Annotated in this window: 106 protein-coding genes and 1 pseudogene; 53 read left to right on the forward strand and 54 right to left on the reverse strand. The window is 42.3% G+C overall.

Going from position 1 to position 115,343, the window contains the following annotated elements; translation table 11 throughout:
- Window positions 1–397: 397 nt before the first annotated feature.
- From cydP to FTU00_RS08550, 5 genes are read left to right on the forward strand one after another with little or no spacing between them, the layout of a single operon-like run.
- On the forward strand, window positions 398–589 hold the full coding sequence (gene cydP / locus FTU00_RS08530) for a cytochrome oxidase putative small subunit CydP (protein ID WP_004783737.1): 192 nt from the start codon (window positions 398–400) through the stop codon (window positions 587–589).
- Entirely contained in the window at window positions 589–2,175 is a 1,587-nt protein-coding gene (locus tag FTU00_RS08535; protein ID WP_125279135.1) for a cytochrome ubiquinol oxidase subunit I, read from the forward strand. The genes cydP and FTU00_RS08535 overlap by 1 nt, the downstream gene beginning before the upstream one ends.
- Window positions 2,172–3,317, forward strand: coding sequence for a cytochrome d ubiquinol oxidase subunit II (gene cydB, locus FTU00_RS08540; RefSeq protein WP_180003736.1), 1,146 nt, complete (start codon window positions 2,172–2,174; stop codon window positions 3,315–3,317). The genes FTU00_RS08535 and cydB overlap by 4 nt, the downstream gene beginning before the upstream one ends.
- A 24-nt stretch (window positions 3,318–3,341) precedes the next feature.
- The gene (gene cydX, locus FTU00_RS08545; RefSeq protein ID WP_004783742.1) at window positions 3,342–3,443 is read left to right on the forward strand and encodes a cytochrome bd-I oxidase subunit CydX; all 102 of its coding nucleotides are present in this window, start codon (window positions 3,342–3,344) and stop codon (window positions 3,441–3,443) included.
- Between the two features lie 3 nt (window positions 3,444–3,446).
- Window positions 3,447–3,749, forward strand: coding sequence for a cyd operon YbgE family protein (locus tag FTU00_RS08550; RefSeq protein ID WP_159123153.1), 303 nt, complete (start codon window positions 3,447–3,449; stop codon window positions 3,747–3,749).
- A 48-nt stretch (window positions 3,750–3,797) separates the two neighbouring features.
- Here FTU00_RS08550 and FTU00_RS15585 read toward each other — a convergent pair whose 3' ends face one another.
- The 7 genes from FTU00_RS15585 to FTU00_RS08585 form a co-directional block, all read right to left on the reverse strand.
- Entirely contained in the window at window positions 3,798–4,157 is a 360-nt protein-coding gene (locus FTU00_RS15585; protein WP_227607366.1) for a hypothetical protein, read from the reverse strand.
- A 137-nt stretch (window positions 4,158–4,294) separates the two neighbouring features.
- Complete coding sequence (rodA, locus tag FTU00_RS08560; RefSeq protein ID WP_125279132.1) at window positions 4,295–5,434, reverse strand: rod shape-determining protein RodA; 1,140 nt, start codon at window positions 5,432–5,434, stop codon at window positions 4,295–4,297.
- Between the two features lie 100 nt (window positions 5,435–5,534).
- Window positions 5,535–6,248 (reverse strand): 2-C-methyl-D-erythritol 4-phosphate cytidylyltransferase, encoded by a 714-nt coding sequence (gene ispD / locus FTU00_RS08565; RefSeq protein ID WP_180179535.1) that lies wholly within the window; start codon window positions 6,246–6,248, stop codon window positions 5,535–5,537.
- Window positions 6,217–6,606 carry a septum formation initiator family protein gene (locus tag FTU00_RS08570; RefSeq protein ID WP_373684944.1) on the reverse strand — a complete coding sequence of 130 codons (390 nt, stop codon included), beginning with the start codon at window positions 6,604–6,606 and terminating at the stop codon, window positions 6,217–6,219. Before FTU00_RS08570 ends, ispD begins: the two co-directional genes overlap by 32 nt.
- Window positions 6,607–6,613: 7 nt before the next feature.
- On the reverse strand, window positions 6,614–7,903 hold the full coding sequence (eno, locus tag FTU00_RS08575) for a phosphopyruvate hydratase (RefSeq protein ID WP_180179536.1): 1,290 nt from the start codon (window positions 7,901–7,903) through the stop codon (window positions 6,614–6,616).
- Window positions 7,904–7,947: 44 nt separating this feature from the next.
- Entirely contained in the window at window positions 7,948–8,805 is an 858-nt protein-coding gene (gene kdsA / locus FTU00_RS08580) for a 3-deoxy-8-phosphooctulonate synthase (protein WP_004783756.1), read from the reverse strand.
- A 31-nt stretch (window positions 8,806–8,836) separates the two neighbouring features.
- Window positions 8,837–10,477, reverse strand: a complete 1,641-nt coding sequence (locus FTU00_RS08585; protein WP_104426986.1) for a CTP synthase — start codon at window positions 10,475–10,477, stop codon at window positions 8,837–8,839.
- A 228-nt stretch (window positions 10,478–10,705) separates the two neighbouring features.
- Between FTU00_RS08585 and FTU00_RS08590 the strand changes: the two genes are divergently transcribed.
- On the forward strand, window positions 10,706–11,161 hold the full coding sequence (locus tag FTU00_RS08590) for a hypothetical protein (protein WP_218951781.1): 456 nt from the start codon (window positions 10,706–10,708) through the stop codon (window positions 11,159–11,161).
- A 61-nt stretch (window positions 11,162–11,222) separates the two neighbouring features.
- Here FTU00_RS08590 and FTU00_RS08595 read toward each other — a convergent pair whose 3' ends face one another.
- The 3 genes from FTU00_RS08595 to FTU00_RS08605 all read right to left on the reverse strand — a co-directional run bounded on the left by FTU00_RS08595 (window position 11,223) and on the right by FTU00_RS08605 (window position 15,022).
- Window positions 11,223–12,329 (reverse strand): YheT family hydrolase, encoded by a 1,107-nt coding sequence (locus FTU00_RS08595; RefSeq protein WP_180054053.1) that lies wholly within the window; start codon window positions 12,327–12,329, stop codon window positions 11,223–11,225.
- 69 nt (window positions 12,330–12,398) lie between these two features.
- Window positions 12,399–12,809 carry a nuclear transport factor 2 family protein gene (locus FTU00_RS08600; protein WP_180179538.1) on the reverse strand — a complete coding sequence of 137 codons (411 nt, stop codon included), beginning with the start codon at window positions 12,807–12,809 and terminating at the stop codon, window positions 12,399–12,401.
- 188 nt (window positions 12,810–12,997) lie between these two features.
- Window positions 12,998–15,022, reverse strand: a complete 2,025-nt coding sequence (locus FTU00_RS08605) for an NADPH-dependent 2,4-dienoyl-CoA reductase (RefSeq protein WP_180179539.1) — start codon at window positions 15,020–15,022, stop codon at window positions 12,998–13,000.
- Window positions 15,023–15,188: 166 nt separating this feature from the next.
- Here FTU00_RS08605 and FTU00_RS08610 point away from each other — a divergent pair, with 166 nt between their 5' ends.
- From FTU00_RS08610 to FTU00_RS08625, 4 genes are all read left to right on the forward strand, one after another.
- Window positions 15,189–15,737, forward strand: coding sequence for a PadR family transcriptional regulator (locus FTU00_RS08610; protein WP_180179540.1), 549 nt, complete (start codon window positions 15,189–15,191; stop codon window positions 15,735–15,737).
- A gap of 14 nt (window positions 15,738–15,751) precedes the next feature.
- On the forward strand, window positions 15,752–16,684 hold the full coding sequence (locus tag FTU00_RS08615) for an alpha/beta fold hydrolase (protein WP_180179541.1): 933 nt from the start codon (window positions 15,752–15,754) through the stop codon (window positions 16,682–16,684).
- A gap of 19 nt (window positions 16,685–16,703) precedes the next feature.
- Complete coding sequence (locus tag FTU00_RS08620; RefSeq protein WP_180179542.1) at window positions 16,704–17,408, forward strand: Sir2 family NAD-dependent protein deacetylase; 705 nt, start codon at window positions 16,704–16,706, stop codon at window positions 17,406–17,408.
- Window positions 17,409–17,495: 87 nt separating this feature from the next.
- Window positions 17,496–18,395: a LysR substrate-binding domain-containing protein gene (locus FTU00_RS08625; protein ID WP_180179543.1), complete on the forward strand. Its 900-nt coding sequence runs from the start codon at window positions 17,496–17,498 to the stop codon at window positions 18,393–18,395.
- Window positions 18,396–18,689: 294 nt separating this feature from the next.
- On the opposite strand, the gene map is transcribed toward FTU00_RS08625, so the two are convergent.
- Window positions 18,690–19,484, reverse strand: a complete 795-nt coding sequence (map, locus tag FTU00_RS08630; protein ID WP_180003723.1) for a type I methionyl aminopeptidase — start codon at window positions 19,482–19,484, stop codon at window positions 18,690–18,692.
- 352 nt (window positions 19,485–19,836) lie between these two features.
- Here map and brnQ point away from each other — a divergent pair, with 352 nt between their 5' ends.
- Both brnQ and FTU00_RS08640 read left to right on the forward strand, forming a co-directional pair.
- Window positions 19,837–21,123, forward strand: coding sequence for a branched-chain amino acid transport system II carrier protein (gene brnQ / locus FTU00_RS08635; protein ID WP_180179544.1), 1,287 nt, complete (start codon window positions 19,837–19,839; stop codon window positions 21,121–21,123).
- 590 nt (window positions 21,124–21,713) lie between these two features.
- Entirely contained in the window at window positions 21,714–21,929 is a 216-nt protein-coding gene (locus tag FTU00_RS08640) for a hypothetical protein (RefSeq protein WP_004783783.1), read from the forward strand.
- Window positions 21,930–22,037: 108 nt separating this feature from the next.
- On the opposite strand, the gene FTU00_RS08645 is transcribed toward FTU00_RS08640, so the two are convergent.
- Complete coding sequence (locus FTU00_RS08645; protein ID WP_180070208.1) at window positions 22,038–22,496, reverse strand: hypothetical protein; 459 nt, start codon at window positions 22,494–22,496, stop codon at window positions 22,038–22,040.
- A 117-nt stretch (window positions 22,497–22,613) separates the two neighbouring features.
- On the opposite strand from FTU00_RS08645, the gene FTU00_RS08650 reads away from it, so the two are divergent.
- A complete protein-coding gene (locus FTU00_RS08650) occupies window positions 22,614–23,483 on the forward strand; it encodes an alpha/beta fold hydrolase (RefSeq protein ID WP_180179545.1) in 870 nt (289 codons plus the stop codon).
- A 170-nt stretch (window positions 23,484–23,653) separates the two neighbouring features.
- On the opposite strand, the gene FTU00_RS08655 is transcribed toward FTU00_RS08650, so the two are convergent.
- The 8 genes from FTU00_RS08655 to FTU00_RS08690 all read right to left on the reverse strand — a co-directional run bounded on the left by FTU00_RS08655 (window position 23,654) and on the right by FTU00_RS08690 (window position 32,066).
- Window positions 23,654–24,748, reverse strand: a complete 1,095-nt coding sequence (locus FTU00_RS08655; protein WP_180003715.1) for a hypothetical protein — start codon at window positions 24,746–24,748, stop codon at window positions 23,654–23,656.
- A 373-nt stretch (window positions 24,749–25,121) separates the two neighbouring features.
- A complete protein-coding gene (gene gltS / locus FTU00_RS08660) occupies window positions 25,122–26,345 on the reverse strand; it encodes a sodium/glutamate symporter (RefSeq protein ID WP_180179546.1) in 1,224 nt (407 codons plus the stop codon).
- A 124-nt stretch (window positions 26,346–26,469) separates the two neighbouring features.
- Window positions 26,470–26,691 (reverse strand): hypothetical protein, encoded by a 222-nt coding sequence (locus FTU00_RS08665; RefSeq protein ID WP_180179547.1) that lies wholly within the window; start codon window positions 26,689–26,691, stop codon window positions 26,470–26,472.
- Window positions 26,692–26,729: 38 nt separating this feature from the next.
- The gene (locus FTU00_RS08670) at window positions 26,730–27,653 is read right to left on the reverse strand and encodes a hypothetical protein (RefSeq protein WP_008304145.1); all 924 of its coding nucleotides are present in this window, start codon (window positions 27,651–27,653) and stop codon (window positions 26,730–26,732) included.
- 73 nt (window positions 27,654–27,726) lie between these two features.
- Entirely contained in the window at window positions 27,727–30,366 is a 2,640-nt protein-coding gene (locus FTU00_RS08675) for a bifunctional aconitate hydratase 2/2-methylisocitrate dehydratase (protein WP_180179548.1), read from the reverse strand.
- A gap of 297 nt (window positions 30,367–30,663) precedes the next feature.
- A complete protein-coding gene (locus tag FTU00_RS08680; RefSeq protein WP_180179549.1) occupies window positions 30,664–30,933 on the reverse strand; it encodes a hypothetical protein in 270 nt (89 codons plus the stop codon).
- Window positions 30,934–31,147: 214 nt separating this feature from the next.
- Window positions 31,148–31,507, reverse strand: coding sequence for a hypothetical protein (locus FTU00_RS08685; protein WP_004783806.1), 360 nt, complete (start codon window positions 31,505–31,507; stop codon window positions 31,148–31,150).
- Window positions 31,508–31,619: 112 nt separating this feature from the next.
- On the reverse strand, window positions 31,620–32,066 hold the full coding sequence (locus tag FTU00_RS08690; RefSeq protein WP_180053428.1) for an I78 family peptidase inhibitor: 447 nt from the start codon (window positions 32,064–32,066) through the stop codon (window positions 31,620–31,622).
- Between the two features lie 453 nt (window positions 32,067–32,519).
- On the opposite strand from FTU00_RS08690, the gene xseA reads away from it, so the two are divergent.
- On the forward strand, window positions 32,520–33,791 hold the full coding sequence (gene xseA / locus FTU00_RS08695) for an exodeoxyribonuclease VII large subunit (RefSeq protein ID WP_180179550.1): 1,272 nt from the start codon (window positions 32,520–32,522) through the stop codon (window positions 33,789–33,791).
- Window positions 33,781–33,975, forward strand: coding sequence for an exodeoxyribonuclease VII small subunit (xseB, locus tag FTU00_RS08700; RefSeq protein ID WP_005235956.1), 195 nt, complete (start codon window positions 33,781–33,783; stop codon window positions 33,973–33,975). The genes xseA and xseB overlap by 11 nt, the downstream gene beginning before the upstream one ends.
- Before the next feature lie 107 nt (window positions 33,976–34,082).
- Here xseB and FTU00_RS08705 read toward each other — a convergent pair whose 3' ends face one another.
- Together FTU00_RS08705 and FTU00_RS08710 are read right to left on the reverse strand one after the other, a co-directional pair.
- Window positions 34,083–38,606 carry a translocation/assembly module TamB domain-containing protein gene (locus FTU00_RS08705; protein ID WP_180179551.1) on the reverse strand — a complete coding sequence of 1,508 codons (4,524 nt, stop codon included), beginning with the start codon at window positions 38,604–38,606 and terminating at the stop codon, window positions 34,083–34,085.
- Window positions 38,607–38,644: 38 nt separating this feature from the next.
- Complete coding sequence (locus FTU00_RS08710) at window positions 38,645–41,401, reverse strand: autotransporter assembly complex family protein (RefSeq protein WP_180179552.1); 2,757 nt, start codon at window positions 41,399–41,401, stop codon at window positions 38,645–38,647.
- A gap of 174 nt (window positions 41,402–41,575) precedes the next feature.
- Here FTU00_RS08710 and FTU00_RS08715 point away from each other — a divergent pair, with 174 nt between their 5' ends.
- Complete coding sequence (locus tag FTU00_RS08715; RefSeq protein ID WP_166134926.1) at window positions 41,576–42,895, forward strand: MFS transporter; 1,320 nt, start codon at window positions 41,576–41,578, stop codon at window positions 42,893–42,895.
- A 3-nt stretch (window positions 42,896–42,898) separates the two neighbouring features.
- Window positions 42,899–43,534: a 2-polyprenyl-3-methyl-6-methoxy-1,4-benzoquinone monooxygenase gene (gene coq7 / locus FTU00_RS08720; RefSeq protein WP_180179553.1), complete on the forward strand. Its 636-nt coding sequence runs from the start codon at window positions 42,899–42,901 to the stop codon at window positions 43,532–43,534.
- 434 nt (window positions 43,535–43,968) lie between these two features.
- Here the strand turns inward: coq7 and FTU00_RS08725 are convergent, their stop codons facing one another.
- The 5 genes from FTU00_RS08725 to FTU00_RS08745 form a co-directional block, all read right to left on the reverse strand.
- Window positions 43,969–44,403, reverse strand: a complete 435-nt coding sequence (locus FTU00_RS08725; protein ID WP_004783827.1) for a 2-amino-4-hydroxy-6-hydroxymethyldihydropteridine diphosphokinase — start codon at window positions 44,401–44,403, stop codon at window positions 43,969–43,971.
- A complete protein-coding gene (folB, locus tag FTU00_RS08730; protein ID WP_004783828.1) occupies window positions 44,360–44,740 on the reverse strand; it encodes a dihydroneopterin aldolase in 381 nt (126 codons plus the stop codon). The genes FTU00_RS08725 and folB overlap by 44 nt, the downstream gene beginning before the upstream one ends.
- Window positions 44,741–44,872: 132 nt before the next feature.
- Entirely contained in the window at window positions 44,873–46,171 is a 1,299-nt protein-coding gene (locus FTU00_RS08735) for an AarF/ABC1/UbiB kinase family protein (protein ID WP_159123174.1), read from the reverse strand.
- A gap of 58 nt (window positions 46,172–46,229) precedes the next feature.
- A complete protein-coding gene (locus FTU00_RS08740; protein ID WP_180179597.1) occupies window positions 46,230–47,000 on the reverse strand; it encodes a HesA/MoeB/ThiF family protein in 771 nt (256 codons plus the stop codon).
- Between the two features lie 39 nt (window positions 47,001–47,039).
- The gene (locus tag FTU00_RS08745) at window positions 47,040–47,228 is read right to left on the reverse strand and encodes a hypothetical protein (protein WP_180013001.1); all 189 of its coding nucleotides are present in this window, start codon (window positions 47,226–47,228) and stop codon (window positions 47,040–47,042) included.
- A gap of 258 nt (window positions 47,229–47,486) precedes the next feature.
- On the opposite strand from FTU00_RS08745, the gene FTU00_RS08750 reads away from it, so the two are divergent.
- Window positions 47,487–47,996, forward strand: a complete 510-nt coding sequence (locus FTU00_RS08750; protein ID WP_004783835.1) for a pyridoxamine 5'-phosphate oxidase family protein — start codon at window positions 47,487–47,489, stop codon at window positions 47,994–47,996.
- 189 nt (window positions 47,997–48,185) lie between these two features.
- Here the strand turns inward: FTU00_RS08750 and FTU00_RS08755 are convergent, their stop codons facing one another.
- The 3 genes from FTU00_RS08755 to FTU00_RS08765 all read right to left on the reverse strand — a co-directional run bounded on the left by FTU00_RS08755 (window position 48,186) and on the right by FTU00_RS08765 (window position 52,086).
- Entirely contained in the window at window positions 48,186–49,832 is a 1,647-nt protein-coding gene (locus FTU00_RS08755) for an AMP-binding protein (RefSeq protein ID WP_180179554.1), read from the reverse strand.
- A gap of 254 nt (window positions 49,833–50,086) precedes the next feature.
- Complete coding sequence (locus FTU00_RS08760) at window positions 50,087–51,223, reverse strand: acyl-CoA dehydrogenase family protein (RefSeq protein WP_034171628.1); 1,137 nt, start codon at window positions 51,221–51,223, stop codon at window positions 50,087–50,089.
- A 92-nt stretch (window positions 51,224–51,315) separates the two neighbouring features.
- The gene (locus FTU00_RS08765; protein WP_166134944.1) at window positions 51,316–52,086 is read right to left on the reverse strand and encodes a 3-hydroxyacyl-CoA dehydrogenase; all 771 of its coding nucleotides are present in this window, start codon (window positions 52,084–52,086) and stop codon (window positions 51,316–51,318) included.
- A gap of 138 nt (window positions 52,087–52,224) precedes the next feature.
- On the opposite strand from FTU00_RS08765, the gene FTU00_RS08770 reads away from it, so the two are divergent.
- From FTU00_RS08770 to FTU00_RS08785, 4 genes and pseudogenes are all read left to right on the forward strand, one after another.
- Window positions 52,225–53,247 (forward strand): AraC family transcriptional regulator, encoded by a 1,023-nt coding sequence (locus tag FTU00_RS08770; RefSeq protein WP_166134947.1) that lies wholly within the window; start codon window positions 52,225–52,227, stop codon window positions 53,245–53,247.
- A 228-nt stretch (window positions 53,248–53,475) separates the two neighbouring features.
- Window positions 53,476–53,829 (forward strand): hypothetical protein, encoded by a 354-nt coding sequence (locus tag FTU00_RS08775; RefSeq protein ID WP_004783846.1) that lies wholly within the window; start codon window positions 53,476–53,478, stop codon window positions 53,827–53,829.
- Window positions 53,830–54,151: 322 nt separating this feature from the next.
- A pseudogene (locus FTU00_RS08780) lies at window positions 54,152–55,122 on the forward strand (aliphatic sulfonate ABC transporter substrate-binding protein).
- Window positions 55,122–55,940, forward strand: coding sequence for an ABC transporter permease (locus FTU00_RS08785; RefSeq protein ID WP_180179555.1), 819 nt, complete (start codon window positions 55,122–55,124; stop codon window positions 55,938–55,940). Before FTU00_RS08780 ends, FTU00_RS08785 begins: the two are co-directional and overlap by 1 nt.
- A gap of 70 nt (window positions 55,941–56,010) precedes the next feature.
- Here FTU00_RS08785 and prmC read toward each other — a convergent pair whose 3' ends face one another.
- The gene (prmC, locus tag FTU00_RS08790) at window positions 56,011–56,829 is read right to left on the reverse strand and encodes a peptide chain release factor N(5)-glutamine methyltransferase (protein WP_159123180.1); all 819 of its coding nucleotides are present in this window, start codon (window positions 56,827–56,829) and stop codon (window positions 56,011–56,013) included.
- The gene (gene prfA / locus FTU00_RS08795; protein ID WP_004783856.1) at window positions 56,829–57,917 is read right to left on the reverse strand and encodes a peptide chain release factor 1; all 1,089 of its coding nucleotides are present in this window, start codon (window positions 57,915–57,917) and stop codon (window positions 56,829–56,831) included. Before prfA ends, prmC begins: the two co-directional genes overlap by 1 nt.
- Before the next feature lie 354 nt (window positions 57,918–58,271).
- Between prfA and FTU00_RS08800 the strand changes: the two genes are divergently transcribed.
- The 4 genes from FTU00_RS08800 (at window position 58,272) to FTU00_RS08815 (ending at window position 61,403) form a co-directional block, all read left to right on the forward strand.
- Window positions 58,272–58,700 (forward strand): glycine zipper domain-containing protein, encoded by a 429-nt coding sequence (locus FTU00_RS08800; protein WP_034171622.1) that lies wholly within the window; start codon window positions 58,272–58,274, stop codon window positions 58,698–58,700.
- A gap of 249 nt (window positions 58,701–58,949) precedes the next feature.
- Window positions 58,950–59,399 (forward strand): hypothetical protein, encoded by a 450-nt coding sequence (locus FTU00_RS08805; protein WP_004783858.1) that lies wholly within the window; start codon window positions 58,950–58,952, stop codon window positions 59,397–59,399.
- A 155-nt stretch (window positions 59,400–59,554) separates the two neighbouring features.
- Window positions 59,555–60,559: an LLM class flavin-dependent oxidoreductase gene (locus FTU00_RS08810; RefSeq protein ID WP_004783860.1), complete on the forward strand. Its 1,005-nt coding sequence runs from the start codon at window positions 59,555–59,557 to the stop codon at window positions 60,557–60,559.
- 280 nt (window positions 60,560–60,839) lie between these two features.
- A complete protein-coding gene (locus FTU00_RS08815) occupies window positions 60,840–61,403 on the forward strand; it encodes a flavoprotein (protein WP_180017546.1) in 564 nt (187 codons plus the stop codon).
- A 243-nt stretch (window positions 61,404–61,646) separates the two neighbouring features.
- On the opposite strand, the gene FTU00_RS08820 is transcribed toward FTU00_RS08815, so the two are convergent.
- Complete coding sequence (locus FTU00_RS08820) at window positions 61,647–62,483, reverse strand: pyruvate, water dikinase regulatory protein (protein ID WP_166134959.1); 837 nt, start codon at window positions 62,481–62,483, stop codon at window positions 61,647–61,649.
- Between the two features lie 154 nt (window positions 62,484–62,637).
- Between FTU00_RS08820 and ppsA the strand changes: the two genes are divergently transcribed.
- The 12 genes from ppsA to alr all read left to right on the forward strand — a co-directional run bounded on the left by ppsA (window position 62,638) and on the right by alr (window position 75,775).
- The gene (gene ppsA / locus FTU00_RS08825; RefSeq protein ID WP_004783865.1) at window positions 62,638–65,016 is read left to right on the forward strand and encodes a phosphoenolpyruvate synthase; all 2,379 of its coding nucleotides are present in this window, start codon (window positions 62,638–62,640) and stop codon (window positions 65,014–65,016) included.
- Between the two features lie 417 nt (window positions 65,017–65,433).
- Window positions 65,434–66,240: an RDD family protein gene (locus tag FTU00_RS08830; RefSeq protein WP_180179556.1), complete on the forward strand. Its 807-nt coding sequence runs from the start codon at window positions 65,434–65,436 to the stop codon at window positions 66,238–66,240.
- Between the two features lie 301 nt (window positions 66,241–66,541).
- The gene (gene cyoA, locus FTU00_RS08835; protein ID WP_005236020.1) at window positions 66,542–67,618 is read left to right on the forward strand and encodes a ubiquinol oxidase subunit II; all 1,077 of its coding nucleotides are present in this window, start codon (window positions 66,542–66,544) and stop codon (window positions 67,616–67,618) included.
- A gap of 3 nt (window positions 67,619–67,621) precedes the next feature.
- A complete protein-coding gene (gene cyoB, locus FTU00_RS08840; RefSeq protein WP_180053418.1) occupies window positions 67,622–69,610 on the forward strand; it encodes a cytochrome o ubiquinol oxidase subunit I in 1,989 nt (662 codons plus the stop codon).
- 4 nt (window positions 69,611–69,614) lie between these two features.
- Window positions 69,615–70,235, forward strand: a complete 621-nt coding sequence (cyoC, locus tag FTU00_RS08845) for a cytochrome o ubiquinol oxidase subunit III (protein WP_166134969.1) — start codon at window positions 69,615–69,617, stop codon at window positions 70,233–70,235.
- Window positions 70,232–70,561 (forward strand): cytochrome o ubiquinol oxidase subunit IV, encoded by a 330-nt coding sequence (locus tag FTU00_RS08850; RefSeq protein ID WP_171064814.1) that lies wholly within the window; start codon window positions 70,232–70,234, stop codon window positions 70,559–70,561. The genes cyoC and FTU00_RS08850 overlap by 4 nt, the downstream gene beginning before the upstream one ends.
- Window positions 70,562–70,571: 10 nt before the next feature.
- Complete coding sequence (gene cyoE / locus FTU00_RS08855) at window positions 70,572–71,450, forward strand: heme o synthase (RefSeq protein ID WP_179992465.1); 879 nt, start codon at window positions 70,572–70,574, stop codon at window positions 71,448–71,450.
- Between the two features lie 284 nt (window positions 71,451–71,734).
- Window positions 71,735–72,121 (forward strand): 30S ribosomal protein S6, encoded by a 387-nt coding sequence (rpsF, locus tag FTU00_RS08860; RefSeq protein ID WP_004696436.1) that lies wholly within the window; start codon window positions 71,735–71,737, stop codon window positions 72,119–72,121.
- Between the two features lie 12 nt (window positions 72,122–72,133).
- Complete coding sequence (gene rpsR / locus FTU00_RS08865; protein ID WP_004278792.1) at window positions 72,134–72,361, forward strand: 30S ribosomal protein S18; 228 nt, start codon at window positions 72,134–72,136, stop codon at window positions 72,359–72,361.
- A gap of 9 nt (window positions 72,362–72,370) precedes the next feature.
- The gene (rplI, locus tag FTU00_RS08870) at window positions 72,371–72,817 is read left to right on the forward strand and encodes a 50S ribosomal protein L9 (protein ID WP_004783880.1); all 447 of its coding nucleotides are present in this window, start codon (window positions 72,371–72,373) and stop codon (window positions 72,815–72,817) included.
- A 216-nt stretch (window positions 72,818–73,033) separates the two neighbouring features.
- Window positions 73,034–74,473 carry a replicative DNA helicase gene (gene dnaB, locus FTU00_RS08875; protein ID WP_004783882.1) on the forward strand — a complete coding sequence of 480 codons (1,440 nt, stop codon included), beginning with the start codon at window positions 73,034–73,036 and terminating at the stop codon, window positions 74,471–74,473.
- Between the two features lie 231 nt (window positions 74,474–74,704).
- The gene (gene alr, locus FTU00_RS08880) at window positions 74,705–75,775 is read left to right on the forward strand and encodes an alanine racemase (protein ID WP_180179557.1); all 1,071 of its coding nucleotides are present in this window, start codon (window positions 74,705–74,707) and stop codon (window positions 75,773–75,775) included.
- Window positions 75,776–75,837: 62 nt separating this feature from the next.
- Here alr and FTU00_RS08885 read toward each other — a convergent pair whose 3' ends face one another.
- The 5 genes from FTU00_RS08885 to FTU00_RS08905 form a co-directional block, all read right to left on the reverse strand.
- Complete coding sequence (locus FTU00_RS08885; RefSeq protein ID WP_180053416.1) at window positions 75,838–76,269, reverse strand: BLUF domain-containing protein; 432 nt, start codon at window positions 76,267–76,269, stop codon at window positions 75,838–75,840.
- Window positions 76,270–76,383: 114 nt separating this feature from the next.
- On the reverse strand, window positions 76,384–77,118 hold the full coding sequence (locus FTU00_RS08890; protein WP_180002230.1) for a proteasome-type protease: 735 nt from the start codon (window positions 77,116–77,118) through the stop codon (window positions 76,384–76,386).
- Between the two features lie 20 nt (window positions 77,119–77,138).
- A complete protein-coding gene (locus tag FTU00_RS08895; RefSeq protein ID WP_180179558.1) occupies window positions 77,139–77,918 on the reverse strand; it encodes a transglutaminase family protein in 780 nt (259 codons plus the stop codon).
- Window positions 77,915–78,517 (reverse strand): alpha-E domain-containing protein, encoded by a 603-nt coding sequence (locus tag FTU00_RS08900; RefSeq protein ID WP_004783892.1) that lies wholly within the window; start codon window positions 78,515–78,517, stop codon window positions 77,915–77,917. Before FTU00_RS08900 ends, FTU00_RS08895 begins: the two co-directional genes overlap by 4 nt.
- A gap of 22 nt (window positions 78,518–78,539) precedes the next feature.
- On the reverse strand, window positions 78,540–80,099 hold the full coding sequence (locus tag FTU00_RS08905; protein WP_180179559.1) for a circularly permuted type 2 ATP-grasp protein: 1,560 nt from the start codon (window positions 80,097–80,099) through the stop codon (window positions 78,540–78,542).
- A 241-nt stretch (window positions 80,100–80,340) separates the two neighbouring features.
- Here FTU00_RS08905 and FTU00_RS08910 point away from each other — a divergent pair, with 241 nt between their 5' ends.
- Window positions 80,341–81,363: a YafY family protein gene (locus FTU00_RS08910; protein ID WP_180002227.1), complete on the forward strand. Its 1,023-nt coding sequence runs from the start codon at window positions 80,341–80,343 to the stop codon at window positions 81,361–81,363.
- 494 nt (window positions 81,364–81,857) lie between these two features.
- Complete coding sequence (locus FTU00_RS08915; RefSeq protein ID WP_004783900.1) at window positions 81,858–83,528, forward strand: FMN-binding glutamate synthase family protein; 1,671 nt, start codon at window positions 81,858–81,860, stop codon at window positions 83,526–83,528.
- A gap of 84 nt (window positions 83,529–83,612) precedes the next feature.
- Here FTU00_RS08915 and FTU00_RS08920 read toward each other — a convergent pair whose 3' ends face one another.
- The 4 genes from FTU00_RS08920 to FTU00_RS08935 are packed head-to-tail and all read right to left on the reverse strand — an operon-like array spanning window position 83,613 to window position 87,351.
- Window positions 83,613–84,656, reverse strand: a complete 1,044-nt coding sequence (locus FTU00_RS08920; protein ID WP_005236036.1) for an alpha/beta hydrolase — start codon at window positions 84,654–84,656, stop codon at window positions 83,613–83,615.
- On the reverse strand, window positions 84,656–85,795 hold the full coding sequence (locus tag FTU00_RS08925; protein WP_180179560.1) for a YdcF family protein: 1,140 nt from the start codon (window positions 85,793–85,795) through the stop codon (window positions 84,656–84,658). Before FTU00_RS08925 ends, FTU00_RS08920 begins: the two co-directional genes overlap by 1 nt.
- A gap of 5 nt (window positions 85,796–85,800) precedes the next feature.
- Window positions 85,801–86,838, reverse strand: coding sequence for a UDP-N-acetylmuramate dehydrogenase (gene murB, locus FTU00_RS08930; protein ID WP_180179561.1), 1,038 nt, complete (start codon window positions 86,836–86,838; stop codon window positions 85,801–85,803).
- A 3-nt stretch (window positions 86,839–86,841) separates the two neighbouring features.
- Complete coding sequence (locus tag FTU00_RS08935; protein ID WP_004783908.1) at window positions 86,842–87,351, reverse strand: low molecular weight protein-tyrosine-phosphatase; 510 nt, start codon at window positions 87,349–87,351, stop codon at window positions 86,842–86,844.
- Between the two features lie 118 nt (window positions 87,352–87,469).
- On the opposite strand from FTU00_RS08935, the gene FTU00_RS08940 reads away from it, so the two are divergent.
- On the forward strand, window positions 87,470–88,627 hold the full coding sequence (locus tag FTU00_RS08940; RefSeq protein WP_180179562.1) for an iron-containing alcohol dehydrogenase: 1,158 nt from the start codon (window positions 87,470–87,472) through the stop codon (window positions 88,625–88,627).
- A 54-nt stretch (window positions 88,628–88,681) separates the two neighbouring features.
- Entirely contained in the window at window positions 88,682–89,116 is a 435-nt protein-coding gene (locus FTU00_RS08945) for a thioesterase family protein (protein ID WP_180179563.1), read from the forward strand.
- Between the two features lie 7 nt (window positions 89,117–89,123).
- Here FTU00_RS08945 and dnaX read toward each other — a convergent pair whose 3' ends face one another.
- The 5 genes from dnaX to FTU00_RS08970 form a co-directional block, all read right to left on the reverse strand.
- Complete coding sequence (dnaX, locus tag FTU00_RS08950) at window positions 89,124–91,211, reverse strand: DNA polymerase III subunit gamma/tau (protein ID WP_180179564.1); 2,088 nt, start codon at window positions 91,209–91,211, stop codon at window positions 89,124–89,126.
- Window positions 91,212–91,486: 275 nt separating this feature from the next.
- A complete protein-coding gene (locus FTU00_RS08955) occupies window positions 91,487–91,930 on the reverse strand; it encodes a copper resistance protein NlpE N-terminal domain-containing protein (RefSeq protein WP_180179565.1) in 444 nt (147 codons plus the stop codon).
- Window positions 91,931–92,013: 83 nt separating this feature from the next.
- Entirely contained in the window at window positions 92,014–93,276 is a 1,263-nt protein-coding gene (locus tag FTU00_RS08960; protein WP_180179566.1) for a serine hydrolase, read from the reverse strand.
- A gap of 59 nt (window positions 93,277–93,335) precedes the next feature.
- Window positions 93,336–94,190: a MaoC/PaaZ C-terminal domain-containing protein gene (locus FTU00_RS08965; protein WP_180179567.1), complete on the reverse strand. Its 855-nt coding sequence runs from the start codon at window positions 94,188–94,190 to the stop codon at window positions 93,336–93,338.
- A 186-nt stretch (window positions 94,191–94,376) separates the two neighbouring features.
- Window positions 94,377–95,768, reverse strand: a complete 1,392-nt coding sequence (locus tag FTU00_RS08970) for a 3-oxoacyl-ACP reductase (protein ID WP_180179568.1) — start codon at window positions 95,766–95,768, stop codon at window positions 94,377–94,379.
- Window positions 95,769–96,008: 240 nt separating this feature from the next.
- On the opposite strand from FTU00_RS08970, the gene FTU00_RS08975 reads away from it, so the two are divergent.
- On the forward strand, window positions 96,009–97,526 hold the full coding sequence (locus FTU00_RS08975) for an acetyl-CoA C-acetyltransferase (RefSeq protein WP_180139428.1): 1,518 nt from the start codon (window positions 96,009–96,011) through the stop codon (window positions 97,524–97,526).
- 95 nt (window positions 97,527–97,621) lie between these two features.
- Here the strand turns inward: FTU00_RS08975 and aceI are convergent, their stop codons facing one another.
- Window positions 97,622–98,053, reverse strand: coding sequence for a chlorhexidine efflux PACE transporter AceI (gene aceI / locus FTU00_RS08980; protein ID WP_004783926.1), 432 nt, complete (start codon window positions 98,051–98,053; stop codon window positions 97,622–97,624).
- Window positions 98,054–98,147: 94 nt separating this feature from the next.
- On the opposite strand from aceI, the gene FTU00_RS08985 reads away from it, so the two are divergent.
- The 4 genes from FTU00_RS08985 to FTU00_RS09000 all read left to right on the forward strand — a co-directional run bounded on the left by FTU00_RS08985 (window position 98,148) and on the right by FTU00_RS09000 (window position 102,127).
- On the forward strand, window positions 98,148–99,038 hold the full coding sequence (locus tag FTU00_RS08985) for a LysR family transcriptional regulator (protein WP_180179569.1): 891 nt from the start codon (window positions 98,148–98,150) through the stop codon (window positions 99,036–99,038).
- 89 nt (window positions 99,039–99,127) lie between these two features.
- Complete coding sequence (tal, locus tag FTU00_RS08990; RefSeq protein ID WP_180179570.1) at window positions 99,128–100,099, forward strand: transaldolase; 972 nt, start codon at window positions 99,128–99,130, stop codon at window positions 100,097–100,099.
- 82 nt (window positions 100,100–100,181) lie between these two features.
- Window positions 100,182–100,841 carry a leucine efflux protein LeuE gene (gene leuE, locus FTU00_RS08995; protein ID WP_180179571.1) on the forward strand — a complete coding sequence of 220 codons (660 nt, stop codon included), beginning with the start codon at window positions 100,182–100,184 and terminating at the stop codon, window positions 100,839–100,841.
- Window positions 100,842–100,951: 110 nt separating this feature from the next.
- The gene (locus FTU00_RS09000) at window positions 100,952–102,127 is read left to right on the forward strand and encodes a benzoate/H(+) symporter BenE family transporter (protein WP_180179572.1); all 1,176 of its coding nucleotides are present in this window, start codon (window positions 100,952–100,954) and stop codon (window positions 102,125–102,127) included.
- Window positions 102,128–102,164: 37 nt separating this feature from the next.
- Here the strand turns inward: FTU00_RS09000 and FTU00_RS09005 are convergent, their stop codons facing one another.
- Window positions 102,165–102,509 (reverse strand): SMR family transporter, encoded by a 345-nt coding sequence (locus tag FTU00_RS09005; RefSeq protein WP_180179573.1) that lies wholly within the window; start codon window positions 102,507–102,509, stop codon window positions 102,165–102,167.
- A gap of 66 nt (window positions 102,510–102,575) precedes the next feature.
- Window positions 102,576–103,580 carry an alpha/beta hydrolase gene (locus FTU00_RS09010; RefSeq protein ID WP_180179574.1) on the reverse strand — a complete coding sequence of 335 codons (1,005 nt, stop codon included), beginning with the start codon at window positions 103,578–103,580 and terminating at the stop codon, window positions 102,576–102,578.
- 276 nt (window positions 103,581–103,856) lie between these two features.
- Between FTU00_RS09010 and FTU00_RS09015 the strand changes: the two genes are divergently transcribed.
- Complete coding sequence (locus FTU00_RS09015; protein ID WP_125279008.1) at window positions 103,857–104,300, forward strand: universal stress protein; 444 nt, start codon at window positions 103,857–103,859, stop codon at window positions 104,298–104,300.
- 125 nt (window positions 104,301–104,425) lie between these two features.
- Entirely contained in the window at window positions 104,426–104,872 is a 447-nt protein-coding gene (locus FTU00_RS09020) for a universal stress protein (RefSeq protein ID WP_104425970.1), read from the forward strand.
- Between the two features lie 41 nt (window positions 104,873–104,913).
- Here the strand turns inward: FTU00_RS09020 and FTU00_RS09025 are convergent, their stop codons facing one another.
- Together FTU00_RS09025 and pepN are read right to left on the reverse strand one after the other, a co-directional pair.
- Window positions 104,914–105,123, reverse strand: coding sequence for a hypothetical protein (locus FTU00_RS09025; RefSeq protein WP_180179575.1), 210 nt, complete (start codon window positions 105,121–105,123; stop codon window positions 104,914–104,916).
- Window positions 105,124–105,332: 209 nt separating this feature from the next.
- Entirely contained in the window at window positions 105,333–107,942 is a 2,610-nt protein-coding gene (gene pepN, locus FTU00_RS09030) for an aminopeptidase N (RefSeq protein WP_125279011.1), read from the reverse strand.
- A 681-nt stretch (window positions 107,943–108,623) separates the two neighbouring features.
- Between pepN and FTU00_RS09035 the strand changes: the two genes are divergently transcribed.
- The 3 genes from FTU00_RS09035 (at window position 108,624) to thiM (ending at window position 111,083) form a co-directional block, all read left to right on the forward strand.
- On the forward strand, window positions 108,624–108,881 hold the full coding sequence (locus FTU00_RS09035) for a hypothetical protein (RefSeq protein ID WP_004783954.1): 258 nt from the start codon (window positions 108,624–108,626) through the stop codon (window positions 108,879–108,881).
- Window positions 108,882–109,049: 168 nt separating this feature from the next.
- Window positions 109,050–110,210, forward strand: coding sequence for a hypothetical protein (locus tag FTU00_RS09040; protein ID WP_179992448.1), 1,161 nt, complete (start codon window positions 109,050–109,052; stop codon window positions 110,208–110,210).
- 39 nt (window positions 110,211–110,249) lie between these two features.
- Window positions 110,250–111,083: a hydroxyethylthiazole kinase gene (gene thiM / locus FTU00_RS09045; protein WP_166135031.1), complete on the forward strand. Its 834-nt coding sequence runs from the start codon at window positions 110,250–110,252 to the stop codon at window positions 111,081–111,083.
- A 477-nt stretch (window positions 111,084–111,560) separates the two neighbouring features.
- On the opposite strand, the gene FTU00_RS09050 is transcribed toward thiM, so the two are convergent.
- On the reverse strand, window positions 111,561–113,084 hold the full coding sequence (locus FTU00_RS09050) for a TerC family protein (RefSeq protein ID WP_004783960.1): 1,524 nt from the start codon (window positions 113,082–113,084) through the stop codon (window positions 111,561–111,563).
- A 960-nt stretch (window positions 113,085–114,044) separates the two neighbouring features.
- Here FTU00_RS09050 and FTU00_RS09055 point away from each other — a divergent pair.
- Window positions 114,045–114,509 (forward strand): MarR family winged helix-turn-helix transcriptional regulator, encoded by a 465-nt coding sequence (locus FTU00_RS09055; RefSeq protein ID WP_179992445.1) that lies wholly within the window; start codon window positions 114,045–114,047, stop codon window positions 114,507–114,509.
- Between the two features lie 83 nt (window positions 114,510–114,592).
- Here FTU00_RS09055 and FTU00_RS09060 read toward each other — a convergent pair whose 3' ends face one another.
- Entirely contained in the window at window positions 114,593–115,255 is a 663-nt protein-coding gene (locus FTU00_RS09060) for an SOS response-associated peptidase family protein (RefSeq protein WP_180033503.1), read from the reverse strand.
- Window positions 115,256–115,343: the final 88 nt, after the last annotated feature.

The raw sequence follows: 115,343 nt of genomic DNA on the forward strand, positions 1-115,343 counted from the left end.
AATTACGCAAAATAATTCGGTACTATTAAACATCGGGACTAGAGTTTTAAGTTTTGTGTGGTAACTCAACTGATGGCTCTAGTCCTCTTATTTTTCAAGTCAATTTTTTATCCGCGATTCGGGTTAATTAGAATAAAAACTGAATAAAAACCCCAGCAAAATAATCAGGATTAATATACTTGAAAAATAAATTCCAACCATTTTAATCAGATTTAAATAGTCTATTGTTACAAAAAATAATCACAAATATTTAGAATAATTATCAAACTTTTAATTAAATATTATTAATATTTTCAATAACTTATAAATATATATTTATTTAAACTATTTGGTCTATTTATTTTTTAGTTACAATCGATTAATAATATATAACAAACCACATAATAGGCTTGTTCACATGAGCTTAGTTTCTAAAAATTTAAACCAAAAAACAGTAAGAGAGATTACTGCGATTTTAATTATCAAGATCATTCTACTTCTGGTAATTAAAAATATTTGGTTTGATGCGCCTACTATTCCAAAAGATTTTGACACTCAAGTCGCCGAGCGTATCGCCGGCAATCCTTCCCAAATCAAGGAGACACGTTGATGATTTCTGAAAGCGTGGTCGATCTTTCGCGGTTCCAGTTCGCTATGACCGCGATGTATCACTTTATTTTTGTTCCACTGACCTTAGGCCTGGCATTTCTGCTTGCCATTATGGAAACCACCTATGTGATTTCCGGCAAAGAAATTTACAAGGACATGACTAAGTTTTGGGGAAAACTGTTCGGGATTAACTTTGCCTTAGGGGTAACCACAGGCTTGACCATGGAGTTCCAGTTCGGAACCAACTGGGCATATTATTCGCATTATGTGGGTGATATTTTCGGTGCACCATTGGCTATTGAAGGTTTGATGGCCTTCTTCCTTGAATCTACTTTCATTGGTTTATTCTTCTTCGGTTGGGACCGTTTATCCAAAGTACAGCATCTGGGCGTAACCTGGTTAGTTGCACTGGGATCTAACATGTCTGCACTGTGGATTCTGGTTGCCAATGGCTGGATGCAAAACCCGGTTGGTTCAGCATTTAACTATGAAACCATGCGTATGGAAATGGTGGACTTTGCAGCACTGATCTTTAACCCGGTTGCACAGGTTAAATTCGTACATACTGTTTCTGCAGGTTATGTGACTGGTGCCATCTTCGTACTGGCGATTTCAAGTTACTATATGCTGAAAAAACGTGACTTGCCATTTGCACGCCGTTCATTTGCGATTGCTGCCATTTTCGGCTTAGCGTCAACTCTTTCTGTGATACTGCTGGGCGATGAGTCTGGCTATGAAATTGGTGATGTACAGAAAACCAAACTGGCTGCGATTGAAGCAGAATGGGAAACTGAACCAGCACCTGCAGCATTTACTTTATTTGGCTTCCCAAATAAAGAAACCATGTCTACCGATTATGCTGTGAAAATTCCTTATGTTATGGGGATTATCGCTACACGTTCTGTAGATACGCCTGTTACCGGTATTAAAGACCTGCTGGTTGAACATGAAGGTCGTATCCGAAACGGTATGGTGGCTTATGAACAACTGGAAAAACTACGTGCTGGCGATCAGTCTCCTGAGCTGAAAGCTGCATTTGCAGAAACTCAAAAAGATTTGGGCTACGGTCTGCTTCTGAAAAAATACACTGCAAATGTTGTAGACGCTTCTGACGAGCAAATTAAGGCAGCAGCAAAAGATACTATTCCACATGTACCAAGCCTGTTCTGGGCATTTCGTGCCATGGTCGCTTCTGGCTTCCTGATGCTGGTTCTGTTTGTTCTTGCGACTTTTGCGGTGGCTAAACGCAATGCAGAAAACAAACCTTGGTTATTAAAATTTGCATTATTTGCACTGCCGCTTCCATGGATTGCGGCACAAACTGGCTGGTTTGTCGCTGAAGTAGGTCGTCAACCTTGGACCATTGGTGAGGTTCTGCCTACACACCTGTCGACTTCAAGCTTAAGCACAGGCGATGTATGGGGTTCAATCATTGCATTAGCAGCGTTCTACACTGTACTGCTGATCATTGAAATGTACTTAATGATTAAATTCTCACGCCTTGGCCCAAGTTCTCTACATACTGGTAAATACCACTTCGAGAAACTTGAAGCTGCAAAAAAGGCAAATGAGGAGGCTCAAGCATGATCGAATATGAATTACTCAAAATAATCTGGTGGGTACTGGTTGGCGTCTTGCTGATTGGTTTCGCCCTGACTGATGGCTTTGATATGGGCTCCATGGCGATCATGCCATTCGTGGGTCAGAATGATGAAGAACGTCGTGCGGCAATCAATACGATTGCCCCGCATTGGGATGGTAACCAGGTCTGGTTTATTACTGCGGGTGGTGCCCTGTTTGCTGCCTGGCCAATGGTTTATGCAACTGCCTTTTCTGGTATGTACTGGGCACTTCTGCTTGTTCTGTTTGCCTTATTCCTGCGTCCAGTAGGATTCGACTATCGCTCCAAACTGGAAAATACCAAATGGCGTAATGCCTGGGATTGGGGCCTGGCAGTTGGTGGTGCTGTGCCCGCACTGGTTTTCGGTGTCGCATTCGGCAATATGTTCCTGGGTGTTCCATTCACCCTAGATGAAACTGTACGTTCAACTTATAGCGGCAGCTTCTTTGCCCTGCTCAATCCATTTGCACTGGTATGTGGTGTTGTCAGCTTATCTATGCTGTGTGCACACGGTGGTGCATGGTTGATGCTACGTACAGATGGCGATTTACGTGAACGTTCTGCCAAAGCAACCAAAATCATGGGGATTGTTTATCTGGTAGCTTTCCTGGCAGTCGGTGCATGGTTATATTTCGGTGGTATCCAGGGTTATACCCTAGTGACTCCTTACGAAACTAACGGTATCGCTAATCCACTAGCAAAAGAAGTACTGACCAATGCCAACCCAGGCTGGATGAACAACTACAGCACTTATCCAATCACGATACTGGCACCAGTTGCAGGTATTTTAGGTGGCATCATTGTGGTATTGGCTGCATCTAAAGCCAAAGCAGGTTTGAGCTTCCTGGGTTCATCTTTAGCAGTGATCGGTGCAATTTTGACTGCCGGTTTTGCCCTGTTCCCATTCCTGATGCCTTCAAGCATTAATCCGGTTGCAAGCTTAACCATGTGGGATGCGGTCTCCAGCCAAAATACCTTAACTGTGATGACTGTGGCTGCATGCATCTTCGTTCCACTGATTCTGTGCTACACCACTTGGTGTTACTACAAGATGTGGGGCGTGATTACCAAAAAACATATTCAAGAGAATTCACACAGCCTGTACTAAGGCTGTGTCTTAGGAGATAAAATTATGTGGTATTTCGCATGGATTCTCGGCATTTTGATGGCCTGTTTCGCTGGTGTACTCAGTGCACTATATATTGAAAATCATCAAGACCTGGATGAGAAATAAGAGATGACAGACGCTGCAGTTGAACAAGTAAAGATAGAAAAAAAATCTAACCCTTTTGCAATGGTGATTTCTTGCCTATTGGCTTTTCCACTCGCAGCGGTGTTGCTGGTTCATCCTGCTGCGATGCTGGATGCCAACGGAGAATATAGCCACCGCGCCATGATGTTTATCATGATCGGGATTTCAGGCGGTTTTATTCACGGGGTTGGCTTTATCCCTCAGCACTGGTTCTGGAAATGGCTATTTAGTCCGTTTCTGGCTTGGCCGTTAATGCTATGGGGTTATTACACCTGGTTTCTTAATTAGGTATTAAACAGCCAAAAACAAAGCCCTCATTTGAGGGCTTTTTGTTCTTTATTTCTTTTGTGAAACACAGCCTGTTTCATAGGTAGTTCCCAAATCCTGAAGGGATTGAGTAAACTGATTATCCAGTGTACTCACAAACCGGAATTCATCCTGCGCTGTCGCAAGATGCAGATTCTGTTCTGATAGATACTTTAACTGCTTTAAACCGGTTGCATATTCACAGGCTTTAGCAATCATAAGTGCAGGATGCTCACGTCGGTCTACCGATGAGTTCAACACGGCAAGTTTTAGCTCTAACTCATCATATTTTTGTTTGGTTTGCGCCTTAAATTCAGCCTGACTCAGTGGTTTGGCCCAAGCTGAAACAGATAAGCCCAAAATTCCAATGGCTATAATTAATTTATGCATTTTCCCCTCAACAATAAAAATTACATACGATTTATCTAAGTTATTGAATATTTATAGCATAAAGCTACTTTTAATAAATACGAGCAATAAAGAAGCCAGAACAGGTCTGGCTTTGAAAACTTACTTCAATGAATTTTCTAACGATGAGTATGAATTGACATCACAATACCCATCCCTGCCAACATGGAAATCACAGCTGTACCCCCATAACTCATCAATGGCAAAGGGTCACCCGTTACAGGTAAAATCCCACTGACCATGCCTGAGTTTAAAAACACGAAGAAAAAGAAAGTCAGTCCGATCGCACCGGCATACAAACGGCCAAAATTATGAAAGCTATTCATGCCAATAATCAGACAGCGAATAATAATGGCCGTAAACAGGCTGAATAGCAGAAACACCCCGATAAAACCAAATTCTTCGGCATAAGTCGACATAATAAAGTCGGTATGATGTTCAGGTAAATAACCTAGATGAGACTGCGTACCTTGTGAGTAACCTTTTCCCATAATCCCGCCCGAACCGATGGCAATTTTGGACTGGATAATGTTCCAGCCTGCGCCCAAGGCATCCGATTCTGGATCGAATAAAGTCAGAATCCGTTTCTTTTGATATTCCTGCAACAAGAACATCCACAGTAGCGGCACTGCAACGGCCAAAGCAGCAAAGGCTCCAGCAATTAGACGCCATGACATGCCACTCAGGAACAGTACAAAGATTCCAGGAATCACCAGACCGATATTTAGATCGGGTTGTAATGCCACCAGTACAAAAGGTACGCCTAAAATCACCAAGGCGCCGACAATATCTAGAAATTTTGGCGGGAAAGGTTTACGGGCAAAGTACCAGGCCATCATCAGTGGCATGGCAAACTTCATCACCTCACTCGGCTGCATACTCCCCACACCCGGCAACGTAATCCAGCGGGTTGCCCCAAGACGCTTTTCACCAATCACAAAGACCAGCAGCAGCATAAAGATACCGAACATATAAAAATATGGACTGGCAGCCTGATAGACCTTGGGTGGTACTTGGGCACAGATAAACATTACCACAAAACCCACACCAAAACTGATCGCCTGACGAATCACCATCCCCGAATCTTCAGAGGTGGCACTGTAAACCACCATCAGACCCAAGATCGCATTTAAAATCAGGAAACAAAGCAGCCATGGATCGAGGTGCAACTTGGTCCATCGGGAGGCATTCTGGGGATTAATACTACGACCATCGCGTGCGGACTGCCGCAAAAAACGATACTGCTGTGAAGGGATCATTGGCCCACGGGTAGAAAATTCATGATGGCAAAATTATAAGTTAAAGTGCTCCGGAATAAATCGCCATTGACTGATTTATTCCATTTTTATTGCAATATATTTAGCGCTGGGCAGCCAGAATCAGCTTGGCCAGTTCCAGATCATCTGGATAGGTAATTTTAATATTGTCAGAGCGACCTTGTACTACTTGGACGGGTTCATCTATATGTTCCAGTGCACTGGCTTCATCGGTAATGGTAACACCATCTGCGAGTGCCTGCTGAATCGCACGTTCTAAGGTTCCAAGTTTCGCTATTTGTGGTGTTTGCGCCTGCCACAAAGTTGAACGATCTACTGTCGTTTCAATATCATGATTCTTTACGACACGTTTTAAGGTATCCCGTACCGGAATGGCCAGAATCGCCGCCTGATCAGTTTGAATTGCTGTATTGACCAGATCAATCAGGGAGCTTTGACTCACACAAGGACGGGCTGCATCATGCACCAAAACCCAATCCTCTTCTGAAGCAATCTCAGATAAATATTCCAAGGCATTTAGTACAGAGTTGACGCGCTCTGCACCGCCTAAGCAAAAATGTGCTTTATCCAGATGAGAAAGTGGCAGAGTCTTGGCAACATCATCCTGTGCACCAATCGCAAGGACATAACCTGCTAATGGCAATTGATTCAGACGGGAAACCGTGTGTTCAAGAACGGTCCGTTCCTGAATCATCTGGTATTGTTTAAGTTCGGTTTTGGAAAATCGGCTACCGGAACCTGCAGCTGGTAAAATGACCCACAATTTATGGTGTTGTTGGAACATCAGCTGATTCATTGGTTCTCAGGTCTACTTTATTCGGATTAAGATAAATCGGTTTATATTGAGTACTAATAGTGCTCATTTGCACAAAGGTTTCATGCGGCTTGATCAAACCTAGATCGAGACGGGCATGCTCTTCGATGGCTTCAATACCATTCTTCAAATCATAAACTTCTGCGGCCAGAACGCGATTACGTTCTTTCAGTTCTTCATTCAATTCTATTTGTTGCTGAATTTTCTGGGTCAATGCCTGATGGTCATTATAACCACCCTCACCGAACCAGTATAAATATTGAAACCCTGCGATCAAAACGATCGCAAGGCCCAACAGTACTTTACTCATCAAGGAGTCGAATACATTTAACATTGACATAAATCGCTTAGTTCAAACCTTTGAACTCAGCTTTACCGCGATATGCAGCTTGAGTCAATTCTTCGATACGAAGTAATTGGTTATATTTTGCTACACGGTCAGAACGGCAAAGTGAACCAGTCTTGATTTGACCTGCTGCTGTACCTACTGCAAGATCCGCAATTGTAGAATCTTCAGTTTCACCTGAACGGTGTGAAATAACAGTTGTGTAACCATTGGCTTTCGCAAGGTAAATTGCATCAAGCGTTTCAGTCAAAGTACCAATTTGGTTGTACTTGATCAGGATTGAGTTACCTACTTTTTCATCGATACCGCGTTGTAAGATTTTCGGGTTAGTAACGAACAAGTCATCACCGACCAATTGAATCTTGTCACCTAAGATCGAAGTGAGGTAAGACCAACCTTCCCAATCAGACTCATCTAAACCATCTTCAATTGAGATAATTGGATATTGATTTACAAGACCAGCTAAATAGTCAGAGAATTGGTTGCTTGTGAATGCTTTGTTGCCTTCACCTGCAAGAATGTACTGACCATTTTTGTAGAATTCTGAAGATGCACAGTCAAGCGCCAACATGATGTCAGAACCCGCTTTGTAGCCAGTCTTCTCAATAGCTTCAAGAATAACTGTGATTGCTTCTTCGTTAGAACGTAAGTTTGGCGCAAAACCACCTTCATCACCCACTGCTGTGTTTAAACCTTTTTGATTCAATACAGATTTTAATGAGTGGAAAATTTCTGCACCAGCACGTAATGCTTCAGAGAATGAAGTAAAGCCCACTGGCTCAATCATGAACTCTTGAATATCAACGTTGTTGTCTGCGTGTGAACCACCATTTAAGATGTTCATCATTGGTACAGGCATGGTTAAAATGCTGTTGTTACGAAGGTCTGCGATGTATTGGAAAAGAGGAATTTTCTTTTCATCAGCAGCAGCGCGCGCAGCAGCCAAAGACACGGCTAAAGTTGCGTTAGCACCTAATTTTTCTTTGTTTTCAGTACCATCAAGCGCAATCATGGTGTTGTCGATGTCTTTTTGTTCAAACACAGACTTACCAAGTAAAGCATCACGAATTAAAGTATTGACGTTATTTACCGCAGTTTTAACGCCTTTACCCAAGTAACGTGCTTTATCGCCATCACGAAGTTCTAGAGCTTCACGAGAACCAGTTGAAGCACCTGATGGTGCACATGCACGGCCAACTACGCCAGATGCTAAGATTACGTCTGCTTCGATGGTTGGGTTACCACGAGAGTCCAAAATTTCACGTGCACGAATGTCAACGATTTGGCTCATGAACAATTCCTCAGTTGATTAATAACAGGATGCTTAAAACTGCATCAATGGGTATCTAATTTTTCAAATCCTTTCACTAGAGTATCCAGCTCTTTTAATTGAGCCAGGAATGGTTCTAGTTGAGATAAACGCAAGGCACAAGGACCATCACATTTTGCCACATCCGGATTTGGATGAGCTTCCAGGAACAAACCTGCAAGACCTGTTGCCATACCGGCACGCGCCAGTGTAGTAATCTGCGCACGACGACCACCGGCAGAGTCAGCACGACCGCCTGGAGTTTGCAAAGCATGGGTTACATCAAAGAACACAGGTACATTCATTTCTTTCATGATGTCAAAGCCCAGCATATCGACAACCAAGTTGTTGTAACCAAATGCTGAACCACGCTCACAAAGAATCAATTTGTCATTCCCTGCTTCTAAACACTTATGCAAAATATGACGCATTTCGTGCGGCGCAAGGAACTGGGCTTTCTTGATGTTGATAATGGCATCAGTTTTTGCCATCGCTTCAACCAGGTCAGTCTGACGACTTAAGAATGCAGGTAGCTGGATAATGTCAGCAACTTCTGCCACAGGAGCAGCCTGATACGGCTCATGTACATCAGTGATAATTGGCACATTAAAATGTTTTTTAATGTCGGCTAACCACTCGATTCCTTTTTCCAGGCCAGGCCCACGGAATGAGTTCAGGCTTGAACGGTTGGCTTTGTCAAAACTTGCTTTAAAGACATATGGAATATCTAAACGTTTGCAGATATCAACATAAGTCTCTGCAATTTCAAAAGCTAAGTCTTTCGACTCAAGTACGTTCATGCCGCCGAATAGTACAAATGGCAAGTGGTTTGCCATTTGTATATCGCCTAAACGTACAATTTCTTGTGGTTTTAATTGTGACATTTAAACTTCCTAGTTGTGTCTTAAACTCGCATTATTTAGTTTTTTGGTACTGTTTTTTCGCAGCATCAATGAAACCGGCAAATAATGGATGTCCATCACGTGGCGAGCTGGTAAATTCCGGGTGGAATTGTACTGCAATAAACCAAGGATGTGCAGGAATTTCAACAGTTTCTACCAGGTGTTGCACTGGAGAATAACCAGAAATCTTCATGCCTTTTTCTTCCAGCACTGGGATATAACGGTTGTTCATCTCGTAACGGTGACGGTGACGTTCGATAATTTCATCCGAACCATACACTTCAGCAGTCTTGGTACCCGGTACCAGTTCAGACTTCTGTGCACCTAGACGCATGGTACCGCCAAGATCAGAATCTACTGAACGCTGTTGAACTTCACCGCGCTCATCTAACCATTCAGTGATCAGACCAATCAATGGAGATTTGGTTGAACGGTTGAATTCTGTTGAAGTCGCATCAGTGATACCCGCCACATTACGTGCATATTCGATCACTGCAAGCTGCATACCTAAACAGATGCCCAGGAATGGCACACCGTTTTCACGTGCAAAACGAATTGCTTTCATTTTGCCTTCAGTACCACGTTCACCGAAACCACCTGGAACCAAGATTGCATCCGCATCTTTCAATACTTCATTGACATCTTGGCTTTCAAGCTCTTCAGCATTGACATAGTCGATCTGAACTTTCACGCGGTTTTGAATACCGGCATGTAAAAGTGCTTCGTTCACAGACTTGTAGGCATCTGGAAGTTCAACATATTTACCAACCATTGCCACACGAACGGTGTATTCAGGGTTCAGTAAAGCTTCTACCACATTATCCCAGTCAGACAGGTCTGCTTCTGGAAGATTGTCATAGCCGAAACGTTCACAGATGAGATCATCAACGTTCTGTTCATAGAAAGTACGTGGAATCTGGTAGATCGTACGTGCATCTTTACACACGACTACTGCACGCGCTTCTACGTTAGTGAACAAGGCAATTTTACGCGTCGTATCTGCATCAACATCATGTTCAGTACGGCAGATCAAAATGTCTGGTTGAATACCAATAGACAGAAGTTCTTTTACTGAGTGTTGAGTTGGTTTAGTTTTTAATTCTGCTGCAGACTTAATGTATGGGAGTAACGTTAAGTGCATCAGCATCGTACGTTTATGACCAAGTTCAACCATTAACTGACGTACAGATTCCATGAATGGGAGAGATTCAATGTCACCTACAGTACCGCCGATCTCAACGATCGCAACGTCATAACCTTCGCCAGCGCGAAGTACACGTTCTTTGATGTTGTCAGTAATGTGTGGAATAACTTGTACAGTACCACCCAGGTAGTCACCACGGCGTTCTTTATTCAGAACATCCTGGTAAACACGGCCTGATGTAAAGTTATTCAGTTTGGTCATTTTCGCACGACGCAAGAAACGTTCGTAGTAACCCAAGTCTAAGTCTGTTTCAGCACCGTCTTCTGTAACAAAAACTTCACCGTGCTGGAATGGGCTCATAGTCCCTGGATCGACATTAATGTATGGATCCATTTTTACCATGGTCACTTTTAAACCACGGGCTTCTAAAAGTGCAGCAACAGAAGCAGCTGAAATACCTTTACCTAGTGATGAAACAACACCACCAGTCACGAAAATAAAATGGGTCATTGGGTTTCTCGTACAATCGAGCCTAAATCGGCCTGCAATGTTGCGCAATTTTACTTTACCTTGTACCAATAAAGCAAAGTCAATCCGCATCAAATCAAAGAACAATAAACAATTGACTATTCTAACAGCAATTCCTGAAAAAAATTACAGTAAGTTCATATGATTTATATATTGCATTTTGCTGCTATAATAGGAACATTCACACCCTACACTATTCTGTTTGATGCAATGATGATGAAGAAACTTTTAATCTGTACCCTGATCCTGACTGGCCTTACACTGACTGGTTGTGTAAAAAAAGAAGCTCCTAAAGAAGAAGAACAAACCGAAGTTACTCCAGCATCTGAAGTGGTTGCTCCGGAACCTGTACAACTTGAGCCTGTTGAACCATTAGAATCAACACCAGTTGAACCGGTTGAAGAAGCACCAGCAGCACCGACTGTTGAAATCCAGCGCGAACAAACTGCGAATACTACGACTGAAATTCGCCGTGAAGTTAAAAAACCGGAACCTGCTCAATCAGAGTCTGCGCCTGCAGCTGAAACAAATTCAAGCACTGAGCAGCCTGCAAAACCTGCAGCAACACCAGCCGCTCCTAAAAACAACTCATCTTCTGCAAATAAGTCTGAAGATGATGCAGTTGCAGATGCAATTGCTGCTGCTATGCCAGCACTTGAAAACTAATATAATCCTTCATCAAAAAAACCCAGCTTATGCTGGGTTTTTTATGGTTTAAAAATCTCTTTCAAGCTGCCGTTAGAGTATCGGAAAGTTGCAGTAAATAATCTGCCATCAGACGAGTGGCCCATGATTCTGTCTGCATTAAGCCCTGATAAAAGCCACAATGGCTACCTTTTTTAGTGGTGACGACCACAATATTTGGCATGGCTCGAATGACATCCTTATACGGTTCCAGATTCTGGATATGACAGACCGGGTCATCTTCCGAATTCAAAATCATCAATGGAATTTTGACATTTTCAAAGACATAAATCGGATTGGTAGCCTTGGTATAACTTTCATAATCTGAAAAGCCTGCCAGCTCATAGTAGCGCTGTTCAAATTCAGACAAGTCTTTCACCTCAAGCAATTGCTTCCATGAAGGATAAATCTGCCAGGTTTCCTGATAAGGATGGATAAAACGTTTAATCAGTTTTTTAGCCATCACTTTGCTATAAAACGGATGCACATAGGCAAAACCGGTTTCGGTATTATAGCCTGGGCATAAGGCAAAGGCTGCTTTGAGCGGGGTCTGCTCGCCCTCTTCACCCAAGTAGCGAACCAGCAATCCTGTCCCTGCAGAGGAACCCACACCATAGAGATCGGATTGAGGAAACTTGTCCTGAATATAGAGCAACTGTTCACGCAGATCTTGGGTTGAACCAAACAAGTTCATTTTTGGCACAGGCATTGGCAGGTCAGCATGACCACGGCGCAAACACAGAGCAACACGCCAGCCTGTATATTTATGTAGGTCACGCACCAGCTCCCGCATGGATTCCGGAGAGCCGGTAATGGTATGCAATAGCACAATGGTAGGTGTACTTGGCGGTAAATCTAAACCATACCAGGCAATGCCAGTAATGCCGCCATCGGACATATTCAGCTGCTCAAGCACATCATATTGCAGCTTAATCGTGCGTTTTTTTATCAAGTCCAGATATAGAATGTGCGCATGCGCATTCGATAACCACGGTGTTGGACGATATTTCTGTTTTAAAAGTGGTAAACGTTCAATCACACCAGAAAATAAACCATTCGGATTATAATAAAGTGTTGGAAGATCTGCTCCGCTAAAGCGGTCCAGATATTCACTTGAAAGTTGACTCATTTTTTTAAGCCACATTTTCATCTGTATTCCCCTCTAGTTTTCTATCAGTGATGTACAAACTTCATGCCGACTTGAATCAATTTTAGGAAATTAAGTATTAGCCTGATAAGCCTGAATCCGCTGGCCCATTTCTATAGCTAAGGCTTCAAGTCCAGATTTTGGTCGTATCATTACTTCAAAATCAATGATCTGACCTTCATCATTGAACTGAATCATGTCGATTCCCTTAAGTTTCTTATCGCCGACATTGGCGGAGAACTCAAGTACAACATTGTTACCATCTTCACTAAGAAATTCGCGGTGATAACTAAATTTTTCAAAGACCTGAACCACATTGGTCAAGATAAAAAATACAACCTGTTTCCCGGGATAAGGCTGAAAAGCCACGGGCGAGCGGAATACAACATCGTCCGCAAGGAGTTCATTCAATATAGATATGTCACGTGTTTCCAACATTTCATGCCAGCGCGTGATTGCAGTTTGGGTTATTTGTAGTGTCATTATTATTTCCTTTTTGTTGTAAAGTCCCCCTTTTTGCAAAGGGGGACTTAGGGTGATTCTGTTGTTTCAGAATAGAATCCTCTCCCTAACCCTCTCCTTTAACAAAGGAGAGGGAATGTTGCGAATCAACTTTCTTTCATGACAATTTCGCATGAAAGCAAAAACTGTCATCTTTTAAATTTTATCAATTAAATTACCGCAGCCAATTCAGCACCCTGACGGATTGCACGTTTAGCATCCAGCTCACCTGCTTCTTTCGCACCACCAATGAGATGCACGTTTTTACCGGCAGCTTTCAGTTCATCAAACATGGCAGTATAAGATTCCTGACCAGCACAGATAATGACATTATCTACGTCTAACACTGCAGGTTGATCATTTACCATCACATGCAGACCTTGATCATCAATTTTTTCATAGCTTGCACCAGCAATCATTTTGACATTACGATGCTTTAAGCCAGCACGGTGAATCCAGCCTGTGGTTTTACCCAGACTTGAACCGACAGAAGCTGCTTTACGCTGCAATAAATAAATTTCACGTTCAGGTTGTTCTACATTGGCTGTCTTAAGTCCACCGACATTTTCATAGTTAGTATCGATTCCCCATTCATCATAGAATTTTTCCGGATTGACACTACCACTTTCGGTCCCATGACTAAGCAGCTCGGCTGTATCAAAGCCAATACCACCTGCACCAATAATCGCTACACGCTGGCCGACTGGTTTACGCTCTCTTAGTACCTCCAGATAAGACAACACTTTAGGATGATCAATTCCAGGAATATCGAGCTGACGCGGTGTCACCCCAGTGGCAACCACAATGTCATCAAATTCGGCTGAAATCAGCTGATCAAAGGTCGCGGTGCAATTTAATTTCAATTGAATACGGGGTTGCAATTCAATCTGACGTTTGAAATAACGCAAGGTTTCATAAAACTCTTCCTTACCTGGAATGGTCTTCGCGATATTAAATTGCCCACCAATCTGCGCTGAAGCTTCAAATACTGTTACATGATGACCACGACCTGCTGCATAGATAGCAAAGCTTAAACCTGCTGGTCCTGCACCAATCACTGCAATATTTTTGGCTACATTGGTTTCTTTAAAAATCAGTTCAGTTTCATAACACGCGCGTGGATTCACCAGACAGGTAGCAATTTTCATCGAGAAAATATGATCCAGACAGGCCTGATTACAACCGATACAGGTATTAATTTCATCACTACGGCCCTGTTCTGCTTTTAAGACAAACTCAGAGTCTGCCAGCATTGGACGTGCCATTGACACCATATCGGCATCGCCTGTAGCCAGGACATATTCTGCCATTTCCGGAGTATTAATACGGTTAGAGGTAATAAGAGGAATATTCACCTGACCTTTTAGCTTGCGCGTAACCCAAGTAAAGGCCGCACGTGGCACTTTGGTAGCAATGGTCGGAATACGCGCTTCATGCCAGCCAATACCGGTATTAATAATCGTCGCGCCCGCTTTCTCTATAGCTTTGGCGAGTTGAATCACTTCTTCTAGAGTTGAACCGCCTTCAACCAGATCCAGCATGGAAAGACGATAGATAATAATAAAATTCTCACCGACCATTTCACGGGTACGGCGTACAATTTCAATCGGGAAACGGATACGGTTTTCATAACTACCACCCCATTCATCATCACGATGATTGGTACGCGCTGCGATGAACTCATTGATCAGGTAACCTTCTGAACCCATGATTTCGACACCGTCATAACCGGCGTATTGAGCCAGTCTGGCACAGTTGGCAAAGTCATCAATGGTTTGCTGCACTTCAGCAGAGCTTAAGGCATGCGGTTTGACTGGATTAATCGGTGCCTGAATTGGAGACGGCGCGACATTTTCCGCCTGATAAGAGTAACGGCCGGTATGCAGGATCTGCATGGCTATTTTCCCGCCAGCCTCATGCACGGCTTGAGTAATGATTTTATGCTTTTCAGCTTCTTCAATCGTGTCGAGTTTGGAACCGCCCTGAAAAGTGACGCCATGATCATTCGGTGAGATACCACCTGTCACAATTAATGCTACGCCACCCTTGGCGCGTTCTGCATAAAAGGCAGCCATCCGATTATAACCACCTGGTGCTTCTTCTAAGCCCACATGCATAGAGCCCATCAAGACACGGTTTTTAAGCGTGGTAAAACCCAGATCCAGTGGGGCAAGTAAATTCGGATATTTAGACATTTCAACTCCCTAGCGTGCAGATGTGCTGGCTATTTTTATTCAGGCTGACTGATTTACTTCCATCAAGCATCAGCCTTATGCAACTTGTTGCACTAATTTATAGTACAGAATTGATTTTTATGCAACATGTTGCATAATAATCCCGAGTCACTTTTTTGAGACGTTTATGTCTTTATCACATGTTTTACTCACCAGCCTGATTGAGAAACCGAGCACCGGCATTGAACTGGCACGCCGTTTTGACCGCTCCATGGGCTTCTTCTGGAATGCCACCCATCAGCAGATCTATCGTGAATTGAATGCCATGCTGCAAAAAGGCTGGATTTCGACCATAGAAGAGGAAGATTCCCATAGCCGTAAAAAAACCTATCAGGTAGAACGGCTCGGCCGGGAAGAACTGGCTAACTGGATGTTAGAACATAGTTCACCTGCACAGCTTCGGGAAGAACTGATGGTTCGTCTGCGTGCAGAAGCCCAGCTTGGCGGCAATAGCACCTTACCTGAACTGGAACGCCATCTAGAAATACATAAAGAGAAGCTTAAAACCTATCAGCAGATTTTCGCCAAAGACTTTGCTCAAGCTGACGAAAATGACCGAACCCTGTATATTCATAAAATGATTCTGCAACTGGGTATTGATCAGGAACTGGGCTGGATTGCCTGGCTGGAACAGGTTATTCCCAGACTTAAACAATTCGATGTAGAAAAATTATAAATACGGAGATATGCATGCCCTTCTATACCATGGCAGATGGCGAACAGTTATTTGTACGTGAATACGGTCAGGGTCAACCTGTACTAGTCTTATCAGGTCTGGGCATGTTGAGCTGGCAATGGGCAGCTTTTCTCTATCCACATCAGAAAAATTTCCGCTTTATCATTCCTGAATGGCGCGGTTTTGGGGCGTCTAGTCACTGCAAAATTCCGCAAGACCTGGATGCGATTTCCAGTCACTGGCTTGATGTTCAGTCGGTGATCCAGCAGCTCAATTTAGATCAATTCATTGTAATTGCTTACTCTATGGGCGCAACCACTACCATGCATGGCTTGTGCTATGGAGATTTTTCCAAACACATAGCAGCTTATTTGCATATTGATCAAACACCGAAGATTCCGGTGGATGATGCCTGGGCATTTGGACTTTTTGGTCCACGCCATCAGGAATTTATTGAAATTTTGCAGCAGCTTTCATCACTACTTGCAGAACATCAGCATATTGAACTCATTCGGGATCTGGATACTGCAGTACGTCAGCAGATTGCAGCATTATGGCTGCGCTTTATCCAGCTACAAAATGATCGTCCAGCCAGTTTGAAAGTATTTAAGTTCATCATGAATCAACCTCGTCTGCAAAGCCTGCTCCTGCCTTCTAGCCGGGTGGATTATATGACGTGGTACATCAATAATTATTTATATCATCAGGAAGATTATCGTGAAGCTCTGACGAAGCTTACTTGTCCAGTAACTTTCTTTAGCGGTGTGCAGTCAAAACTTTATCCTGTGGAAGGTCAGCGCCTAATTGCCCAAAGCCTGCCTCAGGCTAAACAGGTACTTTTTACAAAATCTGGCCATACCCCCTTACTGACCGAACCACTCAAATTTGCCAAGGAGCTCGGTATCTTTCTGAAAGACAATTTACAGTCGAGTTCATCAGCGGCCTAAAGATTCAGGAGAAGAAATCATGAAAAAACTGGTGGTGTTTTCAGGTGCTGGCATGAGTGCGGAAAGTGGGATCAACACCTTCCGTGATAGTGATGGGCTTTGGGAACAGTATCGTATAGAAGAAGTGGCCACACCGGAAGCTTGGGCTAAAAATCCGGAACTGGTGCAACGCTTTTATAATGCCCGACGTAAAAATATTCTGGAAGCACAGCCAAATGTAGCTCATCAACTCATTGCCGAACTTGAAGATGATTTTGATGTCCATGTGATTACCCAGAATATTGATGATCTGCATGAACGTGCTGGAAGCTCCAAGGTCATTCATCTGCATGGCAATATCCGCCTAGCCAAAACCTCAGGCCCGAATTGTCAGTACACCACCGAGTTTTATCCGATTGAAGGGACTAAATTAGATTTAACTAAACACTTCTGTAAGGAGGGCTATCCACTACGTCCACATGTGGTCTGGTTTGGCGAAGCCGTACCTGCTTATGAAGAAGCACAAGATTGTGTACAGGATGCTGACATTTTCGTGGTTATTGGAACTAGTCTGCAAGTATATCCTGTTGCTGGCTTAATCCATGAGATTACAGCTCACTGCACAGCTTATTATATTGATCCCAAAGCAGATCAACAGCATTTACCAGTTCAGTTTCACAAGATTTCCCAGACAGCCACAGAAGGCATGAAAACCTTACTTAAATTACTTGAGTCTAAGATCTAATCATCATTCAAAATTCGTATTCTATAGTTGACAGTATGCAACAATCATTTTTTAATCAGCCTATTGTTGCAGGAATGGAATTAAACGATGCTGACTGATCTGGATGATTTTTACTGTTTTGCGCAGGTCGTTGAACATGGCGGCTTTAGTGCAGCCGAACGTGCCACCGATATTCCCAAATCCAAGCTCAGCCGCCGTGTTTATAATCTGGAAGAACGCCTTGGTGTCCGCCTGATTCAGCGTAGTTCTCGCCATTTTGCAGTCACTGATATTGGCATGAATATCTATCGACATGCACAAGTGATGCTCAGTGCAGCACAGGCCGCCCATGATCTGGTGGATCATCTCAGTACTGAACCGCGTGGTACCATTAAAATCAGCCTGCCCGTCTCCATTGCCCAGAATGAAATGGCAAAAATCCTGCCGGATTTCCTGAAAAAATATCCTGAAATTAAAGTCCAGATGATGATCACCAATCGACGTGTGGACATTATTAATGAAGGTTTTGATCTGGCCTTACGGGTACGGACCAGCCTGGATGATGATCCGAATCTGGTAATTCGTCAGTTTGAAAAAATTGAACAGCATCTGTTTGCCAGTCAGGGCTATTTAAATGAATTTGGCGATCTTAAAACACCTGAACAGCTCTCTGAACATAAAATTTTAAGCATGGTTGAGGAACATACTGAACAGTTCCTGATATTGCAGAATGAGCAGCAGCAACAGAAGAAAATCCGGATCAACCCGACCGTAATGGGATCAGACCTGAATATGCTGGCACAACTGGCAGCTTCAGGCTGTGGTATTACCTTATTGCCCGATAATGTCGTGCAGCAATATATAGAACGGGGCGAACTGGTTCGGGTACTTTCAGACTGGAAAACGGCACATGGAATTTTCCATCTGGTTTATCCTTCCCGTCGTGGTCTGTTACCAGCTGTAAGAGTATTTATTGATTATCTGGTTGAGCATCTGCATCTTGTATAAATAGACATATTTCCGGCAAAAAAAATAGCTCATTCTTGGGGAAAAATGAGCTAATAAAAACGATTCACTACAGCATGAAGTGAACGAAAGGAAACTACTACCGCCAAGCCAAATCTAATACACAGCAATCAGACATCTAACAAAGCAAATATCAACTAACTATAAATAGATTAAGAGAATTTGGCTGGTTAAACCACTTCTTCATGTAGTATTTTGTAGGCTTTTGTCATTAATAACACGTATGCTGTAATTTATTTAAGCTACTGTATTTCAATGCATAACATGAAAAATAATTTAAATTTCCGGATATTCGCCAGTGCCTTCTGGCCACGGCGATAACAGTTCAAAACCTGTTTCAGTCACGACTACCATGTGTTCCCATTGAGCCGACCAGGATTTATCTGCAGTCACGACTGTCCAGCCGTCCTTCAACTCTTTAACACGCGCTTTACCCATGTTGACCATAGGCTCAATGGTAAAGACCATACCGGGTACCAGTTTGATGCCCTGACCTGGTTGTCCGTAATGCAGAATGTTTGGCTGTTCGTGATAAATTTTACCAATCCCATGACCACAATATTCACGCACAATGGTGTAGCCTTCACGCTGTGCAACAGACTGGATTGCATAACCAATATCGCCTAGGGTTGCGCCCGGTTTAACGGCATGAATCCCGGCAACCATAGCTTCATAAGTGGTTTCGACCAGACGTTTGGCTTCAGGAGTTGGTGTACCGACATAATACATTCGACTGGTATCGCCAAAATAACCGTCTTTAATGATCGCAACGTCAATATTAATAATATCGCCATCTTGCAAGACCGTATTCGGAGATGGAATACCATGACAAACCACTTCATTCGGTGAAATACAGGTGGTTTTGGTATAACCATAATAGCCAATATTAGCTGGCGTCACTTTTAGTGTATTGACGATAAAATCATGACAGATGTCATCCAGATATTCAGTTGTGACACCCGGCTTGACATGCTCCCCGATCATTTCCAAAACCTGTGCAGCCAAACGCCCAGATATACGTAATTTTTCGATATCTTGTTCGGTTTTCAGAGTAATCGCTGGAGCTCGCATGGATCTATCCTCAAGGTGAATCGGGAAATTATAGTCCTTTTTCAGCCAAGATGCGCATTTGTTCGCTCTGCATGACAATTCTTAAAACTTGCTCTAGAGAATCTCAATGCTGCTTATTTATACAAACAATAAGCTTAAAATGATGAAATGGAGCCTAAATGATTTATTTATTTAAAAATAAATTATAATTTTTTCAACTGAATATCAAAGATATATTTCTACCAAGCTTTTAAAGTTCACATTATCCGATCGTCAAGATCAGTAAAATCAAGGCTTTCAGCATTAAATTAAACTCCAAAAATCATCATATATACACTAAAATCGCTTTCTTTTATTTATTTGTTCTCCCTCTATGACAAGTCTCCGTACAAGAGATATTGTGGCCTTAGGTTTTATGACCTTTGCACTTTTTATTGGTGCGGGCAACATTATCTTTCCACCGATTGTGGCTCAACAAGCCGGTGAGCATGTATGGTTAGCTGCCCTAGGTTTCCTGATTACGGCAGTTGGCCTACCTGTCATCACCATCGTGGCATTGTCACGTGTTGAAGGTTCAATCCAGATCTTAAGTTCTCCATTAGGTAAAGCTGCCAGTCTATTATTGACTGTGGTCTGTTATCTGACGGTTGGGCCTTTATTCGCGACACCGCGTACTGCAACCGTTTCTTATGAAATCGGCTTCTCTTCATACTTTGGCAATGCACCTAGCAACCTGCTGATCTATAGTGTGATCTATTTTGCTGTAGTGACTTTAGTTTCCCTTTATCCAAATAAGATTCTGGATACGGTTGGTTACTTCCTGTCCCCAGTAAAAATTATCGCGTTGATCATTTTAGGCGGTGCTGCAGTATTGATTCCTGCCGGCAAACCACCTGCTGCAGTGGGTAACTATGTTACAAGCCCGGTCACTGAAGGCATCGTTAATGGTTATCTGACCATGGATACCTTAGGCGCATTGGTCTTTGGTATTGTGATTGTGCGTGCAATAACCTCTCGTGGCGTAACGGATCGCAAGCTGATTACCAAATATGCAGTCAATGCAGCGATTATTTCAGGTATCGGTTTGACGCTGGTGTATCTCAGCCTGTTTAAACTAGGCTTAGGTAGTCATGATGTTGCCCCTAATGCTGCCAATGGTGCGATTATTCTGCATGCCTATGTACAACATGCTTTTGGTGATATGGGTGCTTATTTCCTTGCCACCATGATCTTTGTTGCCTGCATGGTGACTGCGATTGGCTTAACCTGTGCATGTGCTGAATACTTCTCCTCTATTACCAAACTGCCTTATAAAGCCTTTGTCTTTGTACTGGTCGGCTTCTCGCTGGTGATTTCAAATCTTGGTTTGACCAAACTAATTGCCGTTTCTGTGCCTGTATTGAGCGCGATTTATCCGCCTGCGATTGCAGTGATCCTGCTAAGCTTCTGCGGTCATTTCTTTAGAAAACCTGCTCAAGTTGTTGCACCGACCACACTGGTTGCATTTATTTTTGGTATTTTTGATGGTCTAAAAGTTGCTGGCCTTGAATTACCTGAATTGCTACAGAACTTACCGCTTTCTGAACAAAATATGGCATGGCTGATTCCATCTCTTATTGTTCTTGTCATTGCCGCTGTGATTGACCGCATCAGAAATTAATCTTTCTAAGAGGTCATAAAAATCGTATTTTTACCCAAAATCCGGTTTTAGCGTGATCAATAACTGTCAGGTTTTACCCAAACCGGCATTTATTGTTTACCTCCTCTAATCATGATCACAGCCAGATTGTATTTTAGAAAGCTTTATAGACTTTTATCAATTATTTTAATTAGCTTCTTTCTTACTTCCATTTTCATTCTTTAGCAGAAGATCAATACAACTCTCTATTTTACTGTTTTTTAAACATATTGTTTCCTGATTAAACCAACTAACTCTCATCATTCTACATAGACTTACATTCTCTGGATTATCTCTACAAATCTTTGGCGTAGAATTTGCTTTTCTCTAGTAGCAATGAATGATCGCTTGCACACTTCAGTCGAACTGCCCTCGCTGAAATGTTTAAGATGATGATTCGGATGCAATCATTGATAAGTACAGTAATACGACTAAAGAAGGCCTTTTTTAACTGTTAAAGTTCACTTAAATAGTTGCAAAGGTTGAAATTAAGAAGTACAACTGTATATTCAATTCAGACTAAATCAATAAGATTTACTCTTCAATAATACAAATAAACGGGAGGGATGGAGATGTTATCAGTACATTTCAAAAAGCAAGTCTTCATTGACGCTCTTAAGGCAAATACCAATCTGGTGACTTTCTTGAGCACCACGGTTGCGCTTATGCTGACCTTGATTGTGCATTGTTTAATTCAAGGCAATTTAAAATTTGAGTACGTCGGTTATGCCTTGATTGTCTCGGCAGCCTTTTTCTTATGGGCTGTGATCGACCAGAAATACCGATAATTTATTAATAAATTTATACCCCAGTGGATGATCTGGCCAGTCATCCATCTGGCAGAAAAGAAATAAATTGAGCTTAAAGCTCAAAAAATAAAATCAACTATTAAAAAATTAGAATAATCCAACCGCCGCCCCATAAAGAAGCACACTTGTCCCTCCCAATTCCGCAATAATCAAACTGACCATTGCCAAAGTCATAAGCACGCCCGGCAACTGAAATTTACCCAGTTGATACGGTCGCTTAAACTGATTAGTGGTGTCTTTCAAAAACCCATGCAAGATATAAGCGCCAATCGAGAAACTGAAAAAGAGAACATTGATCAATACACAGATCAAATTAATCTGCGAAGATAGTGCTGAATAATAAGCCAATACCGCCAGAATCAATGTCGCAGGGGCATAAAGCAGACTGCTGCGATGCGCAATATCCACATAATAATGCGCCCGTGAATTGACAGACTGGCGGATTTGCCAATATTTCCATACCCCGGTTAACATCCCCATCCATAAGAATATTCCACTAAAAATAATCGCGATCTTTACTGCCAGATCAAGTTCGATTCCCTGCATATTTTCATTCCGTTTTTTATCATCGTACTGACTTTTTAGTCATTGTTTTAACAAGTTTCTTTGAAGAAGTCAGGTAAATTTAAGCATTCATTCTGATTCAAAAATATAGTGTAGCCCATGTCTGAATTCGAAACATTGACTCTAAAGTGCCAGGATGGCTATCAATTAAGTGCACGTTTTTATCCAGTCACTGAGACTGAAAGTAAGAAATCTCCCATATTAATTTGTCCTGCGACTGCCATTACCAAACAGTTTTATCATATTTTTAGCTGTTGGCTGCAAGCTCAGGGTTATGCCGTAATGGTATTTGATTTTCGAGGTATTGGGGAATCTTTAAAAGGTTCGGTTAAGCAGTCTAAAGCCAGTATTGTGCAATGGGGACAACTGGACATTCCGGCTGCGATAGATGCGCTATTAGCTAAAACTCAGGCAGCAAAGGTCATCTTACTTGGCCATAGTGCTGGCGGTCAGTTACTCGGTATCGTGCCAAACTATGACAAAGTAGCGAAAGTCGTCGCTGTTTCTGGTTCAACTGGTCATGTCAAAGGCTTAAAAGGTCGAACCAAACTACTCGCTCCTGTCATGTTTGATGTGATCTTTCCTCTATCACGCTTTACTCTGGGTTATGGCCCAACCAGCAAAATTGGTATGGGTGAAAATCTGCCGAAAGATGTGGCAAAACAATGGGCACAGTTCTGTAGTAAGCCGGGTTATGTCATTAATGCCATTGGTAAGACTGTGCCAAAAACCGAAGATCATCATGAGCAAATCACCTGCCCGATTACAGTGCTATGGAGTACGGATGATGAAATTGCCACCGAAGCCAATGTCAAAGATTTGATCCGTTTATATCCAAATGCAAATGCCAGTCATAAAGAACTCAAGCCCTCCGCTTTTGGACATAAAGCCATTGGACATATGCTAATGTTTAAACGTAGCCACCAGAATTTATGGCCGGTGATTGAACAGGAAATCACAGCGATTTAACTCTTTTTCATTTTTGTATTTTGATACCATCAGGCCTGTAACCCGACCTGATGGTTTTTTGAGTTAATAAGATTCTTTATAAATTCCATCATATATGCGCTCTAATACACAAGATGACTAGTCGCTAACCATAGGCTTTTTAATGTCTGAACATTTATAAAATCAATTTATTAATGTGGGCGTGTTGATGCGCAGTATAAAGCATCCCCTTGATCATTACCTGCAGTTACACCATTTATTTGACCTGATGGAAGCAATGAAATGGCGACGTTATGCGTCACATCATCTGCATCTAGAGGATTTGGATTCACTGCAGCAAATAAAGCACCCTCACTATATTGCACCAAAATTGCGTCATCTTTGTCTTGATTAATACGAGCGGAAATTGTCAATTTACCGTCAGTAATACTTAATATTTCACCGACTTTCGTTAATACACATTTTTGACCAAATACCGAAATCAATTGATCTTCTTCGAAATCTGGAAGTACGCTAGAATTACAATATTCATATCGACCGAATTCCTTTGGATCATAAGGAACACAAGCGCCTGTATTTACTTGTATATTCAATGGATCAACTAAAGCACTATTAGGTTTATCTGGTATAAAAGATAAATTCCCATCCTTAACCAATATCAATAAAGCATCATAATCTTTAATTGTATTTCCAGTTCGAATTGCTTCCAATAAATTTTGTATAACTTGATGAATTGGATCAGCTATTTCAACCTTACCATTAAAAATATCGACATTGTTTTCAATGCCATAACCTTTTTTAATTAATTCAGTTAATAATTCAAATTGACCTGAATTTAATTTATCGGTAGATATCACCCCTGATTTGTACCATATTTCAGGTAGTTGTGAGCTCCCATAAGCTATAGATAAATCTGTTAATGGGTTTACATTCACATTCCCGGCTTTTTGCGCATAGCCATAATATTTTCGGTCAGCTTGCACCTCGATACGACATGGAAACTGTGATGCGTTGACCTCACCAGACCACGCTCCATCTTGATTTGTACTTACCTTAGATTTAAATCCACTGCCATCTTTGCAGATTGCATTTACTTCTGCTGAAGCCAACGCTTTATTAGCGAATGCAACACCTGAAATTTCTGCATAAGTTGTTTGGGTGAGATTATTATTGGATTCATTGGTTGAAGAATTAGAACTATCAGAACTTCCACTGCCACCACATGCGGATAATAAACATGAGAGTGCTACTCCCAATAATATTGGATGTTTTTGTTTTATGAACATTATAACTAACCTAATTTTTATTTAATTTTATAATTTTTAAGTTGTTTTAGAAAAAACTTGCCAACTCTATCACATTGATAAGCGTCATTAAATTAATAGAAATACCATTCGTCTTAAATTAAGACAATCTTTTGGTTTGGTAACTCCCCTACTAAACTGATTTTAAAATAAAGATCAAACCGAATATAAATAAATCAGCTATTAAAAATCTGGTGAGGAAAATACGATATTTATATCCGTCCATGCAGTTCTGTGTTCTAATACACTTAGTATGAGATGAGCCTCTTACAGTATGTGCCTTAGATGTGCATACGACTAGCCCCTAACCATGGGGCTTTTTCATGTCTATATGATTTTAAAGTCATATTAACATTTAACCGAAAAATGCAATGATACTCTGAATGACCACAGCATTCACAATATCAATAAAAAATGCACCACACAGCGGTACGATCAAAAAGGCTTTATGCGATGGACCATAACTATTGGTGACCGCTTGAATATTAGCAATTGCAGTCGGTGTTGCTCCCATACCAAAACCACAATGTCCTGCGACTAATACCGCTGCATCGTAATTTTTTCCCATGATTCTAAAGGTCACAATTGCGGTAAATAAAATCAGTACCGCTGTCTGCGCAAACAAAATGGTAATGAGCGGACCTGCCAAATCGGCCAGCAACCAGAGTTGCAGTGACAGTAAAGCCATAGATAAATACAGGGACAATGACGCGTTGCCAAATACATCAATGGCACGGTCGAAAATATCAACTTTCAGTATATGCTCCAGAAAGTTACGTACAATCACCCCTGTCCCTAAGGCCCAGACAAAGGTCGGCAGTTCAAACCATCTTCCCTGACTAATCTCTGTCATTTCATTCGCAACAAAAATACATAGCGCAAACATCCCCAAAGTCGACACTGCATTACTGGCTGTAATCAACCGGGTTTTCTTTGGATATTCGAAGGGTGCGGTGTTGATGCTAGTATCGAGTTGTTGCTCATTGGTCTCTTGCGCTACTGTCTCTGCCAATTGATTGCGTTTAATCAAGAATTTGGCAACCGGACCGCCCACAAGTCCACCAATAATCAAACCAAAAGTAGCGCTTGCCATTCCGAGGACAATTGCCCCTTGGATTCCATATTGAGTTTCCAGAACTTCACCCCAAGCACCGGCAGTACCATGACCCCCTGTTAAGGTAACAGAACCAACAATCAGACCAATCAATGGATCAAGCCCAAGTGCTGTAGCTAAGCTCATACCCACCGCATTTTGTACAACTACAAATAGAATGACACAGACCAGAAAGATCAGAAGTGATTTCCCGCCTTCTTTGAGCTTGGTAAAGTCTGCACTTAAACCCACAGAGGTAAAGAACATCAGCATCAGAATGGTTTGGATTTCTGAGTCAAATGTGGCACTGATATTAAAAAATTTATAGAGAATAAAAGCTGTAATTGCTGCGATTAGGCCGCCGATCACGGGTTCAGGTAAGTTATAGTTTCTAAAGAAGCCAATTTTACTAACAAGATACCGCCCAATAAAAAGAAAAAATACTGCAATCACCAAGGTGCCAAAGGCATCGATTTCATAATTCATAACATTCCCTATTAGCTTTATTTTCATACAGTTTTAGGAAAACAGTATGAAAAATCAATTTTAGAAATGTTATGCAAGTTATTGTTTCTAGTAATTGTTTAATTTATGTCCTAAATAGATTCAATTAATACGATGGAATATCATAAACCCAATTGTGTGCTTGCTGGTCTGTCGTACTTTCACAAATATAATAATCATGATCCCAAGCATCTTGATGGAAGATTTCCTTTTTATGGTAAGTCACCTGTTTACCATTTTCGACGCAGACAAAGCTGTCGCCTTGGTCTTTGACCTGAGTTCCATTTAAGAAACCGCCAATACAGAGGAATCGGGATTGTTTGGGCATGTATCTACATCAATAATTGAAGATATTAATATTATAATTTAATTTTTAACATGATAAACGTTTAAAAGAGAATCATTTGGCACTTCCATTTTTATATAAACCCCATTCTTTAAGAAGCCTATTAATGTATTTTTACCTCCGCCCCTAAAAAGAATATCAACATTATTAATTCTAGTATAATTTATTTTATTTCCCCCCATACTCTTCATTAATATCAACTGTGCAAAATCATTTTTAATATAAATACTAGTTTTCATGACCCTCACATTAGTTTTTTCCATTGAAAAGTTAACTATTTTTTCAATTACATTATATTGACCACCCATTAAAAATGGTATGATCAAAAAAGCCCCCATAAGAATAGATAAAGCATTTTTTCTTTCTCTAAGTTTATTTTTGAGAATTTTTTCATAAGCATTTTCAATACTAGAATTATTATTCAATATTTTAGATAAATATTTATATTCTAGAGAGATATTATAGATCAATATATAAAAGATATATAAATAAATACATACAATTATATAGTATAAAAATTCAGCAGATTCAAGACTAAAGGAAACAACTAAAAAAATAAAAAATGATATTAGGCAAATAAGAAAACTAGTAAATTTATCAAATTTAGGAATAATTAATTTAATATCTCCAGCTACTTTCCTGCTAATAATATTTTTAACTATTTTAGGTGATTTTTTATAAATTAGAAAAAATACATCAAATATTAATTTTCCTTGAATCCATAGTAATAAAAAGATTACGCAACATATCATACCAATTACTATAGATAGCATAAACAATAGCAATCCATCGCCAATTGCAAACTCATTTGGTAAATAACTTATAAGTAAAAGATAATATATTAAACTCAATCCCCCTATACCTGCCCCAAACTTTATTAAATTAAGAAATAAATTGGTTAATTTTGTAAAATTTTCTATTAATAATAAATGCAATGGATTCATAATTTAAACTTTAGATTTATAAAAAAATAAGGGCTGATAAATCAGCCCTTATTCTAAACTACTTTTTGATCAATTAAGCCAATTGAGCAGCAGCAATTTTCTTAGTATCGATGTCTTTAGCAGCATCTGTATACTCGCTCATCTTGTCGAAGTTCAAGTATTGGTAGATGTCAGCAGACATGCTGTCGATTTGAGCAGCATACTGTTGGTATTCTTCTGGAGAAGGTAGTTTACCCAATACAGCAGCAACAGAAGCAAGCTCAGCAGATGCTAGGTAAACGTTAGCACCTTGACCTAGACGGTTCGGGAAGTTACGAGTAGAAGTCGATACACAAGTAGTGTTCGGAGCTACACGTGCTTGGTTACCCATACATAATGAACAGCCTGGCATTTCAGTACGAGCGCCAGCTTTACCATAAGTATTGTAGAAACCTTCTTCCATCAATTGGTGTTCGTCCATACGAGTTGGAGGAGCCAACCATAGACGAGTAGATAAAGAACCACCAGGTACTTTGTCTAGAAGTTTACCAGCTGCACGGAAGTGACCGATGTTAGTCATACAAGAACCGATGAATACTTCATCAATTTTAACGCCTTGAACGTCAGAAAGAAGTTTTGCATCATCTGGGTCGTTCGGGCAGCAAAGAACTGGTTCTGTGATTGTAGAAAGGTCGATTTCATACACTTTAGTGTATTCAGCATCAGCATCAGCTTTAAGAAGTGATGGGTTAGCCAACCATTTTTCCATGTTCTCTACACGGCGCGCCATAGTACGAGCATCGCCATAGCCTTGTGAAATCATCCACTTCAGCATAGTGATGTTAGAACGTAGGTATTCAGCAACTTTCTCTTCAGAAAGCGTGATCGCACAACCTGCAGCAGAACGTTCAGCAGAAGCATCAGAAAGTTCGAATGCTTGCTCAACAGTCAGGTCAGTTTCCATTTCTGTCAGGTCGATCTCAAGAATACGGCCAGAGAAAATGTTTTTCTTACCTTTCTTCTCTACAGTCAGATCACCTTCTTTGATCGCTACATAAGGAATCGCATGAACTAGGTCACGTAGAGTGATACCAGGCTGCATTTTACCTTTGAACTTCACAAGAACAGACTCTGGCATATCAAGTGGCATAACACCAGTTGCTGCAGCGAATGCTACAAGACCAGAACCTGCCGGGAATGAAATACCAATTGGGAAACGAGTATGTGAGTCACCACCAGTACCAACAGTATCTGGAAGAAGCATACGGTTTAACCAAGAGTGGATAATACCGTCACCTGGACGTAGAGAAACACCACCACGGTTCATGATGAAATCAGGAAGCGTGTGTTGCATTTGAACGTCAACTGGTTTTGGATACGCAGCTGTGTGACAGAAAGATTGCATTACCAAGTCAGCAGAGAAGCCTAGGCAAGCCAAGTCTTTCAATTCGTCACGAGTCATAGGACCAGTTGTATCCTGAGAACCAACTGTAGTCATACGTGGTTCACAGTAAGTACCTGGACGGATACCTTGACCTTCAGGAAGACCACAAGCGCGACCAACCATCTTCTGAGCAAGGGTAAAGCCTTTGCCAGTGTCAGCAGGTTGTACTGGAGTACGGAACAGAGTTGAAGGCTCAAGACCAAGCTCTTCACGTGCTTTAGTTGTCAAACCACGACCAATGATCAGGTTAATACGACCACCCGCACGAACTTCGTCTAGAAGTACTGGAGTTTTAAGGTCAGCTTCAGCGATTTGAGCGCCGTCTTTGAACGCAGTTACTTTAGCAGCAGCCTTGTCGATTTTAAGAGTGATTTCATCACCCATGTTCATGTTTGCTACGTCGATTTCAACTGGTAACGCACCAGCGTCTTCCATAGTATTGAAGAAAATCGGAGCAATTTTAGAACCTAAGCAGTAACCGCCTTCTTTCTTGTTAGGAATATGAGCGATTTCGTCACCGAAGAACCAAAGTACAGAGTTAGTTGCAGATTTACGAGAAGAACCTGTACCAACAACGTCACCTACGTAAGCAACTTTGTTGCCTTTCGCGATGAGGTCTTTAATTTGGTTTAATGGACCAACTTCACCAGGAACTTCTGGGTTGATGCCATCACGTTCGTTTTTCAGCATTGCATTTGCGTGCAATGGAATGTCTGGACGGCTCCAAGCGTCTTGTGCTGGAGACAAGTCGTCAGTGTTAGTTTCGCCAGTTACTTTGAAAACTGTCAGTTTGATTTCTTCTGGAACGTCTGCACGGTTTGTGAACCATTCAGCGTCAGCCCATGATTGAAGAACAGCTTTTGCATTTGCATTACCTGCACGAGCTTTATCAGCTACGTCATGGAACGCATCAAATACAAGAAGCGTTTTTTTCAAAGCTTCAGCAGCAAGACCACCAAGCTCTGCATCTTCTAGAAGTTCAACTAAAGGAGCAACGTTATAACCACCAAGCATAGTGCCCAGTAAGTAAACCGCACGTTCTTTAGAAACTAGTGGAGAAGTCGCTTCGCCTTTTGCCAATGCAGCTAAGAACGCAGCTTTTACGTATGCAGCTTGGTCAACACCCGCTGGAACACGGTTTTCAAGCAAGTCAACTAAGTATGCTTCTTCACCAGCTGGGGGATTTTTTAATAATTCAACTAATGCAGCAGTTTGAGCATCATCAAGTGGCTTCGGTGGGACTCCGAGTGCGGCACGTTCTTCAACGTGTTGGCGGTAAGCTTCTAGCACGGTGTTATTCCTCTTTTTTAAAAAATTACCTGTGAATTCCTGCTTTATAAAAGCTTCACAAATAATATGGACTCTAAAATTTTACTAAAATTCCAGTTAAAAGTTAATGCAAGTACAGTGTTTCTTTGTGATGCTCATTATTTTATAACTAAATGATGCTTATAAAGATCATTCAATAATCAAATCATCATCGCCTTGCATAATTTAAGTACAGATATGGCAACTTTTAACCAAATTTGACGCATAAAAAAGGCAACATCGATGTTGCCTGATTTACTTAGAAAAAGATACTACACCTTAGTGGACTGTCGTTGAGTTCAAATATTGCTGAAAAGCGTCCCGACAACCCTCAAATTTTAATTCGCATTGATCTTCATAAGTCTGACTATGGTTGTTGCTGGCAAAGGAAATCTCGACCAGACAGCGTTTTTTGTCCTGCTCCAAGATCCGCTTAATCACGACCTTGTCTCCTACACTCAGGACATAGCGTCCGCTACCGATAATAGCCAATCCTTTTTCATCTTCTAACAGCAGATCTGAGTGATATAAATACTTCACGACGTCCATATTATTGTTCTCCTAAAGGCTTTGGAGTTAAATTCATTATTCAATATAAAGATAAGCATTTCTATATTTTAGATTTAGCAATTGTCACAAATTATATTTAATATTGCTTAGGCTATTTTTATTATTAGAAGAATTTTCTTATATCTATAAACCACTATTTATTTTGAATGATGATTTCTTAGTTTGTTTTATTTAAATATAAAAAAACCGTTCCTTAGAACGGTTTGTAATCTGGCATTTTATCATGCGGTGTGGCGATACATTTTTCGGTAAATTCAGCGCGGACTTTCTCACGGGCTGCATCTACATCGGTCTTAATTTCCTGTTCCGGAAGTGCATAGACTTCATCGATAATATTTAGGATAAAACCGCGAGTAATGTCATCATCGATCTTGTTGGCATGCTCAACAGCCTTTTCTTTCTCGATCGCATTCTGACGATCCAGCATAATGGTCCGTGCAGCATTCCCCACACTACGACAATAGCCATGCCACTGCTCTTCAGGGGTTAAAGGTTTTTTCTCTGCACAGCCGACCAGAGCAACCATCAGCGATAAAGCAAATAACTTTTTCATGAATTTCTCCTTCCGAGAGGCACTATAAGAGATCAGCGCAGATTTGTCATTTAAAATGAAATTTCTACCTATTCTTATTGATACTGCCTGCTCGAAAGTATCATTTCATATCTTAGCCACAGCTTGCCTGAACTACTTTCTTAGTGGCTGGATCTACAGTGACCGTCACGCGCTCTTCACGATAATCCATAGTGACAGGCTGGCCAGGTGCAACCATGCGTACCATTTGAGCTTTGGTTTTCTCTTTGATTTGCGCTTCAGTTAAATTCGATTGGCCCACCAGCGCAGCTGCCTGATCAGCAATACATTTAGACTGGTTTGCTCGGAAATATTCCCATTCTTCGACCACTTGCCCATTTTTTAAATGACAATAGCCCACTTGCCCATTAGTTTCATTACGGATTTCCAGCTTTCCACCCTGATTGATACAATAGGCACTCGCTGGATTGGCTGTTCCTAATGACGCAGAGTTTGAATCAGGCGACTGGGTTGTACTACAACCAGCAAGGAGGATGGATGCAAATAATCCGGACAAACCAGATAAAATTATTTTTTTCATGAGCGGTATTCTTCTAAAGGAATTCGCCTTTAATGTAGCATATTCCATTTATAGCGTCAGATCTGAAAAGGCTTGAGTGTTTGTAATTCTGTAAAAAGCGGCAGGATCATTTTTTAATATCATTAGGTTTAACCCCATTTAAGTTCTCACTATTTCCTATGATTTATATCAATCAATAATTAGCTTTTAAAAGTAATCTCTTTCTTAAACTAACTAAAATTTAGATTCAGTTAAATATTGGAATGGCTTCAAGATGACAATGTCATTACATTATTATACAAAGTGTTTATTACCCTTCATCAACCAAGTATTATTCTAATATTTTGTTTTTAGAGTATTAAGTTAATTCTCGCCCAGTTTTTTATCCTAACCTTCTTTATGCACGGAGCTTGGTGTTTGTACTATCGGCCATATTGATCTAATATTTGATTGAATTTTAAACTTTATCTCGGCATGCAAGACGATCTCCAGCTTTCTTTAAAAGAATACCTTTCTACGGTTCAGGAAGTAGTTAAAATCACTTTCGATACACCGGTGTGGGTCAAAGCTGAGATTCGAAATTTAAATATCAAAGCTGGCCATTACTATCTGGAACTGGCAGAAAAAGATCCTGACAATGATCAGGTCATTGCCAGTTGCCGGGCCACGATCTGGAAATTTGCTGCGCAGACAATTGTGACGCAATTTGAACGTGAAAGTGGTATTGAACTAAGCCGGGATCTTAAAGTTTTAATTAAAGTCAAAGCCAGCTTTGATCCGCAATATGGGTTTTCCCTAAATATTGTAGAGATTGATTCTGGATATACCTTGGGAGATATAGCCCGACGTTATCAGCAGATTGTAGAAAGACTGACAACCGAAGGTCTGATTGATCGCAATAAAAATCTGCCTATACCTTTTGACCTCAACCGGATTCTGGTGATTGCTCCGGAAAAGGCTGCCGGTCTGGGCGATTTCAAGAAAGATGCTGATGCTTTGCAAAAAGCTCAGGTATGCGAATTTATCTATCACAGTGCGACCTTTCAGGGAAATACGGCAGCGCAAAGCATCATGCAAAGCTTGGCACAAGCTTTAAAGCAGTGGGCACAAACTTATCATAACGCGCCTGACCTGATCGTAATCATTCGTGGCGGTGGTGCAGTCAATGATCTGGCTTATTTAAATGACTATGCATTGGCTGCCCTGCTCTGCAAACGTTCAGTTCCCGTCTGGGTTGGTATTGGTCATGAAAAAGACAGGACGATTCTGGATGAAATTGCTCATCGTTCTTTCGACACACCAAGTAAAGTGATTGCTGGAATTCGCAATCATGTCGTCGAGCTGACGCAAGAAGTTATAAATAACCTGCAAAGTATCCAGAGACTTTCTCAACAGCAAATTCAAGCTTATCAAAGCCAGAATGAGCAATATCTAAAGCTAATCCAAAATTTGGCCAATCACCAGATTATGAATGCCTTGCAACGTTTAGAGCAGCTCAAGTCCAACACCTCTAACCTTGCCCAGCAACAGACCCAACTGATTAACCAGCAGCTAGATGCCATGATGCGGGAAACACTGCTGCAAAATCCCAAACATGTTTTGTCCAAAGGCTATGCCATTGTGCGCCAGCAAGAACATGTGGTTCGTTCAATCCATCAAATTGATGTGCCACAACCCGTTCAGGTTGAATTACACGATGGCCTATTTTCAGCACAACTTACGCAGGTAACTCCCCATGAGTCATGATACTTTGAGCTTTCAGGAAGGCTATGACATCTTGAAAAAGAATGCTGAATTACTTGAATCTCAGCAAGAACCAGATATTGATAATCTGATGAAAATCGTTGAAGAGTCTATGCAGGCGTATAAAGCCTGTAAATCTCGAGTGGAAGCTGTTCAGAATGCACTAAACGAGACCTTTAAGGATTAATTTTATTAAATACCTTAAATCAGTATAGCCTGATGATTTAAATGCTTAGGCTATTTTTAAATCTCTTGCCTATAAAAAAGCCCTCATTTAGAGGGCTTTTTATTAGATTAGAATCTCCAGTTATAGAACAAGTCAATTGCACGCTCTAAAGACTGACTGGCTTCCAGATATAAACGCTGATTCATTTGATAACGTAAAGTCAGCTTGTTCACTGGGGTAAATACGCCAACCCCATAACGGATATATAAATCTGGCGTAATATAACCGGTTACAGACACCTGAGTATCATCCCCTGTTCCCTGTGCATCCAGTGCCAGACCGCTCAAGCCAAAGCTTCGGCCAATCTGGTTGGTCAAGGCACGCGTACCGCCCAAGCCCAGACTAATCCCTGCGGCTGCAATGGTGTTATTTACATCAGATCTGAAACCTTCTGCCTGACTTAAACCTGAAGCCCCTTCATTGATACGACCAGTAATCAGGGCATTCAACGCTTCCTGTTCAGACAGACCAGCATCATTATAAATTTGAATAGCAGGACTTGAGGCTGTACCTGTAACACGCACACCGACTGTGCTGCCCTGTATCGATTTATTGGCATCAATATCCAGGGTTGGATTCGATAACGGGCCATTGAAACGTGCAATCGCACGGTTCAGATCCAGACTTTGTCCATAGGCTTCAATTTTCACCCGTTGTGATACCCCGATCGCCCCATTGGCACGCATCGCAGATTCCAGACCACGTTGCTTCAGATTGACACGACCTAAGAGTGGTATACGGCTGTCAAAGCCCTGGAAGATCACCTGATTTCCTAACGACACTGCAACATCTGCGCGAATATCCCATGGACGTGCCGCTTTCAGAATGGCGAGCTGGTCATCTCCTTCACGTACAACACGAACATCAGAAGACAAGCCCACGACAGGTTCAGAGGCTTCAGGCATGGAAATCAGTGCACGAGGAACATCGACCTTGCCACTCAAGCTTAATTTTTTATTGAACGGATACATATCCAAGGTCAGGTCAGGCGTAACCACTGCAGTAATCAGCGGTGCCTGACGAATCAACAGATTTTCGCCCTGAAGTTTGAGCTGTACGCGTGGATCACCTTTCCAGTCTACAGAGCCGGTTAATTTACCAGCGCCACGGCCACTGTTAAATGCACCATTAATAGTCGCGGTATTTTGGCGGACTGATGAATAGAGCTGCACATTGGTCAGATTGACTGGCAATGAAATCATGCTGATCGCCCCGTCCTTAACCCGAATTTCACCTTCAAGTAATGGATCGGTTAACGTTCCGCTAATTTTACCTGCATAAGACAAAGTACCATCCAGATTACGCACATCCTGAATGAATGGCTTAAAGACCTTCAGCTGAACCTGGTTAAAGGCAATCTCGCCACGCATTGGTTTATTGTCACGATATGGATCAATAATCACATTGGCATAGCCAGTACCAATATCTGGTGTTTTCACATCCAGACGAATCTGTAGACCGGCAGCCACGCTTTTTGCGACCAGCCCCACTTCATCATATTTTAAGGTCGAGCCTAAATATTCCGGATCATCAGAAGATAAGCCGATCACCCCATTGCGGGTTACCAGACGTGCATCAATTTTCGGTTTAGCACCTTGTGCCCAAGCTGCCTTGGCATAACCATTCACTTTACCGGTTAATGCTATACCTTCTGGCAGGAAGGCACTAAAGTCAGCCAGATCCAGGTTACGGGTAATAAATGAAGCACTACCTCGAGTTTTATTCACTCGAATTGGCTGATTAAAGCAGAGCTGGCTTTGCTGGCTCATCCAGCAATGAGCGCCAACAAACAGATCCGACTGTGCAGTGTTATAAATCACAGCTGCATTTTGACGCTGCACCAGATGGGTACGCAGTGAGTCGAAATCACCGCGCTGGATCTGGCCTAACCAGTTATTTTGTGCATTAAAACCACCTGCCAGCTGAACAAAGAATTTAGACAGCTTATTTTCAGCCTGAACTTGTAGCACATGCGCGGCGCGCGTTCCAGCAAGTGACACTTCACCGCGTACAATCTGTCTATTGCCACTACGCAACTGATCCATGGTTGCAGTCAATAAAGTCGGTGTGGTTTGTGAAGTCGGCAACTGGCCGCGTACCCGAATCTTGTCTACGCTAAACAGGTTCTTGAAGGCAAAATTATCCACTGCCAGATTCGCAGTTGCTTGTAAACGCGGTTGTGCCTGCATATTGATGTAGCCTTGTACCCGGCCTCTTAATCCTGGATAAAGCTCATATAATGCCGGTGCATTCACTTTAAGTTGCAGATTCTGTGCATTACCTGTGGCCTGGAGCTGGTTGCTGGCATAAGACAGGAACAGGTTATTGGCTTCAAACTGTTGCGGTACAAAACCACGCTGCTTGGAGTCAATCAATACAGCCAGATTACCCTTACCGCGTACCGGTTTATTATTCAACATACCGGCCAGATTTAAGCGTTGAATCTGGACACGCTTCACTGCATCCGACCAGACACCTTGGGTTTGCAGATTACCAGACAATTCACCTTTAAGCTTGGCATTGAAATATTGAGGTTTGAAACGCACCAGAGAGGCATTTACATTCCAGCCAATACCATTTGCTAAGTTCACCTGACCATTGGCATTAATTTTTCCAGCGACCCCATCATGACGCAGTTCCTTGATATTTAGCATATCAGGCGTACCCGACAAGCGCAGTTTTAACAATCCTTGACTAGCCTTGATCTGGCTGGCACTTAATGCACCATCATAATTGATCGCATAACTTTTGAATCCGCCACCTGCTTTTTCATCATGGAACAACAAGGCAATATTACTATTACCTGTCAGATGAACGGTTTCATTTTGCGCAGCCAGTCGTCCGGTCAGATCTACACCGCTGAGGTTAATAATCTGCTGATTCGGGCGTGCATAACCACTGGCTTTTACTCGACCATTCAAGCGGTCAATTGGTGAAGCTGCAGCCAGAGTCTGGGTATTCAGGTTCTGGGCATTTAATACTGCGGACCATTTGAGCTGACGTTTTTCTTCTGGCAGTTCAACCCGTGCATTACCTGTTAGACTGCCGGCCTGTCCATTTCCACTATATTTAAAACTTGGAACATTCAGGATGTTATTTTTCAAGTTCAATTGTGCCTGATACATTCCTGTCGGCAACAGTCCTTCTTCATGCTGAGCAACCTGGGTAGCGACATGGATATTTTGCTGGCCTTCGACCAGTACCAGATCGACATCTCCTGATTCACTTTTTAACCAGCCGATATAAGGTACAGCACGATCAATATTTTTCCAGGCTACATCCAGTAACATCGGTTGAGCTTTATTGTCTTTAACCGGCTTCTGATCCAGCTTGATATTCCAGGTTTCATAGCGGTCAAAATCCACCAGTCCTGTTAAATGCAGGCCATTTTCCAGATTACCGGTAGAGGCAATATTACCGTCCAGACTTGGTGGCAGAAAGTCTTGCACCACCTGTGGAATTCGCCGATGTTTCGGATCTATCCCATTCATGCGACCTGTCAGATCCCAATCCACCCGATCAGCCCAGCCTACAGTACCTGCCAGACTTACTGAACCTTTCATCAGCTGACCATTTAAATCAGTAATATTGAGCTGATTGACCAGATCGGTATACATTACTGCGGTATATTGCCCATCCGGGATATTTTCACCTTCAATATCGGTGCGAACATTCAGATCCAGACGCTTGGTATTCCCATTAAACTCAGCTACACCATCTTTCGTAAACAGTTTTTGCTCTGTCAGGATTGGCCAGTGATATTGCTTAAACTGGAGTTCACCACGCATGGGTACATTAGGACGCATCGGGTGCAGAACTGCCCAGCCTGTCAGCAAATCTGGCGTGTTGGTCGCGACCCCGGCCTGAATGGTATCCAGTGTGCCTCTAGCACGTACTTGAATATCATGAATATTCAGGCTTTCTCTGAGTGAAGGCAGATTTAAAATCCCGCGTGCATCTAGTGGATATTTACCTTCAAACTGCATTTTCCCGGTAGCTTCACGTACCGACAGATAGCCCATATCCATGCGGGAATCTTCGAAATTCAGCTCGGTACCTGACCATAATGCTTCATTCAGTTCGATATTATAAAAATCGACTGCATTGGTCTGGGTTTTAATTACTAGGTGATCGAGAAGTAAATGATCAACCCGCAATACAAACGGTAAACGAATAGCATTGAACTTGAATGGCTCATCACTTGGCGGATTTTTATTAATAATCTGTAAATTCAGTACATCTGCTTCAGTCAGATGAATTTCTTTTTTGATAATCGCCCGCCAACCCAGCTTGACATCAGCACGGTCAATTTTGACATCGACCGGTTTCAGGGTAACCAGAACATTTTTCAGGATAATCCCGCGCCACAGATTTCCGCCTTCATATTCGTAATGGATGATTTCCTGGCGCTGCATCACCTGATCAAGCAGGAATTTACTGCCTTTATCGGTAGAAAACAGGATCGCCAGTACAGACAGCAGAAAAATAAGAGAAAAAAGGACCGACAATAGAATACTTCTAAAGATACGGCGCTTTTTCGGCACAACTTCAGGTTGTTGCTCTTGTTCTGGCTGTGGTTGGTTCTCGACCATGATCTACCCAAATAACTATTTTTTAATTAATAAATGTTTTATAACTGCGAGCCAATAAAGAAGTGCAGACGAATCGGATAATTGTCATCTGACAGTCCGGTCGCCACATCTAAACGAATTGGGCCAATCGGTGAAGCCCAACGAATCCCCAGCCCCGCACCATATTCTGTTGGATTACTAAAATCCTCATTATAGGCATTTCCGGCATCCGCAAATACCGCAGCGCGCCAGCCTTCCCTGAACTGATAATTATACTCCAGTGAAGCCACACCCAAAGCCTGTCCGCCCACTTTAAAGCCTTCAATTTCTGGAGAAAGACTCTTATAGTCGAAACCACGGATACTCTGGTCACCGCCACTAAAATAACGCAGGTTATAGGGTACTTTGGCAAAATCTTCAGTAAAGATATACCCCAGATCCGCACGACCAACAAACTGGTGATCGGCATTTTCACCCAGTGAATAGATAAAACGCCAGCCTGCATTCACAATCGCCATATCGGCATCAGACAATAGAGCTTCACTGCCCAATTCGACTTTATAGGTCTGCTTAAAACCCTTGGTCGGGTTCACCCGGCGATCACTATCGGTACGGGAAACTTCATAACCCACCAGTAGAGACTGCTGTTCATCTTCAGTATTGAATCTGAACGCTTCCGGAATCTGGCTAAAATCAACCGAACCATCCTGCGTCAGACGATCCAGACGGTAACGTAGACCGTAAGTTTGTTGCCAGCTGCCACGCGGATTTTTAATAATCCGGTCAGCACCGAGTACCGCGGATTCAATTAGCAGGCCATCACCTTGAGCCACACCATCACGTTCTTCACGCTCATAACCACCTACGATACTGATATAGTCATTAAGTGGATGGTTGTATGGAATATTATAACGGCCATCAATTGACTGACGGATTTGTGACAATTCAAGGTTGGCATCAAATGAGTGACCACGCTTGTTTACGATCGCGCGGCGATATTGTCCACGTAAGCGTGTTCCGGTATCCGTACCATAACCCAGACCAACTTCGGCACTGTTAAGACGGTCTGCATTCAGTGTCACGATCACCGGAATTTTTTTCTCTTCACGAGCCTGAGCCTTTAAACGTTCTTCTTCGTCTTCTTTAGTCTGTTGCTGAACCCGCAAAGTTCTTAAATTTGGATTCTCTGCATCACGACTACCAGCAAACTGATCTTCATCCACCACATCCTGTGTAACTTCCTGATCGGATGCCGGTGCAGCTTTCTTGGCTACACCTATTTCATCTTCTGAAAACTTCTGTTCTTCTATCAGACTCTGAATATCCGGTGCCAGTTCCAGCTCTCGATCAATAGGATCAGGACGAATCGCATCCACCAGCGTATAGTTAAAATAACGTGAGTTCGTCAGGTTGTTGGCCAGGCTATTTACACGCCAGAAGGTGTAATCAGCACCATCTTCCCAGGTAACCAGACTTTCCAGTACATCACGATTTAGCGGAAATTCTTTTTCAGGATCACTCATCCTGAACTCTACATTACCCAGTTTATAACGCTCACCTGTTTCAAAGCGCAGGTTCACATCGGCTGTATTTTCGGGTTGGGCAATGAGCACATCATGCAAGCGCCAGTACGCATCAAAATAACCATTATTGCTGGCTGCGGTATTAATCCGGTCTTTGGTTTTTTCATAATCCCCATGGTTAAAGATATCACCTTCTTCCTGTTCCGGTAGAAGACTAATAACCTGGAACTGCGGCTGTTCACCACCTGGGCCACTAAACTCAATATTATGGGTATTGATAATGACCGGCTCATTCGGAGTCACATAGACTCTAACCCGACTGTCAGATAATTTTTCAAATCTGAACTGGGCATTGTAATAACCTACAGCTTGGGCAGCCTGATTGGACAGATTACGGAGTTGCGGTAATGCAGATGAAAAATCTTCAAAGGATTCCTGGGTAAAGCTGGAAAGTTTAGCTTTTACATTATTTCTGAGATTCGTATAACCTTCTGACTGGGCTTTACGATTCAATCCGCCATTGCTTTGCGCAGTGCCATTTCCATTCACAATGACCACATCTGCACTGATTCGAGGCAAACTGGCGGTCATAATCTGGCGAGGTGGACGGATTTTATAAAACAGTCGTTTGAAAATATTCGGACGTTTGTCATTTTCAGGCGTTGTTGGTGCCGGCAACTCAGATAAGGTCGCACCCGACTCATTTCTTTGCACGATGATCTGACTATCGGCCTGAATGGACTGCATAAGCTGATCAACATTCACAGGTGCCTGATTGATTTCAACCAGTTCCTGCTGACTCATATCATTGACTACGGTTTCAGTTTGCGCGGTCTGGCGATAGGCTTGCGCCTCGCGTTTCGCTTCTTCCGCAACCTGATAAATCTCATTGGCCATGCTCTGGTCAATCGTTTGCACCGGCAGGCTTTCTAAATCATCAAATTCAATTGGCTGAAATTCACCCAGAGACGTTCCCATAATCTGCTGTTCTTGCAGCATTTGCATACTATCTACAGCCGAAGTTTCAGGCTCTAAAGCTTCTTCAACTTTTTCTGTTGCTTCAGCTTCGGTCGTAGCTACCCCTTGTCGTACAGCTTCCTGGGATAACTCTTCGATCATTTCTGCCTGAGAGAGTGCTACCGGAGTTTCCGTCTGCTCGGTCTGTGCCATGCCCTGATGCGATAACATCATGAAAAATATGCTCATACATAGCCTGGCTCGGCCATGATATGGTACGAGAGACCCCATACTACGATTTAGCATCGTTTGTTTAAATTTTCTCTTTGCGGGCATAGCAAACTCTAAACGAATACATTCTTTAATTGATTATTTGACCGAAAAAGATAAGCTAAAGAACTTAAATTATTGGGTTTTGCCTTTACATGGACGAAAGTATCTTACATGATTTTTCTCAATGTTTACGTATATCTCACATTTCTTAATAAATCTTAATGTAGCACGTCTTATATGAACAACAATGAACATTTGTTAGCGAGCCGCCGCTTTTTACCCATGTTCCTGACCCAGTTTTTTGGTGCACTGAATGATAATGTTTTTAAACAGGCATTATTACTGGTGATTACCTATGGTTGGATTCAGCAACAATCAGCCAGTATTAGCACACTAAATAACCTTGCCGCACTATTGTTCATTTTACCTTATTTTATTTTCTCTGCGACGGCAGGCCAGATTGCAGACAAATATGAACGTTCCCAGCTGATTCGCTATCTAAAGATTTTTGAAATTGTGATCATGATTCTGGGGACTGTTGGTTTCCTACTCGGTCATTTATGGATGCTATTGTTCGCCCTGTTTTTAATGGGCACTCAATCCACTTTTTTCGGCCCGATTAAATATGCCATTTTGCCTGAAGTATTAAAACCGGATGAATTGATGTCAGGTAACGCACTATTTCAGTCAGGCACTTCATTAGCGATTTTATTCGGTATGATTCTGGGTGGTGCAGTCATTGCTGCTTCTACAGGCAATCTGATCTGGATCAGCCTGACGGTGTTAAGTATTGCCGTGGTTGGCTATCTCTCCAGTCGTTATATTCTGAAGCAGAGCATTCCAGCGCCTGAAATCAACATTGACTGGAACTTTTTCCGGACCAGCTTTCAGACCATTAAATATGCCAAAAGCTTACCGCTGGTTTTTTTAATTCTGCTGGGTAACTCCTGGTACTGGTTTTATGGTGCAACTTATTTGACCCAGATTCCACAGCTTACCTTACAAAACCTGCATGCTTCTGAAAATGTTGCCAGTCTGCTTTTAACCTTTTTCTCTGTCGGGATCGGTTTAGGTTCTTATCTATGCCGTAGATTAGGTGGTACTGAGGTCAATATTAAAATGGTTCCTATTGGCGCTATTGGTCTTGTAGTTTTTGCATTGTATCTGGCAGCAAGTCTTGCCTTTGTCCCGGAACGTACTGGTGCTCTACTTGGCTTGGCAGATGTATTCCAGCAAGGCTGGAGCTATTATCATGTGATGCTGGCGGTAACTTTACTGGGCATTAGTGGCGGTTTTTATATCGTGCCGCTGTATGCCATGATGCAAGCGCATTCTCCCCGCTCACATCGTGCACGTGTGGTTGCAGCAAATAACATCCTGAATGCCGTTTTCATGGTATCTTCTGCTATATTCTCAATTATTATTTTAAGCATTTTAGAGTTTGATCTTAAAATACTTTTCTGTATTACTGCTGTGTTGAGTGGCCTGTTTACCTTATGGCTGCTCTATAGATTGAAACCGATGATCAAAACCGCAAAAGCCCCTTTGGAGGATTAATTCATGCGTCAATATACAGGTGTCGATAAGCTTATTCATTCTTTTGACCAGGCATTACGCAGTCTTGTTCCAGGAACGACGTCCTCACAACGGGAAAATCCAGCCAAACCGGTCGAAACCCAGCTTACTGTAAGTGATGCCCGTCATGTAGCTGGTTTAATGCGCGTAAATCATAGTGGTGAGGTCTGTGCTCAAGCGCTTTATCATGGACAGGCATTAACCGCGAAATTACCAAATGTACGTCGGGAAATGGAACAGGCGGCAATTGAGGAGCAGGATCATCTGGCCTGGTGTGAAGACCGCTTACAAGAACTGGATAGCCATACCAGTTTACTCAATCCGGTCTGGTACGGCCTTTCCTTTGGGATGGGTGCAATTGCCGGCATTGCGGGGGACAAATACAGTCTGGGTTTTGTTGCAGAAACCGAACGCCAAGTGAGTATGCATTTACAGCATCATATTAATCAGCTGCCCACACAAGATGAACGCTCACGTCGCATTCTGGAACAGATGAATGAAGATGAACTGCATCACCGTGATACTGCTTTGGCTGCAGGCGGTGTAGATTTACCCCTTCCAGTCAAGATTGCCATGACCGGTATTTCCAAGTTAATGACTAAAACCAGTTATTATATTTAAGTATCAAATGAAGCCCTCTTTTTTGAGGGCTTTTTTTATTCTCATGAATTCTTAAACAAGATGACTCATTGATTTTTTTGAGTGCAGATCAATCAATTTAACCATCTATCCAACAGAATATCGGTTCACATTTTAATCAAACTCTATTCTTTTATTCAGCTGTTATAATCGAACCGGTTTCATCTCGTATTTATTAAAATTCTAGAACGATTGAGACAGGTATAACTATTAAATAGCTATGACCTATTTATCAAAAAAATAATGCTTTAAAGGTGACGTATGGAAACAGGTATTATTCTTGGTATTCTATTCGCAATTATTGTGTTGTTAGTTATTTTTTATAAAAAGAAAAAGTAAATAACAGTTTTTTGGCAAATACAGATCCCCTACTTAGATAAAACTGAAAAATTCATTAGATTAATTTCAGATACAGATTAAATTTTGACTTGTGGATATTGAAGACGGCGATCATATTCAAATGCAGGATGAGACCAGATGTCATGCATCGGGATTTTTACGTCTAGTGCAAGCGGTAATTTTTTGGGATTAAATTCCATCTGGCTTAAATCATTTCCCCATGCAATCAGGTCGACATCCAGGCTGATCTGATGCGATGGTCGAACCCGCCCTGAATCCGTTTCCATTTGCTTTAATAAATCTGTCATATCTTGAACAGAAACTTCACTGTATAGGAGGCAGGCCGCATTCCAGTAATCTGCTCCGATACTATCCCGACATGGAATGAGGTAAATTGGAGAAAACCGGACTTCCCCCAACTCACTGATCCGTTGCTGGGCAGCCTGAAAATGTTGCTGTGGATGACAATTACTCGCCAGTGCTAGGGCGAATATCGTTGCGGTGGCGTTCAAGACGTATCCCTACAGAATTGGCTTGCGCGATAATGGCAGGCTTACGGATCGTAATCATAATCGATTCTACACTTTCAAAGGTAGCAAAAAGCGCGTCTAGCACCAGTTTTGCTGCATGTTCGATCAATTTTGGCTGAGCTTCCTGAATCACCCGCGCTGAAATCTCGCAGATTTCGGCATAATTCAAAGTATCTTCCAGTTCATCTGACTGTGCCGCTTGTTCTAAGTTGGTACGAATGTTTAGATCCAGCATTAAAGGCTGAATGATTTGACGCTCCCAATTAAAGCAGCCGACTACTGTATCGACCTTTAAGCCTTCAATAATAATTGCGTCCATTTTAAAACTCGGAATTTAATATTTACCAATAATCTCCCTAAATCCCTCTTTAATACAGAGGGACTTTCATCACTTCTATTTATTTTGTAATGAAAGCCTCCCTTTCTTAAAGGGAGGACGGGAGGGATTAAATTAGTGCTTTAACAGCAAATTTGGGTCCATAGTCTGAACCATCTGCAAACGCTGATCTGCATAGATATCTGTATACGGCGCCAGAATTCTCATGAAACGGTCGAAATACAGCATTTGCTTAAACAATAAAGCAAAGTCACGTGGGAAACGAATGCCATGACGTTCACCGACTGCTACCATATCCATCATGATATCGTTGAGATCTGCAGGGCTTGAAGTTAATAGATCCTGAGGATCAGCTAACATCACACCACTAAATAAACGTTCAAGATCAGCCGCAAGCACTTTGGTATCAATCTCAACTGCAGTCATACCCATTTTCAGCATATTCTCTGCCATCAGGGTATAATTGGTATGCTGCAAGGCATCCATAAAGGCCATACACGCTGTCCAGACTTCTGGTTTAAGCTGGCCGACAATACCAAAATCAATAAAGCCCACACGACCATCTTCAAGCAGCATCAGATTACCCGCGTGTAAATCAGCATGGAAACTGTTACACATCATCAGGCTGCCAAACCAGGTGTTCATTGCAGTGATGAGAACCTGTGACGGGTCTTTAGCGACCTTTTTCACCACTTCAAAATCAGTCAGTGGCACGCCATATAAACGTTGCATGGTCAGCACACGACGTGTTGAATATTGATGATAAACCTTAGGAGCAGTTGCTGCCTTATTATTGGTGATATTCAGATAATTGACGAAATCATCCAGGTTTTGTGCTTCTTCAATAAAATCAACTTCACGCACCATCCGGGTTTTGATTTCTTCGACAATATCGGCCAATGACGCAAATTTCACTTTCGGTACCGCTTTTTCCAGCAGTTTGGTCGCCCAATGCAATACATTTAAGTCGGTATATAGAATTGTTTCCACACCCGGCTTTTGTACTTTAATGACCACATCTTCACCAGAAACCAGCTTGGCCGCATGTACCTGTGCAATGGAAGCAGAAGCCAGTGGTGTTTCTTCAATTGAGGCAAAGATTTCATCCAAGTTTCGGCCAGAAAACTCTGATGCTAGCACTTCCTGGATATAGCTGAATGGCAAGGTCGGTGTTTGATCCAGACAGCCCTGAAACTCTTCCACATATTCACGCGGAAACAGCGACGGCGTACTGGCAATAAACTGACCGAGCTTGATATAGGTTGAGCCTAAAGACTCAAATGTTTCACGCATGAGTTTGGCATTACTTGGCTTTTCAGTGGCATATTTAATGCCGGCCTTCGCCGCAACTACCGCGGTTTCACCCATACGGGCAACCGAACGTATTCCATCTAACCAGATATTTTTTTTCATAATGTCTTAGGAAAAATTAATTACATGCAGTGTAGCAAAAAAATTAAATTTTGCAGGCCTATCTTGCCTGACAGACCGGGCAATCTGTATCTTTTTCGAAACTTAAAATGCGCTGTTTGAAACTCAGACCATCCCAGAGTAGAAGTTTCTGTCTAAGTGGCATTTTACCCAGGCCTAAATAAAGCAATGCATGATGAGCTTGCAAACTCGCCATCACATTTGGCGTAGTCGCCAAGACGCCTGAGTCTGCACAACGCAAACTGGTATCAGCCTGATGTTCAGGTGGAAACAGGCAGGCATAGCAAGCTGAATCCCCTTCCATCATGAACAGTTGCCCTTGCAAACCAATCGCAGAAGCACTGATTAAAGGCACATTCAGTTTTACACAGCTTTGATTGATCAGATAACGTGTCTCGAACTGATCACATCCATCCAGCACCAGATCTTGATGTTCAATCATACTCTCTGCATTTTCAGTTGTTAAAGCCTGATTAATATATTCAACCTGAACATTCGGATTAATCTGAGCCAGCCTTTTCGCGAGTATTTCTGCCTTATAAAAGCCTAAATCATTTGGCGTAAATGCCAGTTGTCGTTGTAGATTACTCATCTCGATGGTATCAGGATCAATCAGAGTAATTTTGCCTACACCCGCTCGTGCCAGAAGTTCTGCCAAGGCACAACCAATCCCGCCACACCCCACGATACAGATATTAGAAAATTTCAGCTTTTCCTGTGCTTCAATATCCCAACCATCCAGAAGAATCTGGCGACTATATAAGTGCAATTCAGCATCGGTGAGTTCAAACTCTGGGGATATGGCATCCATAGTCGATATAGACAACGTCGTTCCTTGTTTCGAAGATTTTTAAGAAGCATGTGCCACAAAAAGTGCATTTACCGAAATTTCAATATGCGGATAAATCTCGAGCAAATTAACTTCTCTGCGCATAAACAGCAAATCAATAAATGGCTTGGCAATACTAGCGCTAAATAGCATATCAGTTAAATGCTCCGTATCAAGCTGATAGTGTCCTAATAAATATGTAATAGTCATATTATGAATGCACTTAACTTGATCTATATGCCACTTAATTTATTCACGTATTACATCTTCTGGCTAATCTCATTCTTCTATTCTTTTATCACCCTGTAACTGTCTTTCGCTTGTTTAGCACTTCTGTAGCGGCTGCCTGCAATTCGGTAGGAAAATGTATCAGTTCAGTGAGACCCTCTGTATCCATTCCTAAATATGATTAAGCTGCTTAAGGAATAGCAATTATCCTCGCTTTCAAAAATAGTATGGAGCATATAGATGAACGAACAAAATCAGCATAATAATCGTGAAAAATTATGGGAACTAATCAAAGATGTGCGTTACACCATGATCAGCCATGTGACCGAAAGTCAGGAAATTCATTCTCAGCCGATGACCATGCTCAATTCTGAGCAAATGAATGAAGATCAGAATTTGTATTTCATCATGCGTGATACCAATGATCTGGTGAAAGCTGCCAATACTGGTCGTACTCAGATCGGCCTGTCTTTCGCTAAACCTTCTGATGGTATTTATGTGTCAATTAGTGCAAATGCACAGATCAGTACTGACCGTATTCTGATTGAAAAATTATGGAATCCATGGGCAGAAAACTGGTTTGAAGGTAAAGATGATCCTAGCGTGCGTGTACTGATTGCTGAAGCTGAAAGTGCAGAATACTGGAATGTCACCGATAACAAAGTAACGCAGCTATTTAAGGCATTAAAAGGTGGTGTGACTGGCGAAGCTGGGGAACCAGATGCTGAGCACAAAAAAGTTGATCTATAAGTAAATAAGAATTCCACCTTCAATTTAGCCTCTTAATAAGAGGCTAAATTTTTGATTTATTTTATTTAAAAGATGAATAGTATTACATTGTAATGACAATTATTTTCTCTGATAAATTCGAACATAAACAAATTAATCGTATAAAAAAGGCCGCAATTGCGACCTTTTCAATATATTTAAATGAATATATTAACTGACCTGTTTAATGCCTTGAATCTTAGCAATTTCCTGTTGTTTAAGCAGATTACGCTGAATTTTTCCACTAGAGGTTTTAGGTAAATCACTTACAAACTCAATCTCTTTCGGATAGGCATGTTTAGATAAACGGGAACGCACATAGTTTTGCAATTTCAGCATCAGTTCTTCACTAGCGGCATATTGTGATTTAAGCACTACAAAGGCTTTCACAATTTCGGTACGTTCCGGATCTGGTTTTCCAACCACAGCGGACTCGAGCACCTCTTCACACTCCAGCAAGGTACTCTCTACATCAAAAGGTCCAACTCGATAACCCGAAGTCGTAATGACATCATCCGCACGACCAATGAAATCTATTCCACCATGTTCATTCAGTTTTACGGTATCTCCTGTTAAATAGTACTGTCCCACAAAGGCTTTCCGATTATTACCGCCATAGCCTTCAAACCACATCAAAGGTGAGGCTGAGCAGTCCATGGCCAAAGTACCAATACCACCTTTTTCGACTTCTTGATGCTCTTTATTTAAAACTGCAAAACGATGTCCTGGAATAGCAAAGCCAGCAGAACCGATTTTCTTGTGATGCTCTAATGCATGATGATTGGCAATCACCATTCCCAGTTCCGTCTGTCCATACTGGTCATAGATATTGACGTCCATTTCATGATTAAACCATTGAATGACTTCAGGTGTTAATGGCTCACCTGCACTACTGACCACACGTAAACATGAGCTAATCTCAGCATCAAATTTTTCCTTAAAGCCATAGAACATCCGGAACGCGGTTGGAGAACCGGTCAGGTTATTTACCCGATATTTTTTAATGACTTCAACAGCATTGTCTACGCTAAAGGCACGTTCATCCATAATGATGCTATGCCCCAAACTTAATGGACCTGCAATTCCATAATACAGACCATAAGCCCAACCCGGATCTGCCAGATTCCAGAAAGTATCTTCGTCGCGTAAATCTACGGCGTGCAGCATATAGCCTTTAAATGCCAGTAAAGCTTTAAGTGGTACAGGCACTGATTTTGCAAGTCCCGTTGTACCCGAAGTAAACATCATCAGGAAAATGTCACTAAAACGCCCCTGAACCGGCTCAAACTCAGTTGGATATTGCTTCAGTTCAGTCCAGAAATCTGCATCCTGATTGATACTTTCAGGCGTTTGATGGACGGTTAAAATATGTGGAATATCTAGATCATTCAGTTTCGCACGCTGTTCCTGATTGGTAATAATGAGTCGGGTATGTGCGGTATTAATACGATGCTCGATTGCCTTGCTTTCAAAAGCGGTAAATAAAGGCTGATAAATCGCACCAATACGCCAGGTGGCTAGAATGGTAATTAATAATTCTGGGGTTCGTGGGAGCAGTCCGGCAATACAGTCTCCTGCTTGTAAACCCAGTGAGGTCATATAATGAGCCAATTGTCCTGAAGCCTCAGCCAATTGTTCAAAAGTCCAATATTGGGTCTTTCCATTTTTACCTTCCCAGATTAACGCGATCCGGTTTTGTCCCAGAAAACGTCCACAGCATTCTGTATAGGCATTGAGTGAATCTGGCGTTCCTGCCAGATGTTGTTGAACCATAGTGTCAAAATCAAATTCACGATACGCTTGTTCTAGTGTCTTCATCACGACAACCTCTATTCCGTTTATAAACAGACTTTATGTCTGTGTCCGTTGTATTTGTTGTTCTGTCTACCGTCTGCGAATTCCATTGCAATGCCGGTTTTATATAACATGCCCTATTGCTAGGACATGTTAGGTGTCACTCTACTGAGTCACTTTTCGCTTTATCAATAATTGACCATGTTTTATAGACCATCACAATTTCCATCTCCCTCAAATGAGCTGCAGGATTTGAACAGTCGGCTATTTCATGACTTTTAAACTTTGCTCACTTCCCGGGCAATGACCAGACGCTGAATATCTGATGCACCTTCATAAATCTGGCTCACTCTGACATCACGGTAAATACGTTCAACCGGGAAATCTGAGACATAGCCATAACCGCCATGAATCTGAATCGCATCCGAGCAGACTCGCTCTGCTATAGTCGAAGCAAACAGTTTAGCCATGGACGCTTCTTTTAAGCATGGTAATCCTGCATCTTTAAGCGTTGCTGCATGTAAGACCAGTTGTCTTGCTGCCTCAATCTGGGTGGCCATATCTGCGAGACGGAACGCTACTGCCTGATGCTGTACCAGCTCGACGCCAAAGGATTTACGTTCATTGGCATATTCAACAGCAGCATCCAGTGCAGCTCGTGCCATACCTACAGATTGTGCTGCGATCCCGATCCGGCCAGATTCCAGATTAGACAAGGCAATCTTGTAGCCTTCACCTTCTTTTCCGAGCAGGTTCTCAGCCGGAATCCGGCATTGATCAAAAATAATGGTCGCGGTATCGGAACAATGCTGCCCCATTTTTTCTTCCAGATTCGAGACGATATATCCTGGACTATCGGTAGGTACCAAGAAACATGAGATTCCTTTCTTGCCCGCAGATTTATCTGTCACTGCAAATACCAGTGCAATCTGGGCATGCTTACCGGTAGTAATAAACTGCTTGGTGCCATTTAATACCCATTCATCGCCATCACGTTCTGCCTTACATTCTAGTGCGCTGGCATCGGAACCGGCTTGAGGTTCCGTCAGGCAGAAACACCCCAACCATTCACCGGTCGCCAGTTTGGTCAGGTATTTCTGCTTTTGTTCCTCGGTACCATAACGCTGGGTAATCCCGCAAGGTAATGAATTCTGCACACTGACAATGGTCGATATGGCTCCATCTCCAGCAGCGATTTCCTCAAGAGCCAGTACCAGCGACACATAGTCCAGGCCTGCTCCACCCCATTGTTCAGACACGGTCATACCGAGTGCACCGAGTTCACCGAGTTCTTTCAATTCTTGTGCTGGAAATTGAGCCGTTTTATCCCTTAGACCAGCGGTAGGTTTCAGTTTTTGCTGCGAATAGTTTCGCATCATCTCCTGAATCATTTTCTGTTCGTCATTTAAAAGCACTGCGTATATCCCTTACTTATCTTTTAATTTTCCATATAGAGTGAATAAACCTATCTACTCTGACTTTTGTATTTTGCTTCGTTGGCTCGAACTTATTTTGGAGCCATACGGATGGCGCCATCCAGACGAATCACTTCACCGTTCAGATAGCTATTTTCGAAGATATGACCTACTAACTGGGCAAACTCCTGAGGTTTGGCCAGACGTGGTGGAAATGGAACCATCTGCCCCAGAGCATCCTGTACATTTTGCGGCATGCCTTTCAGCATTGGGGTTTCCATAATGCCGGGTGCAATGGTCATGACACGAATCGCTTCACGTGCCAGCTCACGCGCGAGTGGCAGCGTCATCGCAACGACTGCACCTTTAGACGCAGAATAAGCTGTCTGACCAATCTGACCATCAAAGGCTGCAACTGAAGCCGTATTCACGATTACACCGCGCTCCTCTTCATCGGTTTGCAGCTCATACTTCGCGATTAAAGCCGCTGCAAAACGAAGCATATTGAATGTGCCACTTACATTGATATTCAACACTTTCTGGAACATCGCCAGTTCATGGATTCCATTGCGGCCCAGTACCTTGGCAGAAGGTGCAATACCAGCACAGTTCACCAAGCCATTGAGTTGGCCATACTGATTTTCAACATGATTAAAGAAAGCTTCAACTGCCTGCTCATCCGTTACATCCAGTTGTACAAATTCAGCCTGCTCACCCAGTTGCTGTTGTAAGGCATTGCCCTGCTCCTGGTTCATATCCACCAGAATCACTTTTGCATCCTGTTCCACCAGATGAGTCGCTGTGGCTGCACCCAGACCTGATGCACCACCAGTTACCACAATCACTTTTCCCTGAATTTTCATGTTAATGTCCTGTTCCTATTTTTATGACAAGCTACGACTTAATAGGCAGAGTAAACAGAGATTTTATTCTGTACAATTTCCAAATGTTGCATCTTCACTGATGGATTTGGACAATAAAGAAGGGATATCTGACTGGCTATGCATTTACCAGCCTTGGAATATAGTAAGGGAACCATTTCGATTGATCTGGTTCATGAAGCACTGCTGAATGCCAAAGCACAGCATTATGATATTGCTGCGATTTTAACTAAGGCTGCCATTCCATTAGAGATTCTTCATTCCGCTAAAGCACGGGTGTCAGTGGCGCAGTATGCCGCGCTATGGACTGCACTTGCCGATAGCATGAATGACGAATTTTTTGGCATGGACAGCCATCCAATGCGCCGTGGCAGTTTCAAACTCTTGTCAAAAATGCTGTTACAGACCGATACGCTGGAAAAAGCTCTGCAGCAAATCCTGCAATTTTTTAATCTGATTCTGGATGATCTGCACAGCACACTGATGGTCGAAGAAAACTTTGCCTATATCGTGATCTATGACCAGAACCAGACCAAGCGCATGTTTAGTTATGCAACCTATCTAATGCTGATTCATACCCTGCTATGCTGGTTAAGCGGACAGCGGGTTTTACTTAATCAGATTCAACTGAAATGTGCCGCACCACTCGATGATTTTGATTATAAAGTCCGTTTTTGTGAGCAGATTGAATATCAGGCCAGTGAAAACTATATCCAGTTTGATGCAGCCTATTTGCAGCTCCCAGTAAAACAGGATCAAACCTCCTGGTATCAGTTTATTCAACAGACTCCGCATAACCTACTAGTTCGCTTTAAAAATCCTTATGCGCTAAGTGCACAGATCCGCAAACAGCTTTTAAAAGTACCTCCGGCTGAATGGCTTGAACTGAATGAGCTTGCTTTGAAAATGAATATGTCTGAAGCCACCATGCAACGGCGTCTTAAAAATGAAGGTGTGACTTATCAACAGCTCAAAAATGAAATTCGTCGTGATACAGCCATTGAACTATTAACCCGTACGGATCAAAGTTTGCAGGACATCAGTGATCAGCTTAACTTCCAGGAAGTCAGTGCTTTTCATCGTGCCTTTAAAAAATGGACAGGGGTTAGTCCAGGTGCCTATAGACAAAATATTACTAGATAATTTATATTTAATAAGACTTAAAAACGATTAAAATTTAGCATATAAATTTAAATTTATATTTTCTCAACAGTTATATTTTTCAAGGCTTACAGCCCAAAAATAGAGGACTGAACGGTCATCCATAATGGTTTGCATTCCCTATTAATATAGTTTATTTTTCAATCAATTTTTAGTGCTTCACTTTTGGCTGTACTCCCTTTCCCTCTTTCCTTGTTGAAGGTATTTTCCATGTTAAAGATGACTGATGTTCTTGGACAAAATCTTGTTCAAAACTTCGCCCAGGCTTTAGTTTCTTCGACCGATCTTAATGCAGAGCAATTGAATCAAGGCATCTTGAATGCGTCTGATTCTGCCCTCAAAGATGCTATTGTGCACTTCTTTAACCAGATTGATGCCACTGAAGCTGCGAAATCGCTTGAAATTCCGGCTGAGCGCATCGTTGCATTACAACAAGGTATTGCACTGAAAGATGAACAATATCTTGCTGATACTGCCAAAGTCGTGGCTCTTTGCCTGGCAATGGAAACTGGTAGCCTAGATCAAGTCGAGGTTTATGACTGTCTGCAAGACTACCCAATGTAAGCTATCCAGATTGATAAAATAGTGACTCAAAAAGCGATGCTAATGCATCGCTTTTTTTATGGCACTCGTTATTTATAAAACTTCCTACTGCAAAGACGAATGATTAAAAAAACAGCTTATCAATTTACGCCATACCATTTTTAAAATTTTATCTAAGCAGAACCTTTCTATTCTTTATTTAATAAATTCAAATAAAAACAAATACCTATATTTAAAGCTGTTAATTATTTCATTTTTTGATTTGATTATCTTTTTTCTTTTTTGTGTGCTTATCGATTTATCGATATGAATGTAAAAAATTTAATTCAAGATTGAGATATTCATGAAAAAAACATTAAGAACTTCGGGTCTGACTTTACTCGGTCTTTCTATTTCTTTCTTTACCGGCTTGGCTAACGCAGCGATTCCATCTGAATTAAAATTGGATTATGCCTATTACGCACCGACCAGTCTGGTGGTTAAAGAACAGAAACTGCTAGAAAAAGCTTTGCCAAAAACCAAGATTAAATGGGTATTTAGCCAAGGCAGTAACCGCTCACTCGAATATCTAAATAGCGGTAGCACAGATTTTGCTTCTACTGCAGGTTTAGCGGCAGTGCTTAGCCGCGCCAATGGTAACCCGATTAAAACAGTTTATATCCAGAGCCAGCCTGAATGGACAGCACTGGTCGTTAATAAAGATTCAAATATCAAATCTCTGAAAGTTTTGAAAGGTAAAAAGATTGCTGCCACTAAAGGTACAGATCCTTTCTTATTTACTTTACAAGCCTTAGATACGATTGGTTTGGGCAAACGCGATGTAGAGCTCGTTCATTTACAGCATCCGGATGGTAAGACTGCGTTAGAGCGTAAACAGGCGATGCCTGGGCAGGCCTTGATCCTTTAATGGCATCTGCGCAGGCACAGTCAGGTGCCAAATTACTGTATCGCAATGTCAGTTTTAATTCTTATAGCGTACTGAGCGTAAAAGACCAGTTTGCCAAATCCAGTCCGGAAGCGATTGAAGCAGTGATTAAAGCTTATGAACAGGCACGTCAATGGGCGAAAGCCAATCCCGACAAATTGGCTGAATTACTGGCACGTGAAGCCAAGCTTCCGATTGAAGTCGCCAAGCTTCAACTCAGCCGTACTAATCTGGATCAGAATATTCCAACCACCAAACATACCGGGGCATTACAAAAAGCTGGTCGTATCCTGACGGAAGAAGAACTGGTTCGTAAAGGAACCAATGTCAATCAGGTCGTGACTCAATTATTTGATGCCCGCTATGCTAAAAAGGTTGCAACTAAGTAATGACTATACCGAAAAGCATCTCGGAACAGTTGAGCGTGGAAGAACAGTCAAAATCCGCTGTGTTACCACGCAGCATTTCGCTGATCAAAGCCCTCACCCTGCCTGTTATTTTTATCGTATTGGCAGAAATACTGGTCCGTAATGGCGTAATCGAACCTTATCTGTTGCCTGCACCGAGTAGCCTGTTTCAGTCCTTTACTGAACTGGCTGAGGGCGATTTATGGCAACACATCTGGACCAGTAGCTGGCGGGTTTTTCTTGGCTTTGGGATTGGTAGTGGATTGGGACTGATCTTTGCGATCCTGGTTGGGCTAAACAGACATGCAGAAGATTTTCTGGAACCAACGTTTTCTGCAATTAAATCCATTCCGAGTCTAGCCTGGATTCCTCTACTCCTACTTTGGCTGGGAATTGATGAATCTTCTAAAATCACCTTGATTGCGATTGGTGCCTTCTTCCCGACATATACCAATACTGTGGCTGCGATTCAGGGTGTAGATCGTAAACTGCTTGAAGTCGCGAAAGTCTATCGCCTGAAATACTGGCAACAGGTTCAGCAGATTGTATTGCCTGCTGCCTCACCGGGAATATTGACTGGCTTAAGGAATAGCCTGAGTTTATCCTGGATGTTTATGATTGCAGCTGAATTGATTGCTGCCACTCAAGGGATTGGTTATCTGCTCAGTGATGGTCGTGAAACTTCACGTCCGGATATTGTGATTATCCTGTTAGCAGTCCTAGGCAAAATCACCGATAGCATTATGAAATTGTTTGAAATCCGCTTACTGCGCTGGCGAGATGTGATTAAAAAGTCATAATTTATTGAATAAAAGAATTAAAAAAAGCGACCTATCCAGGTCGCTTTTTTATTAAATCAAGCTTTAAAAATTAATGTGGCCACTGACCTAAAGTTACCCGGTCATTTCCGCCATAATCTTTCACTGTACGGACCTGTTTATAGCCAGCTTGAGTAAACAGATGGCGGACCGCATCGCCCTGATCATAGCCGTGCTCAAGCACAACCCAGCCATTTACGGTTAGATGCTTTTTAGCTTGCTGAATAATCATCTCAATATCAGCCAGACCATTTTTGTCTGAAACCAGCGCACGTTCCGGCTCAGTCGCCAGATCAGGCATATGCTCATCGTCTGCATCAATATACGGTGGATTAGATACAATCGCATCAAAGAACTGCCGACCAAATGGTTTAAGCCATGAACCAAGCACAAACTGCACCTGATCTAAATCATGCTGTTCCGCATTATATTTCGCAACTTCCAGTGTGGGTTCATAAATATCCGAAGCGGTAACAGACCAGTTAGGGCGCTCAGACGCCAGTGACAAGGCAATGGCACCGGTACCAGTTCCCAAGTCAACAATTCGTGCATCTTCCGGCAGGTCTAATTTCAGGACTGTTTCGACCAGCACTTCGGTATCCGGGCGTGGTACTAGCGTATCTTTAGTGACTTTTAGATCCAAAGTCCAGAACGGTTGTGAACCTGTGACATAGGCCAATGGCTCACCTGCAGCAATCCTCGCCAGGCTTTCGACATAGGCCTGTTCCTGTTCAGGCGTTAACTGCTGGTCTTTTTTCATTACCAGATCAAAAGCATCAATCTTGGTAATGTGTTCCAACAGCCAGGCATTTTCCTGACGTTCATAACTTTCAGGTTCACCACGTAAAGCCAGTGCTTCTTGAATGTTCATTAGCCACCATTCTGCTGTGCAAGCATGGCCAACTGATCGGCCTGATATTCACGATGCAGACTGTCTAATAGCTCAGTCAGATCACCTTCCATCACGGCATCCAGCTTATATAAAGTCAGGTTAATACGGTGATCGGTCATACGACCTTGTGGATAGTTATAGGTGCGAATACGTTCTGAACGGTCACCCGAACCGACCAGGTCACGGCGCATTTCAGAAGTCGCTGCATCTGCTGCGGCACGTTTGGCATTTTCCAGACGTGAAACCAATAAAGCCATCGCTTTGGCTTTGTTTTTATGCTGTGAACGTTCATCCTGACATTCCACCACAGTACCGGTTGGAATGTGCGTAATACGCACCGCAGAGTCAGTTTTGTTAATGTGCTGACCACCGGCACCTGATGCACGGTAAGTATCGATACGCAAGTCAGCCGGGTTAATGTCGACTGAAGTATCTACATCCACTTCTGGAAGAATTGCTACAGTACATGCTGAGGTATGTACACGACCTTGCGATTCTGTTGCAGGCACACGTTGTACACGATGCGCACCACTTTCAAATTTCAGGCGACCATAAACGCCTTCACCATTCACCAGGCAGATGACTTCTTTATAGCCACCGTGCTCACCTTCATTTTCAGACAGGATTTCAATACGCCAGCCTTGAGATTCCGCATATTTGCTATACATACGGAACAAATCACCCGAGAAGATTGCCGCTTCATCACCACCGGTTCCGGCACGGATTTCCAAATAAGCAGAGTTGGCATCATTCGGATCTTTTGGAATCATCAGGATATTCAAATCAGCCTCAAGCTGTTCGATTAGGGCTTTATTTTCCTTAATCTCTTCCTGCGCCATTTCCTTAAAGTCAGGATCAGACAGCATGGCTTGCGCAGTTTCAATATCTTCTTCAGCCTGTTTGTACTTGGTCCAAACGCTGGTAATCTCGGTTAAATCATTATGCTCACGTGATAACTGGCGAAAACGCTTGTTGTCCGAAATCACTTCAACATCTGCCAATAACGCAGTCAGTTCTTCATGACGGTCAGAGAGTTGGTCTAATCGTAAACGTAACGATTCTTTCATTTTCTAAAAAATCTCAAACATAAGGCTGTGCCTAAACAGTGATTTAGCACAGCGAAATCAAAAAATTGCGCCTAGTTTAACGATTCTCTGGGTCAATGAACATCATTATTCAGTAAGTCATTGCTTAGATGCAGCGATGTCACCGTCATTTGTTAACAAATATAAATAAAATCTTCAGTTTTGGATTTTTTCTGCTCAATTCGATCCTTATTTATTTCTCATTTTACAAATTGGCAAATAAACACATTAAATATGGAGGTAGATCTTCACATTCTTTTGGGCATGATTTGTTACATTTTCTGCGTCGAAACACACTAACATATGAAAGTCCTATCAGGGACACGGAGTTACAACATGAAACTCAATGCAATTTTACTGAGTGCTGCAATGGCTGCTGGCTCAATGATGACAGTGAGTGCGCATGCAGACAGTACTGCACGTGTGGCAGCAGCAAGTGCTTTAGGTAGCGTTGCTGGTACTGCACTGGGCAAAAACATGGGGGGCAACACTGGCGCAACAATTGGTGCTGCATTAGGTGGTGCAGGTGGTGCTGCTGTTGCAAGTAACAAGAAAAACCGTACCTCATCTGCAATTGGTGGTGCTTTAGGTGGTGGTGCTGGTTATACCGTAGGTAAAAACATGGGCGGTTCTAATGGCGGTTACATCGGTTCAGCACTCGGTGCTGCGGGTGGTGCAGCATTAGGTAATAAAATTTCTAAAGATAAAGCAGCCGATCGTGCCAAAGCGAATCGTGCTAAACACTGGAAAAAACGTCACCGTTAATTTCTTGCCCTTAGGCTCTTTAAATTCGACGCTACATTTAACATTAAAAGCACCTGTTTGGGTGCTTTTTTTATTATGCGTTCAACGTATTCAAATTCATGTAATACATCAACTTATTCGAACAAGATCATGAATAAATTAAGGAGATAAAAATCACAATTCGCCAACACTGCCTCCATGCTATTTGACGGTTGCTAGATTAAATTTATCTCATCAACAAATACAGCTAGATATATAAAAGGTGTACTCATGAATTACAAATCTCTAATGATCGCTGTCGTAGCAACCTCAGCCATGGGTATGACAGCCGCCAATGCCGGAAATACAACGAATACGGCTTTAGCTTCTGCTTTGGGTGGTGTCGTTGGTGCCGCAGTGGGCAATAAAATGGGTGGTACAACTGGTGCAACAATCGGTTCTGCGATTGGCGGTGGTGCTGGTGCCGCAGTAGCAGCGAATAAACGTGACCGTAATGGTGCGATTATCGGCGGTGCTTTAGGTGGTGGTGCCGGTTATGCCGTAGGTAAAAACATGGCGGGTTCTAATGGCGGCTTAATTGGTGCTGCATTAGGTTCTGCTGGTGGTTCTGCCCTTGGTAAAAAAGTCAGCGAAGACCGTCGTTATGATGACCGTTATGACCGTCGCTATAGTTCAAAAAACTATCGTACTAGCAACTACCGTTATAACCACCGTCGCTAAGATTTCCTCTAATCACTTTTCCTCCTTGAATAAGCATCTTCGGATGCTTATTTTTTTGCCTGTTATTTTGGTTTACATATATATCGATTTTTTTCGATATACAAATACAATGCAAAGTCGTATGCTCTTAGTCATGTTTATTCAAGAGTAATATTATGCGTACGCTTACCGATACCCAGTTCTCTATTCTCGAACTGGTTCCAGTTCGTGACGATAAGACCATTCAATTCTCCCTGCAACATGCGTTGGAATTGGCCCAGACCGCAGAACGTCTAGGTTATAGCCGGATGTGGCTGGCCGAGCATCATAATATGGATGGTATTGCCAGCTCAGCGACTGCCGTTCTCTTAGGCTATTTACTGGCAAATACCAATAGCATCAAACTTGGCTCTGGCGGCATTATGTTGCCAAACCATGCACCCTTGGTAGTAGCAGAACAGTTCGGTACATTAGCGACTTTATATCCAGATCGTATTGAGCTGGGTCTAGGCCGTGCTCCTGGTACCGATCAAATGACCATGCGTGCTTTACGTCGTGGCCGTCAGGAAACTGAAGATCAGTTCCCGCAGGATGTTTTAGAAATTCTGCAATACTTTAAAGATCCGATTCCAGGCCAACGCATTGTGGCAACTCCAGGCCAAAGCACACACGTACCTGTGTGGTTATTAGGTTCGAGCCTGTTTAGCGCACAACTGGCAGCAAAACTTGGTCTACCCTATTCTTTTGCATCTCACTTTGCTCCGCGTATGCTTGGTCAAGCGATTCAATTGTATCGGGACAATTTCGAACCGTCTGAATATCTGGATCGTCCTTATGTTTCTATGGGCGTACCGACTTGTGTCGCAGATACAGATGAAGAAGCTGAATATCTGGCAACAAGTGCTTACCAGCGTGTCCTTGCCCTGATTCGCGGTCAAAGCCTGAAATTGAAAGCGCCGATTGATTCTATGGAAGGACTCTGGTCACCACCTGAAAAAATGTCTGTCGACAATTTCTTTGCCATGGCGCAAGTGGGTTCCAAAGAAACTGTTAAAGCCGGTTTGGAAGCACTCATAGCAAAATATGATGTAGATGAGTTTATCTTCACCTGTGACATCTATGACACAGAGAAACGTCTGCATAATTTTGAATTGCTGATGCAGATCAAAAACGGGCAATAATGCTGTCTTGCTTTGCCTAATTTATTCTGATCTATATACCCACTCTTAGGAATGGGTATATTTTTTAAAACTTTGTTTGAAAATTTTAAGTCTCCAAATAGATAAATCCATGTCTAAGATGGATCTCCTGCGCTTTAATACATCTATGTCTCATTAAAAATACAATAGAAAAAAGAATGACTGTCTAAGTTAAATTTTGAACTTTACCGCTCTAGGGCTTTTGTTAATATCTATAACAAAGCAAATAAGACCAATTATTAAATAATTTCAAGGAAAAACAATGTCTACCAAGCAGGATGCACACACGGGTATATTTGAGAATCGTCCCGAAAATTTCCAGCATTTTACTGGCATTAAAATGCCCTCTTCCCAGCTCGCTGAACTTGACTGTGCCGGAAAAGATATTGCGATTATCGGTACGGATCAATTTACCGTAAGCCAGCTCAACAAGATTAGCCAGCAAGCTCACTCAGTAAAAGTTTTTCAGATTAATCCGCAATTTGTATTGCCAGGTACTGAACGTGGTTTGCAGCGGTTATTAAATCACCCCTTAATCATTAAAAATCGACGCCTATTTAATAACCGCATTAAAAGCATTTTATCATTACGTTATCTAGAAAATCAGGTACAAAATTTATGGCTCAGACGCCAGCTCATGCCAAATCTTGCAGCCGCATCCAAAGTTTATCTTAAATCAGATCACTATTATGCTGCTCTGCAACGTGAAAATTGCCAGCTGATTACCTGGCCTATTGCAAAAATTTCCGAAAATAGTATTCATTGTATTAATGGAGATGAACATCAGGTTGAGCTAATTGTGCATACTTTTCAATCAGCAAGTTAATCTGTTTTTAGCACATAAGATTAAAAATTCGGAGTGTATTTGGAAAAATTTAGCTCTGCAAAATTGAATTTTTGATTTCATTGAATAGCAAAAAAGTTTAAAAAACAATCACTACATTTTTTATTAAAATATTGAATATTTCAACAACTTATAATATTCATATTTTATTTCTATGAAAGCAGTATTTTTATTAATTTTTATCTATAAATCAGAGCCAAACTGAAGTCTGGCTCTGAATTCTTTTTAGCCAATTCGACGTTTTAGTCCTGTCATCTGTAAGACACGCGTTGAGATTTCTTCAATCGACATTTCCGAAACATTCAGGTACTTTATCCCTTCCGAAATATAGATGCCTTCAATTGCACGCAGTTCCATCTGACACTGGCTAAAGCTGGCATAACGGCTGTTGGCCTTACGTTCTGTACGAATTGCAACCAAACGTTCTGCATCAATCATCAAGCCAAAAAGCTTGTTTTTATGCGGTCTTAGCACTGCTGGCAGGCGGTTATCGTCCAGATCTTCTTCAGTTAGCGGATAGTTCGCTACACGAATTCCAAATTGCAGAGACAAATAAATTGAGGTTGGAGTCTTACCGGAACGCGATACGCCAATCAGGATCAGATCAGCCTTATCATAGTGACGCGTACGCGCACCATCATCATTGTCGAGCGCAAAATGTACGGCATCAATACGTGCCTTATAAGACTCAGAATCGGTCACCGCATGGGTCTGACCGACTAAAGTCGTAGGTTCAGTACCAAGCTCTTCTGATAATTTACTGATAAGCCCTTCAAAAACATCAAGATTTACTGCATTTGCAGTATTAATAATTTCACGCACATAGGGATCCACCAACGTATCGAAAACCAAAGGTTTTTGACCGTCTTTTTGGGCACGTTCATTGATCTCTGTGACCACATTCATGGCCGCTTCTTCAGAGCTAATATAAGGGATAATATGAATGTCAAAATCCACATGCGGAAACTGCGCTAACAGTGAGTGGCCAAGGGTTTCAGCAGTAATGGCAGTACCATCGGAAATAAAAAACACACTCCGCTGAATTTGTTTACCTTCTGACATTAAAATTCTCCTCAAACATTTGTCTTAGTACTATATAATCTTTATAGTAAACCGATCTTACATGACTGTCGCTTAGTAAAATCAAAAACCTAGAAGATTTGCTATACTCTCATGCCAAGATAGTGATTAATACTGCAAAAGTGGAGTAACAACTTTGGAAGCGCGCGTAATTGGTCTAGAAAAATTAGGGAAGCACGATGTTGAGCTTGTAGGTGGGAAAAACTCATCTCTGGGCGAAATGATCAGCCACTTATCTAATGCTGGTGTATCAGTACCAGGTGGCTTCGCAACAACAGCTGCTGCTTATCGTGAATTTCTCGAGCAAAGTGGCCTAAACGCTAAAATCAATGCAGAGCTTGCTGCACTTAACGTTGATGACGTCAATGCACTTGCTGAAACTGGTGCAAAGATTCGTCAATGGATTGTGGAAACTCCACTTACTGCTGAACTGGAAAAGGAAATTCGTGCAGCTTTTGCAGAACTTTCAAACGGCAACCCTGACATCGCGGTTGCCGTTCGCTCATCTGCGACTGCAGAAGACTTACCTGATGCTTCTTTCGCAGGTCAGCAAGAAACCTTCCTGAACATTCGTGGTATCGATAACGTTCTGATCGCGATCAAAGAAGTGTTTGCATCTTTGTACAATGACCGCGCGATCTCTTACCGTGTACACCAAAACTTTGCGCATGACGTGGTTGCTCTTTCTGCAGGCGTACAACGTATGGTTCGCTCAGAAACTGGTGCTGCTGGTGTAATGTTCACTCTAGATACTGAATCAGGCTTCCGTGATGCAGTATTCATTACAGCTTCTTATGGCTTGGGTGAAATGGTAGTTCAGGGTGCAGTAAACCCGGATGAATTCTATATTTCAAAACCGCTTCTAAATGCAGGCAAACACGCTGTACTGCGCCGTAACTTAGGTTCTAAACACCAGAAAATGATTTATGGTGAAGAAGCCGCTGCGGGTAAATCAGTTGTTGTAGTTGATGTAGAAAAAGCGGATCGTCAACAATTTGCATTGAACGATCATGAACTGCAAGAATTGGCTAAGCAAGCACTGATCATTGAAAACCACTACGGTTCTCCAATGGACATCGAGTGGGCGAAAGACGGTGATGACGGCAAAATCTACATCGTTCAGGCGCGTCCTGAAACTGTGAAGAGCCGTGAAAATGTCGGCACGATGGAACGCTACCTGTTAAAACAACGTGGTACTGTAATCTGTGAAGGCCGTTCAATCGGTCAACGTATCGGTTCTGGTAAAGTCCGCATCGTAACTTCAATTAAAGAAATGGACAAAGTACAAGACGGTGATGTACTTGTATCTGATATGACTGACCCGGATTGGGAACCAGTAATGAAACGTGCTGCTGCGATTGTAACTAACCGTGGTGGTCGTACTTGTCACGCTGCAATTATTGCACGTGAACTTGGTGTTCCAGCCATCGTAGGTTGTGGTAATGCAACCGAAGTCCTAGTTGACGGTCAGGAAGTAACTGTATCTTGTGCTGAAGGTGATACTGGTTTCATCTACGAAGGTGCATTGGATTTCGAAATCCAAACCAACTCTATCGAATCTATGCCAAAACTTCCGTTCAAAATCATGATGAATGTAGGTAACCCGGATCGTGCATTTGACTTCGCGCAAATTCCGAACGAAGGTATTGGTCTTGCTCGTCTAGAGTTCATCATCAACCGTATGATCGGTGTGCATCCTAAAGCCCTATTGAACATCGATAGTCTGCCACGTGAAACTCGTGCTGCTGTACTTGCCCGTACTGCAGGTTATGCATCTCCAATCGAATTCTATGTAGAAAAACTGGTTGAAGGTATCTCTACTCTTGCCGCTGCGTTCGCTGACAAACCAGTAATCGTACGTATGTCTGACTTCAAGTCAAACGAATACGCCAACCTGATCGGCGGTAAACTGTACGAACCTGAAGAAGAAAACCCAATGTTGGGCTTCCGTGGTGCAAGCCGTTATGTATCTGACAACTTCCGTGACTGCTTCGAACTTGAATGCCGTGCACTGAAAAAAGTTCGTGACGAAATGGGTCTGACTAACGTTCAAATCATGATCCCGTTCGTACGTACTGTTGCTGAAGCTAAACGTGTTATTGAGCTATTAGGTCAAAACGGTCTGAAACGTGGTGAAAATGGTCTTAAAGTGATCATGATGTGTGAATTGCCAACTAACGCTTTGTTAGCTGAACAGTTCCTTGAACACTTCGATGGTTTCTCTATCGGTTCAAACGACTTGACTCAATTAACACTTGGTCTGGACCGTGACTCTGGTATTGTTTCTCACTTGTTTGATGAACGTGATCCAGCAGTAAAAGCGCTTCTTTCTATGGCCATCCATGCTTGCCGTAAAGCAGGCAAATATGTAGGTATCTGTGGCCAAGGTCCTTCTGACCACCCAGATCTTGCACAATGGCTGATGGAACAAGGTATTGAATCTGTATCTCTTAACCCAGACTCAGTATTGGATACCTGGTTCTTCCTGTCTGAAGAGAAAGCTCAAAAGGCTTAATTCACTCTATAAGAAAAGACCCTTTCATAGGGTCTTTTTTTATGTTCTCAATATTACCTAGATACTGTCTTAATCACATTTATAGTTAAGCGGTTAATCATATGTTTTTTGATTTAGCTGAAATCAAATTATTTATATAAGCATAAGCTTCTTAGTGTAATGACAAACAAATACCAACAAACACCATGAGAAAAAATTGCATAATTAAATTTAAGTGAATTTTCACATCTTGATAGCAAAATCATCAATCCTTGCTACACTGTCTCAATTATGGAGGAATTTGGTGATGAACATTCTTGAAAATCCTAAACTTATCCATATATTACACTTATATTCTTTTATTTGTTTTCAGCCTGAAAATACTTAAACTCCTAGTTCAATTTTTGTCTAAATTTATATTTTTGAGATTCAGTTTATATGCAGATTTACTTGGCACGAAATAATCAACAAGCTGGCCCATATACGCTCGAGCAATTAAATCAGATGCTTGCCAACCAACAGGTACTTCTGACTGATTTGGCTTGGCATCAAGGTATGACCGAATGGAAAGCTTTAGGTGAACTCACCCAAGGGAAACTGATCTATCAGCCTGAAGGCTATGTAGCACCAGAAATGCCAGCGACACCTGCCTATCAGGCTCCACAGAACGCAAATGAGTCAAGTACAGACCATCTTCGTGCCCGCAGCTCTCAAAATGTTGCAGCAAAAAAAGAACTGGCGAGTATTCCAAGCCGTATTTTAGCCAAGATTGTGGATCTGCTTTTATGGCTGCCTGCGACGTTTATTTTGACCGCATTTTTTACTCCTGAACAGGAAACCCAATTCGCACAACTGAACCAGGAATTTATGAATGTGATGTTAAGTAGTGATGCTGACCCTGCTTTGGCACAGCAGCTACAGACTCAGATGTTTGACATGTTTTCACAGCAGGCATGGATTGCGACTGCAATTTACCTGGTGATCATGCTCGCTATTCAGGCTTTTCTGATTGCCAAATCGGGTCAAAGTATCGGTAAAAAACTGACTAAAATTAAGATCGTAGATGCTGAGACTGGTGAAAAAACCAGCTTGATGCGTGCCTTCACTATTCGCAGTGTGTTCTTTATTTTCCTGAATATTATCTTCATGCCACTCAGCACAATCATTGACTGGGCGTTCGGTTTAGGGCAAAAACGTCAAACCGTGCACGATAAACTGGCAAAAACTCAAGTCGTTAAACAATAATTAGTTATGCCATAAAATGGGATGTTTTGGCATCCCATTTTCCTACATAACTTTGAAATTACAATAAAATTCCTATAAATATTCTTGAAACCCGACCAACAAAATCAGTTTTTATTACAGTCATTTAAAGCACCTTTATATATAGCTTAGTTTGGCAATATCAGGCATAATGCCCTACAACGTAGCGGTGTATTATGATTAGAAGGGTGTTTTGTAAAAAAACGGCCTCTTTTATCATGTGACACTTTAATCGCTATCCCATATTAAATTAGGGAATGGGACTCTTCACCGAGGTTGTAAAATGAGACAAACGATTTTAGCTGTATTGTCTTTATCAACGATGGCTGCACTTTTAACAGGGTGTGGTGGTGATCTAGTACTTCTGAACTCTAAGGGTCCAGTTGCTGAAGGCCAAAGTAGCCTGATGATGACTGCGATTTACTTAATGCTATTGGTGGTAATTCCATCAATTATCATGGCATTATGGTTCGGTTGGAAATATCGCGCATCGAATAAAGACGCAGACTATAAACCTACATGGGCACACTCTACTGCGATTGAAATTGTAGTTTGGGGTATCCCTGTCATTATTATTGGTATTTTAGCTTGGTTAACTTGGTGGGGTTCCCACAAGTACGACCCATACCGCCCACTTGAGGCAGATAAAGCACCATTAACAGTTCAGGTTATTGCTGAACAGTTCAAATGGATCTTCATCTACCCAGAACAAAACATTGCGACTGTAAACGAAATTCGCTTCCCAGAGAAAACTCCGGTAAGTCTTCGTTTGACTTCTAACTTCACGATGAACTCATTCTTCATCCCTGCGTTAAGTGGTCAGATCTATGCAATGGCGGGTATGCAAACTCACCTGAACTTAATGGCAGACGAAACTAGCCCAGCTGAAGGCTACCGCGGTTTCTCTTCTAACTATTCAGGCTATGGCTTCTCACAAATGCGCTTCCGTGCACATGCTGTGACTGATGCTCAGTTTGCTGAATGGGTAGCTGCAGTTAAAGCAGGTAACGGTACTTCAGTAAATCCAGAAGCAGTTCAAAAAACTGTTTTAGACCAAGCTGAATTTGCAAGCTTGCGTGACGGTAACCGTGGTAAACACCAAATCGAAGCGATTATTGCAAAAGCTACGACTCCTGAAGAGAAGGCTGCTGCTGAAGCAATGAAGCCTTACCCAACTAAGCCACATCCAGTGACTTACTACTCTTCTGTTGAGCAAGGTTTGTTTGAATCTGTGATCAATAACTACATGAGTAACTATCACGGTGCTGATCACTCAGCGTCTTCTGTTGCTCACCAGGAAGCTGCTGCTTCTGAAGCACATGTAGATGTTGAACATGCGACTGCTTCTCAAGGAGAATAATTCATGAGCTTCTTAGGTAAGTTAGGTCCAGATGCAATTCCGTACGATCCAATCGTACTGGTAACTGTTGCAATGATGATCTTAGGTGGTATCGCAGTTGTTGCAGGTATTACCTACTTCAAAAAATGGGGCTACCTGTGGAACGAATGGTTCACATCTGTAGACCATAAAAAAATTGGTATCATGTATATCTTTGTATCAGTGATCATGCTGGTACGTGGTTTCGCCGATGCGATCATGATGCGTCTTCAGCAGTTCCTTGCAAAAGGTGGCGGCGAAGGCTACTTGCACCCAGAACACTATGACCAGATCTTCACCGCACACGGTGTGATCATGATCTTCTTCGTGGCAATGGGTCTTGTTGTTGGTTTAATGAACATCTCTGTACCGCTTCAAATCGGTGCACGTGACGTTGCATTCCCATTATTGAACTCTTTAAGCTTCTGGCTGTTCGCTGGTGCTGCGGGTCTGATGATGGTTTCACTTGCTCTAGGTGAATTCGCTGCGACTGGTTGGATGGCTTATCCTCCACTATCAGGCATTGAATACTCTCCTGGCGTCGGTGTGGATTACTACATCTGGGCACTGCAGATTTCAGGTTTGGGTACGCTATTAACGGGTGTTAACTTCTTCGTTACCATCATCAAAATGCGTGCGCCTGGCATGAAACTGATGGATATGCCAATCTTTACCTGGACATCTTTATGTACAGCAGTATTGATTATTGCGTCATTCCCAGTGTTGACTGCTACTATTGCAATGCTGTCTCTTGACCGTTACTTCGGCTTCCATTTCTTCACAAACGAGCTAGGCGGTAGCCCAATGCTTTATGTGAACTTGATTTGGACTTGGGGTCACCCTGAAGTATATATCTTGATTTTACCTGCATTCGGTATTTTCTCTGAGATTACTGCGACGTTCTCCCGTAAAACGTTGTTCGGTTATAAATCAATGGTGTATGCAACAGTTGCAATTACAGTATTGTCATTCGTTGTATGGGTTCACCACTTCTTTACCATGGGTGCAGGTGCCAACGTTAACGCGTTCTTCGGTATCATGACCATGATTATTGCGATCCCTACTGGTGTGAAAATCTTCTCTTGGTTATTCACCATGTATAAGGGCCGCATTACCTATACAACACCAATGCTTTGGACACTTGGCTTCCTTGTGACCTTCGGTATCGGTGGTATGACAGGTGTATTAATGGCAGTTCCACCAGCGGACTTCCTGGTACACAACTCATTGTTCTTGATTGCTCACTTCCATAACGTAATTATTGGTGGTGTAGTATTCGGTATGTTCGCAGGTATCATCTACTACTGGCCAAAAATGTTTGGTTGGAGACTGAATGAAACTTGGGGTAAAGCTGCATTCTGGTTCTGGTTCTTCGGTTTCTACTTTGCATTCATGCCACTTTATATCCTTGGTTTCATGGGTATGACGCGTCGTCTGAATACATTTGATAACCCAGACTGGGATCCGTATGTAAACATCGCAATGTTCGGTGCAGTTCTTGTTGCACTTGGTATTGTATGTTTCATCATGCAAATCGTTGTTGGTTTCCTACAACGCGATCAACGTCTAGATTTGACTGGCGATCCATGGGATGGTCGTACGCTTGAATGGGCTACATCTTCTCCTGCTCCGTTCTATAACTTTGCTCATCTTCCAAAGATCAATGGTATTGATACTTTCTGGATCGAGAAAGAAAACGGTGTTGCTTATGCAAAACCTACGAAGTACGAAGATATCCATATGCCGACTAACCGTGCTGCTGGTTTCATTATCGCAATGTTCATTACTGTTATGGGCTTCGCGTTAATCTGGCACATCTGGTGGTTAGTAGCGGTTACTTTCGTAGCAGCTATCATCAGCTTCATCGTGTCTTCTTTCACCAAGAAAGTGGATTACTATGTTCCTGCTGCTGAAGTTGAGCGTATTGAAGGTGAACGTTATGCGATCCTTGAAAAACACTTGAAGAAGGACTAAGACCATGGCTGAAGTACTTCATCACGATAACCACGGACACGATGAGCATCATCATCACGATGATACTGACATCACTGTCTTTGGTTTCTGGACTTACTTGATGAGTGACCTTATCCTTTTCGGTACACTCTTCATTGCATTCGCTGTTTTAAGTAGCCACGTTCCATTAGGCACTCCAAGCGCGCGTGATCTGTTTGGTGATTCATTAGGCTTCGTTTTAACTGAAACGTTTGCCCTCTTGATCTCTTCCGTAACTTTTGGTTTTGCCGTTCTAGCTGCCTACAAGAAAAACGTTAGTCAGGTTCTTACCTGGTTAGCGATCACTTGGTTATTTGGTGCTGCCTTCATCGGTATGGAACTTTATGAGTTCAATCATTTAGTTCATGCTGGTCATGGCCCTAGCACTTCTGCGTTCCTGTCTTCGTTCTTTACGCTGGTAGGTACGCACGGTATCCACGTGACTTCAGGTTTGGTATGGATGATCGTGTTAATGATTCAAATCAAGAAATATGGTTTGACTCTGCCTAACACTCGTCGTCTTGCGTGCCTAAGCTTGTTCTGGCACTTCCTTGACATCGTATGGATCTGTGTATTCAGCGTAGTTTACTTGATGGGAGTTCTATAATGAGTCATGATCATAACGCTGCTGGCGAATCACACGGTAACATGAAGCAATATACTGTTGGCTTCATCCTGTCTGTTGTCCTTACTGTAATTCCATTCGGTATGGTCATGGCAGGTGGTTTTAGCCGCGGTATCTTGATTACTGCTATTGCAATTACTGCAGTCGCTCAGATTCTTGTGCAATTAATTTACTTCTTGCACATGAACTCTTCTTCAGAGCAACGCTGGAACGTAATTGCATTTGTGTATACCATCTTAACCATCGCTATTCTTTTAGTGGGTTCTGTATGGATCATGAACTACCTACACTACAACATGATGATCTAAACTGGTTGTCATGCTGAAAAAGTATTTATTCCTGACTAAGCCAGGAATTCTCTTCGGTAACTTTGTTACCACTTTGGGTGGCTACTTCGTAGCCACTCAAGGTTCTGTAGATTTCCTTCTCCTGCTTCTTACTCTTATTGGTACTACTCTCGTAGTGGCATCAGGATGCGTGGTCAATAACGTTATTGATCAGGACATCGACCAAAAAATGCAGCGCACGCAAAATCGCGCACTTGTCAAAAAAACTATTTCTGTACCTGTTGCTCTCACCTTTGCTTTTGTACTGGGTGTGATCGGTTTTGGCATTTTATGGTTCTGGGTAAATGCATACGCTTTCCTATTCGCAGTTATTGGTTTTGTCGTATACGTTGGTTTTTACAGCTTATGGACAAAACGAACAACTATTCACCAAACACTGGTAGGCAGTATTTCTGGTGCAGCACCGCCTGTGATCGGTTATACCGCAGTTGCAAGCCAGTTTGACCTGGGTGCCCTTTTAATTTTTCTAGGGTATGCACTCTGGCAAATGCCCCATTCATGGGGAATTGCAGTCTATCGTTTTGAAGATTACAAAAATGCAGGCATTCCAATTCTGCCTGTCGCCCGTTCAATTCGACGTACCAAGATCGAATCTTTGATCTACGTGATATTGTTCGGAATTACCATGAATGCTTTATTTGTTTATGGTTATGCAAACTGGATCTATCTGGTGGTATTAAATCTGATGACGCTTTACTGGATCTATCTCAGTATTCAGGGCTTTAAAGCTGAAGATAATCAGGCATGGGCAAAACAGTATTTCATGTTCTCGGTCAAACTAATTACCGTGATCAGTATTATTTTCAGTTTTACTTCTACTGCCCCGCAGAATCCAATCATATTCTTTTAAGAAGATAGAGTTTTACTCTATCTTTTTTATTTCTCCTGCTAAATACCTAATTCCTTTCAAGCTTACTTAAAGTAACTGTGTTTCTTCTAGAAATTTCCCTCTTGTAAATTTTTTATTTGCTTCCATACCTACTTAAACATTCATCATCTGGCAAGATTTGCTTGTATTTCAGCCCCAAAACCACTAAACTTCACGCTTCGCATATTATGCGACACAACCAAGGTTGTGACTCCTTGCTTCAATTTCACTTAAATTGGGGCTGTTTAAACCGTAAGGAGCTGACAATGCGTCACTACGAAATCGTACTATTGGTACATCCAGACCAAAGCGATCAAGTTGTGGGTATGGTAGAACGTTACCTGACTCACATCAAAGAAGCTGAAGGTCAAATCCACCGTCTTGAAGACTGGGGCCGTCGTCAATTGGCTTACCCAATCAACAAGATCCACAAAGCTCACTACATTCTGATGAATGTTGAGTGTGGTCAAACTACTCTTGATGAGCTAGAAGAATTGTTCCGTTATAACGATGCAATCATTCGTAGCCTTATCATCCGTCGTGAAAACGCTATCACTGAAGAGTCACTATTGGCTAAGAGTGCTGAAGAAAAACGTGCGCGTAAAGCTCAACGTGAAGAAGCACAACAAGCTCAAGACTCTGCTGAAGCATAAGGAGAACCTAACATGGCACGTTTTTACCGTCGTCGCAAGTTCTGCCGCTTTACAGCTGAGAACGTTACGTACATCGACTACAAAGATATCGACACTTTAAAACAGTACATCACTGAAAACGGCAAGATTGTTCCTAGTCGTATTACAGGTACTAAAGCTCGTTACCAACGTCAGCTAGCACTTGCTATCAAACAAGCTCGCTACTTGTCTTTGATCCCTTACACTGACAATCATAAGTGAGGTTGAGCTGTGGATATTATCTTATTACAACGCATTAAAAACCTTGGTAAACTTGGTGATAAAGTTTCAGTTAAAGCTGGTTACGGCCGTAACTACTTGATCCCTCAAGGTAAAGCAGTTGCAGCTACTGAAGCTAACACTGCTGCTTTTGAAGCTCGTCGTGCTGAACTTGAGAAACAAGAAGCTGAAGTATTAGCTGCTGCTCAAGCACGTGCTGACCAATTGAACGAAGTAAACATCGTAATCACTGCGAAAGCTGGTGATGAAGGTAAACTGTTCGGTTCAATCGGTACTCGTGACATCGCTGACGCGTTGACAAATGCTGGTCTTACAGTTGACCGTGCTGAAGTTCGTCTTCCAAATGGCGCACTTCGCAACACTGGTGAATTCAACATCGCAATCCAATTGCACCATGATGTTGCTGCAGAAGTTCTGGTTACTATCGTAGCTGAGTAATTTCTCACCGAAAAAAGGGCATGCTTTGGCATGCTCTTTTTTTATCTCTAAAAAATATAATCTGCTCAACAGTAGAAAATTCAATTTATTCTTCGCGTTCACAAAAAATTGCACTTCGCATTTTGGATCAGACCGCGTATCATTTCATCTCGTAGTGAATAAACCTTATTCATCTCCGACAATATTTAACCATTGTATTTAAAATCAGGGATTTATATGTCACAGGCGAATGCCAGCAAAAAGGCACCTACCGCTAAACCAGAAATTGTTGCTGATACCCAACTTAAGGAGTTCCGTACTCCCCCGCACAATTTAGCGATTGAACAGGCTGTACTTGCTGCCCTTATGACTGTGGCTGAATCTTTTGAACAAGTCGGCGATGTACTTACCGAAAATGATTTTTATGCGACCCGGCATAAATATATCTTCCGTGCCATTGAACAGCTTTCTAAAGAAAACTCGCCTTATGATGCAGTACTGGTTCATGACTGGCTGATCAAGCAGAACTTACTCGATGCGGTCGGTGGTGAAGAATATTTAATGCAGCTGATGGCTGATTCGCCTTCGAGTTTCTATAACCTGGAAACCTATGCCGGCAAAATTAAAGAGTTCTCTACTTTACGTAGCATGATCAAGGTCAGCTCTGAAATTTTACAGAATGCCTATGACACTAAAGGCCGTCCGGTGAGTGAAATTCTAGATCTGGCTGAAACTAATATTTTCTCGATTGCCGAACAACATAATAACAATGCCAAGGCTCAAGGCCCAAAAGCCATTAATACCGTTGTCGCAGACGTATTCGATAAGCTAAATGAACTTTCTCAGCTTGAAGGTTCAATTACCGGTCTGACCACCGGTTTCGTGGAACTGGACAATAAAACTTCCGGTATGCAGGCTGGTGACCTGATTATTGTCGCAGCCCGTCCTTCTATGGGTAAAACCACCTTTGCCATGAACCTGGTCGAAAGCGTGCTGTTTAACAACAACCTCCCTGCACTGGTCTATTCGATGGAAATGCCAGCGGATTCAATCGCGATGCGTTTGATTTCCTCTTTCGGCCGCGTACATCAAGGTCACTTGCGTGCTGGTAAAATGGACAGCGATGAATGGTCAAAAGTGACTAGTACCATTGTGCATTTACAGGAAAAGCATCTTTATATCGATGATTCCTCTGCACTACCACCGACTGAGGTTCGTGCGCGTGCGCGTCGTATTGCCAAAATGCATGGCGGTAAGCTCGGTTGTATCATGGTCGATTATCTTCAATTGATGAAAGTACCGGGTATGGGTGATAACCGTGTAGGCGAGATCTCGGAAATTTCTCGAAGCTTAAAAGCCTTGGCCAAAGAGATGCAATGTCCAGTCATTGCCTTATCACAGTTGAACCGTTCTCTAGAAAACCGTCCCAACAAACGCCCGGTGATGTCTGACCTTCGTGAATCTGGTGCGATCGAACAGGATGCCGACTTGATCATGTTTATTTACCGTGACGAGGTTTATAACAAGGAATCGAAAGAAGCCGGCACTGCCGAGATTATTATCGGTAAACAGCGTAATGGTCCAATTGGTACCGTACGTCTGGCATTTGAAGGTCAATATACCCGTTTCAGTAACCTCTCTCCTGAGTTCTATGCCCAGTATGATGATGAAGAGTAAGTATTCAAGTTTGATCTGAGTGTAGAAAAGAGGCCGAAATGGTCTCTTTTTTATTTAGAATGCTTGCTGTGCATGAAATTATATAAATGAGCATGTCCATTTATAGTAGATAGGTCTACAATATTCACAATTTTGAAATGACCGCTTTTGTTTTCACAATCCTGTTATTTCTCTCCCTGTTTTGTGTGTTCCACACGATATTATTTTTGTCATCCCGCAGGAGTATCTAGGGTGCGCCAAGCTACAGTTTATATTGACAGTGAAGCACTGCAATATAATTTAAACCGTGTCAAACAACTTGCCCCAACCGCTAAAATCGTCAGCATGGTCAAAGCCAATGCTTACGGACATGGAATTAAAGACTGCTTAGCAGCCTTAAAAGATAGTGATGCCTTTGGTGTCGCCTGTCTGGAAGAAGCCCTGGAAATTCGTGAACTCGGCTACCAGCAACCCATTACCCTAATCGAAGGCATTTTCTCTGCAGATGAAATGCAGGTTGTGATCGATCAGAATATTGAAGTCATTGTGCATCATCAGCCACAACTGGACTGGTTACTGGCAAATAAAGAAGCCTATATTGCGAAAGGCCTAAAAGTTTGGGTAAAACTCAACAGCGGTATGAACCGTCTTGGTTTTAAAATTGATGTGATTAAAAATGTGATCAATCAATTAAAAGCAGAAGGTTTTACCTGCGTGCTGGCGATGCACTTTGCCAATGCTGATGCGGAACATCCTCTCAATGAACAGCAAATCCAGCAGTTTCTTGAAGTAAAAAATGACTGCGCACCTTTAATGGGTTCTTGCTGTAACTCAGCTGCAATCTATAAATATCCAGAATTGCATTTTGACTTTGTTCGTCCGGGCATCATGCTCTACGGCGCGACTCCATTTGCAGACAAGACTGTACATGATTTAGATCTAAAACCAGTCATGACTTTTACCTCTGAAGTGATTGCATTGAATAATATCAAACCTGGTGAACATGTCGGTTATGGTTCAACTTTTACTGCTGACAAAGACATGACCTTAGCTATTGTTTCTATCGGTTATGGTGACGGTTATCCACGTGCTTTCCCAAAACAGAACCATGTAGCGATTAATGGTCAGCAAACCCGTGTGATTGGCCGTGTGGCAATGGACATGATTGCCATTGATGCAACTGGTCTCAATCTGGAATTGGGTACTGAAGTCGAACTATGGGGCAAATCCCGTCTGGTCGATGATGTGGCTGAAGCCAATGGCACCATTGGTTATGAATTGCTTTGCCGTATGTCTGCCCGCCCGGTACGCAAACTAGTTTAAAGAAAAACTAGCCAAAAATAAAAAAGCCCAATATAAATTGGGCTTTTTTATAAAGTCAGCATTCAAGCTGATTTTTGCTCTTCATTTTCGATTAATGACAGTTCAAATAATAAAGCATCTACTTGTTCCTGGTTAAAATCATTAGGCGTAAAAACCTCAAATCCCATTTCTTGGCAGAATTGTTGAATAGAACTACGTTTAGAAATATATTTCATTGACCAGTCGCCAAAAGTACGCTGCTCAATCTCTTTGGTTTCAAATAGTTTAATATTTTTATGGCGTGGATCTTTAGACAGTCTCTCTGTCAGTAAAGCTTTTAAAACCAGACATTCCCCTTCCAGGCACTGGAAAAAATGTCCATCAGCAAAATAAAGCACCCCTGTTATTTGATTAGGATGATTAAAATCACGTGCTTCTTTAAGGATATCCGTTAAATCTTGAAGTAAGTCGGCTTTGGACGAGGTACTTTCACTGGCGTAACAAAATTGGTACATGCGGCTAACCTCTATTCTTATCTATGCAATATCGTATAGAAGTTAGCACTGTACACTAAGCAGTCAATTTTTACTAATTCTTATAAAAAATACTTATTTTTATTTCTATAAATCTTATAAGAAATAATCATTCGATGGTGTAGGTAATTCCGCCAAGCCTTTCTTTAAAGTTTCTGACCACTGTCGGCTAATATCCGTAAAATACTCATCGTCTTCAGCAATACGCTTACCTTTCGGCATCATTAAGCTGTCTTTTTTATAGACGAGTACATCTAGCGGCATACCGACAGATACATTTGAACGTAAGGTAGATGCAAAAGAAATCAGAGAACAACGTAATGCCTCATCGAGTGGCATCTCATAGGTCAAGGCACGATCCAGAATCGGCTTACCATATTTACTTTCACCAATCTGGAAATATGGTGTATCCCGTGTCGCACAAATAAAATTACCTTGCGGGTAGATATGATAAAGCTGCATTTCCTGATTTTTAATCTGGCCGCCGACCAGGAAATTACAATAGTAAGTACTTTGTTCTAAACTATCATCAGTCACATTGGCAATTACTTTTTTGAGCGTATTGCCCACTAGTTCCGCAACATCAAACATGGTGGGTAAACTCAGGATATTCGGTTCCTGTCTGAGTTCCAGCTGATTTCTGATATGTCCGATCACTGCCTGTGTTGTTGCCAGGTTTCCGGAGGCCTGGAGTACGATAACGCGTTCCCCATCTACCCCAAAGGTATATAATTTTCGAAATACCGAAATGTGATCCACACCAGCATTGGTACGTGTATCACTGATAAATAGCATACCTTGCTCTAAACGAAGGGCACAACAATACGTCATTTTTTGTCCTTATTAATGAATTAACATCCTAGTACCTGGACGATGGAATACATGGATTCCTCACCGCCTTCTTCTCTTACACCACGTACCGGTGCAACATCCCAATAGTCGCGTCCCACCGCAACATAGACATGCGCACTAGGCGTAAATAACAGGTTACTCACATCAAAACAGTACCATGCCTGTTCAATAAATACCTCAGCCCAAGCATGACTCGCCAGATGTGAGGCATTCTGTGCATAAAGATAACCTGATATATAACGTGATGGTAAACCTAAATGTTTACACATGGCGATAAAAATATGACTGTGATCCTGACAGACGCCCTGACGTGCTTCAAAAGCATCAATAGCAGCCCCCTGTACCGTAGTACTATTTGATATATAAGGAACGTGTTCGAGTACGGCTTGAGCCAAGCTGATTAAATGTTTACGAGTTAGTGCTGGAACATGCTGCTCTGCAAAATCCTTCATCTCTGCATTGCATTTTGTGGCTTCTGTCGGCTGTAAAAATAGATATGGATTTAAGGAATCATTTAAGCCCTGCTCATGCGCGAGATTTAGCTCAACGATGCCTTGTGCCATGATCATCAGGCTATGATAGGATTCACGCTGTGTACTGGTCATCCAGAGATTCTGAAAGGCATCATGCCGAATCACTTTCTGACCCGGTACACTGACATCCCAATAATGCACTTTCTGATGTTCATTGGTGGAAGGCATCATTTTGATGTACTGAATACTGTTCCTCACCTCCGCTGTGTACGTGTATTGCGTTTGGTGATTCACCATCAATTTCATACATCAGCCTCGAACAAGCGATGAATATGATCACTAAACTGGTAAAACTGCTTAAGATCAGGTGCGGCACGTAACTGTGTCCAGTATTGTTTTACACTGCCCCAACCAATCTCACAGAGTGTATCCACAATATAATCGATTTTACATAAGGTACGGGTAGTATCCTCACCGAGACGTAACTGCTGATCAAGCTGTTCCAGACATTGGCCCAGACTGAAAAACAGAAATACATCTGATGATTCTGCTTCCAGAATTTCGGCACAATCTGTCACGACATCACAGATATAACCGGCATTCTGATCGGCAGTTTTAATCAGTTTCAGTAGTTCGGAATAGGCTTTGCCTGACAATACACCACGCAATTCCTGAATATTGTCTTTTGCCACCTGAAACTGTTGGGTAAATGAAGTCGGTTGGGTACTATCCAGAACCAGCTCATTTAATGAACTGGCATCAAACGCAGGCAAACAGAAAGCATGTGCATAAGCCACAGCGGCTTCATCATCTAAAAATGGAAAATGCGAACATAAAAACTGGGTACGAGATAAATAACGGCCTAACCAAAAAATATGTTGCGCATTGGTATTTAACAAAACCATGACGTTATCCTTCTTTGGAATGTTATGAATGTAAGTTGTCGACTACCCAAGTATCTTTGATCCCGCCGCCTTGCGATGAGTTGACCACCAGTGAGCCTGCCTGCATGGCTACCCGGGTCAGACCACCTGGCACAATTTCAGTACGGTAAGGTGAGCTCAAGACAAAAGGACGCAGATCAATATGTCGTTCAGCAATACCAAAATTGCTTAAAGTCGGACTGACCGACAAATCCAAAGTTGGCTGCGCAATGTATAAATGCGGCGCAGCTAAAATCTTATCTCTGAAAATATCAATATGCTGTTGAGAGGCTTGTGGCCCAATCAGCATGCCGTAACCGCCAGAACCTTGTGCTTCCTTGACGACCAGCTGATCCAAATTTGCCAATACATAGTCCAGATCTTCCGGATTACGGCATTGGTAGGTTGGAACATTATTTAAAATCGGTTTTTCACCCAAATAAAAATGAATCATTTTATCGACATAAGGATAAATCGATTTATCATCTGCCACACCTGTACCCGGGGCATTTGCGATTACAACATTGTGCTGTAAATAGGCGGACATTAAGCCCGGAACACCTAAAGTACTGTCTGGTTTAAAGCACAGTGGATCAAGATAGGCGTCGTCGACCCTTCTATAAATAACATCAACCTGTTGACGTCCACGTATTGTTTTTACATAAACCTTCGAGTTCTCAACAAAAAGATCACGTGATGTCACTAAAGGCACATTCATCTCCCTTGCAAGGCAAGCGTGTTCATAGTATGCACTATTGAAACGACCCGGGGTCAAAACCACAATGAATGGATTATCGGTATAAGCATTTTCCGCCAGAATTTCTTTTAAGAGTTTTGGATATTGTTCAATACCGGCAATATTGGATTGCTCAAACACTTTTGGCATTAACTTCTGGCTGATCTTGCGGCATTCCAGCATATAAGACACCCCAGATGGCGTTCTCAGGTTATCTTCCAGTACATAAAATTCACCTTTGGAATCCCGGATAATATCAATCCCGCTAATCTGGCTATAGATACTGCCTTTCAAATGATGCTGGTACATATGTGGCTGATACGCTTCATGGGTGAGCACCTGAAGCTCAGGGACAATATTGGCTTTAAGAATATCCTGCTGATGATAAATATCATGCAGAAACAGGTTTAAGGCTTGAACACGCTGTGCTGAACCGAGTGCCACCATATTCCACTGTTTACGGGCAATCACCCGGGGAATTACATCGAAAGGAATAGTCCGCTCAGTGCCCTGCTCATCGCCGTATACGGTAAATGTAATACCGTCATAGAGAAAATGTTCTTTTGCCACTTCATTTAGCTGATTCAGTTCATCTAATGTATGCTGTGACAGCCATTCTTCAATTCGTTGACCTGCCTGGCTGTTCATCACCTGATGATTACGCATTTCATTAAAAAATTTCGAAGAAATCTCTTGGTATAAAAAATGCGGACTGTGCTTAATTGAAATATTGAGTGCTGTAGTATCTGTAAAATTTTTGCTTAAATCTGCTGCAGTATGATTTTCTACTGTTGTAATAGTATTTGTATCCTGGCTTTCTTTTAGCATACAAACCTCGTCATTGTAATCTATTATAATAAAATCAGAGCAATATCCATGCCATGACATCCGTTTCGAAGTCTGTATTAACCCAGCAAAGTGCCTATTCACTCAATATCATTTTTCACCAAGATGTTTACGGATTGTAGGACAATTGTTGCGCAGAATAACTTGCGAAAAAAATCCAGATTTCTTATTGTGGTAAGCTCATATTTAATTTGTTTCCACTGATTGCCAGTAAAAATACATTATGTCAGCACAAGAAAAAGAAACCTCCAATAGCCTTTACCGCCAATGGCAAATCTTGTCGCGTCTTTCTACCGGCAAATGGATGGGAACCCGTGAACTCCAGGAAATCCTGAATCGTGAAGGGATCGAGATCAGTTTGCGTACCATTCAGCGTGATCTGAACCAGATTGCCCAGCGTTTCCCGATTGAGAGCAGTAAAACCACGCCCCAGGGCTGGCGCTGGCGTTCAGATGCCCCGATTCAAAGCTTGCCGCATATGACCAGTTCGCAAGCGGTGACCTTTATGATGGTGGAAGAACATCTGAAACATTTGCTACCACCTAGTCTGATTGAAGAAATGAATCCCTGGTTTGATCTGGCTCGACGCAGCCTGTCTTCACAAAATAACGTACGACAATGGATTAACCGGGTCAGAATCGTGCCAGCTACCCAACCGCTTATTCCGCCTGTCGTTGATAAAACGGCCCAACAGGCGATTTACGAAGGCCTGTTACAGGACAAACAGCTGGAATGTGTTTATCAGGGTCGTGGTCATAATGGCGAAGAGAAAACCTATATTTTAAATCCGCTGGCATTAGTGCAAAAAGGTTCAATTATCTATCTGGTCTGTACCCGTCATGATAAATCGGATATTCAGACCTTTGCCCTGCACCGTTTTAAATCAGCAGAGGTGCTGAATTCTCGTGCCCTACACCCGGTAAATTTTGATATTGATGAATATATTGAATCTGGCGCTTTAGGATTCCGGGTCGATTTTAACCAGCCAACGGAAAATGTATTGCTTCAACTGAGCATGCCTGAATCTGATGCGCACTATTTTGAAGAAAGTCAGCTCAGCAAAGATCAAAAAATTGAAAAAATTGAAAATGGCATAGCCCTGATTAGCGCAACTGTGCCTTTTACCTCACAACTGGTTTGGTGGTTACGAAGTTTTGGCAATAAAATCAAAAATATCGAACCAAAAATAGTGGCAGATGCTGTTTACCAAGTAGAGGAAATTGATTTAACTTCTTCTAAAGAATAAAAAAGTCCCCATTTTGGGGACCTGATCAATTTATCATTTTATTTTTATTATTGCTCTGGTGATCTGTTACTGAGCCAGTCTGCTTTCCTCTTGCCCCAGAAAACAGACTGGATGTGTCACATTAGAAATTAAAGAGTCCGGCAACATGAGCAAGCCAGCTCTGCATTATTAAAACGGATCGATTTTTTTGTCATAATTTACACTCCTACTGTGGGGATAAAAATCACTATAGAGCGCTTAAGCCTATTTTTGAAATAAAAAGATAGAGCGCTTAAGCCTGTTTTTGAAATAAAAAGAATGCATGCCTTTTGCACAATTTTTCCATAGAAGATTATTTGGAAAATTTATTATCTATCTAGAAGATAAGTATGGCGGCCATTAAAAGACTTTCAGCAAGTTTATAAAATTAAAAAACAATTCTATGCTTGTATAAGCCAGGAAGCTCTGCACATTATTAAACGCTATCGTAGTGGAAATAGGGATTTAATTTCATAATGGCTAACCCTGCGCAATTAGTACGACACAAATTACTTAATACTTTCTTTTCACGGCATTCAGTCTGGTTTGCCTGCATCACCATCGCCGTTATTTTTACGATTTTTCATATCGGTTATGAGCCGCGCTATATTTATTATTTTATGCCGGCAACCTTAGTGAATACACTATGGATCGTTAGTATTCTGCTGAGCCTGCTAGGCCTATATGACGTCTTGCAGAACAGACATTCAATCTTAAAAAATTATCCGATTATGGGCCACTTCCGTTTTATCTTTGAAGAATTCCGCCCCGAAATTCGTCAGTATTTTATCGAAGCAGATCGGGATGCTTTGCCATTTTCACGTATGCAGCGTAGTCTGGTGTATCAACGGGCCAAAAATGAAAATTCAGATAAGCCCTTCGGCTCAATCATGAATGTCTATGAAGAAAACTATAAGTTTATTAGCCATTCCCTCACCCCTTGCCGACCTGCTGATCCAGAAACCTTTCGCATTCTGATCGGCAATGAACAATGTACCCAGCCTTATTCTGCTTCCATTTTGAATATCTCGGCTATGAGTTTCGGGAGTTTAAGTGCCAATGCGGTTCGGGCTTTAAATCTTGGTGCGCAAAAAGGCAAATTCTTTCATGATACCGGTGAAGGTAGTATCAGCCCTTATCATCTGGAACATGGCGGTGACATTGTCTGGGAAATTGGTAGCGGCTATTTTGGCTGCCGGACCTTAGAAGGTCAGTTTGATCCGGTAAAATTTGCAGAAAAAGCTAAGCTACCTCAGGTAAAGATGATTGAAATCAAGCTTTCACAAGGCGCCAAGCCTGGGCATGGTGGCATTTTACCTAAAGCCAAGATTTCAGAAGAAATTGCACAGATTCGCGGGATTAGCCGTGAACATGACTGTGTCTCACCTTCTGGACATCCGGCGTTTAAAACCCCGATTGAAATGATGAATTTCATTCAACAACTACGTGAGCTTTCTGAAGGTAAGCCAGTCGGATTCAAGCTTTGTCTGGGTCAACCTTGGCAATTTATGAGTATGGTGAAAGCCATGCTACATACCAAAATTTATCCTGATTTTATTGTGGTAGATGGATCTGAGGGCGGTACCGGTGCTGCACCAATTGAATTGATTGACTATATGGGTACTCCTTTAAGAGAAGGTCTTTTGTTTGTGCACAATACCTTGGTCGGTGCAGGATTGAGAGACAAGATTAAAATTGGTGCAAGCGGGAAAATTATCAGTGCCTTTGATATTGCTAGTACCATGGCACTTGGAGCTGACTGGGTTAATTCAGCGCGCGGATTCATGTTTGCAGTCGGATGTATTCAGGCTCAAAGTTGTCATACCAATCAATGCCCTGTGGGAGTCACTACTCAGGATAAAGAGCGTCAAAAAGCCCTGCATGTCCCGACTAAGGCCGAGCGAGTATTTTATTTCCATAAAAATACAATGCATGCCCTGTCTGAGCTAATCGCTTCAGCAGGTTTAAAACATCCTTCTGCTATTAAACCGCATCATCTGGCACAGCGAATCAGCAATCATGAAATCAAGAACTTTGCCCAGATTCATTTCTGGCTTAAAGAAGGTGAATTATTACATTGCGAAAATAAAGATGAGGAAAATTTCTATTTCCGTATGTGGAATATGGCCAAATTGGAAAGTTTTTAGACTTAGAATAAGTGAAATTTAATCGAGTTAGAAAAGAAAAAGGCGTTTACTAAAACGCCTTTTTTTAATTGAGAGTGTCACAGTCTAATAATAGGTCTTACTGCCATGCGCATGTAAAAAGGCTGGAATTAAACCTGTGAGTGCTGCACGGATATCCGCGCGTTCATTAATCAATTGATGTGAACCTTCTTCCAGCATTAACAAAGTTTGCAGGCGGAACTTGCGACGGATAAATTCAATATTATAACGCCAGTCCACTGTCTGATCCTGAGCACCTTGAGCTAACCAGACAGGGATTCGGCAAGCTGGACGTGCTTCCATTTCCAGCATCCAGCGTGACATCGCCAGAATCCAGTCCATGCCCATCATGCGGGGTTGCAAAGGATCTTTAAGTCGGATAAAACGCAGAAATTCAGGATTATGGTTATTACGGCGGAAATGACGCGGTACTTCACGCTTGATCCGGCTAATAATGCCGAGACCGAGCGGATTATGCCACCAGGCAGTTTTAGCTGGACGAATCAACGGTGACAATAACAGCACGCGATCTACAAACGGATTTTCGCGTCGTTCTGCAAATTCGAGCAAATGATGCATCCAGATCGCACCACCGGTACTTTGTCCAATGCCAACCCAAGGTTTAGGTAATTGCTCGGCATGCTTCACATAACGATATACCGCATGCAGAACCTGCTGGTAATGATCAAAATTCTGGATACTGGCAGATGAACCATCGCTAAGACCATGCCCCGGCAGATCATAGGTCAGGACACTAAAGCCCTGTTCCAGCAACTCACGTACGATCGGCTGATAAATTCCGCTATGTTCCAGATATCCATGTAACAGAAAGGCCGTTCCCTGAATCTTGTCAAAACGGGTATTTTCTAGATTAGGTGTAAATACTTGCACATGCAGTTTAAACAGCGGCATCTGTACATAGCCCTGCCAATGCTTGCAATCCAGCAAATCGAAACCATATAGTCTGCGATAAGACAGCAGATCAATAGTCGGCTGGTCATCCCTATTCAGGTTTAAGGGCTGTAAAAGCTGTGGCGTTGTTTCCCTGCTTGGCACAGGTAAATCCAGCTGTTTCAGGATGGTCGGATTTAAAAACGGAATATCAGACATTAAGGCACCTCCCGACAGTCACTGGAGCCAAACCACATATCGCGGATAGTGGCCAGCATTTCATAATTGGCACGGCGACTATGATCATAATTTTGTCGACTTGGACGCCAACGGGTCAAGGACTTCGGCATCGGTGCTTCCACTGGAATCGTTTGAATACCATTCAGTGCAAACAGACGACGGGTACGCGGCATATGATAACGGTCGGTAATCAGAATCACAGTCGGTGCCCCACCTTTTTTTTGCAATAATAACGAGCTGAAACGGGTATTTTCACAGGTATTCATGCTGCGGTCTTCAAGCAATTTGGCATCGACATTGTAATTTTGTAACCAGCGCTGCATATACGGCGCTTCCACACCACTCAATACGATCGGTAACTGATACTGTTTTTCAACTGCGAGTGTGGTTTCCAGACGCAAACGCGTATAGTCATTGACCACAATATCCTTACCATTTTCATGTAAAGTTAAACCACCACCTAAGACCACAATGGCATAAGGTTTAGACTGATTGACCGGTTTCTGTTGCTGCTGTTCCTGCAGTAAAGCCAGATCTTCCTTGATTTCCTCTTTCGCTGTGACCTGTACGGCACTCGCTTCTTCATCTTCCAGAGGATGAGTCGTTAAGAATTCAACATATTGTTCAATCCGTTCCTTGTTTTCATTACTGTCCCATTCCAGCAGTTCGCGGACCTTCTGAGTCGGGTCAACGGCTTCCACAGGTTCTTGCTGGGACAATAAAGGCACTTGTGCAGGCTGGTTCTGTTCTGCTTTTTCTTCCTGCTGTTCACGCTGATGTTCTTCAATCATCTGTTGCAGTACCTTGTAGCGTGCCTGAATCAGCATCAGATTGGCAGAATGATTTTTCTGGATATCCTGCTCCATCACACGCAAATAAGCCTGACGGGCAATCCACTGATCAGAACCTGGTTCGAGCGTATCATCTTCACTCAAGGAAGCCATTTTCTGGCTTTGTGCTGCAACTTCGTTAATTTCAAAGGACACAAATCTGTTGAGTCCCTTAACTACAAGCTGCGAATAAAATGGCGAATAGATCAACATCACTAGACAGCCGAAAAATACAAACAGTCCTGCGACGATTTGTACTAAACGGACCATCCAATGGGTGTTTTTCATATACGTTATTTATCCTGATGAGATCGAATTAAGCCTTTACAATCAAATAATACCGGTTCAGGTTCGAGCATAATCTTGAATTTTTCCCAGACTGCCTGCTGTACTGCGCCATAGGCTTGACGGACATCCGTCAAAGAAGCATGACCATAGTTCACCAGAACCAGTGCCTGTTTATGGAACATGCCTACTGACCCAAGCTGTTTCCCCTTCCAGCCTGCCTGATCAATCAGCCAGCCTGCCGCCATTTTAACCTGATCATTGGCCTGCGGATAATGGGGCAAATTAGAAAAATGCACAGCAATTCGGTCAAAAACCTGTTGATTTACGATAGGATTTTTAAAGAAACTTCCCACGTTTGGAAATTCTTTAGGATCAGGCAGTTTGCTCTGACGAATCCGGATCACCTGCTGCTGTAAGTTTTCTGCTGTGAGATTATCACCCACCGCTGCTTTAAGATCACCATAATTCAGTTTCAGATTTGCCTGTTTTAGTAATTTAAAAGTAACGTGTGTAATCACATAACGTGTTGGATCATCTTTAAAAATACTATGACGATAGGAAAAATGACAGTCTGAGGCAGGAATGGAATCAAATTTTTTCAGCTTACGGTCATAGACCTCTACCGCATGAATAAATTCGCCAACCTCGACACCATATGCCCCAATATTCTGCACTGGAGATGCGCCGACCAGTCCGGGAATCAGGGCCAGATTCTGCAAACCATAGAGTTTCTGTTCTGTCGTCCAGAGTACGAAGTCATGCCAAACTTGGCCCCCACCTACCCGCAGACATTGATGCTGCTCATTTCCTTCCAGCATTTCAATGCCCTGGATATTCATATGCAGGACGAGTGCATCAATCTGTTCCGGCAATAACATATTGCTACCGCCAGAAAGAATCAGTACGTTCAGTTGTTGCTGCTCAGCAAACTCTAGTGCAGCAATCAGATCATCAGTTGATTGGATCCGGCTGTAGTAAGCGGCAATCGCTTCGAGATTTAGCGTATTAAAAGGTTTAAGTTGAACCTGAGTCTGAATCTGCATGACTTAAACCTTTTCTGTTTGATGTTGTTTAAAAATTTCTACCCAGGCCCGACTGCTGGACTCACATTGGTTCAGGACACGTTCAAAACCATCTGCCCCGCCATAATATGGATCTGGCAAAGCCTGTTTTGGATAGTGCTGATCATGTTCACTCATTAAAGCAACCTGGGCACGCAGGCGTCCGAATTCTGCCTCTGCCTGATGCTGGAGCGCCTGAATATCTGCCAGATTTTCCAGATCCATCGCTAGAATCAAATCATAATCAATAAAATCATGGGTTTTGAGTTGACGCGCACGCAGGCCAGAAAGATCATAACCCCGTTTTAAGGCATGTTGCTGGCTACGCAAATCAGGTGCTTTCCCCGGATGGTAATTACTGGTTCCTGCTGAGTCGACCACAATATCGAGTTTCTGTTCATCACAATAATGTCTGAGTACCACTTCTGCCGTGGGAGAACGACAAATATTTCCCAAACAAACACATAACACCTTATATGGCGTTCTGGATGACATAAACAACCTCAGAGTTAATCATTTTCAAGATACTTATGTTAAGTTATTTACCTGATGAATCCTATATCACCGCCCCATAATAATTTTGTATTTGCGATAAAAATTAAAGGATAAAGACATGAATCGATTTCAGTTTCAAACCGTTCCCAACATCATCGCCGGCCTCGGCACGATTCAGGAATTATCCTCTATTCTCAAACAGGGCCGTTATCAGCGTGTTTTACTGGTCACTGATCCAGGCATGCTACAGCATCAATTACACCTGCCTATTCTGGAAATTATTGAAGATGCGGGACTGGATTATGCAATTTATTCCGATGTACAGGCCGATCCACCTGAGCATGTAGTGCTTGAAGCAGCAGATTTTGCCAAACAGGAAAATGTCGATATCGTGATTGGCTTTGGTGGTGGCAGCTCTATGGATGTCGCCAAGCTGATTGCAATCTTGAGTCATCCGTCACAGCACCAATCTTTGTCTGATCTGTATGGCGTAAATCAGGCCACTGCCCCCCGTTTGCCCTTGATTTTGGTTCCTACCACTGCAGGTACGGGATCTGAAGTTACTCCGATTTCAATTGTCACTACAGGTGAAACTACAAAAACAGGAATTGTGGCACCGATCCTGTTTGCAGATACTGCCATTCTGGATGCAACCTTTACCCAGAATCTGCCGCCCTTAATTACTGCTGCGACCGGCATTGATGCCATGGTCCATGCCATTGAAGCTTATACTTCTAAAATCAAAAAAAATCCCTATTCCGATATGCTGGCCAAGCATGCCTTAAAACTGTTAAATGCCAATCTTCAACGTGTGCTGGACGATGGGCAGGATCTGGACGCACGTCAAAACATGCTGGTTGGTTCTATGCTGGCAGGTCAGGCCTTTGCCAATGCACCGGTTGGGGCTGTGCATGCACTGGCTTATCCATTAGGTGGGCATTTCCATATTTCACATGGACATAGTAATGCACTGGTATTAACTGAGGTGATGAAATTTAATACGCCGGATGCCAAAGCCCTCTATGCCGAACTGATGTGCTGGTTAGATCCACAAAGCAAAGGCTGCCATGATGGCCTGACTGACCTGTTTATCGATCATTTTAATAATCATCTGGTGAAAAGTGGCTTAACCCTGAAACTCAAACAGTTAGGAATTCCTGAACATATGCTGATGATCATGGCGGAAGATGCCATGAAACAGAGCCGCCTGTTACAGAACAACCCACGTGAACTTACTCTGGAAGATGCTTACAACATCTATCAGGCGATTTATTAAGTTTCAGATTATTTTCAACTTAGCAGATCTAGCCACTACAAGTTATTAAAAAATATGAAAGCAGCTCTTAAACAACGCGAACATTATTCATTTTTTCTGCCGATACAGACTCGTTGGGCAGACAATGACCTGTATGGCCATGTCAATAATGTCACTTATTACAGCTATTTTGATACGGCCGCGAATACCCTCTTGATTCAGGAAGCCGCATTTGATCCCAAATATTCTCCAATGATTGGACTGGTGGTCAGCTCGCAATGCCAGTTCAATCAGGAGCTGTCTTATCCGGAAATTATAGAGGTAGGTGTCGCCATAGAAAAAATGGGTAATAGTTCTCTCAGCTATGATCTGGCAATCTTCAAAATGAACTCTGATACGGCAGCAGCTCAAGGCAGTTTCGTGCATGTGTTTGTCGATCGTTACACACGAAAAAGCACCCCGATTCCAGCTGAAATGCGGGATGCTTTAGCGCGTTTTGTCTCAGCCTAAAATTATTTTATTTCAGCTGAATATTGTGCAACTCACCATCAAACTGTTCCAGCAAGTCACGTACAGCCGGTTCAGCATGCAGCAGCTCTTCTGCGCGTTTAAAAGCGCGTACTTTACGTTCTTGCTGCATGGTATATGGCGTTAACTGCTCTACATCTTCAAACTTCACCTGGAAAATGGTCTGCGGCCATTGTTCCTGCAAAGCTGCTTCCAGATGATGTTGTAACTGCGACAAAAGCGGCTGATAACGCTCTGGAATATGAAAGACCGATGCTGCATTAATCTGACCAGTCATGATGCCATACTGAGCCAGTTCCTGAACTGCCGGGGATAACTGGCTGTTACGGAACCAGAATTCCCATTTTTCTACCGTCCATTCACCCTGCATATCCTGTACCGGAATTTGCAGAATATCCTGAGGCATCAGATTACGGTCTGTAGAAATATTTGTATTTTCGATCTGAGTAGATGCAACCTCAGTCTGAGTAGAAATTTCTGGCTGGCTTTCATCTGCTTTATGAATCACTTGTTCTGATTCAGGAGCTAAAGCATCCAGACTAAACTCGGATTCTTGTTCTACTGGTGCAGCAGTATCATTTTCAGGAATGAATTCTTCTAAGAGAAAATCATCACTGCTGGCTTCAGGGCTGGATGGAACAGGTTCTGCAGGAACATCGTCAAAACCAAACAGGCCATCTTCCAGGTTTGGATCAAATACAATCTGATCAGACTCAGATTGTTCTACTCTAGTTGATTCAGCTTGTATGACTTGAGGCTCAGAATTGGTTTCTGGCTCGTCTTCATCCAGAAAATCATTCGAAGATGGTTCAGACTGTGCAGTGACTGGATGATTATCCTGATCGTCTTCATAACCAGCATCTAATGAAAAATCTTCTACAGCAGCTTGAGCAACCGGAGCACTTTCCTGCTGCGTTATCTGATTTTGCTGTGGAGCTGATGCAGCTACAGCTTGTGATATCTGAACTGTATTGGCTGGAATTTCATTTGGCTGTAACGGACGGAAGGCTAGCAAACGTAGCACCGTCATCTCAAAGCCTTGCTCTTGCGTAACCGCAAGCTGTAGGTCAGCCCGGCCTTTACAGGCAATCTGATAATACAGTTGCAAATCTTGTGCTGAAATCAAAGCCGATAACTGCATGATCTTTTGATTGATCTCGGCACTGTATTTCAGGCTTAAATCCGGCAGATATTGTAATAAAGCCAGTTCATGCAGGGTAGAAATCAGCTGATCTAATACCAGTGATACATCCAGCGCCTGCTGACGGAATTGCAATAATAATTCGCTAACACGTGCTTTCTGATTCTGATGAATCGCCAGAATCAGATCGTAAATGATGGTTCGGTCGATCAAGCCCAGCATGTCTTTGACATCCTGATGTTGAATGGCACCCTGACCATAAGCAATCGCCTGATCCGTTAAAGACAAAGCATCACGAAGCGAACCCTGTGCTGATTCGGCAATCTGCCAGATCGCATCCTGATCAGCCTGAATGCTTTCTTTGGTGAGAATATTACCCAGATGTTCAGTAATTTCATCAACAGCCAATGGACGCAAAGTAAATTGCAGGCAGCGAGAAATAACAGTAATCGGCAGCTTTTGCGGATCTGTGGTTGCAAACAGAAATTTGACATGCTCCGGTGGTTCTTCCAGTGTCTTTAATAGAGCATTGAAAGAATGCGTGGACAGCATATGTACTTCATCGATCAGATAGACCTTGAAACGACCCTGAGTTGGCGCATAAGGGACATTGTCCAGCAGCTCACGGGTATCTTCAACTTTGGTACGTGATGCCGCATCGATCTCAATCAGGTCAATGAAACGGCCTTCATTGACGGCGGTACAGGTCGGACACACCTCACAAGGAGTCGAAGTAATACCGGTTTCACAGTTCAAGCACTTCGCCAAAATACGTGCAATCGTGGTTTTACCAACACCACGCGTTCCCGTAAACAAATAGGCATGGTGCAAACGGCCACGCTCCAGTGCGCTGGTTAAGGCACGTGAAACATGGTTTTGACCGACCAATTCGTTGAAATTGCGGGGACGGTATTTTCGCGCAAGTACTTGATACATGTATGCTCCTTTTTACAGGTCTAAGCATACTGTTTTTTTATAAAATAGTGAATGAATTAATCAGTTATGATCTGGAGAGATAGACCTATCAATCTGATTTAAATCAACTATCTCGAAGCTGTTTGCTCCATTTTTATGCCTGACTGAAATATCAGGATATTTTTAGTATATTTGGAAAATAAAATATCTATTGATTTTCGCTCTATTTGAGCGGATTAATACAATCTTAGAAATAAAAATTTCTGATCAAAGATAAAGGATTGGGTTGAATCTGTTTAAGCGAATCGCCCTAAAATAAAATCACTCTGCATCTGGTAGCGTTTACCGCTTTTGTCTTCACGGATTTCCAGCACATGCTCTTCCAAATCAACATACAGTAAATTACGAGTCGCTACATTCACCAGCTCAATTTTCTGATGAGAATCATCTTGGAAACGAATCGGGCCACTAAAGGTTTGCACCTCATTATGACCACTCAGGCTTTCACGTTCTAAAGTATAAGTTTGATCTTCGTGCAGAGTTAGCATGACAGCCATGCCCGGACAATCATCACAACGGGACAAGCAGCCCATGCAAGGAGTTGTACCCTGATACTCTCCCGCCCATGCTGGAATCTGTGCCTTGGCTTCAACAATAGTATTTTTAGCTGATTGGGTTTGATCCTGACAACCGAATAAAGCACCGGTTGCCACTAAGGGAATCAGTATTACTTTTTTCATGGTTTCATTTCGCAGCACTGGAATTTGCCACAAAATAGCATATTTTAAATGACTGACTAAACTCCCAAATCAAGGATATTCAGTTAGCGCCAGCCTTTTCTTCCCGTCAATACCGCATCAGCACAGCGCAAAGTTTCCTGCGTCAGCCCCCAAAGACGGTAATCTCCAGTTAATGAACCTGTTGGGAAGTTATGGGTATAGGCAAAACTTAAACCGCGTTCCGGATCACACCAGGCACCAGAACCGTTAAAGCCCATATGACCAAAACCTGTAGAGGCTTTACCCAAGGTCAATATACGGTGATAACCCAGACGCCAGTGCATTGGCACAGGCATCACCCGATCACGACGGGTATATTGCACCTGGCTTAGTCGCTGAAATACTGGAGGTGAAATCAACTGCTGGCCTTGCCAAGCACCGTGATTGGCCAACATCGCATAGATTTTTGCCAGACTGTCTGCAGTAAAGACGCCATTAGCTGAAGGAATAATCGCCTGTAATCCCTCATCACTAAAGAAGCTAAAATTCTTCATGCCTTTAGGAATCATGCCATCCTGAAAATCTTGTGGACTCTGACCACTCCAGACCAGAGCACGCTCCATTAAACCGGGTTTGCGTGTAACTACTCTTTTGCCTTTAGAAGATTGAGATGCAGATTTTGCTTTAAAGATCGGTCGCGCAACTCGAGGCAGTTCATCCAGCGGCACACTAAAATAGGCACCATTTAATTGTAGAGGCTGAACCAGATATTCCTGCATTAATTGGCCTAATGATTTACCGGTTGCCTTTTCCAGTACTCCCCCCACCTGCCAGCCAAAAGTCAAAGGTTGATAAGCGGCATCAGTCGTGGTCTGAAAACGTGGTTCAGCTGCCGCGATCCGCTCCAGCATGTGTGACCAGTCAGCCATTTCAGTGGCATCATCAATGATATTACGGATATCAAACAAACCACTTTGATGGCTCAGCATATGTGCCAAAGTAATCGACCGTTTACCTTTCTGAGCAAATTCAGGCCAGTATTCTGCAACTGATCTGTCATAGTCCAGATAACCTTTACTAACCAGAATATGCGCTAGAGTCGCTAGTACACCTTTGCCAGTGGAATAGCATAGTGACATGGTATCGGGCTGCCATTTTTCAGTGACAGACTTCTTCCCGGTATAGATATCGACAACTTTTTGTCCCTGAAAATATACAACAAGTGCCGCACCACCCTGATCAGTACGTGCATCCTGTAAGCGGCTAAACTGACGAGCAAGGTCGCGAAAACGCGCATCCACATTGCCCTGATAATTATGCTGATCAGCAAACAGATAATCTTTGATTGGCTGCATCATTCTATCCATAGAATTTTGATCCCTTAAAATAAAAAAGCCTAAATCGAGTTTAGGCTTTTGATTTAGATTTAAATCGCTTTTACATGGCCGGTCACATGCGGCTTCTGGTTTTTGCTATTCCGGATCAGGAAATCTGTATCATTCTCTGCTTGAGCCGTTAGAAACTCAACTTTAGAAGGCAAGTACATCGGTAGCTTGAACCAGACATCGGCTTCATACGCATCCGGCAATGACAGATTAGCCAGCGCTTTGGCTTTGCTCCACATACCATGTGCAATCGCCTGCTTAAAACCAAAAGCCTTCGCTGTAACAGCATGAATATGAATCAGATTAAAATCACCTGAAGTCATGGCATAACGGCGGCCGGTATTTTCTGAAATTTTCCATTCAGTATTCAGCTTATAGTCTGGTGCTTTACTTTCTGCTGATTTTGCAGCAGCTTTAGCATCAGTCTTTTGACGTGAAAGATAAGTCGTTAATGCCTCAACGACGACTTCATTGCCCACTTTGACTGTGGTAATAAAATCAAACTGAACGCCTTTGTCATGTGGCTGTAATTCACCAAATTTGCATGACAAGGTTAAAGTCTCATTTACACCGACTTTACGGTATTGCTTGACCTGATTACGGATATGTACCAGTCCTAAAATCGGGAATGGAAATGCTTCCGAGGTCATCATGTGCATTTGCAGACTTTGAGACAGCACGGTCAAATAAATAGCTGGAATATAACCATTATTTTTAAAGCCACATACTTCATTATAGGCTTTTAAATGTTTCTGATCGACCTTGAATGAATCCACCACATATTCAACTTGCGGCAGAACTTTTTCAGCTTTCGGCTTTTTAAAAATCAAGCCTTGAATCACTTTTGGATAGGCTAAATAAGGTTTTGGAAGTTGACTAAAATGGCGCGTATTCATACTGAACCTTTGGAAATATTATCTTAAAGTGACCTCTCCTGAGCATACTTCAATCATTGTATGAATGTGAAGCACTGGAGAGGTTTTGAGAATTCTTGGAATTTTCTCTTTAGAATTTTAATCTCCCTGAATTCCCCTTTAAAAGGGGGCTTCTCCTCTCTTTAAGAGAGGTCGGGAGAGATTCCATTAAGCCCCTAATAGGCTTTGACCACAGACACGAACCACGTTGCCATTTAAACCTGTTGAAGCCGTAGAAGCAAACATGGCAATTGTTTCTGCAACATCTACAGGTAGACCACCTTGGCTCATTGAGTTCATACGGCGGCCTGCTTCACGGATTGCAAATGGAATCGCAGCCGTCATTTGTGTTTCGATAAAGCCCGGTGCAACAGCATTAATGGTTATACCATTTTTTAAGGTTGGTGCTGTAAATTTCACCACACCAATCACACCCGCTTTAGACGCTGCATAGTTGGTTTGACCCAGGTTACCTGCAATACCTGAAATTGAGGATACACAGATAATGCGACCATTAGCATTTAGACCATCGTTGGAGATTAAATAGTCATTTACACGTTCAATGGCAGACAGGTTGATGTTAATCACCAGATCCCATAGCTCAGGCTTCATATTGGCCAAAGTCTTGTCACGGGTGATACCGGCATTGTGCACAATAATGTCCAGACCGCCTTGCTCAGCTGCTGCCGCTTTGATTTTCTCACCTGCATCTGCAGCAGTAATATCGATGGCTAAAGTTGAACCGCCAATTTCACCGGCTACACGGTCAAGGTCCGCTTGCTGCTGCGGAACATCCAGACAGATAACATGTGCGCCATCACGTGCCAATACATGAGCAATCGCTTCACCAATACCACGGCTCGCACCGGTCACTACAGCAGTTTTACCCGCTAATGGTTTAGTCCAGTCCACATCCACTTTTTCAGCAGGTGAAACACGGATCACCTGACCAGAAACATAGGCAGAACGTGGAGAAACTGCAAAACGTAAAGCAGACTCAAGGTTTGCTTCAGCACCGGCATCTACATAGATCAGGTTCGCTGCAATACCCTTTTTAAACTCTTTACCCACAGATTTTACAAAACCTTCCAGTGCGCGTTGAGCAATTGACTGACTGACTGATTTAGCAGTTTCAGGCGTAGTCCCCACAATCACGACACGGCCAGAACTTTGGATTTGACGCGCAATCGGGTTGAAGAAATCATAAAGTGATTTTAACTGTTCTGAATTTTCGATTCCTGAAGCATCAAAAATGACAACTTTGAATTCTGATTCTTTATCGCCCGGATTAAACGCGCCCAGATTCAGTCCAGCCGATGCAGCAGCCTGTTGCAGTTCAGCATTGTTACCTGCATAACTATTGGCATGAATATTTGCCAGAACCTGAGCAATAGCACCAGTCAAGGTACTTGCCGGTGCTGCTCCAAACAATACCGCACCTTTGACAACTGGTGTAGCAGACTCAAAACGGTCTAAAGAAGTTGGGGATGGCAGACCCAAATTTTTAATGACAAATTTACCAATAGGAGATTTTGCAAAAGTTTGGTACTGATCAGTCATGTTTATTATCTCTCATACAAATTAATTTTTGGTTGATCTAAAGTTATCCTTAAACTTCAGTATGATGCCAGACACTTATATTTCAATAGATCTACCAGATTCCGCCCAATCATACTTGAGATAATAGGCAGATGACTTGACCTAAGCGCAGTCTGTAATGTCATTGTAGTCAATACAGCCTATCTTCTTCTATGCTAATGTAACCGCCAAGAAGACGATCTATTTGCCTGGTAAAGCCTTATGAGCAAAACAACTCAAGATAATCCAGCAGTCGAGAACTCTGCGACAGAAACTGTGTCAAAACCATCAACGCGTAGCAAGCGTAGCACTAAAAATCCTGATACAGCCAATGCTGCAGAAAAAAGTCCGGCTAAAACCCCACGTACACGCAGTACATCTGCACGTACTAAAAAAACGACTTCAAGCCAACAAGATTCAACATCTATAACACAGACTTCTGTTCAACAGGAACCAAACATGAGCCAAAATACAGTTCGCCGCGTTGCTATTATCGGTGGTAACCGCATTCCATTTGCACGTTCTAACGGTGCTTACTTTACGGCATCCAATACTGATATGTTCACAGCAGCCCTGAATGGTCTGGTTGAACGTTTTAACCTTCAAGGTCAACGCTTAGGTGAAGTGGTTGCAGGTGCTGTACTGAAACACAGCCGCGACTTCAACATGACGCGTGAATGTGTACTGAATACTGCTCTTGCACCGGAAACACCTGCTTATGACATCCAGCAAGCATGTGGTACTGGCCTTCAAGCGGCATTCCTGGTCGCGAACAAGATTGCTCTAGGTCAAATCGAAGTGGGGATCGCAGGTGGTGTAGATACGACTTCTGATGCACCCATCGCTTTCGGTGATGGCTTGCGTAAAGCATTACTTGAGCTGAACATTGCGAAAACTGCGAAAGACCGTTTAAAAGCCCTGACTAAAATCAATGTGAAAGACCTGATGGACGCACCAAAAAATGGTGAGCCACGTACTGGCCTGTCTATGGGTGACCATCAGGCAATTACTACACTGGAATGGGGTATTTCCCGTGAAGCGCAAGATGAGTTAGCTGCTTCTTCACACCAGAAAATGGCAGCAGCCTATGAAGAAGGTTTCTTTGATGACCTGGTGACTCCATTCTTGGGTCTTGAACGTGACAACAACTTACGTCCAGATTCTTCAGTTGAAAAACTGGCGAAACTAAAGCCTGCTTTTGGTAAAGGCGATGCACGTACCATGACAGCGGGTAACTCTACTCCACTGACTGATGGTGCGTCTTGTGTGCTATTGGCTTCTGAAGAATGGGCTAAAGCAAATGGTCATGAAGTACTGGCTTACCTGACTTTCCAGGAAACTGCTGCAGTTGATTTCGTAGAGAAGAAAGAAGGCTTGTTGATGGCACCTGCTTATGCAGTTCCTCGTATGCTGGAACGTGCTGGTCTAAAACTTCAAGATTTTGACTACTATGAAATTCACGAAGCATTTGCATCGCAAGTACTTTCAACGCTGAAAGCTTGGGAAGATCCAAAATTCTGTAAAGAACGTTTAGGTCTGGATGCTCCTCTAGGTTCAATTGATCGTGCCAAGCTGAACGTAAAAGGTTCTTCTCTTGCTGCAGGTCACCCGTTTGCAGCAACTGGCGGTCGTATTATCGCAACTGCAGCAAAACTGATTAACCAGAAAGGTTCAGGTCGTGTACTGGTTTCGATCTGTGCAGCTGGTGGTCAAGGCGTAACAGCAATTATTGAAAAATAATCCAAGCCTCATATAAAAAAACCGCTCTCTATGAGCGGTTTTTTATTGCAATATTATTAGCGAAGCATTTGAGATTACTCTAGTAAAGACTTAAGTTAAGCTTTTCGGTAGTCTGGTTCCAGCCCCATTTTGGCCTCAAGGTGGTCATAGCACCACTGGAAAATAAAGGTATACACCAGAATACATAATGTCATCGCCAAATCCAGAAGAAAAGCCTGCGCCAGACTGATCTGTAATGCATAAGCTACCATCGGAATCGTGGCCAGCATCAAACCACCCTCAAATCCAATCGCATGAGCAATCCGCACTTTGATTGTTCTTTTAAGACAATGTTTGGCTTCAAACTTTTCAAAATAATGATTAAACAGCATATTCCAGAACATTGAAGTCACAGCCATCGCAATTCCGAGAGCGCCTGTGACCTCAAGCGGCATATGCATGAGCGTACTCAGTAATATGGCAATCACCACCAATAAAATGCCTTCATATAAGGTGGCATGAATCAGTCTTCTTTTCGAAATTAACATTTCAGTTCATCAAGTCAGGAGATAAAAGAATTTTATTTCTTTAAATTTGATTATTCGAGTTAGAATCTATCAATAAAAATGAAAGATAGAATGCATGAATATTAATCAAGAACAGCTGCTGATGTTTAAACTGGTCATGGAAACTGGCTCCTTCTCTGCTGCTGCACGTAAACTTGGTAAGGTTCCTTCTGCAGTGAGCATGTCCATTGCCAATCTGGAAATTGATCTTAATCTGGTGCTATTTGAACGCATTGGCCGTGAGCCAAAACCAACTGCACAGGCGAAAGTACTGTATGAAAAAACTGAGCAGCTTTTGGTTGAAATCAACCAATGGAAGCAACATGCCCTAGCACTTAGTTCAGGTCTTGAATCTGAACTGAATATTGTGGTGGTGTCTGAGCTCCTCCATACCCGCTGGACTGATTATATCGTTTTGCTGGAACGGGAATTTCCAGCGCTGCAAGTTAATGTCTTTAGCGCACCTCAGGAAGATGCTCATCACATGCTATTTGAAGGTTCAGCGCAGTTAGCGCTGATGTTTGAGCGGGAGCAATTAGAAACCCGTGAACAGTTTATAGAATTAAAGCGTGAGGTACTGGTTGCTGTGGCGGCCAAACAGCATCCATTAAGTCAATTTCACCAGGTCAGCTATGAACAGATTTTACAAAACCGACAGATTGTTGTTGCCAGTCGTGATCGTAGCATTAAGCCAGAACTGCTCTTTTCCCGGAATTACTGGCGCACTGACAATCATCATTCAGCCTGTAACATGATCCAGCAAGGTTTGGGCTGGGGTGTACTCCCTCTGGAAATGATCAATGAACAGCTACATTTGCAGGAGCAGCTACAGATCTTGCAGCTGCTCGATTTCACCCCAAAATTTGAATATTTTGTCGATCTGGTCTGGAGCCGGGAAACTCGACTGGGTACAGCTGCTCATTTTTTGATTAATCACTTGCGTCAGCAGCGAAAAACCGACCATTAATCACAGAAATTCAACGACAGTCTACTTGGTAAGAGGATGATTTATGATATATAAGAATGCATAAGCAATAACCATAGAACTAGATCGTAATGACATTAACTGCATTAAACCAATTAAAAAACTTGACGACTATTGTGGCAGATAGCAGTGATTTAAGCGCAATTGAGAAATTTCGCCCTCTGGATGCAACCACAAATCCATCTCTGATTACTGCAGCAGCGAAACAACCTGAAAATCAGGCCTTGATTGAAGCTGCTTTTCAACAAGCCCAGCAAGAAAGCTATGTGAATAATGCCCTGATTGAACGCACGATTGATATTTTGACCGTCAAATTCGGTGTTGAAATTTTAAAACTGATTGAAGGTCGTGTTTCGACTGAAGTGGATGCTTCCCTGTCTTTTGATACTGAAGCGACCATCGCCAAGGCTAAAGAATTACTCGCGCTGTATGAGCAATATGGAATTAATTCTGACCGCATCCTGATTAAGATCGCATCAACCTGGGAAGGTATTCAGGCAGCGAAAGCACTGGAAGAAGAAGGTATCCATACCAACCTGACCTTATTATTTGGTCAGCATCAGGCTCATGCCTGCGCTGATGCCAAAGTGACTTTAATCTCACCTTTTGTCGGCCGCATTCTAGACTGGTACAAAAAAGCGGAAGGTGTTGAGTCGTATCCGATCGAAAAAGATCCGGGCGTACTCTCAGTGAAGCGCATTTATGAATTCTATAAAGCGCATGGGATTAAAACTGAAATCATGGGGGCAAGCTTCCGTAGTATTGAACAGGTCCTGGGCCTCAGCGGTTGTGATCTACTGACTGTCGCACCAAACTTGCTGGAACAACTGGAAAATGATCAGCGTGAAGTTCAGGCTCAGCTTTCAGCCAAAGATATTCAATCTCAAGGTGAACTGAATCCAATCAGTCATGCCGATTTTGATGCGCAACTGAAACAGGACCAGATGGCCAGTGAATTACTGCAAGGTGGTATCGATGGCTTTATCAAAGCCCGTGAACAACTGGCGGCTTTATTAAAGGAAAGTTTTTTGAGCACCACCTAAATTCACAGCGAATTTATAGAATTTCTCTAAGCCGATGTTGCTATAATGCCGCATCGGCTTTTTTCATTTTTGCGAGTTCTTCGTGTTTGGTATCACAGATCTAACGACCTTTATTATTGGGACAACGTTAATTGTGTTACTGCCGGGGCCGAATTCCCTCTATGTCATGTCAATTGCCTCTCGTTTTGGCATCAAGACCGGTTATATGGGTGCCTTAGGGGTTTATACCGGTGACCTGATTCTGATCCTATGTACGGCGCTAGGCGCAGCCTCTCTACTTCATGCGTTTCCCGTGCTGTTTATTGCCCTGAAAATTATTGGTGCTGTTTATCTCAGTTATCTTGGGATCAAACTGATCATTGCCGCCTATCAGACTTTCTTTCCGAAACAGTCGTCACAACGTGTTCAGATTAAAAAGGCTACTTCTGAAACTGTCGAGTCGATTCGGCCTTTCCGTACAGCATTAACAATCAGTGTTTTAAATCCTAAAGCGATTCTGTTCTACCTGTCTTTTTTTGTGCAGTTTGTTGATCCTGTTTACCCTTATCCGGCACTGACTTTTGCACTCTTGGCTTTAATCCTGCAACTGATCAGCATGACCTACCTTTCAATCCTGATCTTTTCCGGGGTCAAACTCGCGAGCTATTTCAACCAGAATTATAAATTGACGGCTGGCGGGGTTGCTTCAGTAGGAATTCTCTTCTGCGGGTTCGGAATTAAACTGGCGACTTCAACCTTCTAAAAATTAGCAGCTTTCTGGCAAGAGCAGCGCTTTCAAAAATTGTTAAAAACATTGTGTTGATATATGAAAAGCGTATGATTTAAACGCATTTAAAAATAGTGTCATGGATGATGCCTAAACTTTTACAAGATCTCTCCTTTCCTGCCATCATGGCGGGTTTTATTACCTGCATGATTGGGATCAGCGTATCCGCCGTACTGGTCATTGAAGCAGCCCAAAGCCTGGGTGCAAATGCAGCGCAAATCAGTTCCTGGTTATGGGCACTCGGTATAGGTATTGGGGTTTCCGGCTTGCTGCTTTCCTGGAAATATCGCTATCCGATTTCCACCGCATGGTCGACAGCCGGTCTGGCATTAATTATTGCCTCCGCAGGCCATTACAGTCTAGCCGAAGCGATTGGCGCTTTTCTGATTTGCGGCATCCTGATTGCCTGTCTGGGATTTTTCGGAATATTTGACCGGATTTTTCAGTTTATTCCGCAAAGCTTGACCAGTGCCATGCTGGCTGGTGTCTTGCTGAAATTTGGTATTTCGGTATTTGGCAGCCTGCAACAATCCTGGAGCTTTGTGCTTACCGTACTGGCCATTTATCTCATTTCCAAAAAACTGAGTACCCGTTATAGCATTGTCATTACTGTGCTGCTTGCAATTGCACTCTGTCCGTTCTTTATCGATTTTACGCTTCCACATTTGGACTGGAGCATCGCTCAGCCTGTATGGACCACACCAGAATTTAGCCTGCAAGCTATTTTAGGACTGGCTCTTCCGCTGATGGTGATTAATCTGGCTTCACAATATTTACCTGGCCTGGCCGTGATTAAAAGCTATGGCTATCCACCCAAGGTGAATCCAATTTTAGGCTGGACGGGCCTCACTCAGGCACTACTCGCTCCCTTTGGCTGTTTCAGTGTTAATCTTGCCGCGATTAGCGCAGCAGTCAGTCTGGATGCACAGGCACATCCTGATCCGGCTAAACGTTATATCGCGGGTATGAGCTGTGGACTATTTTATATCCTGATGGGTTTCTTCGCTGCAACCCTGACCAGCTTATTGATGGCTTTTCCGGGTATTCTGATTACGGTTCTGGCTGGCATTGCCCTATTTGGTACCATTGGCCACAACATTGCACTGGCTTTTCAGGACACTCATGACCGGGAAGCCGCACTGATGACCTTTCTGTTCAGTGCATCCAATATCCAGTTTTTCGGCATTGGTTCTGCTTTCTGGGGCCTACTGCTTGGTTTGATGGTTTATTTACTATTTAAGCTTAAACCTCAGTTGGCTTAAATTTATAAAAGTAGAGATGACTTATGTCTATCTTTTTTTAATGCCCTGCTGCTTGAGAAAACAGATTTATGACCACTACACCGGAAATAATCAGTGCAATACCAATAAAAGCAGGAAGATCCAACGCCTGCTTAAATACAATATAACCGACAATGGCCGTGAGAATGATCCCGACACCGGCCCAGATCGCATAAGCAATGCCTAAAGGAATCACCTTAATCACCTGAGACAGCAAATAAAAGGCGATACAGAATAAAACAACCACCGCTAAAGAAGGCCACAAACGGGTAAAGCCTTCAGATTTCACCAGAAATGTAGAGCCAGTGACTTCGGCAATAATGGCCAAACCCAACAAAAAATATGCCCAAGTTGCAGGATTCATTTTTTCACTCTCCAAATTTATCTTTCCTAGACCAAAACTTAGTTATGGTCTTAAGAAATAAATTTTTTATAAGTTTATGTTGAGGGGCGAAAGCTGATGCAAAAAATCCAGCGTCTTGATAAAAGTCTGCTGACTTTCTTTCTTGCCCATAAAGAACTGATATTCATGAATCAGCCAAGCTTTAGATTCGGGATAAAAAACTTCTGTTACTGGAACCTGCTGCGCTTTTAAAGCTTTGATAAAAGGCAAGGATTGGGTGTCGGTCAGAAAATCCTTGTTGCCCCCGCTAATGAATACTGGCGGATAAGATGGCGTAATATACTGGATTGGAGAAATACGTTTTAGAAACTCGGTATCATTTTTACGGTCACCTGTATAAGCCTGAATCAGGCTATATACTCCCCACTCTACGATCTTCATTTCATCAGGTGCGGTACTGGCGAATGACTCCAAGTCATAAATACCACAGTGCAGAATCAGACCTTTAAGCTGGGAAGGTTGCAGATAAGGTTGAAAATCCGATTGTTTGGCAAAGGCGGGATTTGTTAAAAGTGCAGCATAGTGGCTGGCCATATTCGCCCCGGCAGAATCTCCGGCCAGATATAAATTTTCGGCATCAATCTGGTATTCGGCTGCATGTTGAGTAATAAACTCCAAGGCCTGATCAATCTGATGTAACTGGCTTGGATAAATGGCTTGAGGTGCAAACTGATATTGGACCGATACCACATTATAACCTTGCGCAGCCAGAAGTTTAAAATAACCCCGGGCATGTTCTTTGGAACCAGAAATCCAGCCACCACCATGAATCCACACAATGGTTGGTTGCGGGCCGATATTTTCGATATTTTGTGGTTGATACAGATCCAGAGAGAGCTTTTTCTGCGGTTCATAGACCATATTCTGATGCACGATGACCGAACCTGGTGCATAGCGATCCATCACCTTTTGCTGCATCCCTGTGGTCAAATTAAAAGCACCGGCAATGACCCGACTATTTTGTACAGTATTTTGACAGCCTGCCAGAATAATTGAACAGAGCAGCAATAAATGAATGACAAAGAACCTCAAAACCTTCCCCCTAGATCAGCCAAAAAATAAGCCTAGGCAGTTTAAACCATCCCCAGAAAAACAGCGTCATTTATCCTGTTATTTTTGATCAATAAAACCTGAATTCCTAGTTTTTTACTCTGTTTTTTCTTTCATCAAATCTCTGCTTTTATGTGAAAAATATCTGTAATTTAAATATTTTTTGCCATTTTTCAGCTTTTTGCAATTGCACCCATGGGTGCACTGTGCTATCAATAAATCAGAGCGTAAAAAACACACAACATGCGGAGAAAAATCATGGCTTACCAACATATTTTAGTCCCAGTAGACGGTTCAGATATTTCCTTTTCTGCAGTTCGACATGCAGCCAAAATTGCCAAGGCATTTGGCAGTAAACTTTCCCTGATTAGCCTGATTGCAGAAGACCCTTTTACTGAAGCTGACTTCTACTACAGTTCAACGATTATGAAAGAGTATTTTGCTCAGGCTCATGCCAATGCAAAAAATGCCCTAAAAGAAGCCACTGCAATTGCAGGCAGTGAAGGTATAGAAGCAGATTCCCGCATTGTGACTGGCCTGGTGAATGCCGAACATATTGCTGAGACTGCAGAGGAAACCCAGGCTGATCTAATCGTCATGGGTTCACACGGCCGTAAAGGCTTCCAGAAAATGATTCTGGGCAGCTTTGCACAGGATGTTCTTGGCGCCAGTCAAATTCCGGTGTTAATCGTTAAAAAATAATCTGATTTGCGCATCTTCAAGGTGCGCAATTTTTTCAGGCAGTGTTTCTGTCTGAACCCTTCTACAGTAAACCTCCATTTTCTAAATGATCATTTCACTGCATATTCTAAAAATGAGGAAGCACCATGCAAAACTATGAACATATTCTTGTCGCACTCGATGAATCCTCGATGTCCTATGCTGCAGCTGAACATGCCCGTGAGCTGGCCAAAGCTTTTAATAGTAAGGTGACATTGGTCAGTATTATTGCTGTAGACCCATTTAAAGGCGTGGACTTTTATAAGGTTGCTCCCGCAGTCACTGACTATTTCATGCAGGCAGAACAACATGCACTGGATCTTTTAAATGAGATTAAGGCAAATTTTGTGCATGATGGTACACAAGTCACGACCAAGATCATTCATGGTATGGCACCTTCTGAAGGAATTCTTCAGGCAGCGCAGGAAGTTCCGACCGATCTGATTATCATGGGATCACATGGCCGTAAAGGTCTGCAAAAACTGATGCTGGGCAGCGTGGCACAGAATGTCCTTTCCCAGTCCGAGATTCCGGTATTGATTGTGAGACCTTAACGTAACCCAGACAACAAAAAAGCCTGCGATGCAGGCTTTTTTTAGCGAACTTTTTGATTCAGTTCGTTCAGGAAGAGTTCAGCATCCAGCTGGCTATTAAATACTTTTTTGTATTCTCCAGCTTGCTGAATAGAATGCGGTGTATATTGAAGGGAGATTTCAAACAGACCAGTCGCAGCATTTCTGCTGACATGAACCGCAATAATATGCCGAGTATTTAAATAAAAACTATCTTCGATTTTCACTAACATCTTGAATAAGACCTCTAGTATATCAATTTGAAGATTTCTTCATGTTTAATAGAAAAGTATAGTTTTACTTTCCTGTCTAGCCTCTTACTGTAAACCTTTTATGTGACTGATTTCACATTATAGTATTTTAAATGCGCTTAAATTCACCATTTAAAATAAGTCAATAATAAAAAGCCGGATCAGTTGATCCGGCTTTTTACATAACGATCTTATACGCTTAACATGCTGTTCAATGTCTCTGAGACATTTTTCGATTTCACCTGTGGTTTTAAAGCTTCAAGTTGTGCTTTGACTTCACTGCGTTGTGGTTCAATCAGGGTATACCAGCGTGAAAGCACCTGAAGCAGACGTGAACCGACAATCGGGTTTTTCTGATCCAGATATTTCGCCAGCTCGATATAATGCTGTACACCAAAGCTCCAGGTATTGACCGGATTGGCATTCAGACCGCCACTCACCGCACGGATACGGTTTGGCACTTTCAAGTCATAATCCGCATGCTCAGTGAGTGCTTTAATTGTTTCTGCAGTCGCTTTTGGATGAGCTGCTTGCAGCATGAACCATTGATCCAGTGCCAGTGCTTCATCTTTAAAGCGGTTATAGAAATCATCCAGGAATGCTTTGGCTTGAGGCGCATCATTCCATACCAGAACACGCAAGGCACCCAAACGTTCAGACATATTGCCTGTGTTTTGGTATTGCTGCCCTGCCAGTTCAAATGCACTTTCATCACCTTGACGTGCAATCAGCATTAGCATGATATTTTTCAGTGCACGCACACCCATCGCCTGAGAAAAATCTGACTGCAGTTCAGGATCCAGACTCAGATAGATTTCTTTAGCTGTTGCTCCAAAAGCACGTGCCAATTTATGCAGCAAGGCATCACGTTTTTCTTGGATCATGGCCGGATTGTAGTCTGTATCAATCCGGCTACCCAAGTAACCTTCTGCCGGTACATCAAATAAGCGTGAAGCCAATAGCGGATCTTTTTGAATCAGATCAGGTAAGGTATTCAGCATTGCCTCGATATAGATTTCAGAAGGTTGATCATCCAGCAGAATGCGTTCTAATAAAGTCTGGGTCGCTTGCCACTGGTTAAAACCATTGGTTTCATATTGCAACAGGAACGCCAGTTCTTGTTCAGAGTAATCAAAATGAAGATCAACGGGTGCAGAGAAGTTACGCAGTAAAGAAACAATCGGCTTGCTGGTTATACCGCTAAACTCGATGGTCGCTTCATCTTGATCAAACAGATATACCCCATCTTTGACGCCATTTTCAAATAAGGCATCAGAGTTCAGGCTCAGCTGCTCACCGGTATTCGCATCAAACAAGGCCAAAGCCACTGGAATCGGAACAGCTTTCAGATTCGGATATTTCGGATGAGCTTTCAGGCTTTGCTTAAAGCTAAGACGATAAGTTTGTGCATCTGCATCATACTCACCTTTTGCGACCAGTTTCGGTGTACCTGGCTGGTTATACCAAGTCAGGAAGTTCGATAAATCTACCCCTGAACCGGCAGTCAAGGCAGCCACCCAGTCTTCAACCGTTACGGCCTGACCATCATGACGGCGGAAATACTCATCTGTACCTTGACGGAATTTTTCTTTACCGAGCAAAGTCGCCATCATACGGTTAATTTCTGCACCTTTTTCATACACGGTCGCCGTATAGAAGTTATTAATTTCTACAAAATGATCCGGACGCGGTGGATGCGATAAAGGGCCAGAATCTTCCGGGAACTGATGCGCTTTCAGGACTGCAACATCATCAATACGCTGTACGGCAGCAGACTGTAGATCTTCCGAGAAAGACTGATCACGGAATACGGTCAAACCTTCTTTCAGACACAGCTGGAACCAGTCACGGCAGGTAATCCGGTTACCTGTCCAGTTATGGAAATATTCATGGGCAATCACGGACTGCACACGCATGATGGCAGCATCAGTTGTATATTCTTCATCAGCCAATACGCATGAGGTATTGAAGATATTCAGACCTTTGTTTTCCATCGCACCCATGTTAAATGCGCTGGTTGCTACGATCATGTAATTATCAAGGTCATATGGCAGGCCATAATGTTCTTCATCCCAACGCATGGAATGCTTTAAGGCTTCCATCGCGATTTTGCATTTTGGAATGTCTTTTTCTTCGGCATAGATTTCCAGTGCGACATCACGACCCTCTGATGTGGTATAGCGATCTTTCATCACTGCCAGATCACCAATCACGCAGGCAAATAAATAGCTTGGTTTTTTGGTTGGATCTTGCCAAAGTGCATAGTGACGGTTTTCATCCACTTCGCCGGTTTCGATCAGGTTACCGTTAGCCAGTAGAACCGGATACTTTTTGTCAGCTTCGACACGAGTGGTAAATACAGACAATACATCTGGGCGGTCTGGATAGAACGTAATTTTACGGAAACCTTCCGGTTCGTTCTGAGTTACGAATAAATCTGAACTGGCCTGATACAGACCTTCCAGCATGGTATTGCTTTCTGGATGAATCTTGACCACTGTTTCAATAGTCGCCTGATCTGGAGCATTGCTAATCACCAGTTGCTCAGCATCCAAAATATAATCTGATGCATTTAGTGGCTGACCATTTAACTGGATCGATTGCAGTTCCAGGTCACGACCAAGCAATACCAGATCACCTGCTGTTTGGCGCTGCATCTCCAGTTTGCTGCTGACCAGCGTATGATCGTCATAGACTTGAATATTCAGGTCGATTGAATCTACAACAAAAGAAGGTTTTTGATAGTCTTTTAAATAAATGGTTTGATCTGCTTCGATCACCGGATTCGCCGCGATATTCATATAATGTCCTGATCCTTTATTGCACAGCTTCTAAGGCAAAAGATTGTCAATGCATTGATCATACGCCTTGATCTTGAACCTGTCTGTGCGTTTCATTTGTATTGTATATGGGAATAATTACTGATCTTTTCAATTGAGCTACATCAAAATATACGATAATCGCCTTATATTTGCCCGATATCTAAAATCCCCATCTCTAAAACAACTTAAAGATAAAATAAAAAAAGCTTTCATCTGCACTGTATGATTCCTCTATGCATGATTCCTGCACATGCAAAGTATTATTCCAATATGAAAAATTACTGCCTGGGTTCAGGACAACCTTATATCTAATTTAGATGCTGGGCGCTGCAAAACCTGACTTCTAAAAGATTAAGTTCTGGTTAATCTGCGTTCCAAATTTCATTTTAAATGCACAAATGACATGCACCAGTTTGAATGCATTTTGCATCACCCAACAGCAATGGCAGGATTCAAAGAAAGATATATGCCAAGTTTTCGGCTAATATCATATTTTTTTACATTTTCTTATGTGCTTGATTTAAAAATATATAATTTATGATTAATAGCAATTCCGAAATATTGATTAAAAAATGAGCATGGTTTTTGCTACAGTCTAAGTGTGTTTTCTCCAAGCGCAAAAATCCAAGAATAACGACAACAAAGAAATTGAGGTGAGCTATGTATTTAAAACAGCATGTGGTACGGATTGAAAATCTTAAAACACTTCAGGTTCTGGATCAGGCCAATATTGATCATAAAGTTATTGCCCTGTTCATGAGTTCTGAAGGCGTTCAGCTACAAGCGCATGAGGTTAGTGCGATTCTGAATACTTATGATGCACTTGGTGCCAAAAAGGTTCCATCCAAAAAAGTGCAGGCGTTGATTCAAGCGAAACATCAAGGAGAGGAAGACGAAACATTACCCTGCCCCGTTTAAAAACGATGATCCAGTTTTCTTGAATACAGGGCTACTTCGGTAGCTCTGTTCGTTTAAAGGCTATCCTGTCCTGAAATCTGCAGCATTAAAAATATTCTCAAATGACGCGTGACTTTGATGAGCTGTGTATAATCGCAGTTTCTCTTTATTCTGGAGTTGTGCGCAATCATGGTATTCAACGTTCTGCAAAAACAGCTTGATGAAAGTACGCAGTGCCCACTATGTAAGGCTTCCATGTACTGGATCGAGGCAGAACAGTATGATCAGGACATTACTTATCATGAATGCAGCCACTGCCAGCATCAGCTCTATACCGACCAGAAACATAACTGTTATTGCGATCAGTGTCTGGCTCAGCGTAAACGTATGCTGAAAGAAGTCCGTTTACAGGAAAACCGGAAATTTCATAAAAAACAGGATCGGCATGAATATGAGCTCAATCAGCTCAGCTTTATTAATAAACTGTTTCTGCTCTCGATTCTGGATGAACAGGTTCAGGAACATAGCCAGCATCAGGAATATATTGACTGGCATGCCATTAAATATTATTCCATCAGCCCGAATTACCTGTATCAGCATGGTCTGGTCAAAAATCTGCTGAAAGACCAGATTCTAGTTCCTAGAGATATTCAACAAGAGAATCAGCAGTACTATATTAATGTACGTCTGGATGGCTATTCTGAGCCAAGCCTGTTTAGTATTACCCAGCAATTGCGTTACTGGTTCTATGAAAATCTGAGCAAAGGCGTACCTTTTAAAAGTGCGGATGAAGTCAAAGATGCACTGTATTGCTTGTTGTATCAGGAAGTCATTCAATTCGCTCAGTTCTATTGCCGTAGCTGGGGTATCCAGATTGCGGGCAATCAAAGTTTTCAGGCTTTCTGCTATCGCCTGCTCGATGTTTTGGCTGTGGGACAGATTTATTATCTCGTGCAATCGGCCCTCGAATATCTGTATCAGCAGAAAGCTTTAAAACCACGAAATGAAAATTTCATTAATACCAATTTACTGAAAAAGACCCTACAGCAATATCGGGAACGTTCAGTGAATGAAAAATGGGAAACCTCAATTCTACCTCGCCCACCGCAATTGCCTTTGAGCAAAATGAGCAGCATCCTGTTTTTCCGCTTCCTGGGTTATGATGAAAATATTTTCTTCCAACCGGTCTGGCGTTCATGGCAAAAGATTGAACCACGCCTGAAATTTTATTCACAAAAACGCTGTATGCATTGCGGCTCACAAGAGCTTACTGTTGAATATGATGCCAGCGATTATGTCAGCCTGTTATGCCGTAACTGCAAACATCAAGACCATTATTTTACCCGCTAAGCATTTAGCAGCCCTATTCATATTTGAAAGATCAGGATGATGAATACTTCCGTGCAACAATTACAAAATACTCTTTTCGATCAGATCTGTGAAGCCTGGTCATTGCTTCAAGAGCAGCAACCCTTGGTGCATGTGATGACCAATGCGGTGGCCAGCAATTATGTGGCCAATATCTTGCTGGCTGCGAATGCTTCGCCCGCTATGATTGATAATCCTTTTGAAGCAGAGAGCTTTGTCAAAATTGCTGGAGCACTCAGTTTAAATTTGGGAACGCCGACTACCGAACAGGTCGAGGCGATGCAGATCGCTGCTAAAACAGCACACAGTATCCAAAAGTCATGGGTACTAGATCCTGTTGGTTATGGAAATGTACTGCATTGGCGTTCAGGTGTTGTGGATCAGCTCATGACCTATCAACCCACAATTTTACGGGGGAATGCTTCAGAAATTGGTGCTTTGGCAGGGAAAAATATTGAGTCCAAAGGCGTCAATAGCACTGTCGATAGCTCAGAAGTCTATCTACAGGCGCAGGCCTTACTGGAACAATGTGAATGTATCGCTATTTCAGGTGAGTCTGATTACATCATTTCCAGAGATTATCCGGTGATTCAGGTTTTAGGCGGTTCATATTTACAGCCGCGCGTCACAGCAACTGGATGTGCGCTAGGGGCCCTGATTGCAGCGTATAGTGCAGTAAGTTCTCCTGCGATCGCAGCGCTCTCTGCTCATGTTCATTTTGCAATCGCCGGTCAATTGGCTTTTGCCAAAGCACCGACCTTAGGCCAGTTTAATGCTGCATTTACCGATGAGATCCATCAATTGAATATAGAAACGATCCGTCAATATGCAGACTTTCGGATTTTGGCGGATTAAGCATCAGTCGGGTGTTTTATAATGAACACATGGAACACCCTATTACACTATTCAACTTATTTTTTAGATAATTAAATTCAGCCCTAATCTGGCAAAAATAATTTTTCAAGCGCTCAAGCTGAGTATTGTGTAAGCTTTGGATGAGCTTTTGTATCTCGAATTTGACTAATATCTTTCAAAATTACGTGAAATATATATTTTACCACTTAGTCAAATTCACACTTATTTTTAAACTTTATTTAAATTTGTTTAATAATTCTAAATAAAGCATGTCTGGATTTTGATACTTCAGTAAGATTTATTACTTCTAAACCTGTAAAACCTATTACGCATTCTTGGCTTCCGAAATATTCAATACTCCATTTAGCCTGAAGAATAAGCTTAGGTGAGCATTAATATCTAAGTCATAAATAATATTCAATAAAAAAGTCAGTTGCCCTTAAGCAACTGACTCAAAAAAATAATCAAGACAGGCGATTAACCCTGATAATGGATACTCACCGATTTAATCCGGTTATTTTCGATTTCCATTACCTTGAATTGAATACCTTGGTAGTTCAGTTCAGTGCCTACCTCGACCACACTATTGGTTTTATCCAGAATCAGACCGGCAACACTGATATAGCCTGCATCTTCATCAATCAGATCCAGCATACCGAGCTCAAGTTCTAACTGGTACAAATCCAGCATACCAGATGCAATCCAGTGTGTATCATCAACTTTGACCAGATCCAGCTGCTCATCGGCATCCGGGAATTCACCGGCAATTGCCTCAAACACATCTAGCGGTGAAATCAGACCTTGTACATGACCAAATTCATCGCTCACCAGCACCAGAGAGCCTTTTGAGGTACGTAAGGTATTAATCGCGTCAATCACCTTCATTCTTTCAAAGATATAGATAGGGCGATGACGCTTGATCAAAGCTTTTAACTCTTCCGGTTCATCCAGTACATCTAACAGCTCTTTGGCACGAACGATGGTAATCACCTTATCCAGACTGCCCCGACAAACCGGAAACAGGCTGTGGGGTACAGACAGGATTTTTTCACGGATTTGTTCCGGACTATCCTCCAGATCGACCCAGGAAATCTGACTTCGTGGAGTCATGATTGATGCTACAGAGCGTTCTGCCAGGGTCAATACTCCGCCAATCATATAGCGTTCTTCATCCGCAAAGGTTTCCTGTGCTTCATGCTGAGTAGTACTGGTGGTTTCAAGCTTAGCGCCCATCAGTTGGAGAATACTGTTAGCAGTGCGATGACGCAACGGAATCTTGGCTTCATGTTTCGCAGCATTGCGCTGACTAAACTGGTTAAAGGCTTCAACTGCAATTGCAACGCCAATACCAGAATAGATGTAGCCTTTCGGAATATGGAAACCAAAACCTTCTGCCATTAGGCTGATCCCGATCAGTAACAGGAAGCTCAAACATAGAATCACGACCGTAGGATGACGATTCACAAAGTTAGTCAATGGTTTAGACGCCAGTAACATCACGGCCATCGCGATAATCATGGCCGCCATCATGACATAGATATTATCAACCATACCTACGGCGGTAATCACCGAGTCCAGTGAAAATACGGCATCCAAAATGACAATCTGGGCCACAACTGCTGTAAAGCCCGCATATGCCACCTTGGTCGTGACCTGTATTTCAGGCTTACCTTCAATTTTTTCATGAAGTTCGGTAACGGCTTTATAGAGCAGGAATAAACCACCAAAGAGCAGAATCAAATCCCGTCCAGAGAAAGTCCAGTTAAATAATTGAATAAGCGGTTGAGTCAAGGTGACTAACCAAGAGATCGCGAACAACAGACCTAAACGCATCAGCAAGGCTAAGGATAGACCGATCACACGGGCCTTATCACGCTGTTCAGGGGGAAGTTTCTCAGCCAGAATGGCAATAAAGACTAGGTTATCAATACCTAAAACGATTTCGAGAATAATAAGAGTAATTAAACCAACCCAAATTCCGGGATCTAATAAAAATTCCATTAGAACACCATCCCATTTGAGTATGTAAGCAACGAATATGGAAGATCAACGCACGGCGAGGGATCCATTTAATTTAACCTTTTCGACTTAAGATGTATCTATTATGCATAAACTTATGATTTTTGAACAATAAAATTTATGAAAAACTGTTGCACCGCTTTGCCTCTCCTCATTCTAAAATCTTTTAATTTTCAAATCATTGGCCTGAATCTGTTATGTTCTACATAACTCATTACAAATTAAAGAAAATTTAGGCTTCTTTTTGACCCTAAGCCCATTAAATCTAACTGATAGAAGCCTGAGATATAAATTACTGTTTCTCTTAATATTCATATCTAATCATACATCATAAAATATTGAATCATCCACTATCCGACTAAGTCCATTAAATCCACTTATCTAAAGACATATTTTAAATATGGATTTTTTTATTAAAATGGTTCATACACGTTATGAATAGTTAGTCGTGAGATCAAAAAGATGCATAAGTTTCTCATCCAAAACGGTTTTATTAGATGGGTGACCAATTTAAATGTACTCGCTCTAGCTTTCGGTCAGATTTGAGAAATCCGCATCTGCATCGTGCTACAGATTAAAAATGTATCAGAGCATTCATTTAAACAGCATCGATTTTGAATTGTATTTCCGCATACTCACCAAAAGTAAGATATGCGCAGGTCGGCCATTTATCCATATGGTTTGCCAACCCAGCTCTTATTTAGACTCTAAACCTAATCTGGAGCCTTAAGATTTGCATGTCATATCAATGCCATTCATCTGGATAAAGACAGTTACAATTTGCCCCGATTGAGCTACAACAAGTAAATCGCCTGATTTTTTGATGTTAAGAAGATCTAACAAATGCAATCTCGTTAACATTTTAAAAATAAAGGTTGAAACATGTATAAACTTTTACATAAAATGTCAGTGCCCTAGAAAAATAAATAAAAGGAACATTTCATGACTAAAAAATATGCAAAATTTTTACCTTGTGCAGAAGACTTTAATTTAGAAAACTTTCCATACTACTGGGTGACTCAAGTCCATGCCCAATATGTCCTAAATGTAGATCATGCACTAAAAAAGTATGGTGTCGATAATTCACGTCGCCGTATCTTGCTTGCTCTTAAAGCCAAACCACATGCCAGCGTTTCTGACCTGTCAGAAATGGTCGTATCTAAAATGTCGACAACCACCAAGATCGTTTATCGCTTAAAAGATGAAGGTCTGGTTGAAACCTATTCCTGTGAAGACGATGCTCGTATTACCCGTGTCGTGCTGACTGAAAAAGGAATGGAAATGACACATAAAATTAATGACCTGACCAATGTTGTACTGGAACAGTCATTTGAAGGGCTAACCCCATTACAAATTGAAAAAACTATGGAAAGCTTACGCCATATCTTTAAAAACTTGGCTCGTTAAGTATTTTTTCAATTTTGAATTTAGCTGGCGAGATCAATAACACCTTTTATAATAATTAACGATCCGCCATTGCTTTCTAGGTTTTAGGAATCAAAAAAGTTCAGCTGTGGACTGGCTTTTTTGATTCTTTCTTTTGGTACATGTGAACATTCGAACTCCTCTACTGGAAATCCCTGTACAAAGCTGCGAATATCCGGTTGTGTGAGATTCAGCCATTCATGTAAACGTTCATGCGGAATCACAATGACTGAACGTTTAATATTTCCCGGCTCATGAAACTCTTTCATCATGGGATGGTCTATTGCATCCATCGTAATCATACTGGCCGAACGTACAATTTCATCCTGCACCCGTGCAATTTCATAGAGTGCCGCAATAAAGGTCGCTTTTCCATCCTTGCGTCTGACGCCCCAGCGCTGTGGTTTATTATCAAAATACTTTGACTCATAAAATTCCGAGACGGGAATTACCCCAAACTTGCATTTGACTGTCGCTTCTACAAAGGTTGGTTTTTGCAGCAAAGTTTCATTTCTGGCATTGTAGGTTTTTGTCCCAATCGTTTTATCCTCTGCCCATTTGGGAATAAAGCCAAAGTTAACCGAGCGCCATTCCAGACCTTGATCAGATTGAAATAACAAGGGGGTAGCATAATTCGGATAGACTTCTTCCGGATATTCAAAGGGAATTTCCGGCAAGCCCAGATCATGTATTTGCTGTGAAGTTAAAGGCTTAAAGTTGGCACACATGCTTAATCAGACAGATCACTTGATGTTCTGATTATAGCTTGATGCCAAGCTTAAACCTGTATGGATTATGGATAAGTTTCTATCATTT

Origin of the sequence: Acinetobacter sp. YH12041, from assembly GCF_013419975.1 — a bacterium.
Classification (GTDB): domain Bacteria; phylum Pseudomonadota; class Gammaproteobacteria; order Pseudomonadales; family Moraxellaceae; genus Acinetobacter.

Coding starts and splice junctions, on each gene's coding strand:
- cydP (WP_004783737.1), top strand. CDS start 398: ATGAGCTTAGTTTCTAAAAATTTAAACCAAAAAACAGTAAGAGAGATT.
- FTU00_RS08535 (WP_125279135.1), top strand. CDS start 589: ATGATTTCTGAAAGCGTGGTCGATCTTTCGCGGTTCCAGTTCGCTATG.
- cydB (WP_180003736.1), top strand. CDS start 2,172: ATGATCGAATATGAATTACTCAAAATAATCTGGTGGGTACTGGTTGGC.
- cydX (WP_004783742.1), top strand. CDS start 3,342: ATGTGGTATTTCGCATGGATTCTCGGCATTTTGATGGCCTGTTTCGCT.
- FTU00_RS08550 (WP_159123153.1), top strand. CDS start 3,447: ATGACAGACGCTGCAGTTGAACAAGTAAAGATAGAAAAAAAATCTAAC.
- FTU00_RS15585 (WP_227607366.1), bottom strand. CDS start 4,157: ATGCATAAATTAATTATAGCCATTGGAATTTTGGGCTTATCTGTTTCA.
- rodA (WP_125279132.1), bottom strand. CDS start 5,434: ATGATCCCTTCACAGCAGTATCGTTTTTTGCGGCAGTCCGCACGCGAT.
- ispD (WP_180179535.1), bottom strand. CDS start 6,248: ATGAATCAGCTGATGTTCCAACAACACCATAAATTGTGGGTCATTTTA.
- FTU00_RS08570 (WP_373684944.1), bottom strand. CDS start 6,606: ATGTCAATGTTAAATGTATTCGACTCCTTGATGAGTAAAGTACTGTTG.
- eno (WP_180179536.1), bottom strand. CDS start 7,903: ATGAGCCAAATCGTTGACATTCGTGCACGTGAAATTTTGGACTCTCGT.
- kdsA (WP_004783756.1), bottom strand. CDS start 8,805: ATGTCACAATTAAAACCACAAGAAATTGTACGTTTAGGCGATATACAA.
- FTU00_RS08585 (WP_104426986.1), bottom strand. CDS start 10,477: ATGACCCATTTTATTTTCGTGACTGGTGGTGTTGTTTCATCACTAGGT.
- FTU00_RS08590 (WP_218951781.1), top strand. CDS start 10,706: ATGATGATGAAGAAACTTTTAATCTGTACCCTGATCCTGACTGGCCTT.
- FTU00_RS08595 (WP_180054053.1), bottom strand. CDS start 12,329: ATGAAAATGTGGCTTAAAAAAATGAGTCAACTTTCAAGTGAATATCTG.
- FTU00_RS08600 (WP_180179538.1), bottom strand. CDS start 12,809: ATGACACTACAAATAACCCAAACTGCAATCACGCGCTGGCATGAAATG.
- FTU00_RS08605 (WP_180179539.1), bottom strand. CDS start 15,022: ATGTCTAAATATCCGAATTTACTTGCCCCACTGGATCTGGGTTTTACC.
- FTU00_RS08610 (WP_180179540.1), top strand. CDS start 15,189: ATGTCTTTATCACATGTTTTACTCACCAGCCTGATTGAGAAACCGAGC.
- FTU00_RS08615 (WP_180179541.1), top strand. CDS start 15,752: ATGCCCTTCTATACCATGGCAGATGGCGAACAGTTATTTGTACGTGAA.
- FTU00_RS08620 (WP_180179542.1), top strand. CDS start 16,704: ATGAAAAAACTGGTGGTGTTTTCAGGTGCTGGCATGAGTGCGGAAAGT.
- FTU00_RS08625 (WP_180179543.1), top strand. CDS start 17,496: ATGCTGACTGATCTGGATGATTTTTACTGTTTTGCGCAGGTCGTTGAA.
- map (WP_180003723.1), bottom strand. CDS start 19,484: ATGCGAGCTCCAGCGATTACTCTGAAAACCGAACAAGATATCGAAAAA.
- brnQ (WP_180179544.1), top strand. CDS start 19,837: ATGACAAGTCTCCGTACAAGAGATATTGTGGCCTTAGGTTTTATGACC.
- FTU00_RS08640 (WP_004783783.1), top strand. CDS start 21,714: ATGTTATCAGTACATTTCAAAAAGCAAGTCTTCATTGACGCTCTTAAG.
- FTU00_RS08645 (WP_180070208.1), bottom strand. CDS start 22,496: ATGCAGGGAATCGAACTTGATCTGGCAGTAAAGATCGCGATTATTTTT.
- FTU00_RS08650 (WP_180179545.1), top strand. CDS start 22,614: ATGTCTGAATTCGAAACATTGACTCTAAAGTGCCAGGATGGCTATCAA.
- FTU00_RS08655 (WP_180003715.1), bottom strand. CDS start 24,748: ATGTTCATAAAACAAAAACATCCAATATTATTGGGAGTAGCACTCTCA.
- gltS (WP_180179546.1), bottom strand. CDS start 26,345: ATGAATTATGAAATCGATGCCTTTGGCACCTTGGTGATTGCAGTATTT.
- FTU00_RS08665 (WP_180179547.1), bottom strand. CDS start 26,691: ATGCCCAAACAATCCCGATTCCTCTGTATTGGCGGTTTCTTAAATGGA.
- FTU00_RS08670 (WP_008304145.1), bottom strand. CDS start 27,653: ATGAATCCATTGCATTTATTATTAATAGAAAATTTTACAAAATTAACC.
- FTU00_RS08680 (WP_180179549.1), bottom strand. CDS start 30,933: ATGGACGTCGTGAAGTATTTATATCACTCAGATCTGCTGTTAGAAGAT.
- FTU00_RS08685 (WP_004783806.1), bottom strand. CDS start 31,507: ATGAAAAAGTTATTTGCTTTATCGCTGATGGTTGCTCTGGTCGGCTGT.
- FTU00_RS08690 (WP_180053428.1), bottom strand. CDS start 32,066: ATGAAAAAAATAATTTTATCTGGTTTGTCCGGATTATTTGCATCCATC.
- xseA (WP_180179550.1), top strand. CDS start 32,520: ATGCAAGACGATCTCCAGCTTTCTTTAAAAGAATACCTTTCTACGGTT.
- xseB (WP_005235956.1), top strand. CDS start 33,781: ATGAGTCATGATACTTTGAGCTTTCAGGAAGGCTATGACATCTTGAAA.
- FTU00_RS08705 (WP_180179551.1), bottom strand. CDS start 38,606: ATGGTCGAGAACCAACCACAGCCAGAACAAGAGCAACAACCTGAAGTT.
- FTU00_RS08710 (WP_180179552.1), bottom strand. CDS start 41,401: ATGCCCGCAAAGAGAAAATTTAAACAAACGATGCTAAATCGTAGTATG.
- FTU00_RS08715 (WP_166134926.1), top strand. CDS start 41,576: ATGAACAACAATGAACATTTGTTAGCGAGCCGCCGCTTTTTACCCATG.
- coq7 (WP_180179553.1), top strand. CDS start 42,899: ATGCGTCAATATACAGGTGTCGATAAGCTTATTCATTCTTTTGACCAG.
- folB (WP_004783828.1), bottom strand. CDS start 44,740: ATGGACGCAATTATTATTGAAGGCTTAAAGGTCGATACAGTAGTCGGC.
- FTU00_RS08735 (WP_159123174.1), bottom strand. CDS start 46,171: ATGAAAAAAAATATCTGGTTAGATGGAATACGTTCGGTTGCCCGTATG.
- FTU00_RS08740 (WP_180179597.1), bottom strand. CDS start 47,000: ATGGATGCCATATCCCCAGAGTTTGAACTCACCGATGCTGAATTGCAC.
- FTU00_RS08745 (WP_180013001.1), bottom strand. CDS start 47,228: ATGACTATTACATATTTATTAGGACACTATCAGCTTGATACGGAGCAT.
- FTU00_RS08750 (WP_004783835.1), top strand. CDS start 47,487: ATGAACGAACAAAATCAGCATAATAATCGTGAAAAATTATGGGAACTA.
- FTU00_RS08755 (WP_180179554.1), bottom strand. CDS start 49,832: ATGAAGACACTAGAACAAGCGTATCGTGAATTTGATTTTGACACTATG.
- FTU00_RS08765 (WP_166134944.1), bottom strand. CDS start 52,086: ATGAAAATTCAGGGAAAAGTGATTGTGGTAACTGGTGGTGCATCAGGT.
- FTU00_RS08770 (WP_166134947.1), top strand. CDS start 52,225: ATGCATTTACCAGCCTTGGAATATAGTAAGGGAACCATTTCGATTGAT.
- FTU00_RS08775 (WP_004783846.1), top strand. CDS start 53,476: ATGTTAAAGATGACTGATGTTCTTGGACAAAATCTTGTTCAAAACTTC.
- FTU00_RS08785 (WP_180179555.1), top strand. CDS start 55,122: ATGACTATACCGAAAAGCATCTCGGAACAGTTGAGCGTGGAAGAACAG.
- prmC (WP_159123180.1), bottom strand. CDS start 56,829: ATGAACATTCAAGAAGCACTGGCTTTACGTGGTGAACCTGAAAGTTAT.
- prfA (WP_004783856.1), bottom strand. CDS start 57,917: ATGAAAGAATCGTTACGTTTACGATTAGACCAACTCTCTGACCGTCAT.
- FTU00_RS08800 (WP_034171622.1), top strand. CDS start 58,272: ATGAAACTCAATGCAATTTTACTGAGTGCTGCAATGGCTGCTGGCTCA.
- FTU00_RS08805 (WP_004783858.1), top strand. CDS start 58,950: ATGAATTACAAATCTCTAATGATCGCTGTCGTAGCAACCTCAGCCATG.
- FTU00_RS08810 (WP_004783860.1), top strand. CDS start 59,555: ATGCGTACGCTTACCGATACCCAGTTCTCTATTCTCGAACTGGTTCCA.
- FTU00_RS08815 (WP_180017546.1), top strand. CDS start 60,840: ATGTCTACCAAGCAGGATGCACACACGGGTATATTTGAGAATCGTCCC.
- FTU00_RS08820 (WP_166134959.1), bottom strand. CDS start 62,483: ATGTCAGAAGGTAAACAAATTCAGCGGAGTGTGTTTTTTATTTCCGAT.
- FTU00_RS08830 (WP_180179556.1), top strand. CDS start 65,434: ATGCAGATTTACTTGGCACGAAATAATCAACAAGCTGGCCCATATACG.
- cyoA (WP_005236020.1), top strand. CDS start 66,542: ATGAGACAAACGATTTTAGCTGTATTGTCTTTATCAACGATGGCTGCA.
- cyoB (WP_180053418.1), top strand. CDS start 67,622: ATGAGCTTCTTAGGTAAGTTAGGTCCAGATGCAATTCCGTACGATCCA.
- cyoC (WP_166134969.1), top strand. CDS start 69,615: ATGGCTGAAGTACTTCATCACGATAACCACGGACACGATGAGCATCAT.
- cyoE (WP_179992465.1), top strand. CDS start 70,572: ATGCTGAAAAAGTATTTATTCCTGACTAAGCCAGGAATTCTCTTCGGT.
- rpsF (WP_004696436.1), top strand. CDS start 71,735: ATGCGTCACTACGAAATCGTACTATTGGTACATCCAGACCAAAGCGAT.
- rpsR (WP_004278792.1), top strand. CDS start 72,134: ATGGCACGTTTTTACCGTCGTCGCAAGTTCTGCCGCTTTACAGCTGAG.
- dnaB (WP_004783882.1), top strand. CDS start 73,034: ATGTCACAGGCGAATGCCAGCAAAAAGGCACCTACCGCTAAACCAGAA.
- FTU00_RS08885 (WP_180053416.1), bottom strand. CDS start 76,269: ATGTACCAATTTTGTTACGCCAGTGAAAGTACCTCGTCCAAAGCCGAC.
- FTU00_RS08890 (WP_180002230.1), bottom strand. CDS start 77,118: ATGACGTATTGTTGTGCCCTTCGTTTAGAGCAAGGTATGCTATTTATC.
- FTU00_RS08895 (WP_180179558.1), bottom strand. CDS start 77,918: ATGAAATTGATGGTGAATCACCAAACGCAATACACGTACACAGCGGAG.
- FTU00_RS08900 (WP_004783892.1), bottom strand. CDS start 78,517: ATGGTTTTGTTAAATACCAATGCGCAACATATTTTTTGGTTAGGCCGT.
- FTU00_RS08905 (WP_180179559.1), bottom strand. CDS start 80,099: ATGCTAAAAGAAAGCCAGGATACAAATACTATTACAACAGTAGAAAAT.
- FTU00_RS08910 (WP_180002227.1), top strand. CDS start 80,341: ATGTCAGCACAAGAAAAAGAAACCTCCAATAGCCTTTACCGCCAATGG.
- FTU00_RS08915 (WP_004783900.1), top strand. CDS start 81,858: ATGGCTAACCCTGCGCAATTAGTACGACACAAATTACTTAATACTTTC.
- FTU00_RS08920 (WP_005236036.1), bottom strand. CDS start 84,656: ATGTCTGATATTCCGTTTTTAAATCCGACCATCCTGAAACAGCTGGAT.
- FTU00_RS08925 (WP_180179560.1), bottom strand. CDS start 85,795: ATGAAAAACACCCATTGGATGGTCCGTTTAGTACAAATCGTCGCAGGA.
- murB (WP_180179561.1), bottom strand. CDS start 86,838: ATGCAGATTCAGACTCAGGTTCAACTTAAACCTTTTAATACGCTAAAT.
- FTU00_RS08935 (WP_004783908.1), bottom strand. CDS start 87,351: ATGTCATCCAGAACGCCATATAAGGTGTTATGTGTTTGTTTGGGAAAT.
- FTU00_RS08940 (WP_180179562.1), top strand. CDS start 87,470: ATGAATCGATTTCAGTTTCAAACCGTTCCCAACATCATCGCCGGCCTC.
- FTU00_RS08945 (WP_180179563.1), top strand. CDS start 88,682: ATGAAAGCAGCTCTTAAACAACGCGAACATTATTCATTTTTTCTGCCG.
- dnaX (WP_180179564.1), bottom strand. CDS start 91,211: ATGTATCAAGTACTTGCGCGAAAATACCGTCCCCGCAATTTCAACGAA.
- FTU00_RS08955 (WP_180179565.1), bottom strand. CDS start 91,930: ATGAAAAAAGTAATACTGATTCCCTTAGTGGCAACCGGTGCTTTATTC.
- FTU00_RS08960 (WP_180179566.1), bottom strand. CDS start 93,276: ATGGATAGAATGATGCAGCCAATCAAAGATTATCTGTTTGCTGATCAG.
- FTU00_RS08965 (WP_180179567.1), bottom strand. CDS start 94,190: ATGAATACGCGCCATTTTAGTCAACTTCCAAAACCTTATTTAGCCTAT.
- FTU00_RS08970 (WP_180179568.1), bottom strand. CDS start 95,768: ATGACTGATCAGTACCAAACTTTTGCAAAATCTCCTATTGGTAAATTT.
- FTU00_RS08975 (WP_180139428.1), top strand. CDS start 96,009: ATGAGCAAAACAACTCAAGATAATCCAGCAGTCGAGAACTCTGCGACA.
- aceI (WP_004783926.1), bottom strand. CDS start 98,053: ATGTTAATTTCGAAAAGAAGACTGATTCATGCCACCTTATATGAAGGC.
- FTU00_RS08985 (WP_180179569.1), top strand. CDS start 98,148: ATGAATATTAATCAAGAACAGCTGCTGATGTTTAAACTGGTCATGGAA.
- tal (WP_180179570.1), top strand. CDS start 99,128: ATGACATTAACTGCATTAAACCAATTAAAAAACTTGACGACTATTGTG.
- FTU00_RS09000 (WP_180179572.1), top strand. CDS start 100,952: ATGCCTAAACTTTTACAAGATCTCTCCTTTCCTGCCATCATGGCGGGT.
- FTU00_RS09005 (WP_180179573.1), bottom strand. CDS start 102,509: ATGAATCCTGCAACTTGGGCATATTTTTTGTTGGGTTTGGCCATTATT.
- FTU00_RS09015 (WP_125279008.1), top strand. CDS start 103,857: ATGGCTTACCAACATATTTTAGTCCCAGTAGACGGTTCAGATATTTCC.
- FTU00_RS09020 (WP_104425970.1), top strand. CDS start 104,426: ATGCAAAACTATGAACATATTCTTGTCGCACTCGATGAATCCTCGATG.
- FTU00_RS09025 (WP_180179575.1), bottom strand. CDS start 105,123: ATGTTAGTGAAAATCGAAGATAGTTTTTATTTAAATACTCGGCATATT.
- pepN (WP_125279011.1), bottom strand. CDS start 107,942: ATGAATATCGCGGCGAATCCGGTGATCGAAGCAGATCAAACCATTTAT.
- FTU00_RS09035 (WP_004783954.1), top strand. CDS start 108,624: ATGTATTTAAAACAGCATGTGGTACGGATTGAAAATCTTAAAACACTT.
- FTU00_RS09040 (WP_179992448.1), top strand. CDS start 109,050: ATGGTATTCAACGTTCTGCAAAAACAGCTTGATGAAAGTACGCAGTGC.
- thiM (WP_166135031.1), top strand. CDS start 110,250: ATGAATACTTCCGTGCAACAATTACAAAATACTCTTTTCGATCAGATC.
- FTU00_RS09050 (WP_004783960.1), bottom strand. CDS start 113,084: ATGGAATTTTTATTAGATCCCGGAATTTGGGTTGGTTTAATTACTCTT.
- FTU00_RS09055 (WP_179992445.1), top strand. CDS start 114,045: ATGACTAAAAAATATGCAAAATTTTTACCTTGTGCAGAAGACTTTAAT.
- FTU00_RS09060 (WP_180033503.1), bottom strand. CDS start 115,255: ATGTGTGCCAACTTTAAGCCTTTAACTTCACAGCAAATACATGATCTG.